General features: G+C 32.4%; 112 protein-coding genes, 3 tRNA genes, 1 rRNA gene and 1 pseudogene (1 of these 117 cut by a window edge). 32 read left to right on the top strand and 85 right to left on the bottom strand.

Annotation, left to right across the window (positions count from 1 at the left end):
* Both BUA82_RS16335 and BUA82_RS16340 read left to right on the top strand, forming a co-directional pair.
* On the top strand, positions 1–30 hold the 3' end of the coding sequence (locus tag BUA82_RS16335) for an LCP family protein (RefSeq protein WP_073010754.1). It extends 1,110 nt beyond the left edge of the window; only the last 30 of its 1,140 coding nucleotides appear in the window; the start codon falls outside the window, past its left edge; it ends in the stop codon at positions 28–30.
* A gap of 788 nt (positions 31–818) precedes the next feature.
* Positions 819–1,694, top strand: a complete 876-nt coding sequence (locus BUA82_RS16340) for an aldose 1-epimerase family protein (protein ID WP_073010757.1) — start codon at positions 819–821, stop codon at positions 1,692–1,694.
* Positions 1,695–2,097: 403 nt separating this feature from the next.
* Here the strand turns inward: BUA82_RS16340 and BUA82_RS16345 are convergent, their stop codons facing one another.
* From BUA82_RS16345 to BUA82_RS16355, 3 genes are all read right to left on the bottom strand, one after another.
* Positions 2,098–4,506, bottom strand: coding sequence for an ATP-dependent DNA helicase (locus BUA82_RS16345; RefSeq protein WP_073010760.1), 2,409 nt, complete (start codon positions 4,504–4,506; stop codon positions 2,098–2,100).
* 978 nt (positions 4,507–5,484) lie between these two features.
* A complete protein-coding gene (locus BUA82_RS16350; protein WP_073010763.1) occupies positions 5,485–5,640 on the bottom strand; it encodes a YvrJ family protein in 156 nt (51 codons plus the stop codon).
* 113 nt (positions 5,641–5,753) lie between these two features.
* Positions 5,754–6,344 carry a DUF1836 domain-containing protein gene (locus BUA82_RS16355; RefSeq protein ID WP_073010765.1) on the bottom strand — a complete coding sequence of 197 codons (591 nt, stop codon included), beginning with the start codon at positions 6,342–6,344 and terminating at the stop codon, positions 5,754–5,756.
* A gap of 957 nt (positions 6,345–7,301) precedes the next feature.
* On the opposite strand from BUA82_RS16355, the gene BUA82_RS16360 reads away from it, so the two are divergent.
* Entirely contained in the window at positions 7,302–7,547 is a 246-nt protein-coding gene (locus BUA82_RS16360) for an AbrB/MazE/SpoVT family DNA-binding domain-containing protein (protein WP_073010768.1), read from the top strand.
* Between the two features lie 67 nt (positions 7,548–7,614).
* On the opposite strand, the gene rsmI is transcribed toward BUA82_RS16360, so the two are convergent.
* The gene (gene rsmI / locus BUA82_RS16365) at positions 7,615–8,460 is read right to left on the bottom strand and encodes a 16S rRNA (cytidine(1402)-2'-O)-methyltransferase (RefSeq protein WP_073010771.1); all 846 of its coding nucleotides are present in this window, start codon (positions 8,458–8,460) and stop codon (positions 7,615–7,617) included.
* Between the two features lie 14 nt (positions 8,461–8,474).
* A complete protein-coding gene (locus BUA82_RS16370) occupies positions 8,475–9,203 on the bottom strand; it encodes a tRNA1(Val) (adenine(37)-N6)-methyltransferase (RefSeq protein ID WP_073011064.1) in 729 nt (242 codons plus the stop codon).
* Positions 9,204–9,550: 347 nt separating this feature from the next.
* Between BUA82_RS16370 and BUA82_RS16375 the strand changes: the two genes are divergently transcribed.
* From BUA82_RS16375 to BUA82_RS16390, 4 genes are all read left to right on the top strand, one after another.
* A complete protein-coding gene (locus BUA82_RS16375) occupies positions 9,551–11,575 on the top strand; it encodes a methyl-accepting chemotaxis protein (RefSeq protein WP_073010775.1) in 2,025 nt (674 codons plus the stop codon).
* A gap of 248 nt (positions 11,576–11,823) precedes the next feature.
* Complete coding sequence (locus BUA82_RS21155; protein WP_073010778.1) at positions 11,824–12,429, top strand: TetR/AcrR family transcriptional regulator; 606 nt, start codon at positions 11,824–11,826, stop codon at positions 12,427–12,429.
* Positions 12,430–12,685: 256 nt separating this feature from the next.
* Positions 12,686–14,764: an efflux RND transporter permease subunit gene (locus BUA82_RS16385; RefSeq protein ID WP_073010781.1), complete on the top strand. Its 2,079-nt coding sequence runs from the start codon at positions 12,686–12,688 to the stop codon at positions 14,762–14,764.
* Positions 14,765–14,793: 29 nt separating this feature from the next.
* Positions 14,794–16,563, top strand: a complete 1,770-nt coding sequence (locus BUA82_RS16390) for a YhgE/Pip domain-containing protein (RefSeq protein ID WP_073010784.1) — start codon at positions 14,794–14,796, stop codon at positions 16,561–16,563.
* A gap of 127 nt (positions 16,564–16,690) precedes the next feature.
* Here the strand turns inward: BUA82_RS16390 and BUA82_RS16395 are convergent, their stop codons facing one another.
* The 3 genes from BUA82_RS16395 to BUA82_RS16405 all read right to left on the bottom strand — a co-directional run bounded on the left by BUA82_RS16395 (position 16,691) and on the right by BUA82_RS16405 (position 20,209).
* Positions 16,691–17,908, bottom strand: coding sequence for a C40 family peptidase (locus BUA82_RS16395; RefSeq protein WP_073010786.1), 1,218 nt, complete (start codon positions 17,906–17,908; stop codon positions 16,691–16,693).
* A gap of 461 nt (positions 17,909–18,369) precedes the next feature.
* Entirely contained in the window at positions 18,370–19,671 is a 1,302-nt protein-coding gene (locus BUA82_RS16400; RefSeq protein WP_073010788.1) for a C40 family peptidase, read from the bottom strand.
* Positions 19,672–19,909: 238 nt separating this feature from the next.
* Positions 19,910–20,209, bottom strand: a complete 300-nt coding sequence (locus BUA82_RS16405) for a hypothetical protein (protein WP_073010790.1) — start codon at positions 20,207–20,209, stop codon at positions 19,910–19,912.
* Positions 20,210–20,359: 150 nt separating this feature from the next.
* Here BUA82_RS16405 and BUA82_RS16410 point away from each other — a divergent pair.
* The 5 genes from BUA82_RS16410 (at position 20,360) to BUA82_RS16430 (ending at position 25,683) form a co-directional block, all read left to right on the top strand.
* Positions 20,360–20,435 (top strand) — tRNA-Pro (locus BUA82_RS16410).
* Between the two features lie 350 nt (positions 20,436–20,785).
* On the top strand, positions 20,786–22,144 hold the full coding sequence (locus tag BUA82_RS16415) for a mechanosensitive ion channel (RefSeq protein WP_073010792.1): 1,359 nt from the start codon (positions 20,786–20,788) through the stop codon (positions 22,142–22,144).
* Positions 22,145–22,445: 301 nt separating this feature from the next.
* Positions 22,446–23,801, top strand: coding sequence for a [Fe-Fe] hydrogenase large subunit C-terminal domain-containing protein (locus BUA82_RS16420; protein WP_073010794.1), 1,356 nt, complete (start codon positions 22,446–22,448; stop codon positions 23,799–23,801).
* 608 nt (positions 23,802–24,409) lie between these two features.
* Positions 24,410–24,925 carry a phosphatase PAP2 family protein gene (locus BUA82_RS16425; protein WP_073010796.1) on the top strand — a complete coding sequence of 172 codons (516 nt, stop codon included), beginning with the start codon at positions 24,410–24,412 and terminating at the stop codon, positions 24,923–24,925.
* A 92-nt stretch (positions 24,926–25,017) separates the two neighbouring features.
* Positions 25,018–25,683 (top strand): HAD family hydrolase, encoded by a 666-nt coding sequence (locus tag BUA82_RS16430; RefSeq protein WP_073010798.1) that lies wholly within the window; start codon positions 25,018–25,020, stop codon positions 25,681–25,683.
* On the opposite strand, the gene BUA82_RS16435 is transcribed toward BUA82_RS16430, so the two are convergent.
* Positions 25,680–26,870: a glycosyltransferase family 4 protein gene (locus tag BUA82_RS16435; RefSeq protein ID WP_073010800.1), complete on the bottom strand. Its 1,191-nt coding sequence runs from the start codon at positions 26,868–26,870 to the stop codon at positions 25,680–25,682. The two genes, BUA82_RS16430 and BUA82_RS16435, sit on opposite strands and share 4 nt — an antisense overlap.
* 374 nt (positions 26,871–27,244) lie before the next feature.
* Between BUA82_RS16435 and BUA82_RS16440 the strand changes: the two genes are divergently transcribed.
* On the top strand, positions 27,245–28,483 hold the full coding sequence (locus BUA82_RS16440; protein WP_073010803.1) for an O-antigen ligase family protein: 1,239 nt from the start codon (positions 27,245–27,247) through the stop codon (positions 28,481–28,483).
* Between the two features lie 34 nt (positions 28,484–28,517).
* Here BUA82_RS16440 and BUA82_RS16445 read toward each other — a convergent pair whose 3' ends face one another.
* From BUA82_RS16445 to BUA82_RS16480, 8 genes are all read right to left on the bottom strand, one after another.
* Entirely contained in the window at positions 28,518–29,330 is an 813-nt protein-coding gene (locus BUA82_RS16445; protein WP_073010805.1) for a glycosyltransferase family 2 protein, read from the bottom strand.
* A 2-nt stretch (positions 29,331–29,332) separates the two neighbouring features.
* Positions 29,333–30,355 (bottom strand): sulfotransferase, encoded by a 1,023-nt coding sequence (locus tag BUA82_RS16450; RefSeq protein WP_073010808.1) that lies wholly within the window; start codon positions 30,353–30,355, stop codon positions 29,333–29,335.
* Positions 30,356–30,359: 4 nt separating this feature from the next.
* Positions 30,360–31,385: a glycosyltransferase family 2 protein gene (locus BUA82_RS16455; RefSeq protein WP_073010812.1), complete on the bottom strand. Its 1,026-nt coding sequence runs from the start codon at positions 31,383–31,385 to the stop codon at positions 30,360–30,362.
* Complete coding sequence (locus BUA82_RS16460) at positions 31,372–32,646, bottom strand: O-antigen ligase family protein (RefSeq protein WP_073010815.1); 1,275 nt, start codon at positions 32,644–32,646, stop codon at positions 31,372–31,374. Before BUA82_RS16460 ends, BUA82_RS16455 begins: the two co-directional genes overlap by 14 nt.
* A gap of 210 nt (positions 32,647–32,856) precedes the next feature.
* Positions 32,857–33,723, bottom strand: a complete 867-nt coding sequence (locus tag BUA82_RS16465; RefSeq protein ID WP_073010818.1) for a Wzz/FepE/Etk N-terminal domain-containing protein — start codon at positions 33,721–33,723, stop codon at positions 32,857–32,859.
* Positions 33,724–33,778: 55 nt separating this feature from the next.
* Complete coding sequence (locus BUA82_RS16470) at positions 33,779–34,594, bottom strand: LicD family protein (protein ID WP_073010821.1); 816 nt, start codon at positions 34,592–34,594, stop codon at positions 33,779–33,781.
* A 41-nt stretch (positions 34,595–34,635) separates the two neighbouring features.
* Positions 34,636–36,087: an oligosaccharide flippase family protein gene (locus tag BUA82_RS16475; protein ID WP_073010825.1), complete on the bottom strand. Its 1,452-nt coding sequence runs from the start codon at positions 36,085–36,087 to the stop codon at positions 34,636–34,638.
* A 175-nt stretch (positions 36,088–36,262) separates the two neighbouring features.
* Positions 36,263–37,009: a peptidylprolyl isomerase gene (locus BUA82_RS16480; protein ID WP_073010828.1), complete on the bottom strand. Its 747-nt coding sequence runs from the start codon at positions 37,007–37,009 to the stop codon at positions 36,263–36,265.
* 646 nt (positions 37,010–37,655) lie between these two features.
* On the opposite strand from BUA82_RS16480, the gene bcp reads away from it, so the two are divergent.
* The gene (gene bcp / locus BUA82_RS16485) at positions 37,656–38,120 is read left to right on the top strand and encodes a thioredoxin-dependent thiol peroxidase (RefSeq protein ID WP_073010831.1); all 465 of its coding nucleotides are present in this window, start codon (positions 37,656–37,658) and stop codon (positions 38,118–38,120) included.
* A gap of 68 nt (positions 38,121–38,188) precedes the next feature.
* Here the strand turns inward: bcp and BUA82_RS16490 are convergent, their stop codons facing one another.
* The 8 genes from BUA82_RS16490 to BUA82_RS16525 all read right to left on the bottom strand — a co-directional run bounded on the left by BUA82_RS16490 (position 38,189) and on the right by BUA82_RS16525 (position 46,046).
* Positions 38,189–38,773, bottom strand: coding sequence for a manganese catalase family protein (locus BUA82_RS16490; protein ID WP_073010834.1), 585 nt, complete (start codon positions 38,771–38,773; stop codon positions 38,189–38,191).
* 15 nt (positions 38,774–38,788) lie between these two features.
* The gene (locus BUA82_RS16495) at positions 38,789–39,079 is read right to left on the bottom strand and encodes a spore coat protein CotJB (RefSeq protein ID WP_242948995.1); all 291 of its coding nucleotides are present in this window, start codon (positions 39,077–39,079) and stop codon (positions 38,789–38,791) included.
* Positions 39,051–39,227, bottom strand: a complete 177-nt coding sequence (locus BUA82_RS20355; protein WP_083599998.1) for a spore coat associated protein CotJA — start codon at positions 39,225–39,227, stop codon at positions 39,051–39,053. The genes BUA82_RS16495 and BUA82_RS20355 overlap by 29 nt, the downstream gene beginning before the upstream one ends.
* 142 nt (positions 39,228–39,369) lie before the next feature.
* Positions 39,370–40,503, bottom strand: coding sequence for a glycerate kinase (locus tag BUA82_RS16505; protein WP_073010836.1), 1,134 nt, complete (start codon positions 40,501–40,503; stop codon positions 39,370–39,372).
* Between the two features lie 342 nt (positions 40,504–40,845).
* A complete protein-coding gene (locus tag BUA82_RS16510; protein ID WP_073010839.1) occupies positions 40,846–42,099 on the bottom strand; it encodes a GntP family permease in 1,254 nt (417 codons plus the stop codon).
* A 269-nt stretch (positions 42,100–42,368) separates the two neighbouring features.
* Positions 42,369–43,433, bottom strand: a complete 1,065-nt coding sequence (locus BUA82_RS16515; protein ID WP_073010842.1) for a CdaR family transcriptional regulator — start codon at positions 43,431–43,433, stop codon at positions 42,369–42,371.
* Between the two features lie 425 nt (positions 43,434–43,858).
* Positions 43,859–43,934 (bottom strand) — tRNA-Phe (locus tag BUA82_RS16520).
* A gap of 318 nt (positions 43,935–44,252) precedes the next feature.
* Positions 44,253–46,046 carry a MutS family DNA mismatch repair protein gene (locus BUA82_RS16525; RefSeq protein WP_073010845.1) on the bottom strand — a complete coding sequence of 598 codons (1,794 nt, stop codon included), beginning with the start codon at positions 46,044–46,046 and terminating at the stop codon, positions 44,253–44,255.
* 387 nt (positions 46,047–46,433) lie between these two features.
* On the opposite strand from BUA82_RS16525, the gene BUA82_RS16530 reads away from it, so the two are divergent.
* Positions 46,434–46,916, top strand: coding sequence for an LURP-one-related/scramblase family protein (locus BUA82_RS16530; RefSeq protein WP_073010849.1), 483 nt, complete (start codon positions 46,434–46,436; stop codon positions 46,914–46,916).
* Positions 46,917–46,931: 15 nt separating this feature from the next.
* The gene (locus BUA82_RS16535) at positions 46,932–47,414 is read left to right on the top strand and encodes an LURP-one-related/scramblase family protein (RefSeq protein ID WP_073010853.1); all 483 of its coding nucleotides are present in this window, start codon (positions 46,932–46,934) and stop codon (positions 47,412–47,414) included.
* A 205-nt stretch (positions 47,415–47,619) separates the two neighbouring features.
* On the opposite strand, the gene BUA82_RS16540 is transcribed toward BUA82_RS16535, so the two are convergent.
* The 5 genes from BUA82_RS16540 to BUA82_RS16560 form a co-directional block, all read right to left on the bottom strand.
* Positions 47,620–48,621, bottom strand: a complete 1,002-nt coding sequence (locus BUA82_RS16540; protein ID WP_073010855.1) for a metallophosphoesterase — start codon at positions 48,619–48,621, stop codon at positions 47,620–47,622.
* A gap of 81 nt (positions 48,622–48,702) precedes the next feature.
* Complete coding sequence (locus BUA82_RS16545) at positions 48,703–49,053, bottom strand: hypothetical protein (RefSeq protein WP_073010857.1); 351 nt, start codon at positions 49,051–49,053, stop codon at positions 48,703–48,705.
* A 62-nt stretch (positions 49,054–49,115) separates the two neighbouring features.
* Positions 49,116–49,895 (bottom strand): hypothetical protein, encoded by a 780-nt coding sequence (locus BUA82_RS16550; RefSeq protein ID WP_073010859.1) that lies wholly within the window; start codon positions 49,893–49,895, stop codon positions 49,116–49,118.
* On the bottom strand, positions 49,895–50,590 hold the full coding sequence (locus BUA82_RS16555; protein WP_073010861.1) for an ABC transporter ATP-binding protein: 696 nt from the start codon (positions 50,588–50,590) through the stop codon (positions 49,895–49,897). Before BUA82_RS16555 ends, BUA82_RS16550 begins: the two co-directional genes overlap by 1 nt.
* A gap of 107 nt (positions 50,591–50,697) precedes the next feature.
* Positions 50,698–51,054 carry a GntR family transcriptional regulator gene (locus BUA82_RS16560; protein WP_073010863.1) on the bottom strand — a complete coding sequence of 119 codons (357 nt, stop codon included), beginning with the start codon at positions 51,052–51,054 and terminating at the stop codon, positions 50,698–50,700.
* 321 nt (positions 51,055–51,375) lie between these two features.
* Between BUA82_RS16560 and ndk the strand changes: the two genes are divergently transcribed.
* Positions 51,376–51,777, top strand: a complete 402-nt coding sequence (gene ndk, locus BUA82_RS16565; protein WP_073010865.1) for a nucleoside-diphosphate kinase — start codon at positions 51,376–51,378, stop codon at positions 51,775–51,777.
* Between the two features lie 219 nt (positions 51,778–51,996).
* Here ndk and BUA82_RS16570 read toward each other — a convergent pair whose 3' ends face one another.
* Positions 51,997–52,398 (bottom strand): MarR family winged helix-turn-helix transcriptional regulator, encoded by a 402-nt coding sequence (locus tag BUA82_RS16570; RefSeq protein WP_178140761.1) that lies wholly within the window; start codon positions 52,396–52,398, stop codon positions 51,997–51,999.
* Positions 52,399–52,598: 200 nt separating this feature from the next.
* Positions 52,599–53,342, bottom strand: a complete 744-nt coding sequence (locus BUA82_RS16575) for an NAD-dependent protein deacylase (RefSeq protein WP_073010872.1) — start codon at positions 53,340–53,342, stop codon at positions 52,599–52,601.
* Between the two features lie 107 nt (positions 53,343–53,449).
* Here BUA82_RS16575 and BUA82_RS16580 point away from each other — a divergent pair, with 107 nt between their 5' ends.
* Complete coding sequence (locus BUA82_RS16580; RefSeq protein WP_073010875.1) at positions 53,450–53,920, top strand: hypothetical protein; 471 nt, start codon at positions 53,450–53,452, stop codon at positions 53,918–53,920.
* Positions 53,921–53,987: 67 nt separating this feature from the next.
* On the opposite strand, the gene BUA82_RS16585 is transcribed toward BUA82_RS16580, so the two are convergent.
* From BUA82_RS16585 to BUA82_RS16665, 18 genes are all read right to left on the bottom strand, one after another.
* Entirely contained in the window at positions 53,988–54,521 is a 534-nt protein-coding gene (locus tag BUA82_RS16585) for a methyltransferase family protein (protein ID WP_178140763.1), read from the bottom strand.
* Between the two features lie 92 nt (positions 54,522–54,613).
* Complete coding sequence (locus BUA82_RS16590; protein WP_083599999.1) at positions 54,614–57,013, bottom strand: heavy metal translocating P-type ATPase; 2,400 nt, start codon at positions 57,011–57,013, stop codon at positions 54,614–54,616.
* A gap of 15 nt (positions 57,014–57,028) precedes the next feature.
* Positions 57,029–57,391, bottom strand: coding sequence for an ArsR/SmtB family transcription factor (locus BUA82_RS16595; RefSeq protein WP_073011072.1), 363 nt, complete (start codon positions 57,389–57,391; stop codon positions 57,029–57,031).
* Between the two features lie 415 nt (positions 57,392–57,806).
* Positions 57,807–58,010 (bottom strand): helix-turn-helix domain-containing protein, encoded by a 204-nt coding sequence (locus BUA82_RS16600; RefSeq protein ID WP_073010881.1) that lies wholly within the window; start codon positions 58,008–58,010, stop codon positions 57,807–57,809.
* 9 nt (positions 58,011–58,019) lie between these two features.
* A complete protein-coding gene (locus BUA82_RS16605) occupies positions 58,020–58,499 on the bottom strand; it encodes a DUF2975 domain-containing protein (protein ID WP_073010884.1) in 480 nt (159 codons plus the stop codon).
* A 260-nt stretch (positions 58,500–58,759) separates the two neighbouring features.
* Positions 58,760–59,836: a dipeptide epimerase gene (locus BUA82_RS16610; RefSeq protein WP_073010887.1), complete on the bottom strand. Its 1,077-nt coding sequence runs from the start codon at positions 59,834–59,836 to the stop codon at positions 58,760–58,762.
* A gap of 104 nt (positions 59,837–59,940) precedes the next feature.
* Positions 59,941–60,264, bottom strand: coding sequence for a DUF3870 domain-containing protein (locus tag BUA82_RS16615; RefSeq protein ID WP_073010891.1), 324 nt, complete (start codon positions 60,262–60,264; stop codon positions 59,941–59,943).
* Positions 60,265–60,336: 72 nt separating this feature from the next.
* Positions 60,337–61,500 (bottom strand): DUF819 family protein, encoded by a 1,164-nt coding sequence (locus tag BUA82_RS16620; RefSeq protein ID WP_073010894.1) that lies wholly within the window; start codon positions 61,498–61,500, stop codon positions 60,337–60,339.
* A gap of 208 nt (positions 61,501–61,708) precedes the next feature.
* The gene (locus BUA82_RS16625; protein WP_073010897.1) at positions 61,709–62,269 is read right to left on the bottom strand and encodes a hypothetical protein; all 561 of its coding nucleotides are present in this window, start codon (positions 62,267–62,269) and stop codon (positions 61,709–61,711) included.
* A 108-nt stretch (positions 62,270–62,377) separates the two neighbouring features.
* Entirely contained in the window at positions 62,378–62,584 is a 207-nt protein-coding gene (locus BUA82_RS16630) for a hypothetical protein (RefSeq protein ID WP_073010900.1), read from the bottom strand.
* Positions 62,585–62,701: 117 nt separating this feature from the next.
* The gene (locus tag BUA82_RS16635; RefSeq protein ID WP_073010902.1) at positions 62,702–63,127 is read right to left on the bottom strand and encodes a GNAT family N-acetyltransferase; all 426 of its coding nucleotides are present in this window, start codon (positions 63,125–63,127) and stop codon (positions 62,702–62,704) included.
* Positions 63,128–63,276: 149 nt separating this feature from the next.
* Positions 63,277–63,756, bottom strand: coding sequence for a signal peptidase I (gene lepB / locus BUA82_RS16640; RefSeq protein ID WP_073010907.1), 480 nt, complete (start codon positions 63,754–63,756; stop codon positions 63,277–63,279).
* Between the two features lie 44 nt (positions 63,757–63,800).
* Complete coding sequence (locus BUA82_RS16645) at positions 63,801–64,121, bottom strand: hypothetical protein (RefSeq protein ID WP_073010910.1); 321 nt, start codon at positions 64,119–64,121, stop codon at positions 63,801–63,803.
* A 72-nt stretch (positions 64,122–64,193) separates the two neighbouring features.
* The gene (locus tag BUA82_RS16650; RefSeq protein ID WP_073010913.1) at positions 64,194–64,664 is read right to left on the bottom strand and encodes a hypothetical protein; all 471 of its coding nucleotides are present in this window, start codon (positions 64,662–64,664) and stop codon (positions 64,194–64,196) included.
* 34 nt (positions 64,665–64,698) lie between these two features.
* Positions 64,699–64,860 carry a DUF5412 family protein gene (locus tag BUA82_RS21260; RefSeq protein WP_178140764.1) on the bottom strand — a complete coding sequence of 54 codons (162 nt, stop codon included), beginning with the start codon at positions 64,858–64,860 and terminating at the stop codon, positions 64,699–64,701.
* 192 nt (positions 64,861–65,052) lie between these two features.
* Positions 65,053–66,456 (bottom strand): PTS transporter subunit EIIC, encoded by a 1,404-nt coding sequence (locus BUA82_RS16655; RefSeq protein ID WP_073010916.1) that lies wholly within the window; start codon positions 66,454–66,456, stop codon positions 65,053–65,055.
* Positions 66,457–66,470: 14 nt separating this feature from the next.
* Complete coding sequence (gene chbG, locus BUA82_RS16660; RefSeq protein WP_073010918.1) at positions 66,471–67,211, bottom strand: chitin disaccharide deacetylase; 741 nt, start codon at positions 67,209–67,211, stop codon at positions 66,471–66,473.
* Positions 67,212–67,236: 25 nt separating this feature from the next.
* Positions 67,237–68,559, bottom strand: a complete 1,323-nt coding sequence (locus tag BUA82_RS16665; RefSeq protein ID WP_073010922.1) for a 6-phospho-alpha-glucosidase — start codon at positions 68,557–68,559, stop codon at positions 67,237–67,239.
* A 236-nt stretch (positions 68,560–68,795) separates the two neighbouring features.
* Here BUA82_RS16665 and BUA82_RS16670 point away from each other — a divergent pair, with 236 nt between their 5' ends.
* Both BUA82_RS16670 and BUA82_RS20800 read left to right on the top strand, forming a co-directional pair.
* Positions 68,796–69,509 (top strand): GntR family transcriptional regulator, encoded by a 714-nt coding sequence (locus BUA82_RS16670; protein ID WP_073010924.1) that lies wholly within the window; start codon positions 68,796–68,798, stop codon positions 69,507–69,509.
* A gap of 124 nt (positions 69,510–69,633) precedes the next feature.
* A complete protein-coding gene (locus BUA82_RS20800) occupies positions 69,634–70,014 on the top strand; it encodes a hypothetical protein (RefSeq protein ID WP_073010927.1) in 381 nt (126 codons plus the stop codon).
* A 227-nt stretch (positions 70,015–70,241) separates the two neighbouring features.
* Here the strand turns inward: BUA82_RS20800 and BUA82_RS16680 are convergent, their stop codons facing one another.
* From BUA82_RS16680 to BUA82_RS16695, 4 genes are all read right to left on the bottom strand, one after another.
* On the bottom strand, positions 70,242–70,772 hold the full coding sequence (locus BUA82_RS16680; protein ID WP_073010930.1) for a flavodoxin domain-containing protein: 531 nt from the start codon (positions 70,770–70,772) through the stop codon (positions 70,242–70,244).
* Between the two features lie 142 nt (positions 70,773–70,914).
* The gene (chbG, locus tag BUA82_RS16685) at positions 70,915–71,655 is read right to left on the bottom strand and encodes a chitin disaccharide deacetylase (RefSeq protein WP_073010933.1); all 741 of its coding nucleotides are present in this window, start codon (positions 71,653–71,655) and stop codon (positions 70,915–70,917) included.
* Positions 71,656–71,758: 103 nt separating this feature from the next.
* Positions 71,759–72,691: a hypothetical protein gene (locus tag BUA82_RS16690; RefSeq protein WP_073010936.1), complete on the bottom strand. Its 933-nt coding sequence runs from the start codon at positions 72,689–72,691 to the stop codon at positions 71,759–71,761.
* Positions 72,692–72,824: 133 nt separating this feature from the next.
* The gene (locus BUA82_RS16695; RefSeq protein ID WP_073010941.1) at positions 72,825–73,106 is read right to left on the bottom strand and encodes a hypothetical protein; all 282 of its coding nucleotides are present in this window, start codon (positions 73,104–73,106) and stop codon (positions 72,825–72,827) included.
* Positions 73,107–73,519: 413 nt separating this feature from the next.
* On the opposite strand from BUA82_RS16695, the gene BUA82_RS16700 reads away from it, so the two are divergent.
* The gene (locus tag BUA82_RS16700) at positions 73,520–74,365 is read left to right on the top strand and encodes a GNAT family N-acetyltransferase (RefSeq protein WP_073010944.1); all 846 of its coding nucleotides are present in this window, start codon (positions 73,520–73,522) and stop codon (positions 74,363–74,365) included.
* A 90-nt stretch (positions 74,366–74,455) separates the two neighbouring features.
* Here the strand turns inward: BUA82_RS16700 and BUA82_RS16705 are convergent, their stop codons facing one another.
* The 3 genes from BUA82_RS16705 to BUA82_RS16715 form a co-directional block, all read right to left on the bottom strand.
* Positions 74,456–75,067, bottom strand: coding sequence for a class I SAM-dependent methyltransferase (locus BUA82_RS16705; RefSeq protein WP_073010947.1), 612 nt, complete (start codon positions 75,065–75,067; stop codon positions 74,456–74,458).
* Between the two features lie 327 nt (positions 75,068–75,394).
* On the bottom strand, positions 75,395–75,790 hold the full coding sequence (locus BUA82_RS16710; RefSeq protein ID WP_073010950.1) for a ribosomal maturation YjgA family protein: 396 nt from the start codon (positions 75,788–75,790) through the stop codon (positions 75,395–75,397).
* 46 nt (positions 75,791–75,836) lie between these two features.
* Entirely contained in the window at positions 75,837–76,265 is a 429-nt protein-coding gene (locus BUA82_RS16715; protein ID WP_073010953.1) for a GNAT family N-acetyltransferase, read from the bottom strand.
* Positions 76,266–76,536: 271 nt separating this feature from the next.
* Here BUA82_RS16715 and BUA82_RS16720 point away from each other — a divergent pair, with 271 nt between their 5' ends.
* The 4 genes from BUA82_RS16720 (at position 76,537) to BUA82_RS16735 (ending at position 78,939) form a co-directional block, all read left to right on the top strand.
* On the top strand, positions 76,537–77,004 hold the full coding sequence (locus BUA82_RS16720) for a VOC family protein (RefSeq protein ID WP_073010956.1): 468 nt from the start codon (positions 76,537–76,539) through the stop codon (positions 77,002–77,004).
* Positions 77,005–77,191: 187 nt separating this feature from the next.
* Positions 77,192–77,953, top strand: a complete 762-nt coding sequence (locus tag BUA82_RS16725; RefSeq protein WP_073011075.1) for a threonine/serine exporter family protein — start codon at positions 77,192–77,194, stop codon at positions 77,951–77,953.
* On the top strand, positions 77,947–78,402 hold the full coding sequence (locus BUA82_RS16730; RefSeq protein ID WP_073010959.1) for a threonine/serine exporter family protein: 456 nt from the start codon (positions 77,947–77,949) through the stop codon (positions 78,400–78,402). The genes BUA82_RS16725 and BUA82_RS16730 overlap by 7 nt, the downstream gene beginning before the upstream one ends.
* 3 nt (positions 78,403–78,405) lie before the next feature.
* Positions 78,406–78,939, top strand: coding sequence for a hypothetical protein (locus BUA82_RS16735; RefSeq protein ID WP_073010962.1), 534 nt, complete (start codon positions 78,406–78,408; stop codon positions 78,937–78,939).
* A 66-nt stretch (positions 78,940–79,005) separates the two neighbouring features.
* On the opposite strand, the gene BUA82_RS16740 is transcribed toward BUA82_RS16735, so the two are convergent.
* Entirely contained in the window at positions 79,006–80,499 is a 1,494-nt protein-coding gene (locus BUA82_RS16740; protein ID WP_073011078.1) for a WD40/YVTN/BNR-like repeat-containing protein, read from the bottom strand.
* Between the two features lie 423 nt (positions 80,500–80,922).
* On the opposite strand from BUA82_RS16740, the gene BUA82_RS16745 reads away from it, so the two are divergent.
* A complete protein-coding gene (locus tag BUA82_RS16745; RefSeq protein WP_073010965.1) occupies positions 80,923–83,754 on the top strand; it encodes a DUF2157 domain-containing protein in 2,832 nt (943 codons plus the stop codon).
* Positions 83,755–83,853: 99 nt separating this feature from the next.
* Here BUA82_RS16745 and BUA82_RS16750 read toward each other — a convergent pair whose 3' ends face one another.
* The 4 genes from BUA82_RS16750 to BUA82_RS20370 all read right to left on the bottom strand — a co-directional run bounded on the left by BUA82_RS16750 (position 83,854) and on the right by BUA82_RS20370 (position 86,857).
* Entirely contained in the window at positions 83,854–84,744 is an 891-nt protein-coding gene (locus tag BUA82_RS16750; protein WP_073010968.1) for a GNAT family N-acetyltransferase, read from the bottom strand.
* 288 nt (positions 84,745–85,032) lie between these two features.
* Complete coding sequence (locus tag BUA82_RS16755) at positions 85,033–85,548, bottom strand: ClbS/DfsB family four-helix bundle protein (protein ID WP_073010971.1); 516 nt, start codon at positions 85,546–85,548, stop codon at positions 85,033–85,035.
* A 96-nt stretch (positions 85,549–85,644) separates the two neighbouring features.
* A complete protein-coding gene (locus BUA82_RS20365; RefSeq protein WP_341430570.1) occupies positions 85,645–85,974 on the bottom strand; it encodes a DJ-1/PfpI family protein in 330 nt (109 codons plus the stop codon).
* 385 nt (positions 85,975–86,359) lie between these two features.
* Entirely contained in the window at positions 86,360–86,857 is a 498-nt protein-coding gene (locus BUA82_RS20370; protein ID WP_083600002.1) for a hypothetical protein, read from the bottom strand.
* 288 nt (positions 86,858–87,145) lie between these two features.
* Here BUA82_RS20370 and BUA82_RS16770 point away from each other — a divergent pair, with 288 nt between their 5' ends.
* The 4 genes from BUA82_RS16770 (at position 87,146) to BUA82_RS16785 (ending at position 88,980) form a co-directional block, all read left to right on the top strand.
* Complete coding sequence (locus tag BUA82_RS16770; RefSeq protein ID WP_073010977.1) at positions 87,146–87,457, top strand: PadR family transcriptional regulator; 312 nt, start codon at positions 87,146–87,148, stop codon at positions 87,455–87,457.
* A gap of 14 nt (positions 87,458–87,471) precedes the next feature.
* A complete protein-coding gene (locus BUA82_RS16775) occupies positions 87,472–87,990 on the top strand; it encodes a DUF2812 domain-containing protein (protein WP_073010980.1) in 519 nt (172 codons plus the stop codon).
* Between the two features lie 461 nt (positions 87,991–88,451).
* Positions 88,452–88,664: a helix-turn-helix transcriptional regulator gene (locus tag BUA82_RS16780; RefSeq protein WP_073010983.1), complete on the top strand. Its 213-nt coding sequence runs from the start codon at positions 88,452–88,454 to the stop codon at positions 88,662–88,664.
* On the top strand, positions 88,657–88,980 hold the full coding sequence (locus BUA82_RS16785; RefSeq protein ID WP_073010986.1) for a hypothetical protein: 324 nt from the start codon (positions 88,657–88,659) through the stop codon (positions 88,978–88,980). The genes BUA82_RS16780 and BUA82_RS16785 overlap by 8 nt, the downstream gene beginning before the upstream one ends.
* 359 nt (positions 88,981–89,339) lie before the next feature.
* On the opposite strand, the gene BUA82_RS16795 is transcribed toward BUA82_RS16785, so the two are convergent.
* From BUA82_RS16795 to BUA82_RS20815, 16 genes and pseudogenes are all read right to left on the bottom strand, one after another.
* Positions 89,340–90,074, bottom strand: coding sequence for a class I SAM-dependent methyltransferase (locus BUA82_RS16795; RefSeq protein WP_073010992.1), 735 nt, complete (start codon positions 90,072–90,074; stop codon positions 89,340–89,342).
* Between the two features lie 20 nt (positions 90,075–90,094).
* Positions 90,095–91,645, bottom strand: a complete 1,551-nt coding sequence (gene abc-f, locus BUA82_RS16800) for a ribosomal protection-like ABC-F family protein (protein WP_073010996.1) — start codon at positions 91,643–91,645, stop codon at positions 90,095–90,097.
* A gap of 200 nt (positions 91,646–91,845) precedes the next feature.
* Positions 91,846–92,133, bottom strand: a complete 288-nt coding sequence (locus tag BUA82_RS16805) for a CD3324 family protein (RefSeq protein ID WP_073010999.1) — start codon at positions 92,131–92,133, stop codon at positions 91,846–91,848.
* 471 nt (positions 92,134–92,604) lie between these two features.
* Positions 92,605–93,147 (bottom strand): helicase, encoded by a 543-nt coding sequence (locus BUA82_RS16810; protein ID WP_073011002.1) that lies wholly within the window; start codon positions 93,145–93,147, stop codon positions 92,605–92,607.
* Positions 93,148–93,197: 50 nt separating this feature from the next.
* Positions 93,198–93,283: pseudogene (locus BUA82_RS21265) on the bottom strand (DUF2992 family protein); the annotation flags it as partial.
* 178 nt (positions 93,284–93,461) lie between these two features.
* Positions 93,462–94,397, bottom strand: coding sequence for an alpha/beta hydrolase family protein (locus tag BUA82_RS16820; RefSeq protein ID WP_073011005.1), 936 nt, complete (start codon positions 94,395–94,397; stop codon positions 93,462–93,464).
* Positions 94,398–94,475: 78 nt separating this feature from the next.
* On the bottom strand, positions 94,476–94,997 hold the full coding sequence (locus tag BUA82_RS16825; protein WP_073011008.1) for a hypothetical protein: 522 nt from the start codon (positions 94,995–94,997) through the stop codon (positions 94,476–94,478).
* Positions 94,998–95,018: 21 nt separating this feature from the next.
* Positions 95,019–95,591, bottom strand: coding sequence for a helix-turn-helix domain-containing protein (locus BUA82_RS16830; protein ID WP_073011011.1), 573 nt, complete (start codon positions 95,589–95,591; stop codon positions 95,019–95,021).
* A gap of 286 nt (positions 95,592–95,877) precedes the next feature.
* Positions 95,878–95,976 (bottom strand): SHOCT domain-containing protein, encoded by a 99-nt coding sequence (locus BUA82_RS16835; protein WP_073011084.1) that lies wholly within the window; start codon positions 95,974–95,976, stop codon positions 95,878–95,880.
* Between the two features lie 8 nt (positions 95,977–95,984).
* On the bottom strand, positions 95,985–96,857 hold the full coding sequence (locus tag BUA82_RS16840) for an AraC family transcriptional regulator (protein ID WP_073011014.1): 873 nt from the start codon (positions 96,855–96,857) through the stop codon (positions 95,985–95,987).
* A gap of 375 nt (positions 96,858–97,232) precedes the next feature.
* A complete protein-coding gene (locus BUA82_RS16845) occupies positions 97,233–97,754 on the bottom strand; it encodes a hypothetical protein (RefSeq protein ID WP_073011017.1) in 522 nt (173 codons plus the stop codon).
* Between the two features lie 175 nt (positions 97,755–97,929).
* Positions 97,930–98,202, bottom strand: coding sequence for a hypothetical protein (locus tag BUA82_RS20810; protein ID WP_178140765.1), 273 nt, complete (start codon positions 98,200–98,202; stop codon positions 97,930–97,932).
* A gap of 528 nt (positions 98,203–98,730) precedes the next feature.
* The gene (locus tag BUA82_RS16855) at positions 98,731–100,287 is read right to left on the bottom strand and encodes an ABC-F family ATP-binding cassette domain-containing protein (protein ID WP_073011023.1); all 1,557 of its coding nucleotides are present in this window, start codon (positions 100,285–100,287) and stop codon (positions 98,731–98,733) included.
* A 217-nt stretch (positions 100,288–100,504) separates the two neighbouring features.
* Entirely contained in the window at positions 100,505–101,482 is a 978-nt protein-coding gene (locus BUA82_RS16860; protein ID WP_073011027.1) for a CPBP family intramembrane glutamic endopeptidase, read from the bottom strand.
* A gap of 279 nt (positions 101,483–101,761) precedes the next feature.
* Positions 101,762–103,000 carry a competence/damage-inducible protein A gene (locus tag BUA82_RS16865; protein ID WP_073011030.1) on the bottom strand — a complete coding sequence of 413 codons (1,239 nt, stop codon included), beginning with the start codon at positions 102,998–103,000 and terminating at the stop codon, positions 101,762–101,764.
* Between the two features lie 376 nt (positions 103,001–103,376).
* Entirely contained in the window at positions 103,377–103,514 is a 138-nt protein-coding gene (locus BUA82_RS20815) for a hypothetical protein (RefSeq protein WP_178140766.1), read from the bottom strand.
* A gap of 392 nt (positions 103,515–103,906) precedes the next feature.
* Between BUA82_RS20815 and BUA82_RS20820 the strand changes: the two genes are divergently transcribed.
* Positions 103,907–104,062: a hypothetical protein gene (locus BUA82_RS20820; protein WP_178140767.1), complete on the top strand. Its 156-nt coding sequence runs from the start codon at positions 103,907–103,909 to the stop codon at positions 104,060–104,062.
* A gap of 171 nt (positions 104,063–104,233) precedes the next feature.
* Here BUA82_RS20820 and BUA82_RS16870 read toward each other — a convergent pair whose 3' ends face one another.
* The 4 genes from BUA82_RS16870 to fusA form a co-directional block, all read right to left on the bottom strand.
* Complete coding sequence (locus BUA82_RS16870; protein WP_073011033.1) at positions 104,234–104,845, bottom strand: histidine phosphatase family protein; 612 nt, start codon at positions 104,843–104,845, stop codon at positions 104,234–104,236.
* 95 nt (positions 104,846–104,940) lie between these two features.
* Positions 104,941–105,894 carry an ROK family protein gene (locus BUA82_RS16875; protein WP_073011038.1) on the bottom strand — a complete coding sequence of 318 codons (954 nt, stop codon included), beginning with the start codon at positions 105,892–105,894 and terminating at the stop codon, positions 104,941–104,943.
* 339 nt (positions 105,895–106,233) lie between these two features.
* Positions 106,234–106,470, bottom strand: a complete 237-nt coding sequence (locus BUA82_RS16880; protein ID WP_073011041.1) for a hypothetical protein — start codon at positions 106,468–106,470, stop codon at positions 106,234–106,236.
* A 149-nt stretch (positions 106,471–106,619) separates the two neighbouring features.
* Positions 106,620–108,707, bottom strand: a complete 2,088-nt coding sequence (gene fusA, locus BUA82_RS16885) for an elongation factor G (RefSeq protein WP_073011087.1) — start codon at positions 108,705–108,707, stop codon at positions 106,620–106,622.
* A 413-nt stretch (positions 108,708–109,120) separates the two neighbouring features.
* Here fusA and BUA82_RS16890 point away from each other — a divergent pair, with 413 nt between their 5' ends.
* Positions 109,121–109,672 carry a nucleoside 2-deoxyribosyltransferase gene (locus BUA82_RS16890; protein WP_073011044.1) on the top strand — a complete coding sequence of 184 codons (552 nt, stop codon included), beginning with the start codon at positions 109,121–109,123 and terminating at the stop codon, positions 109,670–109,672.
* Positions 109,673–109,781: 109 nt separating this feature from the next.
* Here the strand turns inward: BUA82_RS16890 and BUA82_RS20825 are convergent, their stop codons facing one another.
* From BUA82_RS20825 to rrf, 3 genes are all read right to left on the bottom strand, one after another.
* Positions 109,782–109,940 carry a hypothetical protein gene (locus tag BUA82_RS20825; RefSeq protein WP_178140768.1) on the bottom strand — a complete coding sequence of 53 codons (159 nt, stop codon included), beginning with the start codon at positions 109,938–109,940 and terminating at the stop codon, positions 109,782–109,784.
* Between the two features lie 118 nt (positions 109,941–110,058).
* Positions 110,059–110,133 (bottom strand) — tRNA-Asn (locus tag BUA82_RS16895).
* 6 nt (positions 110,134–110,139) lie between these two features.
* Positions 110,140–110,256, bottom strand: a 5S ribosomal RNA gene (gene rrf, locus BUA82_RS16900).
* Positions 110,257–110,334 lie beyond the last annotated feature (78 nt).

Below are 110,334 nucleotides of genomic sequence, written 5' to 3' on the forward strand. Positions count from 1 at the left end.
ACTAGTGGGACAAGCAATAAGAAAAAATAATTGAGAATTGGGAGAAAAGCAATTTAAAATTGAAAATTTAAAATGTAGAATTATAGAAAAAATTCCTGCGGAATTTCAGTAAATTTATAGAAAAAGAAACTCGAAAGAGTTTCTTTTTTTGTGTGGATCTTTTTGGATTTCATTTTTTTTATAAAAAAGCAAATACCATGCGCCTGGGGTAAGGAACATGGTCTTGCATTTGTAGTTTATGTGAATTTTAATGTAGGGGCTAATTTTATGTAGGGAATCTTAAATTTAAAATGTAGGGGATTTTAAATTTAAGGGGTCGGTATCTAATTTTGTGTTAAGGATTATTTACCTTATGGTTATATTATATATGGTATTTTATACTGTTTATTATCATTTGGGTTACAACATTATTACAATTTGGTAACAAACCTTAAAATTTCCTTAACTTCCTTAAATCCATCTTTTACCATAGATTTTAGCACTTAATCTACCTATCTATATTCTTTAAAAAAAGTGGATACTTCCCCGGGGAAGGGAAGTATCCGTGTGTTAGTGTAGGGGATTAATTCTTATTTAATTGTAGGGGAATTAATTTATAACTTTATTTCAAATTAATTTGTTGTCGGCTATGTAACTTTTGGTTACAAGTTTATTCTATAATACTTTTACTAATAATTATTATCATTTGAGTTACATAATTATTACAATAAGGTTACAGTTAATTATTGCCTTTTATCCTAGGGCAAAGTCTATTATAATTAACATAACTATTGAGTTTTATGATGATAATAACCTTAATATAGAAAGGAGCTATTAAAATGAGTTATGTTATAGAAAATGATAAATTAAAGCTTTCTTTTAGAGCTTTAGGTGGCGAAATGACTTCTATAAGAAGCAAGAAGGACGGTTTAGAATATCTTTGGAAGGGCGATGAAGCTTATTGGAAATATCACTCTCCAGTGCTTTTCCCTATTGTAGGAAAAGTTTTAAACAATGAATACAGGGTAGATGGCAACACTTATGTGCTTCCTCAACACGGTTTAGCTAGATTGCACGAGTATGAGGTGATTAAGGAGACCCCTGCTTCCATTTCTTTTAGATTAAGATATAATGAGGAGCTTCTAAAGGTTTATCCTTTTAGGTTTTCATTAACTATTTCTTATACCTTACAGGAAGATACTATTAAGGTTCAATACTCCGTGCACAATGAGGATTATAAAACCATTTATTTTTCAGTGGGTGCACACCCTGCTTTTATGTGCCCTTTGTTTGAAGGGGAGTCTTTTAATGACTATTACTTGGAGTTTAATGAAAAAGAAGATTTAAACCTTATGAAACTAAATGAACAAGGCTTCTTCATAAGAGAGAAAGAAGAGTTTATGAAAAATTCTAATACGATACCATTAAGCTTGGATCTTTTTAAATCTGACGCCTTGGTGTTTAGTGAATTAAAATCTTCTACCATAGCTATTAAAACTAAGAAGCATGATAGAAGCATCACCATGAATTTTTCACAGTTTCCTTTCCTTGGCATATGGACCAAAAACACAGGCGCTCCATTTTTATGCCTAGAGCCTTGGCATGGTCATGCTGACTATGAGGACTTTAATGGAGACATATCTAAGAAACCAGGTATGGTAAGCTTAACTACAGGGCAAACCTTCTCCTGCAGCTATGATGTTACCATTTCATAATGGCAGCTATATGAGTTATCAAGTGATTCTTAGCTTCAGATGGAATTTGCTTAAGAGGAATACTTACTCCAGCTGAAGCTTAGAAGAACTTATCCAGGAGCTTAGCGCCTCTTATGCCGCCACTTAAAAGAGTGGAGGTATTAGGGGCGGTTAGCTATCGGATCACTTATTGAGTTTTTAAACAACAAAATCAGAGGGAAGATAATATTTTGATATTATCACTTTATAGAAACAGTTTTATTATTTTAACTGTGTGCTATAAAGTGATGATATCCATCTTCTCTCTGACTTTTTTGCATTTTATAAAAAATCTTATATCTTAAGATAACATCTTAACAATAATTAATATAAAGCTTTGATTATAATATTTATACTAAAATATCATGGGATAGCAATTTTAGTACTAATAAACATAATGCTCTTTTACATCATTATGAAATCCTTCTTCATGATCTTTATTCCAAAACTCTCTTAAGTTATCTCTAAGCTCTTCTCTGTTTTTAATTAATTTATAGGGCTGCCATTCTGGGGGCATTAGCCTTTCATAGGCTGGGGTTAGAAAGCGATCGTCTATTAAAAGAGCTGCTCCTTTGTCCTTTTCTGTTCTAATTATCCTGCCCACTCCTTGAAGCACCTTGTTCATGCCAGGGTACATGTAGGCATACTCATAGCCTCTACCCTTTTCTTCATTAAAATAATCCTTCATTATGTTTCTTTCTAAGCATATTTGAGGCAGTCCCACTCCTATTACCACAGCTCCTATGAGCCTATCTCCTGTAAGGTCTATGCCTTCTGAAAATATTCCACCTAGAACGCAAAAGCCCACCAAGGTTTCTGAAGGTTCTTCTTTAAATTCTTTAAGGAAGTTTTCTCTTTCTTCTTCACTCATTTCTCCTTGCTGCACTATGCTGTTTATGTCATTAAATCTTTCATTAAAACGCTGGGTTATTTCTTTCATATATGCATAGGATGGGAAGAACACTAAATAGTTTCCCTTTTTCATGGTTACAAAGCTGTATATGTAATCTGTTATTATGTCATAGGTATCCTGTCTATCTTTGTACCTGGTGGATATAGGTGCCACCATAATGTCAATATTGTCTTTGGGAAAAGGGGATGGAAGTTTGAGCCTATAATCTTCTTCATTTCCTCCTAAAATCTCCTGAAAATAGTTAAGGGGTGTAAGGGTGGCGGAAAAAACTACTTCTCCTCTGGCCCTTTTCATGGCTTCTTTTAAATTCTTTGAAGGATCTAGGCAGAAGATCTTTAGCTTTACGTCCCTATCTTCTGTATCCACATAAGTTACATAATGGTCATCGTACAAATCTGTGATATTAATAAAGCCATTACACTTAAAAAATAAATCCAGCAGTTCCTCATAGCCTTCCGTATTGGCATTTTTGGTAAGATACTCTTCTGCTTCTTTCATAAATATTCTTATAGGCATATAAATATCCTCTGGAGGTTTCTTCTGCACTATAAAGGTGGTATTATCATCCTCACATAAATGTCTTAAATCTATGAAATAGGAATTAATAGAATTTGCTGCCTTATATAAATTAGGGGCCTTCCCCTTCATTAACTTCTTCATCTTTAAAAAGTCGCTTTTTACTAGCTCTGAAGAAAACATTTCTCTGGCTCTATCTACTAAATTATGTGCTTCATCTACTAAAAAGGCATATCTTTCACTGGAGGATGCCTCTAAAAAGAATCTTTTAAGATAAACTCTAGGGTCGAAAGCATAGTTATAATCGCATATTATGCAGTCTGACCACAGAGCTATATCTAAGGAAAATTCAAAGGGACATACCCTGTGCATTTCGGCATATTTTTCAATTATTTCCCGGGTAAAGTACTGCTCTTTTGTTATAATTTGGAATATGGCGTCATTTACCCTATTGAAGTGACCATCTGCATAAGGACAGCTTTCAGGAGCGCAGGATTCTCCCTTACAAAAACATATTTTGTCTTTTGCCGTCAAAGTCAAAACCTTTAAGTCTAGCCCCTTCTCTTTAAGCTTTTGAAAGGCTTCCTCTGCCACACTTCTAGTGATGGTTTTGGCTGTAAGATAAAATATTCTGCTAACCTTGCCCTCTCCCATAGCCTTCACCGCTGGAAATATGGTGGATATGGTTTTTCCAATGCCTGTAGGCGCTTGAACAAAAAGCTTTTTTCCTTCTTTTATGGTACCATAAGAAGCAACAGCCAGCTCTCTTTGACCGCTTCTATAATAGGGAAAAGGAAAGGGTGTCTTTTCAATAGAGTGATCCCTTATGCTCTCCCACTTCAAAGTATTTTCTGCCCAAATGTAATATTTATCTAACACTCCAAAGAAAAACTCTGCCAGCTCTTCTTTTTTATAATCCTTAATAAATTCCTTCACTTCTTCTGTGGTAAGGGAAAAATATCTAAGCATAACAGAAATCTCAGAAAGCCCCTGCTCCTCAGCATACATAAAGGCATAGCACTTTGCCTGGGCCCAGTGCAGAAGGTTATAATCTTCCTCTATTAAAGAAAGCTCCTTATTGGTGCTCTTAATCTCCTCAATAATCTTTTTGCCCCCTTCTTCAATGATACCGTCTATTCTTCCTTCCACCACGATACTTAAATTTTCATACTGAACCCTTTGCTTTATGTAAACCTCACTAGAATACTTCTCAAATTCCTTACTGTTTATCTTTTGAAGCTTCTGGTGAGCTTTAGTACCTTCCTGGGCTCTCTTAGAACTCATAAACTTACTATCTATACTGCCTTCCCTTAGTATAAACTCCACTAAGTTTCTAACAGATATATTAACTTCTCTTTCAGACATTTCTATCCCTCATTTAAATTTGTCATCTATAATGTACACAATTTATATTATATCCTAGTAGAAACTTCTTCTCCACACCCAAAGCTTTTGAAAAAAAGATGAAGACGCTTTGGGTACTGCGAAGAAGTAAGCAAATGCGCCAAATCACAGATTTGGAGCATCTGCTTAAATTTTAAATTATTATTTGACACATAATAAAATAATGCATATAATATATATATACCCCATAAGGGTATTTGGAGGTGTGAGATTATGAATATAAAAATAAGTGAAGATACAGCTGCCTTATTAATCATGGCTCTTAATAATAAGGGTAAATCTGCAGCGAGGGTAGCAGTACAAGGTTTTGGCTGAGGAGGCCCTGTACTTGGAATTGCTCTGGATGAGCAAAGAGAAAATGATGTAGTAGTAGAAAAACACGGAGTTAAAATAGTAGCAGAAAAAGATTTTGCCTATCTTCTTGACGATGCCCAAATAGTTCATTCCCGTGGAATCTTTGGAAACAGATTTAATATTTCCACAAGAAATAGTGGAAGCTGCTAAAAATTAAGAGTATTATTTAAAAAATAAAAACTGCCCTTCTATAAGATTTAAAACGTACCCTGAAGGTTACATTTAAAATTACCTTAGAAGCTTCGCAGTTTTTATTTTTTATTATTATTTAGGTTAATACTTCAATATTCTTATTTGTCTAATAATCTAGAATAGCACCCATAGTCAATAAGGTTTTTAAGACAAAAAAAGAACGTAAACCCAAAGTTCGGTGGCTTACGTTGTTGGTGAGATCTCAAATATAATTAAGGGGGATTACAATTCTTATCTCACCTTAATTATATAGTTTTTATATTAATAAAGTATTAACAAATAGTAACCTTTTTTTGAATTCATGTAATTTATTCACAAATTTTTTGTGAATAACTTGAACACTTATTAATATATTGGTAAAATATTTATTTGTTTATCAATTCCGCTTTGTTACTATTTTCTGTCTTCTTGTATGATGTTCATGATCTGTGAAAGATTATTTATGCTTAAAGTAAGACTTTCCAGCTTCTGCTCTATTCTAACTAAAAGATAAAGTGAAACAGCTATAGGAAAGCCTACATTGCCTATGAGGTTTACCATATGTTCCATTTTCATCACTCCCTTCATATAATATATATGCAGTAAGGGATGGTTTTTTAATGGTTAATGGCAGCCATATGAGTTATTAGTTATTATGAAAAGGGCATTTTCTCACTTTAACATTACTCATGGTATTCGCTTACTAATCTTTGCACCATCTTTTTAATTACACTAGCTTGAGCTATTAATGACATAACTGCAAGGAATAGCTTTATTCTTTCTTGTTCTTTATCTTTAAGGTCTAATTTTTCTACTATACTATCTAATTTGTCATCATCTAAAAAGGGATTTGCAAGAAACTCTTTAAAGCTATCCATTTGGATTTCTGAAAATATCTTATAAGCATTTTCCCAAGATATTATGTCGTCCCCTCTATCATTAATTTCATTAAATGCAAGTCTAAATACTTTTCTTATTTCTTCACTGGTAAGCACCGGTCTCATGTAGCTTAATAATACTAACTGAGTTAGATGAAGCTTAGTATAACCTCTTTTTTTACCATCTTCCGGCTTTGAGATAATCTCACTTTTAATATAGTTTTGTACAATATTATTGGTGTATTTCTCTTCAGTAAATTTGTCATTGAGGTAATCTATAACCTGAGAAAGAAACAAGTCATATTTGGGAAGATCCTCATAAGGAACCATATTATTTTTAGACATTTCATCTGCCAATTCCATTAAATAATCCATATTAAATTCAGGTTTAGGCATCTAGTATATACCTCCTCACAAACTGTCCAATTATTCTTACAACACTTTTATTTATTATACAGTACTTATAAACTCATTTCAAGTAAACCTTACCACATAATAATTAATTTACTGTAAATAGCTTTCAACAGCCTAGTAAAGGTTTCCAGCTAGCATATTAGGCCACTTATCAACAAAATCATAAGACTTATCCACATTATTTGTTGATAACTTTCCACAATCCACAAATTCCCTCTTCTTCACATAGGAAAGTTATAAACATTATCCACAATCAACCTGTGGACAAGTTGTTTATCAGCTGTGGAATAGCTGTTACTTTTTCAACATTTTATTAACATTTATTAAATTTCTTTGTGAATAAACTTATAAGAAAATTATACACACTTGTGGAAAAAAGTTTTATTTAAGAAGATTAAAAAAATATTGATTAATCACAAAAATATTTCTATTTATTTACATAATCAATTTCATATTTTATAATTTTTCACAAAATTAAAAATTTAATGCAAATTTTTTATGTAAACTCTTTGTGAATCCTCACCTTTATTATAACCTATTTTTCATATTGGAAACAACTATGTAATTTAAAGTCATTTTATGGACAAGCCTTCGACAGGATTTAATATACAACTCCATTTTATTACTATTTTATTTATTGTATAAATTTTCTATTTACTTGGTATTAATTTTTAGTAAACTAACGATGAATAAAAACATAAAGCAGCCTATAATCCTTATATATAAAGGCTTTAGCTTAGTATGATAATTTTGAAATAATATTTTCTCATATATTGACTTTTCAATTTTATGGTAGTATAGTATGTATAGAAAGTCAAATATGGTAAAAAAATTGTAATATGTAAATTATGATAAAAATTTTATTTGACTATTTATTACATTTTTGTTATAATAATATATGACAAGTGTCGAATATTGTAATTTAAGGAGGAAAGGTCTATGAAATCTACAGGTGTAGTAAGAAGAGTTGATGAATTAGGAAGAATAGTTATCCCTATCGAGTTAAGAAGAACATTGGATATAGCAGAGAAAGATGCGCTAGAAATCTATGTTGATGGTGAGCAAATAATATTAAAGAAATATGAGCCTGCTTGCATATTCTGCGGAGATGCTAGAGATGTTATAAACTACAAAGGTAAGAACATCTGCAAAAACTGCTTAGCTGAACTTAAAAACGATAAATAATTGATAAAATAGTAAAACAGCACCCAGGTGCTGTTTTTTTATTTATATTTATATGCTTAAAATTAATTTATTGCTCTAAATCAATAGAATGTTTATAAACTTCAGATTTTGGGATATTTCTTTCTTTAGCTACCTGCTTTATGGCTTCTTTTTTTGTGGAACCTTCATTAATGTATTCAATTAGATGCTGAGCTATGGTTAGCTCTTCCCACTTTTCCATGTTTTCTTTTTCAATTTCTTCTTGGGTTTTGCCTTCTAATACTAAAACATATTCTCCCCTAGGATCATTTTCATTATAATATTTAATGGCATCTTCTAGCTTCATTCTTAGTATTTCTTCATGGAGCTTTGTAAGTTCCCTGCACAAGGCTATATTTCTATTGCCGAATTCCTTTAATAAAAATTCCAAGGTATCTCTAAGCCTATGTGGAGCTTCATAAAATATTAGGGTTTCAGTGCTATTTTTAAGATCTTTCGCTATTGGCTTTCTCTCCTTGTTTTCTCTAGGCAGGAAGCCTCGAAATAAAAATTTTGTGGTGTCTAACCCTGAGTAAACCAAGGCTGTGGTTATGGCTGTAGCCCCTGGCAGCACCTCAAATTTTATATTATTTTCAATACACTTTTTTACTATTACGCTGCCTGGATCAGAGATTCCTGGGGTTCCTGCATCTGTTATTAGGGCTATAGTTTCTCCCTTTTTAAGCCTTTCTATTAAATCCTCGCTTTTACCCATTTCATTATGTTTATGATAGCTTATTAATGGTTTTTTTATCTCATAATGATTGAGAAGCTTAAGGCTAAGCCTAGTGTCTTCTGCAGCTATTACATCTGCATTTTCAAGCACCTCTAAAGCTCTAAGGGTTATATCCTTAAGGTTTCCTATAGGCGTGGGTATAAGGTATAACTTTCCCATGTAACTATCCCTCCTTAAATTCTTCCGTAGATTCTATCTATTTCTTCTGAGTAGCCACCCTCATCTTTATATACATACAATGGAGGTTCAAACTTTAAATAAGCTCCCCCATCCCTTTGACCTTCTACTAAAACTATATTGGGTGCTTTTTTAGTGTTGGGGTGCACCATTTGTATGGTCTTTGGTTCAATTTTGTATTTTCTCATTAGGCAGAGAATATCCGCTACTCTCTCTGGCCTATGTACCATGAAAAGCCTTCCATTGTCCTTTAATAATACTCTAGCTGCTGCAATTACATCTTCTAAGGTACATAAGATTTCATGCCTTGCTATGGCATTTTTATCTTTTGGGTTTAGTATTCCTGAATTTTTAAGCTTATAAGGCGGATTCACTGTGACTACATCTGCCTTTTCTAAGGTTTTTAAAAGCTTTATATCTTTAAGGTCTCCCTGGACAAAGCTCATTCTATGTGGAAGATCATTAATTTTTATGCTTCTATTTGCCATCTCCACCATTTCTTCTTGAATCTCTAAGCCCGTTATCTTTCTAGCTTCTGTCTTTCCAGCTATGATAAAAGGAATTATTCCAGTACCGCTGCAGAGATCTATAACGGTGTGTTTATTTTTCACCTTAGCAAAATTAGCAAGGAGCACTGCATCTACCCCAAATCTAAAGGCATCCTCCTTTTGAATTATATGAACTCCTTTAAGCTGTAAATCATCTAAGGTTTCCCCAGGTGCCATCAAGGTGTCTTTATTTAAGGAAACATTTTTATATCTATTAATTTCTATTTCACTTAGCTTTTCAAAGTTATTTTTTTCTTTCATAAATTATCTTCCTTTATTTATTAGTTAATGTAAAGTTTATAGAATACCCTTTATAACCCAAGGCATTATTCACTATATTCTTAATCTTATAATTCTCAATAATAATAGCACATTTCCCATTATTCCTCAAAAGAAAAAATTATTAGAAGTAAATACACAAAAGTGTTAAATATTTTCATTTTTACACGATTATAGAGTTATATAGTATAGTTTCTAATTTTGTTAATGCAATTATAACGAAATATACCATAGGGGGTTATTTAATGAAACTAAAATTCAAGATTCCATTGCTATTTACAGCTTTAATCGTAGGGTCGCTTTTAGCAGTGAGCGCGCTAATTCATTGGCAGAGTTCAAAGACCGTGGAAAGTCTGATGAAAGAAAGCGTGGAGAGAAGCAGCAATCAATCTCAGCAAAATTTGAATTCTCTTATTAATGCGGAGGTAAGTACGGCAAACATGCTGGCTATGGATGAAAATATAAAAAACATAGCTATGCTAAGACAAAATGATACTTCTGAGAGTTTTTTTGAAAGCAATAAGGCTTCTGTAGAAAAAATGAGTACATATTTAAAACAAAAATTTGATCTTACTAGATCTCACGAACATTTTTTTATCGTAGATAAGAACGGAGTTATATTTGCAGACAGTCACCCGAACTTTTTAAAGATTAATGTGGGTACGAGGGATTACATTCAAAAAGCTTTAAAAGGAGAAATTAATATCAGCGATGTAGTTTTATCTAAGGCTACAAATAAATATTTAGTGATATTTGCAGCTCCTGTTTATAATGATGCACGAGATGTTATAGCTGTAGCAGTAAACTCTGTTTATGTAGAATATTTCACTGCTGAGCTGTCTCAAAATAGAATAGGTGATACAGGTTATTCTTTCCTTACGGATAGCAAAGGCTTATACCTTTCTCATCCTAAACAGGAACTTGTAGGACAACCTATTGAAGAAACTAACTTTAAAAGCATTGCTGAAAATATGAATGTGGATTCTGAAAAAACTCTGGCTTCTACAAATTATGAATTTGAAGGAAATAAGGGTATTCAAAGCATTGCAGTAGTTCCTAAAACCGGCTGGTATTTATCTACTGCTGTTCTTAACTCAGATATATCAAAACCTACAAAAGCATTATTAAATAAAACCCTTGTAATGTCCTTGGGAGCAGCACTAGTAATGCTTATGATCAGCATTCTTATTTCAAGAACACTTATTAAGCCCATAACTTCACTGGTTAAAACCATGGAAACAGCCAGTAGTGGAGATCTTACGGTGCAAAGCAATATTATGTCCAATGATGAAATAGGAAGTTTAGCTCAAGGTTTTAATCTCATGGTAAATAGACTTAGAAGTTTAATTGAAGAAATAAATAGGATTATAGTGGCAGTGAACGGCACCTCCTCTGAAATATTATCTTCTTCAGAAACCACCGCTGTATCCATTGAAGAAGTAGCAAGAACCGTAGAACAAATTTCAGAAGGCACCCAAGTGCAATCTGTTAATCTACAAAGCGTTATAGACCACTTTTCAGTGGTAAGGGATGAATTTGGGAAAGTATATAATTATTCTAATGACATGAAAGCTAAATCTGAAGATACTATGGTTATCAATGAAAACTCTAATAAAATAGTGTCCATGTTATATGAAAACACTAAAACCAGTACTATGGAAATTGAAAAAATTATAGAAATTATTAAAGACCTTCAAGCAAACTCTAAAAACATAGTAACCATCACAGATAGCATAAAGAGCATAGCAGAGCAAACTAGCCTTCTTTCACTGAATGCTTCTATAGAGGCTGCTAGAGCAGGTGAGCATGGACGTGGCTTTGCAGTGGTAGCAGAAGAAATAAGAAAACTTAGCGATGAATCTACCTCCTCTGCTAAAGAAATAGAAAAGATATTAAATGATATACTTTCAAAAACAGAAAATGCGGTAACCATCACAGACAGTGTAAAAGAAACTGTAAATGAGCAAAATTATAGTGTAAACCACACTGTAGAAGCCTTTGAAAAAATATCAGAGAACGTAAAAGATATTAAAAATCAAATTGAGAACATTAATTTATCCTTAAGTCATGTAGGAAATGAAACCTCCTCCTTAAATAATGAATTCGAAAGCATATCAGCTATATCTGAGGAAACAGCTGCTTCAACAGAAGAAGTTTCTGCCTCTACAGAAGAACAATCTGCAGTTATGCTAGAGCTTACAAATTCCATAAAGGATCTAAACACCACAGTGGAAACCTTAGCTCTTACCATTCAAATTTTTAAACTTTAATATTTTGTGACTATAAAAGCTAAAAATGCTGTAGAATCTTTTATGTATTCTACAGCATTTTATTTTAACCTGCCTTTATAGTGATCTACCAGGTTTTTTTGCTTAACTATAAGATCAGAATTTCTGCATGATAGTAATTTGCTTTGCTTATTTATAAAAATTACTAATTATGCTAACATATAATCAAAGAAAAGTTATTAACATTAATGCAGGTTAAAGGTCTTTAAATCGCTAAAGGAGGGTAGCCTATGTCAAATGAAGTTTTAGATACCAGAACAAAAATATTGCAAACCACCATAGATATAGTAGGTCTTAAAGGTGAGGTTACCATTAGAGAAATCACGGAAAAAGCTGGAGTAAATGTAGCCGCCATCAACTATCACTTTGGTAACAAAAATAATTTACTAAAGGAAGTAGAAAATTATTATTCAGATTTATTATACAACTCTCAGGAAAAGATACTTAAAGATGAAGCTGCTGCACCTAGAGAAATATTGCTTAATTGGGCACATAGCTTATTAAATTTTATGTTTTCTTATCCCGCACTTATAGGATTAATAGTAAATCTTACTACAGAAGATAAAAGCTATAACCCAGTACTTATTCAAAAAATATACCTAAACAAAGAAATCCAAGTGATGGTAGAGGAAACCATCAAAGAAAGCACAGGCATCGATAACCCCAAGCTCCTAAACTATAAGTACTTACAGCTCTTTTCTGGAATACTGGGGCCAGTGGTAAACCGTTTAGTAACCCAAACATTTGACGGGGCTCCCAGCTCAATGGATTTCAATAGTCGAGAAGAGTTGGATGAATATATTGGCCTTCTGATAGAATCAGTTGTAGGCAATTGAGAATTTGTTTTTTTAGGTAAGAAGTAAGAAAATAGGTAAGAACTAAGAAGTAAGAGGTAATAGTTGTGGTGAAAATTCAGCTTTGCTGAATTTTTTCAAAACTCTTACCTCTTAGCTCTTACCTCTTACTTATCTACAAATTTCAATTTAAGTTCTAAAAGGCTTCTATGCTTATTGACTCTCATCTCCGGCCATGTTACAATTAAAACAAATATTTAAAACAACTGTTTGAATAAAATTTATGGGGAGAAGGTATATGAGAAAATTTGCAGGTTTTATAGTTAAGCATAGAAAATTTATTATTGGTTTTTATATGATTTTGATCCTGCTTTCTATAGTAGGGATGCAGTTTGTTTCCATTGAGTATGATTTAAGCTCTTATCTTCCTAAAGAAATCAACTCTATTAAGGGTAAGAATAAGCTTAGTGAGGATTTTAACATCAATGGTACGGCTAGTTTAATGGTTAAGGAGAAGGAACTTTATAAGGTTCTGGAGATTAAGGAAGGTATTAAAAATATTCCTGGCATCACTTCTGTTATTTGGCTGGATGATGTAGAGGATATAAATAAGCCTAGGGAGTTTATGGATAAAAATCTTTCTAAAAGATTTATCACAGAGGATTATAGCTTGCTTCAAATTCAGTTTAAAGAAGGAAATGATACCTTAAATACTAGAAATGCTATAGACAAGATTAATGAAATTGTTAAAGTTGAGCATTATATAGGAGGACAGGCTGCGGTTTCAAAGGATATGCAGGATACCACCTCCAGGGAGATTATATACTATTCTGTAGTGGCCTTTGTGATTATAACCATTATTCTATTAATGTCTTCTAGGGCTTATTATGAGCCTATACTATTCTTTATTACCATAGGTGTTGCTATTTTGCTTAATATGGGCAGTAACGCACTCTTTGGCAGTGTATCTTCCAATACCTATTCCGTGGCCAATATACTTCAGCTGGCAGTTTCCATGGACTATTCTATCTTCCTGCTTCATAGGTTCCATGAGGAAAGTGAAACAAAGGATAAGGAATCTGCCATGGTGGAAGCCATATCAAAAACCTTTAGTTCTGTATCTGCCAGTGCTCTTACCACTGTAGGAGGCTTTTTAGCTCTGGTGGTAATGAAATATGGCATGGGTAAGGATATGGGGCTTGTACTAGCAAAAGGTGTTTTCTTTAGTTTAATTTCAGTGGTAACCTTGATGCCCTGCTTAATACTTGTTACAGAAAGCCTTAATAAATATACTCACAAAATACTTTTACCTGACTTTAAAAATATATCTGGCTGGATGGTTAAAAGAAGGCATATAGCTTTGATTTTAGCCCTGCTCTTAGTAATTCCAGCATTTCTTGGACAATCAAAACTTAAATATTATTATTCCACAGAAAAAACTTTATCTTCAAAATCCAACTCCGTCCTTGCTAATGAAAAGATAGAAAGCATCTTTGGCAAAAGCAATGAGCTTATACTTATAGTTCCAAAAGAGGATAAGGTTAAGATTAAAAATCTCTCTGAGGAGATAAAAGCTTTAGATAAGGTGGAATCAGTACAAGGGCTATATTCTATGGCAGATGAAACCTTACCTGACTTTCTTATTCCTGAAGAAGTTAGAAAGACCTTTGAGTCTCCTAAGTACACTTATTTTATATTAAATATTCTAGAAGAAGTGGAAGGAACGGAAACAAAAAAAACTATTGAAGATATCCAATCTACAGCAAGTAAATACACAGGCGACTGGTACTTAACTGGAGAAGCTGCAGTATATACGGACCTTCAAAAGGTTACTTCAAAGGATTTCGACAGAGTGACTATTATTTCTATTATCATCATAGGATTGATTTTGTTATTCACCTTTAAATCCCTAACCTTGCCACTGATTTTAGTGTTTGTAATTCAGCTGGGCATTTGGATTAACTTAAGCATCCCATATTTTATGGGCTCCAAGCTTAATTTTATATCCTTTATCATCATAGGAGCCATTCAACTGGGGGCTACGGTGGATTATGCCATATTATTTACTTCAAGGTATGAGGAAAATTTGAAGGAATTTAAGCCTATAGAAGCTATGAAAAAGACCATAGGAGATACTGGGAGGTCTGTGCTTACCAGTGCCTTGATACTTATGGCGGGTACCCTTAGTGTTTCTTTTATCACCACCATAAAGTCTGCTTCTGAGCTTACTCTGCTAATAGGTAGAGGGGCTTTTATAAGCCTTCTGCTGGTTTATATATTGCTGCCAGCTCTTTTATTAGCTCTAGGTCCTATAATTAAACACACCACTATAGCATGGCCTAAAATCAAAAGTGATAATAACAATATAAGCATGTAGAAAATAAAATTAAGAGGAAGGTAATATTTATGAAAAAGAAATTTATAAGCGCTATGCTTTTATCTTTCATACTCTTAGGTAATGTGGCAGCCCATGCTGCCTCTGCTAAGGATGAGACAGTATATGTTTCTATAAATGGGGATGGAAGTCCAGCTTCTATAAAAATAGTAAACCACGTTTATGGTCTAGATGGTGCTTCGGAGTTTGTAGATTACGGTAACTACGCGCATATTAAAAACCTCACCAGCGCTGTTACCCCTGAAGTTAAGGGAGATGAGATTAAGTGGAACCTTAATGAGCTAAAGCAGAAGGAATTCTATTATGAGGGTTCCATAGAAAAGGAGCTTCCCATTAAAGTAGAAATCAAATATTTTCTTGACGACAAAGAGGTTAAAGCTGAGGAGTTAGCTGGTAAAACCGGAAAACTGAAAATAGCCTTTAAGATTAAATTTAATAAAGATAATCCTGAAGCCACAAAGCTTATGGCTCAAATTCAAGCTGCTGCAAATTTAGACGTATTTACCAATATAAATACTGAGGATGGAAACAAGGTGGTGGTGGGTAAAACTGCTAACATTAATTTTGTAGCTCTTCCTCCTAAGGATGCTGAGTTTACTTTGGAAATGGAGGGAAAGGATATAGAGCTAGAGCCTATAACCATCACCGTGCTTCCTGCAGCCTTTAATCTTCCTGAAGATATTAAAACAGGCATGGATTCACTTACCCAGGGGCTAGGTGATATGGAGAAGGCATCTAAAGACCTAGAAGGAGGCATGGCCAAAGCTATTGATGGTACAGGAAAGCTTAAAAATGGCATGAATGAGTTAAATGGTGGGCTTAACAACCTTTATAAAGGTTCCAATGAAATTTATACTCAATCTAAGAAGCTTTCATCAGGCATGAATGAATTTCAAAAAGGACTTAAGACTATGTCAGATAAAAGCGGTGAAATGGTAAATGGATTAAACTCCTTGTCTGGAGGCCTTAATGAATTGTCACAAAATAGCGCTGGCATATTACAGGGTCTAGATGGCCTGCAGGGAGGAGCAAAATCTATTAATGATGGCCTGGAAAATTTAAGTGGTGGTGCTTCTCAGCTTAAAGAAGGCCATGACAAGCTTACAGAGATAGCAAAACTTTATGCTGATAGTCCTGACCCTATGGTGCAAGCTATGGCAAAAGGCATTCTTGAAGAAAAGAAAGGCATAGATGCCTTAAGTGGAGGCCTGCAACAAAGCGCTGCAGGAATGAAAAATTATGAAATGGGCGTTGGTAAGATAAAGGAAGGCTATAAAGTCTTTAATAAAGGATTAAGCGATGCCTCAGCTGGCATGAAAGAAGCTGCAGTTCAAAGTTCTCAGCTCCCTGCGGCATTAAGCGAAATACACTCAAGCTTTGCTTCCATTAATGATGGTACCTCAAAATTATTTAATGGCCTTGGAGACATTAGCAGCGGTATAGGAAGCATGAAAAAAGGAACGGATAATTTACCTAATGATGTGGGTGCTCTTATAAAGGGTGAGGAGGAACTTAAGAAGGGAATAAATAAGCTTGGCAATGAAGGCATTAAAAAAGCTAGAGTCAGCCTTGAGGATAACCTTAATAATAGCTTTTTAGGAAATAATAAAGAAAACATCTATACTTCCTTTGCAGATAACCATAAGAATAAAAATTCTACCGTACAATTTATTATGAGAACTCCTGAAATTAAAAAAACAGAAGATAAAAAATCCTCCCTCCCTGTAATAGAAGAAAAAAACAGCCTATGGCAAAGATTTTTAGACCTTTTTAAAAAATGATTAATAACAAAACAAAATTTAGAAAAATATTATCACAATCTGAAAAATTAAAAACAATGAAACAAAATAAAACCTTTAAAAGCTTAAAAGGCATTCTCAATTATATGAGAATGCCTTTATATTAACTTTAATTTAATATTCTTCTTGCTGCATAGAATTTGTAAACTTTTGATACTTTAACTTTATCACCAGTATGAGGTGCGTGTATAAAGTTTCCATTACCTACATATATACCAACATGTCCAGCATGTGTGAATACTAAATCTCCAGGTTGCATTTGAGATTGAGATACCGCTCTTCCTGCACCTATTTGGTTATAGGTTGTACGACCTATACTAATTCCAAATTTTCTAAACACATATTGAGTAAAGCCTGAGCAGTCAAATCCACTTGGTGTGGTTCCACCATAAACATATGGAATTCCTTGGAATTGGTATGCATAGTTTAAAAGTGATACAGCGCTGGCAGATGCAGATTCATCTCCCCTTGATAAAGGTCTATTTGCTGCTTCTCTTGCTGCCTGTATAGCATCTAATTTTGACTTAGCTTTTTCTACAGCTGCATTTACCCTTTGATCTATATTTGTAGATACTATGTTCTTTCTTATAGATACTAGTGTGGTAAGAGAGTTTCTAATATCATTTTCCCCACTGGCATCATTGTTGATTACGCTAATTGGGAACTCAACTACGGTCCATTCTCTAGTATCTAGGTCTACTTCAACTTTAGCTCTTTCTGCTTTAGCTTCTGCTATGACTTTATTCTGCTCGTCCACCTTGCCTTTTAATTCAGCAAGCTTGGCTTCATTTTGCTGTTTAAGCACTCCAACCTCTAAAACTTTTCCATCTAATTCTTTTACTTTATCGTCAAGCTCTTGCTTTTTATCATTTAAGTCTTTAATTATTTTTTGATCCATGCCCATAAGCTTCCCTACTGCTTGAGCTCTTGCTATGAAATCGCTAAATCCTTTTGCTTCTACTAATAAAGAAATGTAAGCGTTTTGACCGCCGGATTTGTATATTGCTCTCATTCTGCTGTCAAAAAGATCTTGTTTTTCTTTAAGCTCTCCTTTTAATTTTTCAATAGCTTTTTGAGTGTCTTCCACTTGTTTTTGAAGAGCTGCAATCTCTTGATTGTTCTTTTCTATAGCTTGATTCATGGAACCAATTTGTTCATCTAGTATGTTAAGTTGTTCTTCTAAGCCTGCAATTTTATCTTCAATGGCATTATATTGGTCCCTACTCTGTTGTATTTGCTCTTGAGTTACTGGCTCTGCAAATACCACAGCCCCCTGCCCAATTACAAAGGATGCTGCAACTACCGCCGCAATAATCTTCTTATTCATGCGTATGATTGCCCTGAAATTTCTGAGTTTTGCTCAGGGCAGCCTCCTTCCCCCACATATATATTTTAAAATTGTCCTAGCCGACGAAATTATTATAACATTTAAAAAGTAAATTGGACAACCCACTTTTTTAAATGTTTACAAAATGGTTAAAATTTAATTACATACTTATTACTAATTTTCACGTATATATTAAAATAGATATTTTTTATTTACATATTATTTAAAATCCTACAATATTTTTTTCATATTAGCACTAAAAGCCCTTATAAAATAACAAAAACCGCAAGCATGGTAAAAAAGATTGCTGTTAATATTTTATACTTATTTATTAACAACTCATCAAATGATTGTTTACATTTTAAAAGGCGCAGCTATGTATAAATTATACAATGCACTGCGCCCTGTTATTTACATCTAAATATGCACCTATATACTACATTTAAATATTCACCTATATATTAAAGTACTCTTCTAGCTGCATAGAATTTCCATATTGGAGAGATTTTAAGTACATCACCAGTTTGTGGTGAATGAATAATTTGACCATTTCCTATGTAGATTCCTACGTGTCCAGCGTTAGGGAATACTAAATCTCCTGGTTTTAACTGATCTCTTGATACAGGAGTTCCTACATCTATTTGATCATAGGTTGTCCTTCCTATATTATATCCAAAAGCTCTAAATACATAAGAAGTAAATCCTGAGCAGTCAAATCCACTTGGAGTTGTGCCTCCCCAAACGTAAGGGATGCCTAAAAATTTATAAGAGTAGTTAATTAAACTTGCAGCACTAGCTGATCCTTGTCCCTCTCCTCTGGATGGTGGTACTGGATTTGAAGGTTTTGAGGATGATCCACCGCTAGAGCTATTATTACCATTAGCCGCTGCAGCTCTTCTTGCTGCTTCTTCTGCTGCTCTTTGAGCTGCCCTTTGCGCTTCTCTCTTGCTTAAAGTATCCTTACCTTTATTAATGGCACTTTCAATTTTTTTATCTACATTAGTTGATACTATTTTGCTTCTTAAACTTACAAGGTTATTTATGGAGTTGGTGATATCACTATCACTGCTGGAGCTGTCATTTATAACATCTATAGGGAATTGTACTATGGACATTTCCTTAGTATCTAGATCCACCACTATTTTTGCTTTTTCAGCTCTAGTTGCTTGTACAATTACATCTTGATCTTTCTTTTTATTTTGAAGATCCGCCATTTTAGCTTCATTTTGCTTCTTAAGCTCTAGTAATTGAGCATTTTTATCATCTAAGGATTTTTTACTATCGTTAAGTTCTTTTTCACTAGTGTGAAGTTCTTCTATGATTTTTTTGTCCATTCCCATAAGTTTGCTAACGGCTTGTGCCCTAGCTATAAAATCACTAAATCCTTTTGATTCCACTAAAACAGAAAGATAGTTGTTTTGTCCCCCGGATTTGTATATAGCTCTCATTCTTTTATCAAACATCTCTTGCTTCTGCTTAAGTTCTTCCTGAAGCTTTTCAATTTGCTTTTTTGTATCTTCAATTTGTTTATTTAAAGCATCTATGTCCGCGTTATTCTTGTTTATAGTTTCTTGAGTAGCAATAATCTCTTGGTCTAAGATTTGAATCTTTTCTTCAAGATCTGCTATTTTCTGTTCAATACTATTAAGCTGGGTCTTGCTTTCCTCAATTTGCTGCTGCGTAGCTGGTTCAGCCAACGCCACTACAGCTTGACTACTGATTATGGATGCTGTAATTACCACTGCAAGCAATCTCTTCTTCATACGTGTTTTCCCCCACATTCTTTTTTTGTAGACATTTTGTCCACTTTTTATTAATATTAACCGACAAAATAATTATATATCTAATTAATGGACAAACTCAACCTTATAGGACAAATGTTTACAAAATGGTAAATATTCAAATACTTTTTGGTTAAAGCCCGCAAAAAAATCCTAAGTTTCATAACCTAGGATTTTTTTCTACATAAATATATACTTTACTAACTTACTTAAAAATAATTTATTTATATTTCTTTGCACTAAGGGATTGCAATAAGGATGCACTAAACATCATAACTATAAATATTACCACAAACACTAAGGTATATCCTTTTATAAAGTAATCTAGTATTCCTAGTACAAGCCCTAGTATACCCAAAATAATGTTAAATATACCGTTAAACTTAACGTAGGCCTCCTTGTTAGTGACCCTGCTACCAGTCACCAGTATCTCTCTCACCTTTTTATTATAAGTAATCAAAAGTCCAAAAATTATAAACCAAAGGCTCGCTAATAAAATTATCAATGTAGATCCAGTCATTATTTACATCTCCTTTTAAATACAAAAGTACAATAAAACAATTATACAACAAGATATACTAATTTAGAATTTTAAATTTTAAATTAGGTTAAATTATACTAAAACTGTATTGACAGTTTTAATATCCTTCTATATAATTAATTATGTTATCGGGGTGTGGCGCAGATGGGAGCGCGCGTGCTTTGGGAGCATGAGGTCGCAGGTTCAATCCCTGTCACCCCGACCAAGAAGGAATTGCAATTTTGCAGTTCCTTTTTTATTTGCAATTTTTTATTTGTAAGCTCTTTTATCTTAATGCGCTCTTTTGTTCCTATACTTTTTTACCTGTAATACCTTCTGTTTTCTGTAATACATTTAAATTTATAATATCTACTTATATCCAACTGATTACACGCAAACTAAATTCAAAATTATATTTGAAATTATATTTGCAAATCACTCATCTCTAATATGAAGTTTCTGTTAAAGTCCTCTTTAATTCACCACTTTTCCAAATTGGAAACTTTTTCTTTATTTTTTATTAATATTTACTTCCTATAATGAAAACAATATTAATAACTAAAGGAGGTTTTTATTATGGAACAAGTAAGACAGATAACTTTCCCATTATATAGTGCAGTTCCTAGTGTAGTATCGGCAATACTTCTTCTAATCCTTGCCTTGATAGTTGCTGCCATTGTAAAGTCAATAATAGTTAAGGGTGGACAAAAAATAGGGTTGCCCCGTTATATGGACAAATGGGGATTAACTCATAACAAGAGTCCTGAAAGCACTCTAAATTCTATTGGTAAGGGAGCTTTTTGGATTACCTTTATATTATTTTTCCCAAGTATTTTAGAATCATTAAATATGAGAGCTGTTTCAGCTCCTTTTACAACTATGACTAGCAAGTTTTTAAATTTCCTTCCTAATATACTAGGTGCGGTGCTTGTACTTATAGTTGGTTATGTAATAGCTAAAGTGGTTAGAGATTTATTGGCTGTATTGCTAAGAAAGCTAAAAGTAGATGAGCTTCAAAGCAAGGCAGGCTTGGACGGCACTACTAGCACTTCTACATTTTCTACTTTAATAGCTAACATCGTGTATGTACTAATATGGATACCAATAATTATTTCAGCTTTGGAAATACTTAATATTCAAGCCATTTCCGTGCCAGCAATTAGTATGCTTAACATCATAATGAATATGATTCCTAACATATTTGTAGCAGCAGTGCTCGTTGTGGTAGGTGCTTACATTGCTAAGTTAGTAGGAAACTTGGTTGCTAACTTACTTTCTGGCATAGGAATAAATTCTATCTATAAACACATAGGCTTTGGAATGAATGCTAAAACTCCAAGATATCTATTATCTGACATAATAGGGGGATTAGTAAAATTCATAATAATACTTTTATTCTCCGTAGAAGCCTTAAATGTAGTGAACCTTGAAGTGCTTAACAGGGTTGGCTTTGCTATAATAGCTTATCTGCCATTCTTCTTAAGTGCTGTTATAATCCTAGGCGCAGGACTAATCATAGGAAAATGGGTAGAAGGGTTAATGTCCAAATATACTTCTTCCTCAAAATTAACAGCTACATTAATTAAATATTTTATTATTATATTTGCAGTTTTCATGACCTTAAACCAATTAGGCATAGCCATGGTAATTGTTAACACAGCCTTTATCATAATCTTAGGCGCATTAGCAGTAGCCTTCGCTATATCCTTTGGTATAGGAGGAAGAACCTTTGCCGCTAGAGCCTTAGATAAGTTTGAAAAGAAGATGGAAGCATCAGCACCTGCTTCTGACAGCACTGCTAATACTAATGCTAATTTTGACCCTAATGTTAATGCTAACATAAGTCCCGGCATCAACGGTTATGACCCAAAGGATATGAAACCAAATGATATTAATGCAAAGAATAACTTTGGAAATAACAACAATCCTATTTAATTAGGATTTTAATATAAACCCCTGTGGTAGTTCAACTTTTTGAACTCACCCCAAGGGGTTTTTCTTTTTTTAGAGTCACCCCAGGGGTGATTCCATTTTATGTCACCACCCCTGGGGTGCTACCATTTTTTTCTTTACCTCAAGGGTGATTATATTATCATACATAGGATTACCTAATAGAAATATAGTTAAATTTTTAACATATTTATTAAGTCTTTGATAAATTTAAAATTAAATGTGGATATATTTAGTATATTTAAGCTATAATAATTTGTAGATATATTTCTAAGGGAGTGAAAGCATGCAAAAACGATACATGGATTTATTTCAAAAATTAGTTAAGGCTTATTATGATGGAAATTTTGATGAAGCTGTAAAAGAAATTATTGATACTCCTGGGCTGGATAAAGAGCAAGCCATGAAGACTATTTCTGCTTTATGTGGTGTTGAGGTAGATCTCAATGATAACTTCATCTATAATCTTAAAAAAGCTATAACTAACTATCAGGTTAGGGAGCAGATTGTACAAAAAGTAGGCAATTGTTCCATGAGTTGTGTAGATGATGAGACAGGTAAAACAAAATGTCAAATGATATGTCCTTTTAACGCTATATTAAAGGATCCAATTAAAAATACAACTTACATAGATGTAGATCTCTGCGCTGGATGTGGAAAATGCGTAGATGCTTGTGATAATGGAAAATTATTAGATAAAATTGAGTTTGTGCCAATAATGGATTTATTAAAAAGCGGTAAACCAGTAGTGGCTGCAGTGGCACCTGCTATTTCTGGGCAATGGGGTCCTAATGTATCCATGGATCAGATGAGAGCTGCTTTTGTAAAGGCTGGATTTAAAGATATGTTTGAAGTTGCTTTTGCTGCAGATATGCTCACCATTAAAGAAGCTGTAGAGTTTGACCATTTGGTTAAGAAAAAAGATGATATGATGATAACCTCCTGCTGCTGCCCTATGTGGGTGGGAATGCTTAAGAGGGTTTATGCTGACTTAGTTAAATATGTATCTCCTTCAGTATCTCCTATGATAGCTGCTGCTAGGGTGCTTAAGAAGCTTAACCCAGAGGTAAAGGTAGTTTTTGTTGGACCATGTATAGCAAAAAAAGCAGAAGCCAAGGATAAGGACCTGGTAGGAGAAGTGGACTTTGTTTTAACCTTCCAAGAGTTAAAAGGTATATTTGATGTATTAGATATTAACCCTGAAGAGTTACCTGGAGTTGCTTCTATAGAATATGCTTCCCGTGGGGGTAGATTATACGCAAGAACCGGCGGAGTTTCTATAGCTATTTCTGAAGCTATAGAGGAGCTTTATCCTGAAAAATATACTTTCCTTAAAACCCTTCATGTGGACGGAGTTAAAGAATGTAAAGATGTTTTAACTAGAGCTGCTGCTGGAGAAGATTTAGGCGCTAACTTTATAGAAGGTATGGGTTGTGTTGGCGGATGCGTTGGAGGCCCTAAGGCTTTAGTTTCTAAAGAAGAAGGAAAAGAAGCTGTAGATAACTTTGCATATCAATCCGCTGTAAAGATAGCCACTCACAGCGGAATACTAGACGAAGTATTTGCACGTATAGGAATAACTTCTCTTGAAGATTTTAAACATCCTGAAAAAATAGAAATATTTGAAAGAGAATTTAAATAGTAAATAATAGCCTGCAGATGAGTTCTGCAGGTTATTTTATTTGTCCTATAAGGGAAATATTGATTTTTATGTTTATAAGAAAATACTAACCTTTGTATAATATAGAGACCATTATTTTTTATATTAAGAAAAAACATAAATTTCTTAACTTGATTTTAATCTTTTTTTAATGTTTTGTTGTTAGTATTTAAATATAGATAGTACAAGCCTTTTAAATAACACTAGGCAGTATTATTTAGGTGATACTATTTTATAAGATAATATGCACCCCTATTAAAAGAAAATGATTTTTTATAGACTTTTATACTCCCCCCTAAAATGTATAAAATTTTAGGAAAATCATTTTCTCCCCTATTCCTCTTTTATTATTTTAGGATTTTGTGATATATTATTATATAAAATATATTACCTTATATAAAAGACATGGATTTAAGGCGAAGATTCATTAACACAAAATAAATTAAGTCATTTCTATAATATGAGGATTTTTAACCTATATATTATATTAACTATTATAAAGGTTTTGACTTTAGGATGTAGCAATATAAACACTCTAGATTATACTATATATTAATGTGTAAAAATTTAAAAAGGAGGAGCCGTGAAACATGAAAATAGATTACTTGGTAAAACGAGATCATAACATAATGATATTTCTTAATAAGAATTTAAAATGCAAAATAATGGACAGACTTATGCCCATTTTAACCTATTTAGGCTCCACGCCCTTTGTAGCTGCATTTTGCAGTTTTGCATTATTGTTCTTTGGAAGAGCTCGAGACAGCTTTGGTTTCAAGGTATCTGCAGCCGTTGTAGTAAGCGGCTCATTATCTCAAATATTAAAAAGAACAGTGAATAGGATTCGTCCTTTTCTCATTTTAAATAACCTAAATATTAAAAAAATAGGTATCGACGATTATTCCTTCCCCTCAGGTCATACCTGTGCTGCTTTTACCCTGGCGGTGATGATATTAATGTTCTCGCATATGTGGGGCATATCCGCCCTTATACTGGCACTAGGTGTTGGAGTATCTAGAATATATCTAGGAGTCCACTTTCCTACAGACGTTATGGCTGGTATGATGCTGGGAACCTTAGTATCAGTGAGCACTTATTTAATTTAAATTCTAAATTAATGTACATTGTCAATTATAACGTTCTTTCTCTATGTTATAATTGACAATGTACATTATAAATTTATGGGTTGGTGATGTTTTTGTTAAAGGATATAAAGGCGGTAATATTTGATTTGGATGGCACTTTGGTGGATTCTATGTGGGTTTGGGAAAAGATAGATAAGGATTACCTTAGCGGTTTGGGATTTGATGTGCCTTATAATTTGAAGGATGAAATAAATCACTTAAGCTTTGATGAAACAGCTATATATTTTAAGGATAAGTTTAATATTATAGATTCTCTTGAGGTTATTAAAGCTACTTGGCACAACATGGCCATATCTGAATACTCCAGCAATGTCCCTTTAAAGCCAGGAGCTGAAAACTTCTTAAAGCACATTAAAAATCTAGGATTAAAAATAGGTCTTGCTACCAGCAACTCCACTGAACTTTTGGAAGCAGTGCTTATGAAACATAATATATATGAATATTTTGATGTTATCACCACTACTAACGAAGTAAAAAGGGGCAAGAATTTTCCTGACGTATATCTTCTTTGTGCAGAGAGGTTAGGAGTTAGTCCTGAACATTGCTTAGTTTTCGAAGACATACAGGCTGCTGTAATGGGTGCAAAAGCAGCAGGGATGAAAGTGGCTGCAGTGCATGATCCAGCGGCGGAGTATCAAAGAGAAGAGCTAGAAAGACTTGCAGATCATTATGTTCTCAGTTATGAGAATATATTAGAAGGTACCAGGCATCTTTTTTAATATAGCTCTTCCGTCTGTTTTATCATAGTTTCCAAGGAGTATCTTTCTTTGTTACATTCATAGGACTTTTCTGCTTTTTTTATCATCATAGGATACTCTTCCATAGCTTTAATCATGGATAATCTAAGAGAATCAACATTATTAGGCTGGGTTAATATTCCAAACTCTTCTTCATTTAATATTTTCCTGATAGCTCCTACATCTGTAGAAACTATTGGGATTTTATTTTTTATAGCTTCCAATATGACAAAGGGAAAGCCTTCCTTTACTGAAGACATGACGAAGCAATCAATAATACGCATCTTGTCCATGGCATTTTCCACATAGCCTGTGAAAATTATATTTTTGTTATCTCCTGCTAGCGCTTTCATCTCCTGCAAGAGATGCCCATCTCCAATAAGTATCAGCTTTGCCTCATATCCTTCAGTGCACATATCCTTAAAAGCTTGTATAAGATATCTATGTCCTTTTGTCTCATAAAAGTTAGCCACGCTACCAAAGACAAAATCCCCTTCCGATATACCAAAATTCTTTCTCATTTTAGATATATGAGTCTGTGAATTCTTCTCTTTGCCTATACAAAGGCAATTAGCATCTAATTTGTCACTGGACTGATACTTGACAAATTGAGAATCCACCTTGGTAATTGCCCTGTCAAAATCTATTCCATTAGGCACATATACCAAGTTTTTTTTAGGTTTAATTCCTTTGTTCTTAGCTATGCTTATGTCATTTTCATCCACACATATTAAACTTGTAGTTTTTCTACTTTCATAAGCTTCTAAAAAAGTATAAAGCTTCTTTTTGGCAGTGCTCATAGGCTCATTAAAAACAAAGCCATGAGCAGTATAAATTATATTTTTAACCCCTGCAGAAAGGGCGGCTTCCCTTGCCAGTATTCCTGCCTTAGAGCTATGACTGTGAACCACATCATATTTATTTTTTTTGAACTCCATCTTAAGCTTTTTGTAACACTTAAAATCCATAATAGGGTTAATTTCTCTAACCATTTCGGGAATGGCTACATGCCTAATCCCTATAGAATTAAGTTCATCTATCATCTTCCCACCTGGAGCAGAGTAAACTGTAATATCATATTTGTCTTTAAATCCATTACATAAAAGCAGCACATTCTTTTGTGCCCCTCCTAACTCAGATTGTGTTATCACATAAGCTATTTTTTTCATTCCACACCCTACCTCTTAATAATTCATGCTATACCTATACCTAAATCTGATATCTTATTATATCTATGATGGAATATGTAAATAATATGCTAACCTTCCAGTGTACACTTTTAACTTATATACTATTATACCTCAATTAATGGCTCTAAATTAGTTTTTATTTATAATGTTTACAGGAAGATAAATAAAAAAATATTCACTATTTCACCATAATTATATATGCATAGACTTATTTTTGTATAAATTATATTATTAAGGTTAGTATTATTTGTAGAATTGTTTAATTTATTTTATGGAATTTCTTTGAAAATATTGTTAGTAACTATAAAAAATGTGCTATACTTTAATGGATAATTATGTTAAGGAGATTAATAATGAAACAAAGAACATTAGATAAGGTTTTTCTGATTTTTTTCTGTATTTATTTTTTTGCATCTATGGTTTTGCCCAATACCTTGAAGATTACCGGTAAGATAGGTATTTCAGAAGCTCTTTTTATTTTAATAGTATTATTTTATTTTATTGTAGCCTTTTCCCGGGAAAATGGTATTAAGAACTTTTTTATTAGCATTTCAGAATTTTTCACCCACAAATTATATATTTCCCTTACCTTATTGCTTGTATTAATGGCTATTTCTATTAGCTATTCTCTTGAGAAGCCCTTAGCAATAGGTGAGTCTATAAGGTTCTTTACTTACATTGTTTCAGGGTTTATAGCAATTAATGAATTTAAAGAAATTAGTGAGAAGGAGCTTTTAATAAATACCTTTATATTTGCTAGCCTTGTCATAAGCTTAGTGGGACTTGGTCAAATGTTTACTGGTAAAGGCATGACAGTAGATATTATGATAAATGGTATTAATGTTCCAAGGATGGAGTCTACCCTAGGCAATCCAAATTCCTTGGGAGCTTTTGCAGTAATTGCATTTTTTCCTGTATTGATGCTAGGTATACATACAAAAAATATTAAGATAAGAGCTCTTTATTTTATATTAGATTTTCTTTTACTTGTAAATATGATGATGTCTTTTTCCCGAAATTCTTGGTTGGCACTAGCCTTTGGAGTAGTAATTTTAACTATATCCTATAGTTGGAAGATCATTTTTATATTGATAGGTGGAGGATTTATTTCATTACTTGTACCTTCAATAATGGATAGGGTAAAGCAATTTGGTGACATGTCCGTTAATAGTTCTAGGCTAAATATATGGGCAATAGCTTTAAAGATAATCAAAGATAATCCCATAAAAGGTGTAGGAATTGGAAATTTTATTGCATACTATGACATATACATAAAAAATTATCCTGATTATGATATGAAATTTTATAGACGATTTCCTACACATAATGATTATTTAAAAATACAAAGTGAACTTGGTATTTTGGGTACTTTAACATTTTTATCCTCTTTATTATTTAGTTTAATAGAAATATTTAAGGCCTCTAGATTAAAGAGGAGCAGATATAGTTTCTTTTACAAAGGCTTCCTAGTATCTTTTTTATGCTTTTTAATGTTAAATCTTTTCGATAACACTATGGGAATTACCCATCTATCCATTGCACTTTGGATATTAATTTTTAACGCAAGAAATAACTTTAAAACCATTTTCTAATAAAAAAATAATAAAATACTCTTAAAACTGCTGACTAATCAGCAGTTTTAAATTTTTTGTGAGCCTTGTAAATTGATGTTCTTAATACTCTAGTAAGATATTTCAAGAATGAAAATGAAGATGCAGATATATAAGTTAAAAGTTTAATTTGTTTGTTTTTTAGTAGTCTTTTATAGTTAGATAATTCTCCTTTTTCCATAAGCCAAAGCTTGGAGGTTAATCCACTTTCACCAAAGGTTCTTTTTCCTCCTCCGTAGGTAACTAAACTTTCATTTATAAACATACATTTGTACTTTTGAGAAAATCTAAGCCAAAGATCATAGTCTTCTGAATATTTTTGTCCTTCATTAAATAAACCAGCATGAAAAAGTGCAGATTTTTCTACTATAACAGTAGATGTAAAGATGTAATTTCTATACAATAATTTATTAAAACTTATTTCTTGAAGATTGGGGAATGCCTTGTGTACTATATTGTTAAGAGATGTACATACCAGCTTAATATTAGGGTTATCCTGAAATACTTTTATTTGTTTTTTTATTTTATCTGCTTCCCAGCAATCATCTGAATCAAGAAAAGCTATATATTCTCCCTTAGAATTCAGTATTCCGTTATTCCTAGCTGCTGCAGGTCCTTTGTTTGACTGTGTTATAAGTTTTACCATATTTAGATTGTTATAGACGATATAATTTTCAATTATCTCAGCAGTATTGTCCTTTGAACCATCATTTACTATAACTATCTCAAAGCTACTATAATTTTCTTGCTTAAGTATGCTGTCCACAGCCCTTGTGATATCTGAATTATTATAAACGGGAATAATTACTGAAATAAGTTTATCTTTCATATTTAAACCTCATCATAACAATATTCTTTTAATTCTTGCTCTATTATTCTTACCTTCTCTTGATCAGGATATATCTTATAAACACCAATATTTTTAATAGATATATCTGGATTAAAATATTGCCTTTTATGTATATGATTTTTATCTGTAATTCCTATAAAATCATATATTTCTTTAAGAAAGTCATCATATTTAATCACTGTATCTTCAAATTTTACTCTCATAATATTCTTAGGATCTTCTATTTCCCCTTCAGCTTGTTGTCTAAGTTTTCTAAACCACTTTATGTATACATCCAGATCATGTGATGGTATCCAACTTTCTTTTTCATACATCTCATTAATGGCAAATATATCTCTTGGATCTCTATCTATCACCACTACTTTTAAATCATAAAAATAATTTAAATAACGATTTATATTAGCAGGCGGTACAAGTTGATCAAAAACTAAATACTCATATTTAAAATTAAGGTCTATCACATGGAATAGTTCTTGCATATATTCCTTAGTGGCATTATAAAATCTATCTTCAGGATAAGAAAAATATATTCGGCTTTTAGGCGGCTGAATTACTGCTCTTCTTTCTGAGGGATTAATAATTATTTTCTTAATTCTTGGATATATTTTATAACAGAAAAATCTAACTATAGCATTTTTATCAATAGCATGATGCTCCCAATAACCTTTCCAGGAAACATCAACCAATTTATCAATATACCTATAGGAAATCTCTTTAAACTTCCCATTAAAAAACCTTTCATACCTTGGAAAAATAAAATTACCGGAATGATAATCTATGATTTTTTTAAACCTTCTTATGGCTATGTCAGAATTTAAGCGATGCCTATTTTCCAAAAGAGCACTTTCTAGGTAAGATATTCCCTCATAGTCTTGAATAAATCTAAACTCATAATCTCCTGTAGAATAACAATTATCAAATTCTTTAAGTAAGTCTGTTACTACACTGGAACCTGTAGCTCCATATCCAGCACAAGTAATAATCTTGTGTTTATTCCCCCCCATGAACCTACCCCCTTAACCTTTTAAATACTTTACATAGATAAAAATATAAGAATTTTGATGTTAAAAACACCTTAACCTCAAAAGTCTTTAAGTTTTTAATATTAGAAAGCACATTTTCTACATCTGCATAATATAAGTTTAAACTTAATTTATTAAACTTTTTATTAGCCTTGAATACTTCAAAAATACCATATTCATCATAAATCCATTTTGCTATACTTAAATAAATATTTATATAATCATAATCTAATAATAACTTAAGATTTTCTTTAGGCATTGCTTGTCCATTAAGATGCACTGAACTTATATAATCCCAAAGCCTCCTGTTTGCCTTTAATGCATCACAGTATTTTTCGGAAAAGGCTGTGTTCATAGCAGAAGTCTTTCTTACCATGAGCTTAGTAAGATCTTCACTAACCCCAGTAACTATTTTAGAATTGTAAAGACACTTGCCTATAAACTCTGCATCTTCCCCATAAGAAAACCCTTCACTGTACTGTAATTGATTTTCTAGCAGCATTTTTTTATTGTAAAGAGCATTTCCTGTACATACCCATATTTCCTTTTTCAACTTTTTTTCTAATGCCATGGGGCCTGGTAGCGGTTCTTGAATATATGATTTATTATTAGAATATCTATAGGTTACTTTTCCACTATTCTCTTGAAATTCATAGTATCCACAGTGACATATATCCGCCTTATGCTCTTCAATCTTTTTAACCATCTTCTCTAAGGCAGTAGCTTCCAGACTATCGTCTCCATCAATAAATAAAACATATTTCCCTGTAGATGTATTAAGTCCTATGTTTCTAGCTCTACTTACTCCGCCATTAGTCCTCTTTATAAGTGTATAATTAATATTTTTTCCTATAAAAAAACTTTCTATTTTCATACAAGAATTATCCTTAGAGCCATCATCTACCAAGATTATTTCATAATCCTTAAAGCTCTGACTTTCTATAGACTCTAGGGTCATAGATATATAATTTTCTAAATTATATACAGGTATAACTATACTAACCAAGGGCATGTACTTTCACCTCATATCTTTTATATACCATTCTCATAGCATTTCCCATAAAAGTCCAGTAAACCGTGGCTACAAAATTAGCTACAAATATTATATTTGCCTCTACCATATTTATGGCGTAAATAGAAATAGAAAAGGCTAATATTCCACTGACAAATATCCTTTCATACCTCATTAGTGGATTTTTACTAATATAACTATATATTTTCACAGTAACAAATACAAAAAATATTAAAATTATTATAGATGCTATTACCCCATTAGCTACTCCTATTTGAAAGAAAATATTATGCAGTCCACCTCCGTCAATACCTGGAAGAGATACTCTAGCGGCTTCTTTCATAGACTTTGTAACATTATCTGTTCCTACTCCGATTAAAAAGTTTTCCTTTATGACTTTTAAACCAGTACTCCACAGATTAAGCCTTCCGCTAAAAAATCCTAGTTCTTCATTTTTAACTAATAGACTAGAGGGTTTATTTATAAAAAGCGCTTTTGTCCATAAAGCTAAAAAGCCCAAAGTTAGTAAAAAGAAAATATAAAGCACTTTATTTTTGATAGACTTTTCATAAATAAGAATAAATGCTATAAAGAAAATCCCTACAGCTAATATCCCTGCTCTTCCTTTTGAAGACAATAAAACTCCTACTTGAAGCACAACACTTAAAATATAAAAGACTTTTCCATACCCCTTTGTCATTAGAATAAGAATAGCACTCATCATTATAGAAAGCGCAGCTACTAAGGCAGCAGTATTCCCCCCAGTGTATATTCCATTAAATCCCCCATATACAAGCCGTCCAAACACGCTATCACCTATAGTAAAAGTTATATTTAAGATATACATAGCAAAGGTTATTAAAGAAGGTACAGCAGAAGCTAAAACATAAGTATTCATAAGAAGTTTACCTTGTTTAATTATATCTTCTTTATCTCCCCAGCTATTGAAACTATACAAAACAAAAAATTGCATAAAGGTTAATACGTATATTTTTATATTTGAAGCCTTAGATGGGTTTTTTATTATAGTTAATATATAAATGCACATAAAAATCAACAATAATATCTTGCTTTTATGAATAGCAATACTTTTATTTTTTACATAAAACATGTAAAGAAGCACTATTGCCCATAACAATAATAAAAAATTTATTACTGTACTAACTCCTTTAAGAGTTGTTAAAGCAGTGGTATATAGTATAGTTATTACTATAAAAACCTGTTTGTATATCAGTTCACTTTTTGTTAGATTAATTTTCATAACTAATCTCCTGTTCTTTGATTAATCTTAATAATTAATCTTTTTGTTCTTTGATTAACCTTATTAACTAATATTCTTATTTTCGTTATTTTTCATTACTGAATATTTTACCTGTGTTTTTTCTCAGTCCTTCATGTCTTTTATATAAAACATTATAAATATGAGAGAAGGAAAGTGAATCAATTTCCAGGAGTAATAAGTTTTTCTTCATCATACTTCTCCATTAATTTCCTTGTTAGAATTTTCAAAGTAATCTTTAATAAGTACAATAAGACATCCTAACATAAAGCCTGCCAAAATACCCAATATAGCTAGCTTTTTTACGGTTACAGCCTTTACTGTGATATTATACTCCGGAGAACTTATAAGTTCTAAAGCCTTTATATAATTAGCTTTATAGCTCTTAGCTTCTGCTAGCTCATTTAAACCAGCATCATATATCATACTGCTTTGAGAATCCTTTTTAATGTTTTTTAGCTTTTCTTCATAAAAAACTATTTTTCTCTTATTATAATCTTCATAATTATTGTTAAGATACTTATTTATTTCTTCATAGTACTTTTTGGGTAAATGAATACTAAGTTCCTTATCCTTTAAAGTAACTTCTATACTTACATTAGTTTTAATATTTTCATCTATCTTTAATCCTTGCTGAGGTATAGGAATATCTTGTATTGATATTCTTGTTATGGAATTCATCCATTTTATTAAGTCTTCTTCTTTTATTGATGAGATATCTTTAATCTTATTAATTTTTGCGTATTCTTCTTTAAGGTTCAGTCCTTTTACTACTTCTTTTTTTACTTCGTCGTTATTTACTGCATTACTTATATTTTCACCAAAGGTTTCAATGAATTTTGGACTTTGACTAAAAATAAGTCTTGAAGTATAGACTGGCGGTTTTAGAATTCCATATGCTGTTGAAATAAGCATCATAATTAAAGTAGTTATAAGAATAATAAACTTTCCTTGCAACAATGGCATAATTGCATCATATAATTCAATTTCATCATTTTTTATAATTTTATTTTTTATACCTTGCCTTCTTTGAATGCTATCTTTACCTTTTCGCCTCATAGCCTACTCCCCTTTTATACCTTTTTCTTACTTATCTCTTCTTTTTCTCGCTTTTTTACTTTTCTATATATATTTCTATAGCATGTACAGTTCTTTCATTCTCTGGAGGCAACACCATATAATTACCATAGGAAATAGTAAGTATTTTATCACTATTATTTGGTGTTAAAAAATATCCATTTTCAAACTTTCTTCTTTCTAGTGGGAATAAATCTTTCTCCTCAAACTCTTTATCCCATATAAGTTCAGCTCCATAGGTGTATGTTGTGGATTTAGAACCTTTGCTTAATTTAATTGCTGATTCCTGCAACTTAAATATAAGTTTTGTAGGTATCAGCTTTCCCAAAAGCTGCATAAAGGTACGGAGGAAAAACCTTGGCTTTGGAAAATCATCGGTATTTATCCTTAATTTTAAAATCCAAAGTTTTCCTGCAAGACTCTGAATTTTTGCTTTAAAAGATGTATCCGGGACTTTGTCAAAAGGAAATACATCTATATAAAAACCTTGATGATATCTTTTATTCTTCTCTTCTATGAGAAGGCTTCCATTATGTCTTATTTTTAATGGAATGTGATATAAATCATAATTTGAATCCGTATCTCTAGTTTGGAAAAAATATTTCTTTGAAAGTTCTTTTGGTGCTATTTCTTTAAACCTATTATAGTCTTCTCTAAGCATAGATATATCTAAATCATCATCCCAAGGAATAAAGCCTCCATGGCGTATAGCCCCTAACAATGTACCATCGGATAAGAAGTATTTTATATTATGCTTACTACAAATTCGATCTACTTCTTTTAAAATCTGAAGCATTATATCTTGTACTGTTTTTATATCTGTTTTTATATATTCTTTTTCACCATATATCATAAGAATTTCCCCTTAATTATAATAATAACAAAAATATTTTATCATCTCTTTACCTTTGTTTTAAATTTTTCCATAAACATCATCAATACTTCGTCTTTAATAACTAGGAGTATGGTAAAGTATACCAATGAGTTTACAAATATAGTTGCTATGGAAATCTTTACAGTTCCATGAATAAAATGCTTTATTATCGAAGTAATAGGAATAAACACTAAAGATATTAAAAAATATTTCATTTTATCAATACTAAATAAATTTAAATTCACCTTTAATGTATGTCTTACATAATAATATTCAATGATAATTAATATGCTGTTTGATAAAGCTGTGGTGAGTATGGCATTTCTAGGGGTAAACTTACCTAGTAAAAGCAAAATAATATTTAATGTAACATTGATTAAGCCACATACAAAAATATACTTTACTAATATCCTTTCCTTTCTTTTTACATAAATTACCTGATTGGTAAGTATAGATTCTATTCCTCCAGTAATTATATAAAATGCAAAAACTTGAAGTATGGGTATTGCACCTGAAAGTTTTTCTTTTCCATACAACCATAGAATTTCATTTGCTAATACAAATATCCCCAGTGCAGCAGGAAATAAAAACGCAAAATAAACCTTTACAACTCTGTTCAACAAGCTTTCGTACATTAATTCATCCTTTTTTCCTAGATGATGAGAAAGTCGCGGTATGGTTACATATATAACCGCTAATATTACACTGTTTATCATGGTACAAATAAGTTGGGAAGATGTGTACCTTAGCAAGGATGGTTCATCTATGAAATGTCCTAACATAAACCTATCCACTTGAGTATAAAGCACATTAGCATTGGCCAACAATACGCCCATAAGTAAATATTTTATATGTCTTTTAATTTCTATTTCTTTTATATCAAACTTTATAAATCTTTTGATATACAAAAAACTTATTACATTATTAAAAAATACGTAAAGAGAACTTAAAAATACATACTGATAAAAATTACCAGAAGCTTTTATAGTGGTTACCAGCAATATTATATACGTTAATCTAACCAGTATAGTCTTAACGGTTATAAAATTATAATTTTCAAGGGCTTCATTTACCCACTCTATGTAAAATACATTTGCAAAAATATTTATTGTGAAAATCATAAGCACAGGAAACTTATCTGTCCCTGCATACATAGTATAAGAGAATATTAAATAAGCTATAATAGCTATAACATTGGCAATACACCCAATGATAAATAAACTTGTAAATAATTTTGAAAGTTTCTTTTTATCCTCTCTTACTCTACTAACTTCCCTAAGTCCATATTGATATATTCCAAAAGAAGCGAAAACAAAAAAATAATTGTATACGGTATCTCCGAAATAATATCTTCCCATAAGCGTATCTCCCAACACACTTAAAGCATAAGGACCTATAATCACAGGAATTATTATGTTAAATAAACTAAGAAGGATCTTAAATATAACGTTTCTCATTATAGATTTGCTCATGGCTAATTTACCTTTCTAAACTAACTTTGTTCGAAACTATATTCACTAAATTTTTACAATGAATTCAAAATTAATTATAACACTGAGTTAAAAATAGTGCCAGGCAAGTGGCAAGCAAAAAAATTACATTATTGTAATTTGTCACTTGTCACGTGCCTGGCACCCTTTTTTGCTTCTAGAAAAACTTAACTCCGTATTTATCTGAAAGTTCTTTTACAAGCTCAGCAAATTTGTTGTTTTGTCTTTCTTGTATAAGCTGTTGCATAACTTGATGTTCAACTTCTTCAAAGCTTCTATTAGTTGCTGGTGTTTTCTCTTCAAGCTTTATTAAATGCCATCCAAATTGAGTTTGTACTGGAGCGCTTAAATCTCCTACTTCCATTTGGAAAGCAGCGTCTTCAAATTCTGGGACCATCATACCTCTTGAGAACTGTCCAAGATTTCCACCTTGCTCTTTTGATGGGCAGCTGGAGTATTGTAAAGCTGCATCTTCAAAACTTATAGCTCCTGCATTTATTTTATTTAGTATATCTTCAGCCTTGTCTTCACTATCTACAAGTATGTGCTTAGCACTTACCATAGGTTGTTCTTGATAGGATTCTTTGTTAGCTTCATAAGCTTTTTTTGTTTCTTCGTCAGTTACTGTAACTTCTGATAAAACCTTATTTATTGTAACTTGAGTTAAAAGTTCCTTTTTAATTGCTGCTAATTGTGTTTGATATTCTTCACTGTTTTCTAAGTTCATTTCTTTTCCCATATTGTACATAAGTTCAAAAGATACTATCTCATTAAGAAGTTGTCTCTTTCCTTGCTCAGTAGTTAAAAAACCTCTTCTATCTTGAGGGTATCTTGCTATAACTGCATTTACGTCATTTTCTGTTATGTTTACTCCATTTACAGAAGCTAATATTTTATTTTCCATGATGCATCTCCTTCGCATTTTAATAGGCCTTTTCAGGCACTATAAATATAATAACATATTCTGTATGAATAACGAGAATTTTTATTGTATTTTATATGATATATTTTTATTAAATATGTATTCATTGAGCTATTTATACGAAAGCATATAACCTATGAAGTGTTTATACAGGGTTATAAAACCTATATTGTTAAACTTATATAAACTTAACCCTTTTAACCATCTTACTACTAGGTTAGTCATTGAAATATAATAACTATTATCTTATAATAATAATTAAAGAGAATAGACAATGCGTAATTATAAATGAGAAATGATAAGTTATCAATGATTAATTTTCAAGGAACAATGGGCAGTAGATATTGATATTAGGATTTATCATTTTAAATTGAATAGGTTTTATGATGATAAAGTTATTCTTAACTTCAGATGGACTTACTTAAAAGAAATACCCTATCCAACTGAAGCTTAGAAGAACTTATCCAGGAGCTTAGCGCACCTTATCCCGCCACTTAACGAACTGTGGTATAGGGGAGGTTAGCTATCGGATAAATAATATTGTTAAGTTGGAAATGCTACTGCCTAGATGGGTGGGCAAGCTTCCATATTATGGCTATAAAATAACATTTTTAAGGAGGAAATATAAATGGAAAAATTAAATTTTGAAGGTCAAATTGCTCCAGACTTTACTCTATCTGGATCTGATGGAAAAGAACATAGTTTGAAAGATTATAGAGGCAAGAAGGTTATTCTTTACTTCTATCCCAAGGACAATACTCCCGGCTGTACCAATGAAGCTATAGCTTTTAAAGAAAATACAGAAAATCTTTCAGGATTAAATGCTGTAGTTCTTGGTGTAAGCAGGGACTCCCTAGCTTCCCATGAAAAGTTCATTAACAAATTTGGACTACCTTTTGTGCTATTAAGCGATGCAGAATCCCAGGTTTGCGAACTTTATGGAGTGTTAAAAGAAAAAAATATGTTTGGTAAGAAGTCCATAGGTATTGAAAGAAGCACCTTCGTGATAGATGAAGAGGGTAAGGTTATAAAAGAATTTAGAAAAGTTAAAGTAGACGGCCATATAAATGAGGTTTTAGAAGCCGTAAAGTAAATTGTAAAAGTATGGTTTCGCCCCTGGGGTGCTGACATTATATGTCAGCACCCCAGGGGCGGATACATTTATTTACAATCGTAAAATATATGCTTGTTTTGATAATGATCCTGCACCTGCACTAAAGCTTCACCAAACCTTTGGAAGTGTACAATTTCTCTTTGCCATAAGAATTTTAGTACATCTTTCACATCATGATCCTCTGTAAGGCTTATAAGATGCTCATAGACAGTTCTTGCTTTTTGCTCTGCTGCCATGTCTTCATGGATGTCTGTTACTGGGTCTCCGGTGGACTGAACATAAGCCGCTGTCCAAGGCACTCCATTGGCATCCGCTGGATATATAGCATTGTCATGCTGCGCAAATCCCCCTTCAAGCCCCGCAGCTTTCATCTCCTTAGGGGTAGCTCCTCTTGTAAGTTGATATACTAGAGCTGCAATCATTTCTACATGGGCTAATTCCTCAGTACCTATGTCTGTTAATAATGCCTTAGTTTTACCTGTAGGCATGGTATATCTTTGACTTAAATACCTTATGGCAGCACTGAGTTCACTGTCTGGCCCTCCATATTGAGCCATTATAGCTTTTGCTAGCTTAAGATCTTTGTTTTTTACGTTTACAGGATACTCCATCCTCTTTTCATAAATCCACATACACTTATCCTCCCATTAGTTTTCCCATGGCCAGGGTTCATTTACATAATTCCACTCGCCAGGAAATTCAGAATCACCAAAGTTTTTTAAAGGGCCATAATAATTTTCATAAACACGCTTCAGATTGTTTAAGGCATTGGATATAGCCTTATAATCTTTAACTGCTTGCTGATCTTCAGGAAAGTTGTCTATATAGAGATTCAAATCTACTGCGTAGAAGCCTATTTCCTGAATTCTTTTCATCAATTCATGTTTGTCCAAATGCTCGTCTTCACAATTATTCATCATATCTCTGTCTCTCATCATAGCCACTATCCTCCCTTTTACCTGGCAATTCTCTAACTAACTCTTTAAATATTGTGCCTTTTTTTAAAGCTTTACGAATATCAAATAGATTTCTGTACTCTTGGAGTATCACATAAGCTTCAGCTAGTCTGTACTTTTTTACACTCATTCTTACACCTCATGATAATGATTTAACGAATTTATCGTTCTTAATATTCTATGAAGGTTAAATATAAAAGGTTACTGTATAAAAATGTAATCGCCCCTGGGGTGCTTCCATTTTTATGGAAGTGCCCCAGGGGCGATTACATTTATTTACTTATCTTTAATATTCTAGCTATATTTTCTGATGCTCTTTCCATGTTAGCAATACCTTGTTGTAGGGCAATATCTAAATCTACTGCACCAGGAAGTATACCTATTATAGAGTTTATTCCATGGTCATAGAGCACCTCTACTCTATCGCCTATTCTTCCTGCAAAGGCTATTACTGGTATACCAAACTTTTTAGCTGTGGTGGATACACCATAAGGGGTTTTGCCACAGATAGTTTGAAAGTCTATGCTTCCCTCCCCAGTAAATACATAATCTGTTCCTTGCATTTTTTCTTCTAAGTCCGTAAACTTTATAACCAGCTCTACTCCACTTCGAAGGTCAGCGTTTAAAAATGCCATAAGCCCTGCTCCAAGGCCGCCTGCTGCACCTGCCCCTGGAACTTTAGCTATATCTTTTCCTAAGGTTTCTTTTATTACAGCTGCATAGTGGGTAAGATTTTTATCCAAAGTTTCTACCATTTCTGGAGTTGCACCCTTTTGAGGTCCAAATACATGAGAAGCTCCATTTTCACCAACTAAAGGATTGGTTACATCGCAAGCAACTTCAATCTTTAGATTCTGTAATCTTGCATCTAATGCTGATAAGTCAATTTTATCAAGTTTATGAAGGGCTCCTCCTCCAAAAGGAAGTTCATTGCCTTCACTATCAAGAAGCTTAGCGCCTAGAGCTTGTATCATACCTGCTCCACCATCATTGGTAGCACTTCCCCCTATCCCTATAAGTATGTGGTTTACCCCTCTGTCTAATGCTGCTTTAATAAGCATACCAGTACCATAGGTAGTAGTTAAAAGAGGATTTCTATCTTCTTTTTTCACAAGATGAAGTCCACTGGCGCTAGCCATCTCTATTACTGCGGTTTTTCCATCACCTAAGAGTCCAAAAGAAGCCTCCACCTCATTACCTAGAGGTGCTATAACTTTAACCTTTATCATTTCTCCTGATGTGGCATCTATAAGAGATTGAACCGTCCCTTCTCCTCCATCTGCCATAGGTACCTTAATGCACTCTGCATCAGGTAATACCTTTTTTATACCTCTTTCCATGGCATCTGCTGCTTCTTTAGCAGTCATGCTCTCTTTGAAAGAATCTGGTGCTAATACAAATTTCATAATAATCTTTAGTGAAGATGCATATCTATGTCCATGTCTTCGCTAAAGTCCACCTCCTCGGTCTTTTGGAATTATAATACTATTTTATAGTAGTAAAGTTTAATCATTAGAGTGTGAATGTCTTATATGTTCTTAAGGAAACTTCTTTTCCAACCCTAAAGCTTACATTAAAAGAAATATGTAGCTTTAGGAATAAAGGACACTTCTTCTCCACACCCAAAGCTTTTAAAAATAAGAGGATGACGCTTTGGGTGCTGCTAAGAAGTAAGCGACCATGCCAAATCGAAGATTTGGAATGTCTGCTTAAGCGACTGCGCAAAATCGTAGATTTGGAGTATCTGCTTATCTTAATATAAATCCGAAGATTATAGTGGATACTATGGTCATGGTTAGACCTATGATGGATTCGTAGGATATAAGCTTAAGTCTTTCTTTCATATCCATGAATACACTTCCACCTGTAGCATGGAAGAAGCTTCCGTGTGGTAAGTGGTCTAGTACTGTAGCTCCTGAATGAATCATGGCTGCAGCTGATAGAGGCTTAACTCCAAGCTGAAGTATAGTTGGTCCAAATACTTGGCTTCCTACTGCTGTTCCGGAAGTTGTAGAAGCTGTAGCTCCTGACATAAGAATACCTGCTATAGGTGCTAATGCAAAAGCTGGAAGACCTACTGCGTTTAATCCGTTTATGATAACATCTTTAAGACCTGAATTTGCAATAATACCTGCTATGGTACCAGTTCCTAAAAGTAATATAGCTACACCGCTCATTTTTGCTAGTCCAACAGTGGCATATTTATTAATGTTTTTGATTTTACCCATGCATAAAGCTCCTACAATACCACCTACTGGTAAAGCTATTAGAGGGTCTATGCTGATTTGGAATAATGGTCTTAAGGATAATATTATAATTGCTGTTAATGGTCCTGCTATAGCTGCAAGAAAGTTTGGTTTTTCTTCTGAAGTAACTGCTATTTCACTTTCCATAACCTGTGATCCTTTATGGGCAAGCTTCTTAGCTATAACACAGGTAACTACTAGTCCAAATATTGCTGGAATTATACCTGCTGCCATTACTGAGGTTAATGGAAGTTTAAAAGCGTCTGATGCCGCTATGGCATTTGGGTTTGGAGACATAAGGTTTCCTGCTTTACCTCCACCTATCATAGCAATAAGAATTGCTGTTTTTGTAAGGTTTGCTCTCTTTGCTATGGCAAGAGCTATAGGTGCCACTGTAATAACAGCTACGTCTATGAATACACCTACTGAAGTTAAAACTAAAGTTGCTATGGCAAGGGCTATAAGAGAATTAGACTCTCCTAGCTTATCTACTATAGTTTCTGCTATTTTAGCTGCTGCTCCTGATTCTATAAGAACCCCTGCTAAAACTCCTGCTGTTAATATTCTAAGTACTGCGGGCATAATACCCTTAGCTCCGTTAATCATAAGGGTAACGGTGTTGGTAAGTCCTGCTCCTCCTACTAATCCCCCGATGATGGCTCCAATTATAAGTCCATAAGCTGGATGTACTTTTTTAATAATAAGTACAATAGCTATAACTAATGCTACTAGTGCTCCTAATGCTGTAACTTGCATTTTAAATTCCTCCTAAGTTAAATAAAATGATTTCGTTTTCAAATTAATTTTAATCCATGAAGGGAAAATAATCATTGTATACTTGTTAAATTCTTATCATTATATTTTTGTTCATTTGCACAAAAACCACCAAATAAAATTACTAAAAATGTATAAAAAGCCATATTAAATCATTAATTTTAATATGGCCTTGCACAATTTTCCATTTAATTCTCCTCATTCATCATCACTTAAACAGAAGAATTTAATTGAATCTTAAAATTATTTCATTAATTATTTACATTAAACACCACTAAAGCCGTAAAAAGTTCTAAAAGATCCATGAAATTTTTAGGATTCTTTCCCGTGATATCTTGAATTTTTTGCATCCTGTAATTAAGAGAATTCCTATGTATATGCAGGTCATTAGCCACGGAATTCATCTCACCATTATGTTTTATAAAGGATAATAAAGTTTTTACAAGCTCTGGCCCTTTTCCTTCCTCTTGCAAATTTTTTATAATATTAAAGTATTTTTCTTTGTAGGATATATTGGAAAGGGCATCTATGGAGATTATATTGCTATACTCTACTAAATCCATGGGCACATTCAGTTTTTTAATGATATCTATACCTCTTAATGCCTCTTGAACGCACTTAGCCATAATTTTTTGCTCCGTTCCCACACCTATAATAGCATTTTCAAAAAAACTTTTGTGTATCTCCTTTATCCTGTAATTAAGTCTTTTATCCTCTTTCAAAAACAAAACCACATCTTGGGGATTGATCCTAATTACATATTCATTATCATTTATATAACTCTTCAGCCTATCTATATTAATCTTTTTAGAGTTTTTAGAGCTTACCACTACAGCTCTTCTAGGAACAGTTAAATCTATACCTATGGAGGCAGCTCTTTTAATAAAGCTCTCTTCATAAGCTTCATTTAAAAACACCCATTGATAAAGTATCTCTTCCTTAAGCTGTTCTTTACTCCTCTCTTCTATGAATATATATTCCTGATTTATAAGAAGTTCTGCTGTAACATTTACTATAGCCGCAAACTGGCTGACAATGTCAGGATCTCCGCTGATGCCGATTACCCCCATAATTTCATTTTTAAAATAAATGGGCATATTAACTCCTGGCTTGGCATCACCTCTGTCCTCATGTATAGAAATAAGCTTCTTTAAGGCGATGGCTTTCACCGCCCCTTCATGAATCTTACCTATTCTCCTCGCATCTCCGCTACCTATAATAATCCCCTGAGAATTCATAATGTTCACATTGTAAGGTATAACATCCATCATTTTATTTACTATATTTTGAGCTAGCTGCTCTGTTAAACGTAGCAAATTTCTCACCTTCTTATTAATGAAATTTAATCATGGCCTGATGCTTCTATGATTTATTAGAATTTAATTATTATCCATTTGAAGCTAAGAATCACTTGATGTTTATATTATAATTATTTATCCTGCACAATGAAAGTATAACCTATGTACACCCCTTAGTGATATCTATAATAATCTTACTCTTAATACTATGAAAATGAACTAATAACTCATATGGCTTCCACTATCTTATTATAAAAAAAAGCATATGCAGCAAATATATCTAAAATATTTGCAAAACATATACTCATGGATTAGTCCCACCATAGTGAGCCAATACATTATTAAAGATTAAAGAGATTAATGAGATAAAAAGTTCAAAGAGTTTAAACAAAAAGTTATTTTGGGCAAAATAAAGCCCGATACCCATAAGGTATCGGGCTTACTGGTGGCCAGACCAGGAATCGAACCAGGGACACGAGGATTTTCAGTCCTCTGCTCTACCGACTGAGCTATCTAGCCGTATTAACAGTTTATATTTTTGCCGTAAAAACTTTTATCATAAACATGTTAAAAGTTTTTCAACACAAATGTTATTATACAGACAAATATAAAAACTGTCAACAGGTTTTTGGAATTTAGAATGTAGAATGTAGAATGAAGGAAGAAACTCACAGAGTTTCAATGAACTTATGTAAAAGCAAAATCCCTGTAGGAATTTTGCTTTTAGTTTTTTATACATTGTAGTTTTTTCTCATGCTTTTTCAGAAAAAACCTCCTTCATTTTAAATTCTAAATTCTCAATTAATCCACAATAAGTTATAACTCATGTGGCTGCCATTATTCTTCTATCCCTACCATTCTCATGAGGTATAGGGCATTTTGGGTGGTGGAATAGCCTTTTCTGAGTTTGTAGTCAAACTTTAATTTGTTGTCTTCATAGTATTCTCTGAAGTGGTAGTTTGCCACTTTAGGGTTTACCTGTTCTATGATGGTAAGCTCTAGGTCATGGGTAGATACAAGGCCTAGGGCATTTTTAGTGCTTAGCTGATTAATGAGGACCTCAGCACCTTTATGCCTATCCTTGGAGTTAGTGCCTTTAAAAATTTCATCTAGCAGGAAGAATATGGGCTCACCGGTTTTGCTGGCGGCTATGATATCCTTGATTCTTAAAAGCTCTGCGTAGAAGGAAGATATGCTTTCTTTAAGATCATCATTTATTCTCATGCAGGTATAAATATCCATGATGCCACAGGTAAAACTTTCAGCACTTACCGCAGAACCTAAGTAACTCAGTAGAAGATTAACGCCTAGGGTTCTTAAAAAGGTACTCTTACCAGACATATTGGAACCAGTGACCAGCACCAAGGAATTTGGGTGCTTAAGGGAAAAGTCATTTCTCACCACTTCTTTTCCCAGGAGTGGGTGTCCTATTTGCTTTCCTTCTAATATATTGTAAGGAACTATTTTAGGAATGCACCAATTTTCATGTTCATAATTAATTATGGACAAGCTACTTAGGGCTTCTATTTCCCCTAAGGTTTCTAGCCAGAGAGGGATATTTCTGCCGTAAAGCATCCTCCAGCTCTCTAGGCTGAAAAGAATATGATAATCCATTAAAAAGAATATATTTATAATCAAGTAATAAGCATTTTTAGTGTCCTTTAACCTATTTACTATACTGGTAAGCTGCTTAAGCTGAAATACGGTATCCTTATCTCCTTCTTTTAAACTATTTTTCAAAGCTTTCATATGATTACTTTGAAAATCCTCTTCTTCTGTAATTTGCAGCATTCTAAAATAGGTGTTTATATTGTTTTTATATATATTTACCACTTCAAAAGCCTCTTCACGTTTAGTTTTACCTAAAAGTAAAAATGTGCCATTTATTAAAAGTGATATCATCAAAGCCTTATAATCCACAATTTTCAAGGTCATAAGCACTAAAATTCCTAGGGTTATGAAGTTTAATGCATAACATATAATCTTGAAGGCTAAACTTGAAAATATCTTTTCCCTCTTTAAGCTCCATTCTAGAAGAGCCTTAGGTTCTTCCATATCCCCTTCATTCATTATGCCAATGGCAGTAAGTTTCTCTCTATAATCTTCTTTTAATGATAAATCCGTTATAGCCTCCTGCCTTGAAAGTATTTCTTCCGTGCTAAATTTAATCTTTCTTTGAAGCTCTTTAGAAAGACGCTCCTTACCGGTATATGTACTAGTGCTATTAATCATTTGATACAAAGAACCTTCACCAAAAATATCTAAATCATAACTGTAAGGATGCTTTTTATCAATAAATTCTTCCCCGTTATCACTAAATTCCTTAAAGTTTCCTTCTATTCTATTAAGTCCTCTTTTAATAACCACCAACATGCTGTCTGTGTAGCTCTTCTCCTCCAGTACCTTGCTATGCTTATAGGCTGCCAATATAAATAAGGATATAAACAAGGTTAGAAAAGCGCCAAAGTAAAGATATTTGCCATTTTTAAAGGCAATAAAGCATACTACCGCTGCTCCCACAAAAATAACCAATCTTATAATACTATAAAAATTTATTTCTCTTTTAAGCTCCTGAGACTTTTGGGTAAGATCCTTTTCTCGTTTAGTATAATGTTCTAAAGCTCTATTCATAGTCCACCTCTTAATTTATATAAATTATATTTCCATTATGGTACAATCAAATTAATAGCACATATAAATATTAATATAGTTTATAACTGCACCATAAGTTTATAGCCCGATAATTTTTAAAATTTATACAGCTTATTTCTATAACTTTCTAATATTACATTATAAATAGTGTAATATTTATTAACAATCACTTACAGCTTTTTGCTGCGACTTAATAAAACTAATATGGTGTAATAGCACTTGATTATGTTTTAATTAATTTTATCCTTATATATTCTAAAAACAATCTTTATCTGCTATATTAATATTACCAATATTATACACATTTAATATTCCTTTTGCTATTATTTTTTACTATGGCAAATCAATGTGAAGGGAGAAAGTTTTATGAGATACTATGTAAAAGAAAATCTTATTGCTTATGGAGATAAATATATTATAAAAGACGAGATGGGAAATAAACGCTATCAGGTTTCTGAAAAACTTTTAAACATAGGAAACAAGATTAAACTTCTAGACAATAATGGCAAAGAAGTCATTCAAATAAATCAAGCTAGACGTTCTGCTCTGCCTGAATATAAGATATTAATGAATAGTAAAGAAATAGGGCAAGTTAAGAAAAATTTTGCTTCTATCACTAATAATTTATCTATAAAAAGCATTTATGGGGTATATAGATTAGAAGGAGAACTTATTAATCATAATTTTACTATTTTAGATGATTTGGGTAATAATGTCGTGTCTGTTAGCAGCAACACTCTACCCCCTGAAGATAACTATTTTGTAGATATAGATGATAATATAAACCAAGCTTTTATGCTAGCTGTGATAATTATAATAGACGCTATAACTCATAATGAAAATAAATAGAAATAGGGTGATTTTATGAGATTTTATATTAAAGAGAAAGTTTTTTCTATAGGAGACAACTTTTCTATTTTTGATGAAAGTGGTAATGAGGTATTCTATGTTAAAGGCCAAGTTTTTTCTCTTGGGAACAAGCTTAGGATCTATGATGAAAGACATAAGGAACTCATATACATGGAGCAAAAAATATTTTCTTTAATGCCACAATACACCATTTATGGCGAGACAAATACTTTAGCTACCATAAGAAAGAAAGTCACTTTCCTTTCCCATAAATTTATGATAGACAGCGTATATGGAGACTTTACCGTAGATGGAGACTTCATGGCTCATGATTTTTCCATAATAAAAAACGGCACTAAAAGATGCGCTTCCATAATAAAAAAGTGGTTTTCTTTTGGAGATAGTTATGAGATTAACATTGCCGACGATGAGAACATCCCCTTTATGCTGGCTCTAGTAATAGTAATTGACCAAGTGCTCCACGATAATAAAAATTAATTTAAAAATAAAAAAGTGTATTGAATTTATAAAGTTACCTTTAAAAATTCAATACACTTTTTGTGTAAATATTAATTTTAATAATTTCCCTGCTTTTGTTTAGATATGTTCGAAATTCTGAACAAAGATATATGAAGAAAGTTTAGACAAGCTTTCCTTTTGCTACTATTTTATCAAGTATTCTTATTATCAAAGTTCAATGTATTTAGACAAGCTCCACTAAAACAATCTCCGGCCTATTAAAGACCCTAAAGGGAAAAGAACTATTGCCAAGCCCTCTGCTTATAACTAAGGCTGTGTCTCCTAACATATGAATACCTGATGTATATTTGGGGAATTTTCCCTGGTTAGGAGCAAAGCCGCCTTGTCCGGTAAAAGGAATCCTCATTTGCCCTCCATGAGCATGGCCTGAAAACACCAAATCTATGCCACATTGAGCATAAGTTTCAATCTGCTCTGGCCTATGGCTTAATAGCAAGGTGAAGTGGTTTTTACTTGATGATGCTTCTTTGGACAATCCCTGCCGATTCTTTGGTATAGATTCGTGGGACAAACCTTTCCACTGTATTGAGTTCATTTCTTGGGACAAGCCCTTCCCCTTCTTTAGTAATATTCCTTGGGACAATGTATCCTTTGCTCTTTCCTCAGTAATCTTTTCTAAAGCTTCATTAATGTTTCTCTTTAGCACTTCACTATCCTTGCCTTTTTTACTGTAGCTTCTATTATCTTTATAAGGATCATCTACTCCTAAAATATAAAAGCTTTGTCCCTTCTTTTCTATGATATGAGCATGGTTTCTCAGAACCTTTACCCCAGAATTAATAAGCTTCTGCTGGAGAGAATTATCATATTCATCTCTTCTGGCTTCATGATTTCCTATGACATAATATACTGGAGCTATATTTACAAGAGAAGCCATGGTACTGGAGCTTACCTCTTCTTCATATCTCCTGCTATCTATAAGGTCTCCCGTAAACACGATAATATCCGGATTAAGCTCCTTAACCCTTTTAAGAAGGTTATTATTACCTTGTCCAAAGGATTTAGAATGCATATCCGAAAGATGTACAATCCTCATGCCCATAAACTCCCTAGGCAAATTCTTAGGGCTATGCTTAATTCTATTTATTTTAATCCAATTATTTTCAAGATATAAAAACACTGCTATGGCTGCTATTATTATTAATGCTATAAAGTATTCTATCAAACTATCACCTCTTGTCCTTTGTTTCTTTTTATAGTCCTTATTCTAAAAACTCCTTCACTTTTTACTAATACGTATATCGTACTAAAAAAGTTTGAAACCAAATACTAAAGCTATTAAAAGCATTATAACAAACAATGGTGCAAATAGTATTATAGAACTTAAAATTTTGGCAATTATAAATTTATCTTTGTCTATGGATATCATATGCTCAATTACATTATGTTCAGGATTAAGGTCTTTTATTAGTTTACTTCCTCTCCATATAATAAATATAAGAACAAATATTGTATTAAGTGGATTTATAAATTTATTAGCCTCTTCCCTTATTGGGATTAAACCTAAGGAAAAGTACATATTTATTACGTAAAGTATACTCATTATTGTTATTATCTTTTTAGAATTTATAAGCTCATATTTAATTAAATATTTCATAGGTATCCCCCTAAAAATCTTTTTATTTTAAATATATAGATTTGATTTTTAATTATTTGCTTTTATTCAGTGAGGGCTTTTCCTTTTTCAAGTTGCCATAAACTTATGAAATACATAATAACAGAAAACACTATATTAGTTGCAGCAATATAGTAGGGAAGAATTACTTGTCCGTTCTTTACTTTTAACAAATCTATAAAAAAGGGAACTGAGTAAAGAGACTCTCCCAGCTCAAAGTTTTTACTGTTCATAATAGTAATGAAAGGACAATATTTATATAATCTATTCATAAAAATTGAGAAGATAATAACATAAAGAAATACGAGAAATATCATAATTACAATGGCCAATGCCTGATTTTCATCATTCTCCCTATTCTTAATATTAAAGATTAATCTAGTACTATATCCTAAGGATGAAAGGGCAAGTGAAGTTGTTATATAAAATAAAAGCAGAAAGATTAGCACTGAACTAGGGCTAGACATGTTATGACTATGTGAAAAAACATCACTCTTCATGACAAAGGGCACAAGTAGTCCAATAATATATACAGGCATAAAAATAAATAAAAAAGATAGTATATTGCTCAATAAAATCTTCCATGACTTATAAGGTATTAACCTTAATAAAAGGTTTTTATCATGGAAGAAGGTTTCTTCTATCATAATACTATAAAATAAAGAAAAATTAGCTGCAGTAAGTAAAACCAGCTGAAATAGTCTTCCATTTAAGATTCTCCCTTTAAAAATGAATTCCACTATACTGACAATTAGTAGTGACAACATCAAATAAATAAAGTATTTAATATTATTTCTTAAATTAATTCTAATAAGCTTTATCATTAATCAAACATCTCCTTATAGATATCTTCAATGGGCTTGCCCTTTCTAATTCTCAATTTCTCTGCATCTTCATAGAATATAAGCTTGCCTTTATCAATGAAGATAACTTCATCAAAGAGGGTTTCCACCTCTCTAACTAGATGGGTGCTTATTATAATGGTGCTTTCTTCATTGAAATTTTCTATTATAGAATTAATTATCTTGTCTCTAGTAGTTGGATCTACTGCTGCCAAAGGTTCATCCAAAAGATACAGCTTAGCATTTCTGGACAAGGTTAAAGAAAGATTCAGCCTTTCTAGCATGCCCTTGGAAAGCTCTTTCACTTTGCTTTTTTTATCTATTTTCATAAAATCCAGCAAAGAGTTCATCTTGTTTTCATCAAAGTCTTGAAAAAACTCTTTAAAATAATCTATTGCCTGATCTACTGTCATCCATTCATATAGGAAAGGTTTATCTGGAAGATAGGAAACCAATGCTTTTGTTTTTGCAGAGGGCTCTATGCCAAGAACCTCCAAACTGCCTTTATTAGCTTTAATCAGGGTTGCAGCAAGCCTCATAAAGGTACTTTTACCAGCTCCATTAGGTCCTATAAGTCCAATGATTTTTCCCTTAGGTATTTCAATGGAAAAATCACTTAAAGCAATCTTTTCTCCATAAACCTTTGTAACACTTTTAAATTTTAATACCTTATCCATAAATTTTCCTCCCAATAAATTCATATCAGTGATAAAACCAACTTTTCATAACTTATCTACACCTATAATTTCATGTCATTACCCTTTTAACTAAAATCTAATGTATCCTACCAGTTTTCCTCTATAATCTTTATGGCTTCACCCTTATCCATATCCAGCTCTTTAAACTGTTTAATTACCATCAATGCCATTCTCTTAATAGTGCTGCTTTTAACCTCTTCAATTACCTGAGTATTTTCTGAAATATAAGTGCCCATGCCTCTTTGAGTATAGGTAATAGCTTCTTTTTCCAGCTCCATGTAAGCCCTTTGAATGGTGTTAGGGTTAACTTTAAACCGCGTAGCCATGTCCCTTACGGAGGGGAGCTTATCTCCAGGCTTTAAAATATCCTTTGATATATCTTTTTTTATAATATCCACCACCTGAATATAAATAGGAATTTTTTCTTGAAAATCAAAACTCACATTATCTCCTCCAGACACCTAGTGTGTTAATACTATAATACACTAATATATGGTAGGAATATATTAAATATTTTAGACAAAATAACCTATATTTTTTCATATTTATATTTTCATGAAGAAGCTTGTACTAAGTCCATAAAAAATAAAATTTCAGTGAACATAATGATATTTTACAAAATTTAGTGAATTTTTTAATATGAAAGGGCATAATATTGTATTTTGGGATATAATACATAATAAGGAAACTTACTCTACACCCACAAAGCTTTTAAAAGCATGAGGATGGATACCGAGAGTAAAGGAAAATAGGAGGTTTTTTATATGATGGAGCAAAGCTTAGTACTTGTTAAACCTGATGCAGTAGAGAGAAATATCATAGGAAAGATTCTTTCCATATATGAAGATAGAGGTCTCAACATACTTAAAATGAAAAAGATGAGAGTATCTAGAGAACTGGCGGAGAAACATTATGAAGAGCATAAAGGCAGGGATTATTACGATAGCCTAATAAATTATATTACTAGAAGCGATTTGGTGGCCTTGGTTCTTGAAGGAGAAGATGCTATTTCAAGAATTAGAAAGATAAATGGATCCAATAACCCAGATAAGGCGGAGGAGGGAACCATAAGAAAGCTGTATGCCTTAAGTACCACCTTAAATTCAGTTCATGCCTCTGACAGTCCTGTGAGTGCTGAAAGAGAAATTGGACTTTGGTTTGATTAAGTTAATGGTTTAAAAGAATCTTCTTCTTTACACTCAAAACTTTTGAAGAGAAAAGGATGGATACCGGGAGTAAAGGAATCTTCTTCTCCGCACCTAAAGCTTTTAAAAATAAGATTATGACGCTTTAGCTGCTACGAAGAAGTAAGCGACCATTCCAAATCGAAGATTTGGAATGTCTGCTTATGTCAAGTGCCTGGCACCGCGGTGCCAGGCACTTCATTAAAGTTTCATCACTATGTGTTGAAATTTTTCTATGCTTTGGGAGAGTTCGTTGAGGTCTTCTTCGCTGAGGCTTGCTAGTTTCTCTGTTAGGAGATCTTCGAAGATCCTGCGGTGGTCATCTAGAAGCTTTTTGCCGTCATTGCAAATTTCTACTCTTATTATTCTTCTATCTTTATCATCTCTGAATCGTCTTATATAATTACACTCTATTAATTTATCAACCATAGGGGTAAGGTTTGTTTTGGAAATCTCCAGCTTATTGGCTAACTCTGTCATGGTAAAACCATCATTTTCGCATAGTAGTACTAATACGAAAAATTCTGAAGGCTTTAATCCTCCATGAATCATTCCCCCTACTGGCTTCATAAGCTTCTTTTTAAAGAGAGGAATAATAGTCAAAAGCTGTCCAGCGATTCCTTTCAGTTTGTTCTCTTCCATGTTATCACCTCGAAAATTAGAATTGTTAACCCTTAACCCACATTTAAGTATTTATCTATATTATAATCAATAATCTAAATAAATTCCATTGCATATAGTAAAATCCCATGCTTTCTATATATACTTCAATTCCACAGAGAGCATGGGATTACCTTCATTGATTAATATCCTTTTTTTAAATCGGACACAGCTTCTCCTAAGACTTTTCCTACTTTATCTTTAATAACCAGATCTGCTATATTGTCAAAGGAAGTTACGGATTTATTTATAAGCACTAGGTACTTTCCATTAAAATAGTTAATTAATCCTGCTGCAGGATAGACTACCAAGGAAGTTCCTCCTACTATGAGTACTTCGGCATTGGATATATAGCTTATAGCTGACTTTATTACGTCTTCATCCAAGGATTCTTCATATAATACAACATTAGGCTTAATATCTCCACCGCAAATATTGCACTTTGGCACTAGGGTTTTACTCTCCATAACGTAATCTAAGTCAAAATGCTCACTGCACTTAGTACAGTAATTATCCTTTACGGTACCGTGAAGTTCTAGAACATTCCGTGAACCTGCCTCTTGGTGAAGTCCATCTATATTTTGAGTTATTACGGCTCTAAGCTTTCCCATGCTTTCCAAGTCTGCCAAGGCATAGTGAGCTGCATTGGGCTTGGCATCTTTATAAATCATCTTTTCTTTATAAAACTTATAAAAATCTTCTTTGTGAGACACAAAAAAACTGTGGCTTAACATTTCTTCTGGAGAATATTTATATCCATTATCCCCTTGATAAAGTCCTTTTTCTGAACGAAAATCAGGAATATTGCTCTCAGTGGATACCCCTGCCCCTCCAAAGAACACTATATTATTGCTGGATGATAAAATATCTTTTAATTTAGCTACCATTAGCAAATCACCTCACTAAAATTATATAACTACTTACATTTTTTTGTAACCCTTTTAAGACTTTTTAATATACTATATTATAATTTATTCAAGAGGGGTTGAGCCTTATGACTTTCGCATTTTTAACTCTTTTGATTTCTTCAGGAGGTTATATTTTTTACCTTCTTCAAAAGTTAGAAGGTCAACGTAAATATATAATAACACTAAACTCAGAAAATAACAGACTTAGAAAGACCTCCTGGCAATCAAAGGACTTTAATAGTATAACCGTTGAGCTCCTTAATTCTTCCTGTATTGAAGGAATTGTGAAGTATGATACTAAACTTTATTTTGCCCCAGTAAGCTGGTCTCCTTACCTCTCTAAATTAAAAAAAGCCTCTAAAGTAGCAATTTTAGAAAAAGCTAGAGTAGAGGAGCGAAATTGGTATTACGTTGAAATATATATTCCAAGAAAAGCCAACGGCAAAAAAATAAACTCCCGTGGCTGGATATTATGCGAAAACATATTGACCTTAGAAGAACCAGAGTTAATAACTGAAGGAAATCCTGGGATGAATAACATAGTGAAGTATAAATAACGGCAGCCATATGAGTTATTTTGTAAATTTTAAGGGAAGTCAAATGACTTCCCTTAAATTAATACCACTACTTTATTCCTATATATCTATTTGTTTTCTTCTTAAAATCTAAATACTCTTTTCCAAATACAGTAGGAAGAAATTTCTCTTCTTCTAATATTTGAAGATGAAGTATTAAGATTGAAGCAAAGGCAAATATAATATTTAGGACATTTGAAAATGCAAGTGCTATCCCAATATAAAATAGGTCAAATCCAACGAATGCAGGATTCCTACTGTATTTGTAAATACCAGTCTTAACTATTTTAGTTTTTTGAGTATTGTCAATTCCTGCTCTCCAACTATCACCCATTGTTACCATGGCATTAACAAATACTACTACACCTAATAAAGAAACAATAAACCCGGCATATCTTATGAGATTATTTTGTATGAATATTGACAGCTCTTGTATAAATATAATACTAATGAGTTGTATTACTGCTGTGAAGATTGTTGTTAACTTTAAAATCACTTCAATTACAAAAGTTTTTTTAGGTTTACTCCCCTTACCCATTCTGTCAGTATTAATTCCTCTTGTTCTTTGTATGAAAATTTTCACAAAATAACTCCCATAAAAAGCAAATAAGATTATTAAGCCTATAATGCTCTCTGTACTCACCAACCCTCGCTCCATTCATGTTGTATTTTAAATTAATTTGGATTATACCTCAGTACTCTCATAGCGTTTAATACTGCTATAAGGGCTACTCCTACGTCTGCAAATACCGCTTCCCACATGGTGGCTACGCCGAAGGCTCCCATTATTAGCACTATTAGCTTGACTCCTAGGGCAAATATTATATTTTGCCATACTATTTTACGTGTGTTTTTTGCAATCTTTATAGCGCTGGCTATCTTCGAAGGTTCATCTGTCATGATGACTACATCTGCTGCTTCTATGGCTGCATCTGAACCCAGACCTCCCATAGCTATGCCTATGTCTGCTCTGGCAAGCACAGGGGCATCATTTATACCATCTCCCACAAATACTACTTTCCCTTGGGAGGATTTTTGGCTGTCTATAAGTTCAAGCTTTTCTACTTTATCTTGAGGCAGAAGTTCTGAGTAAACTTTATCTAGTCCTAAAGTTTCTCCTACCTTTGTACCTACCTTCTTGCTGTCTCCTGTAAGCATTATGGTGTTTTTTATTCCTAATTTTTTAAGATCTTGTATGGCTTTTTGTGCATCTTCTTTTATTTCATCGGATATTACTATATATCCTGCATACTTCTTGTCTATAGCTAGATATACTATGGTTCCTGCTGAATCTTGCACTGTATAATTTATATTTTCTTTATTCATAAGCTTGCTGTTTCCAGCTAGTATTTCTTTTCCTTCTACCAAGGCTCTGGTACCATGTCCTGCTATTTCTTCATAGCTTTTTACTTGATTCTTGTCTAATTCCTTTCCATAAGCCTTTATTATAGAAGTGGCTATAGGGTGATTGGAATGACTTTCTGCAAAGGCTGCATACTGTAAAATTTCATTCTTGTTAAAGCCCTTTTCATTATGAATTTCTGTAACATTGAATACTCCTTTTGTAAGAGTTCCAGTCTTGTCAAATACCACGGTTTCAATGGAGTTTAAAGCTTCAAGATAGTTACTTCCTTTAACTAATATTCCATTTTTAGAAGCACCGCCTATGCCTCCAAAAAATCCTAGAGGTATGGAAACCACCAAAGCACATGGACAAGATATAACTAGGAATATTAATGCCCTATACACCCAATCTGAAAAGGTTGCTCCACTTATCACTAATGGAGGTACTACCGCTAAAACTAATGCTGTAATAACTACTGCAGGGGTATAATATCTTGCAAATTTAGTTATAAAGTTTTCTGTAGGCGCCTTTCTGCTGCTGGCATTTTCCACTAGATTTAATATCTTTGTTACAGTGGATTCCCCAAAAACTTTGCTAACTTTAATGTGAATTAAACCATTCTTGTTTACAAAGCCTCCCAACACTTCACTTCCTGTTTCAATTTCCCTTGGTACCGACTCTCCAGTTAATGCTGAAGTGTCCATCATGGAAGTTCCTTCTACTACAATTCCGTCTAGAGGTACTTTTTCTCCTGGCTTAACTACGATTATATCTCCCACCATCACATCTTCTGGGGATACTTTTTTCACTTGGCCGCCTATGAGTAAGTTAGCATAGTCAGGTCTTATATCCATTAAATCTGCAATGGATTTTCTGGATCTATTTACCGCTAAATCTTGGAATAGTTCTCCTACTTGGTAAAACAGCATAACAGCTGCCCCTTCAGCGTAATCTCCTATGGCAAAAGCACCTATAGTAGCTACAGACATCAAGAAATTCTCATCAAACACTTGACCTCTTAATATATTCTTAAATGCTCTTAATACCACTTCTCCACCTGCTAAAAGATAACTTACAAACAGAGTTAATATTTCAATTTTCTCAGGTAAATCAAATATCAAAGCTGTTAGAAAGAGTATAAAAGCTACAGAAAATTGAATAAATTTCCCCTTAAGCTCTTCATTATCCTCTTCATTAGATGAACTTCTGCTTTCTGTAGAAACATTTTTATCTATACTCTTTACCACTACTTCTGGTTCAAGCTTTTTGATTATATCCTTTGACTCCTGTAAAACTCTTTCATATTCTTCATGAGCATCCAATGAAAAGGTCAGCTTCTTAGTGGTAAAATTCACAAAAGCCTCACTGACTCCTGAAATGTTTTGTATTTTATTTTCTATTTTAGCTGCACAATTGGCACAATCTAAATTTTCTAAGATAAATTCATAATTTTTATTAGAGCTTTTATTTATATCGGAAGGATTATTCCTAGAGTTATTGTTTAAATTTCTATAATTTAAGATATTATCTTCACTTTCATGGTTATGGAAATTATCTTTTTCATCCCCATGACTGTGACAATTATTATTTTCACTTTCATGGTTGCAACAACCATGGTGGTTGTGTGCACTATTTCCATTGTGTGAGTCTTTATTCTTTACTGCATTAATATTAGAATTATTTACTTGTACACCTTCTACATTAAGAACTCTTCTATTGTTTTCCCCCATAATCTTGTCCTCCTTCTACTTCTCTTGAACGTGGAGAAGTCCTTGATCAAAAATGCTCTTTATATGGTTATCGCTTAAGGAATAATAAACTACTTTTCCTTCTCTTCTAAACTTAACTAAGTTAGCTTGTTTCAAAACTCTAAGCTGATGAGATATAGCTGATTGAGTCATGGAAAGCGCCACGGATAAATCGCAAACGCACATTTCAGATTCAAAGAGTGCTGATAATATTTTTACCCTAGTGCTGTCTCCAAATACCTTAAATAATTCTGCCAAGTCATATAAAAGCTCTTCTTCTGGCATAACTTTAAGCACCTTATCAATGGTATCTTGGTGAATAACATTACTTTTGCAAACCTCTATATTTTTTTCTTCCATCTTAGCCATATAATCTCTCCTATCCCTTGTATATTAAATATATAATCATAAATTAATTTTTTTATCATATGTTCATATGAATAAGTATTCATATGTTCTAATAACAGTATATGACACTTACATCATTTTGGTCAAGCTTTTTGAGATAAAATATTATAAATTTTTGTTGATTTTTATTAGAAAAAAACGACAAGATTATGGCATAAATTTTCTTTCTAATATTATATCTTCCATGTATCGCCCATAAAAAATAACCACTTTATTTCAATAAAATGGTTATTAAAGAAAACTTAGAATAATACTTCAGCAATATAAAGTCTTTTTATATCAGGGAAAAATATTAAGTATATTATGGAAGAGTCTTTTTATTAGTGGACATACCAGTATATCTTCTAATAAATAACTTTTAAGTTTCTTATTTTGAATACTCCAGGATGTCACCTGGTTGGCACTCCAATACTTCACAGATCTTCTCTAAGGTAGAAAATCGAATGGCTTTTGCTTTTCCATTTTTCAATATAGAGATATTGGACATTGTAATGCCTACTTGCTCGGATAATTCAGTTACGCTGATTTTCTTTTTGGCTAATATAACATCTAAATTCACTATAATAGTCATTATTACACCTCATATGGTTAAATCATTCTCCTTTTTCAATTCACTTGCATTTTCAACAAGATGAGAAATTGTAGCAGAAGCAATGGCAATGGATATTCCCACAAAAATGATAAACAGGACACCAAGTATAATACTAGGATGTAAAAGATTTAAAATAAGTAAAATAAACATTGCTGCCAAGTAAAGTATACATTCTAATAAAGCTAGTTTACTTATAAGCTTTAGGCTCTTAGAATTTTCTATACAAAAGGAATTGTCCTTGGAAATTTCTTGACAAATAAGCCATGCTTTATAAAGTGCTATATAAAAGGGAATAGCAGTAACCCATATAAATACTAAACAAGGCCAAAACATATAATCTAATTCCGGATTCATCAATACAGCCTCTTTTCCTAAAGCCGGAACAATTAATAAACATAAGATAGCTGCAATAAAAGCAGCAAAAGCTATAACAAATTTTAGCCATTTTGACAATTCTATTTGTTTCATATGATCATCTCCTCATATGTAATTATATTACATATGCCTGTGCTATTCAATATAATTTTATTGATAATCAATAAAATTATACTGTTTTTTAAATAATTAAGATGAATTGTAAAGCGAGAAGGTGAATTGCAACGCGAAATTCCCATTTGTATTACGAGAATCCAGTTTTGAAAATTAAAACTCTTTCTAAAAATTAAAAAATAAAAACCAGTCACCGTTAACAATTTGTTAACGGTGACTGGCACTTGACAAGTGACAAATTACTCATTAATCCCTTCAATACCCAAGCCTGGCTTGTCTGGAAGGGTGATGCTATAGTTATTGAACACAGCTCCTCCAATAATGGGATCTTCACTGCAAAGAACTGGGCCATCTAGGTCTATTTTGGTTATAATGCTTTTTGCTGCAGCTAGATGCACTGCTGCTGTGACGCTTACCTTGGCCTCCAGCATACATCCAAGCATGCACTCCATGCCATAAATTTCCGCTGCGGAACATATTTTTAAGGCATTATGGAGACCTCCAGTTTTCATGAGCTTGATGTTTATATAGTCTGCTGCCCTTAGCTGCATTATTTTTAAGGCGTCTTTTGGTGAAAATACGCTTTCATCTGCCATTACAGGTATGCCCACATTGTCTGTTACAAATTTAAGACCCTCTATGTCATGGGCAATAACAGGTTGTTCTACAAGCTCCAAGTTCATGCCTGCGTCTTCCATGCTCCTAAGTATTCTTACAGCTTCTTTTGGCTTCCAGCCTTGATTTGCATCTATTCTAAGCCTTACATCATAACCTACTGCATTTCTTATGGCCTTCATTCTCTCTATGTCTATAGAAGGATCTTTTCCTACCTTTATTTTTAAGGTATCATATCCAAGGGCAATGGCTTCAAGGCTGTCCTTGGACATTTGCTCAGGATCGTTCACACTTATAGTGATGTCTGTAATTATTTCTTTTCTATACCCTCCCCAAATTTTATAAAGCGGAGCTTTAAGCATCTGACCATAAAGATCATATAAAGCTATGTCCACAGCCGCTTTAGCAGAGGTGTTTTTTACAAGAGACTTGTCCAATATTAGCATTAGCTCTTCAAAATTCTCAATATCCTTTCCTAAAAGCTGAGGTCTTATATATTCCTCAATGGCTCCTACAATTGAACCTGTGGTGTCTCCAGTTATCACTGCTGTAGGTGGTGCTTCCCCATAGCCAACATTTCCACTGTCAGTTTCTATTTTTACTATGATATCTTCAACGCTGTTTACTGTTCGTAGGGCAGTTTTGAAGGGTTTTTTAAGTGGCACGGATATGTGCCCTAGCTTTATATCTGTTATTTTCATTATAATCCCCCCATTTTATGATTTACAGCTAACTTTTGCTTTACATAAATGAAGCTTTGCAAATATTTATCCGATAGTAAGCAAAATACAGCTGTTGGCATGATTTATAAATTTCCTGTAACTTCTTGATACTTTTTAACTGCATCTTTATAGGCTACTATTATAGCTTTTTGAGATGATCCAAAATATCTTCTCTTTATATTGTTTTCTAATTCTTCATCATACTGTCTTAGAAATCTTCCCATAAAAAGACTTTTTATAAATTCACTAGTTGTCCTTATAGTGGAAGAGCAACTTACATCGATTATTTCTCCAGAATGTTCCTTTACCACAAAACCTATATAAAAGGATAAATATCTTTTTGTTATGGCATTGTCATTATTAGTCCTTGAATTTCCAACAATATATAGAGTATCTTCATCGTACATTTCATCACCCTATCTATTATTATTCTCAAACATGTTTAATGTTATTATTAATAAATATGCTTAATAATATTATTACAGGATGGACAATATCTTTCCTACTAATATTCCTCCACCAGTACCTACAATATAGCCCATCAAAGCCATGAGCACTCCTATAGGAACTAAAGCTTCACTATAAGCTCCTGCAAGTATAGGTGCAGATGCTACCCCTCCTATATTGGCAAGGCTTGCTACCCCTAAGGTAAACAAATCCAATTTTAAAAGCTTTCCTATTAAGCTTAGAAGCAGTGCATGTATACCTAAAATCACAAAACCTGAAATTATATATATTGGCGCCTTAGTTAACTCTGCAAAATTTGCTCTAGAAGCTATTAGAGCCACTATGGTATATAACATAAGGTTTGAAAGCTGAGAAGAACCTGGTATTTTTGCAAGAGGAGTCATGGCAAAAATCACTCCTGCTACCGTAGCAATAAGTATTGTCCAAGTTGTTCCTTGGAAGAAAGTTGACTTTGGAAGCATTCCCCCAAATTGTATGGAAAGAGCGGAAACCAATAAACTTACTCCAAGAAGTATAATTATGTCTGAAAACTGTATTTCTTTTCTTAAACCTTCTTCATGTTTTGAAAGTTCTGCTCCAATTTCATCTATTACAGAGGTATCTGCTTTTGTCCATTTATTAAACTTTGGAGCTAGGGATACTGCCCATAGAAGGAACATAACCCATATGGAATAGTTAATAGAGTCCATTAAAAGGGTGTATCCAAGCTTTGAGTCTGGAATATCCAATGCCCCCTGCACTGCTATCATGTTGCCGGTTCCACCAATCCAGCTTCCGGATAAGGCTGCAAAAGATTTCCATGTGTCTGGTTCATAAAAGCCTTTAAATAGAATATAAGTAACTATAAATCCTATCATTATGGTAATTGTAGCCGCAAAGAAACCAATAAGCATCTTTGGTCCAAGCTTTACAATTTTTCTAAGGTCACACCTTAAGAGCATTAAGAATATCATGGCTGGAAGTAAATTGTCTTTAAGAGCCTTATATACTGCTGTTATCTCCTTATTACTATTCTGCCAAACCCCAAGAGTAGAAAGTAACATCGCCCCAAAATATAAAAGCACTATTGCAGGTACATAAGTAAAAAACTTACCCTTTGATTTTTTCTCTGCCAAAACTATCATAGCAGCAAAGAAAATTAAGAAAGCCACATAAGTAAAACCGTTAGTAATCATTTTTTAACCCCCTATTTATTATTGATTTTGTTAATACATTAATTTTTAACAAACAAAAAGCTCATGTAAGGGCAGCATAAAAAATACTTTCCCTCGTGAGCTTTGTTTACGATAGATGATTGGTTACACCCAGACAAACCAAGCAGCAGAAAAATGAATGTTACTAATTATTCTACATCAATTTACTGAATTGTTCAACATATTTTATTCAAGTTAAATTACCTAAAATGCTTAACTCTTTAGTGATTTTAACCCATTCATCAAATTTAATATGCCTTGTATCATCTTTTGTATACGTGTATTTGTCACGAATTTTTTGAATGTCATTTATATGGCTTCTTATCTTCATTAATGAGTTTATGTCTTCCTTTTTCACCACAAATTTAGAACTATTATTTTCTTTTTTTACGCTGGATATAAAATCATTTAAGTCATACTGCTTTTTAGAATATCCACCAAAATTACCGATTTTTTTATTATTTTTTCTACCACTCTTTATAGCGGTATCTCTAAGGCTATAGGAGTTAATAATAATATTCTCATAATTTTTCTGCATTCTGTTTAGCTGATCATTATCCACTTCATTGGTATCCATAATAATCTTCTTCAATTCCATATCTAATTCATCTGCATTTATGAATATAGCGCTTAACATATACTGTGCATTGTCCTTTGTAATTAGCTTATATTTTCTGTATTCATAGAACATAAAGATATTTAGTATTATAGATACTCCAAGGAAAATAGTAACTAATCTTTTAGGTTTCATTTAAAAACTCTCCTATAGTCTAATACTTTTTATATGCTCTTAGTAAAAATTATTTCTAAAGGCTCATTAGGCATAAGGAAACTGCCTGAATCTTTATATCCTAATTTTCTATGATTGCTTTTTCTTCTCTATTTTGGTGATAACTATTCCAGCAATAATTATTATGGCTATTCCTGAAAGCCACTTGAAAAACTCTGGAATAGAAGTGCCTTTTAATAAATATCTCCATAATTCAGCGAAGGAAAATCCTAATATCCAAAATAAAAATTTTCCTAGCTTACTATTTTTATTACCATCCTTAGTTGATTTCTCCATTCTGCCAATCTCCTTTGTTTAATAGTTTGTAATATCCCAGTAATTCATTGAATACTGAAAATTCTTCTTCTAATATCTTTTATTTAGGCATTTGTAAATCTTAAATATACTAATGAGCTATATTGCTTTTTTCATATAATATCTTTTATGTTCACTTGGACAATCATCTAGCACTCCGAATATCTCATATCCATGCTTAATATAAAAGTCCTTAGCTTGAAAATCGAAGGTATCTAAATGTATCAACTTACAGCCTTTTTCTTTGGCAATCTTCTCTATTAAATTTAAAAGTATAGTTCCATACCCATGTTTTCTAAAGTCTTCTTTAACCCATAAAACATCTATATAGAGACAGTTCCAGCAATACATTAAGCTATTGACTCCTGCTAAAACATTCCCTTGAGAGTCTTTTATAATTCTATTAATGGAAACGAAGGGCTTTTCTTGGGTAAAAGGCACCTTACCCATGTTATATTCCACTATGCCATCATCCACTATTTCATATTCTTCTTTTGTACTTTTTTCTATAATATAATTTTCCATCTTTATCTTTCCTTTCTATAACTTCCTCCAAGCAATCTAAGAATATTCCCAAAGCTTGTACCATCATTATCCTTTAATGTATACTAATTTATTAACTTTGCGCATTTACTTTACATAAACATTTCTTATAAGAAAGTCTTAATTAAAAATTATTTGATATATATAACTTTACCAATAATACTTTTATACTTTATGGCCCCTAGCTCTCTGCTATCTTTGCTTCTTGGGCGATTATCTCCTAAAACATATATGTAACCTTTAGGCACTTGAGTTTTAGGTATATCACTGGTGTATACATCTTTCTTTAAATAGTCTTCATTAAGTTTTTTATCGTTTATATAAATAGTATTGTTAATGCATTCAATAGTTTCACCTTCCAGTGCCACTAGCCTTTTCACCAAAAAGTCTTCATTTTGTGGATTCTTCACTATAACTATATCCCCTCTATTAAAATCCTTTCTATAAGTGCTCACTTTTTCTATTATAAGCTTATTCTTATCAACTAAGGTGGGCTCCATAGAAATCCCTTTTACCGTTACCACATCAAGGATTGCCACCTTTATAATTACCGTTACTACAACAATAATTACTGATGGCAGCCATTCTTTAACAAACTTCTTTTTGTCCATAATACCTCCTACATGGCTCTACTAATTTTCTTTTAAGTCCAAACTTATTCTAAATTTTCTTTTGTATTACTTTCAAAATATTTGAAAGCAATCAAAATTAACTCACATACAAGCTTCCATATTATCAATACAATAACTAGATAAAGTATTGCTAAGAATATGGATGAACCATATACCGTTGGTCCCTTCATCATTCTCTCTATGTTTCCATTCTGTACAGCCAGAATTCCCTTGCTTACAGCTTTCTTCAAATTTACCTCTTTACCAAACTGTATTGCCTTATAACCTATCACTGGAATTCCTGCATAATATAAAAAATGTGTTACAGTATAAGCATCAGACTCTCCTAATTTAAATAATCCCATAATTTCTTTCGCTCCTTCATAATTTTTATCCTATACCCTTATCCATAACGCCCTTAAATGATGGCTTTTATCTTAATTCAGTGATGACTTTACTCTTGATTGATAAATCAATACATTTTTATGAATGTTAATAAATGAAATGAAGGCTAAGGTAAAAATACTAATTTTATTCTCCAAAGTTATATATTTAATAATGTTATCTACTATTTCTAGCATGGCTATAGTGAGAATAAGGGTTAAAGCAACTTGTCCTACTAAACTTTTTGCATTCTCCGCTTTTGAATAATCTATAAATATTAAAGCTATCCCTGCAAGTACAAAAACTCCATAAAGAATGTAATTAGCCAGTCTAGTATTTCCCAATGCCTGAACATAAATAATCAGCTTATATATTAAAAACAAACCTCCACCTAAGGCTATGCTTATGAAAATCGAAGTTATTAATTTTGTTTTCATAGGGGAGTTTTTATAATGTCCAATGCTCATGCTGCTATATACTATATAAAATATCATCAAGGCAATAACAAACAAAAGTATTAACATAATAGCCCTCCAAATTTATAGGAAATAATCCGTTCTAATGACTGCCTCTATATAATTTATTCCTTCTAAAATCAAAAGTATCATGAAGTACATTGAGTTCATGTCCATTAATGACAACGGTGACATTATCTTTCCACTTAATATCTGCAGAACTCTCTTTATAATTCCAGTATATATTTCGAGGTTTCTTTTTCACTTGATTCTTATATGTTAATTATATAATAGAGGTACATATATTTCCACTATATGGATTAATATTGTGGTATTAATTTACTTTTAGAAAGAAATTAAAAAAACCTTCTTTTCCACTTGTTTTTATCTTTGTGAAAAGAAGGTTGTACAATTATAAATATTAATCACCTATATAAATACATAAGTTTTTTATCATTTATTCTACAAGCTTTTTAAATTCTCTCATAACGTTGGCCACTTTAGGTCCAATTACTATTTGTAAGTTGTGATCGTCTATCTTCACTACTCCATGAGCTCCAGTTTGTTTTATTTTATTTTCATTAACTGGAGACATATCCTTAACTTCTAATCTTAATCTTGTCATGCAGTTTTCGTAGTTGATTAGGTTATCTTTTCCCCCTATATTTTCTAATATCTTTTTTGACATATATTCATAGTTGCTGTGGGATAATTTTAAATTTTCTTCATCAGAAGAATTTTCTTCAACACTTATACTGCTATCTCTTCCCAGTAACTTAATATCCTTTTTAGTTATCAATGTGTAAAAAGTAAAATAGTAAAGGGCAAAGAAGGCTAAACCTACTGGTATAATTAAAATTCCTTTAGTAGATAATTTTAGATTTAGTACAAAGTCTATTACTCCAGCACCCCAAGAAAATCCGTGACGTATGCCTAGTAAATAAAGCGTCGCACCAGCTAGTCCAGTATACACGGAATGTATGAAGTAAAGTAGTGGTGATGCAAATAAGAATGTGAATTCTATAGGTTCTGTAATACCTGTAACAAAGGAGGTTATACTTCCAGAGGTCATTAAGGCTTTTACTTCTGTTTTTTTCTTTGCATCTGCAGCTTTAGTAATTGCTAAGGCTATAGCTGGAACACCAAACATCATAGTAATAAAGAATCCGCCTATAAACACCCCAGCAGTGGGATCCCCTGCCATAAATCTAGTTATTTCTCCAGTTATAACTTCTCCCTTAGCATTGGTATATTGTCCTAGTCCAAAATATATGTATGTGTTAATAACGTGGTGTAATCCAAAAGGTAGTAAAAAACGATTTAGGAATCCAAATATAAATATACCTAAAGCTCCAAGGCCCATTAAAGTACGGCTAAATCCATCAATGCCCGCCTGAGCATAAGGCCATACTAAAGAAGATAAATATGCTACAGGAATCATAGTAATAATAATCATAGTAATTGGGAACTTTTCTCCCCCAAAAAATGCAAAGGCATCTGGTAATTTTGTATCTTTAAACTTATTATAAATTACACTAGCTATTATACCGGCCAAAAGCCCTCCAAATACACTCATGTTTAGCTCAGGGTTTATTATTTTCAAACCCTCTTTAAGTACTAAAATGGCAATAAAACCAGTTAAAGCAGGTATACCTCTATCTTTTGTTTTAGATAACCCTATGGCTATAGCCACTGCTAAAATTGCATCCATATTGCTTAGTACAACTCCTGCAGACTGAAATATTGGAATATTAAGCATATCCGCTGCAGTTAATCTAATTAAAATACCAGCAATAGGCATTGCCACTATAGGTAGCAGCATAGATTTTCCAAGCTTTTGTAAATAATTCTTTACCTTCATTTCTATACCCCCAATTATAAATCTCTATAAGATATTAATTTAATATTTTTACTCCCTTTTATATCCTCATTTATTCTTTTGTCTGTAAGTATTTCTAGTTCTTCCAACCTAGGAAAAACAAAAGAAGAGCTCTTTAAAAGAAACTGGTCAACATAAGCCGGATGACACATAATCTCAACGGTTTCATAGTCTTTAAAGCTATTTTCTAGGTTTATAACGTTTACTATAGCTTCATTCAATTCACCCCCAAAGAAATCAGTAGATTTAAATTCTTTGGAGATGTCATACACTTCTTTTTTAATATTATTTCTTATAGGAAGGTTATACTCCTTTGCAAGCTTTAAAAACACATTATAAATGTTTCCAAAAGAATTTATATGATGATGACTGTCTAAATGTGTTGGAATTAATCCAAAGGATAAAAACTTCTCTATTTGAGCCTTCCACTCCTTATATACTTCTTGTAAATCCACCTGAAAATCCTGCTCATAAAAACTAAGCTTTTTAAAGTCTCCACTTTCACTTATTATTGTTTTATGACCTTGTATTAATGGTCTTCCACAGGTTAACACCAGGTGTACTCCTACACCAAGGGTATCATTTTCTTTTGCAAGCTTTACTGCATGTTCTGCTCCTGGCATATTAGTCATAAGGGTAGTGGAGGTAAGGATACCCATTTTGTGGGCATCCATTATTCCATAATTTACTGCTCTTGAATAGCCAAAATCATCTGCGTTAATTATTAGCTTTAGCACACTTCTCCTCCTCTCTTTAATATTTTTATAATTCAGGCCAATAGCCTTTATTAGCTTCTATTAGTTCATTTAATATAGTTTTAGCAACTTCAGTATCAATTACTGTTCTATTTAAAGCCAATGCTTGTACTAGTTTTTTATAATCCTTTTCGAAATAAGCATCTACCACTAGCATTTCATAAGCAAGCTGGTTTTCTATTAAACCTTTATAGAAAGTAGGAATCTTTCCCACAGCAAAAGGCTTTATACCATTTTTAGTAAGCATTGCAGGGACTTCTACCATAGCCTCCTCAGGAATGTTTGATATTATTCCATTATTTTTTACCATTACTATATAAATATCTCCATTATTATAAGCTAAAGAAGCTGCCGCCCTTACCATATATACTCCATGTATATCTGATTTTAAATGAATATCCCCAGTAGAATCGGCTTCAATTATTTTGTCGCATAAATCCATTACACGTTTTTCACGGCCATTTATAACCTGCATTGCTCTTACATTGTTAGCATCCTCTTTTTTAACTATGGCTTTAGGATATAAATAATACTGCAAATAAGTATTTGGAAGATAATCTGGATAGTCAATAAGCATTTTTCTTGCTTGTTCAAAGGTTTTAATCCAAGATTGATCCTCTGATATTTCTGAATCTTGAGGAGTAAAGCCTTCCTCTATTATCTTTCTTTTTAATTCTTCAGTATGATCATTCCCTTCTTTATCATAAATTTTGGTAAACCATCCAAAATGATTAAGACCAAAATATTCAGGAACCAAGTCCCAAACTTCCTTACCCAATATACCTGCATAACTTATCATTATGGCCGCTGGCATATCGCAGATGTTTAATAATCTTTTATCTTCTGGAAATTCTCTTTTTAAAGCTTCAGCAACTATGGCAGCTGGGTTTGTATAATTAAGAATCCAAGCATCCTTAGAATATCTTCTTATATCACAAACAATTTCAATCATATCTTTTATAGACCTTAAGCCATATGCCATACCTCCTGGGCCACAAGTTTCTTGTCCCACAACATTGTTCATAAGAGGTATTCTCTCGTCATTTACTCTCATTGGAAGGCCGCCAGTTCTAATTTGAATAAAGGCAAAATCTATGTTCGTGTAGGCCTCTTCTTTATTAGTAGTGTATTTAAATTCTTCTAACTCAGGATAGTGCTCTCTAAGAATTATTTCAGCAGCCTTAGCATTTTTTTCTTGTCGTCTTTCATCAATATCATAAAAAGTTATACTTTTTAAAGGAAAGTTATTCTTTTCCTCTATTAAACTCATTATCATGCCTATAGTATAGGTGCTGCCACTTCCTACAATTACCAATCTTTTTTTATCCATGTTCTCCTCCTTTAAGTTGTATAAAGTTGTATTACTAAGATAATACGATTATAATACATATTTATACAAGTAGTCAACATGTAAATGTTTAAATTAATATAAGTCTCATGATATATAAATAATAGATTAAATATATTATATAATCATGATATAATTTATTAAGACAACTATATTGTATTTGTATATATTTGTTTTCCCTTTACAATTGATTGATTAACATCCTTAGGAGGCAAGCTATGAGTAAAAGTTCACCCTTATATAAAAATATTGCAAATAAAATAAAAGAAGAGATTATAAACCTAAATATTAATAACGATGAAGCTATACCTTCAGAAACTAAGCTGGCAGAAAAGTTTGATGTTAGCAGAGTAACCGTACGACAAGCTATAGACTTATTAGTAAAGGAGAATATCCTATACAAGGTTCAAGGAAGTGGTACTTATGTAAAAACCAACAAAATTGAGCATCATATCTATAAGTTACAGAGTTTTTATGAAGAAATGAAAGAACTAAACAAAAAACCATTTACAAAGGTTATTGATTTTATGGTGATATCTCCAGAAGAAAACATAGCAAGTATACTGAAAATTGATAAAAATGAAAAAGTATTTTTTATAAGAAGGTTAAGATATGCAGACGATGAGCTTTTAGTTTTAGAGGAAACCTATCTTCCAGTAAAACTTTTTCCAGATTTGACCTACGAAGTTATGTCCAAATCAAAGTATGACTATATAGAGAAGAAAGGGTACAAAATAAAAGAAAACTTTCAAGAAATTATTCCCACCCTTCCAGATGAGGAAACTAAAAAATTATTGGAACTAAAAAAGCCCATTCCCATTCTAAATATAAATGTTTGGGCCACTTTAGATAGCGGCTCCGTTTTTGAGTATACAAAACTTTATTTTAGAAGTGACAGATATACCTTTAAACTCTACACTATTAGGGAATAGGCACTGGATATGTTAACAGTGCCCTATTTATATGGAATAAATTAAATTTATATTAAGGGTATGTAACAATTCACTTTATTAAAAATATTATGATAAAGAGCTTAAAAATTAAGGAGATTACTTAATGAGTAATTATAGAAATTATGCATATCCTGATATGATACCTTGGTGTCCATACGCTGCACAATGTCCATTTAGAACCCTTTGCACACAAGGAACAGAAGAATTTCAAAGGCAACAACAAGGGCCACCAAAAGCACCTCCACCCAGCTTTACTCCTCAGTTATCAGATGTACCAGAGGCAAGCTTGCTAGCAGTGGATCCTGGAGCTATAAGCCCTTGCGTAAATAGGTTTTCCTATATTTGGTTGAAAAATGGTCAATCCTTCTGGGCATATCTTGTGTATGTAGGAAGAACATCCGCTTCTGGATGGAGATATCAAGGTGGAAGATGGATATATTTTGGCATTGATTTAAAAGAAATTAAAAGTTTTACTTGTTATTAATAATATTATATCCTCATAAATTTACATTGAAATTAATTAGACAATAAGAACTAATATACATGGTATTTTTCATATATTGAGCACTATAGGTGAATAACTCCACCTATAATTTTTTAGGCTATGCTTCAACATTGTATTGAAACATAGCCAATATTTATTTGCTATTTTAGAATTTTCACATACATGGGTTATTACTACATGCTGCTCATAGCTAACACTTCTATGATCTACTTATTTTCTCTAGCTATCCAAGCTATTAACTCTTCAATATTTTTCTTTCTTGTAAAATCTATTGGATTTTCATAGGCTGCTAGCATTCCTCTATCGTCAAGGGTTAGTTCCTTTTTCTTTTTTAATTGCCATTTTAATAAACTCATTAAAAATTTATCAAAAACATTAAGTTTAGTATAATCAAAGCCTCCCCTTAAGTAAAAGAAAGCTAGCTGTTCCTGTTGTTCTTTAGTAAAGTTTCTGTCTCTTACTTCATTTATGGGTTCTTCTCTTGAAGGTGATGCTCCAGTGGCAAATACTGCTATTTTTTTATCTTTAAGCTTGTCTAGGTTTTTCAATATGAATTTTACTCCAAGGATACCTGAGGCATATAGGGATCCTCCGTAAACTATGGTGTCATAATCCTCTAGCATATTTATATCAGCCTTTGAGACATCAAAAATATCTCCATGCAGTTCCTCTGCAATCCACTCAGCATATTTCTTTGTAAAGCCTGTCTTTGACTTGTATATTACTACTGCTTTCATTTTATCCCTCCTTAAGAGCTTTTGACCCCAATGAATTTCTAACCATAATAAATTGTTTCATCTATACCTCTTGAGAACCATTAAAATTATGGACAAACTTCCTCAATAAAGATTATATTATGAATTTATTGAACTTATAAAATTACAGCTCCCTATAGGATACCAATTTTATATTTTCGCTAGATTTTATATCCTCATTTACTTTTTTATCTATAAGCATCTCAAGCTCCACTAATCTAAGGTGAGTGAAGGAAGAGCTGTTTAGTAGAAAATTATCTAAATATCCTGGATGACACATGATTTCAACGGATTCATAAGCTTTAAAGTTTTTTTCTATATATATAATATTCACCATCTCTTTATTTAATTCTCCGGCGAAGAAATTTGTGCATTTAAAGTCTTTAGAAATATCATATACCTGTTTTTTTATATTATTTCTTACAGGAAGGTTGTATTCTTTAGCCAGCTTTAAAAACACTTCATATAGGTTACCGAAGGAATTTATATGGTGGTGACTATCTAAATGAGTGGGAACTAGTCCTAAAGATAAAAACCTTTCTATTTGAGCTTTCCACTCCTTATAAACTTCTTCTAAGTCCACTTGAAAATCATCTTTATAAAAATTAACCTTCTTAAAATCACCCTTTTCATTTACTATGGTTTTATGGTCTTTTAATAAAGGCTTCCCACAGGTTAATACTAAATGCACTCCAACCCCTAGAGAAGGATTTTCTTTAGCAAGTTTTGCTGCATGCTCTGCTCCTGGCATATTGGTCATCAAGGTGGCAGAAGTTAAAATCCCTAATTTATGAGCATCTAAAATCCCATAATTAACTGCCCTGCTATACCCAAAATCATCTGCATTAATTATAAGCTTTATCATTATTGTTTCCTCCCATTGCTTCTTCCTAATAGTACTAAGTACTTGTTTAATTTTAGTCTCCAATAGCTTTTTTCTGTTATACACAGATTAAATTTCACACTGATTAAATTTCTTCTATCCTATTAAAGTTTTTTAACAACTTAACATTATCTATCACTGCATTTGCCTTCCACCAGTTTTCACTAATAGCAAATTCATGTTCATATATCCCCCAGTTCCAAGGAATGTTCCAAACACCCTCTTCATTTATGGATGCTATAATTATGTCTAACTCTGCATCTACAAGCTTTGCATTCTTTTCATAATAAGGGCTTTCCGGTGATTGAATAAACCTAGAAGGTGTGGCACAATACTGGTTTTTCCAATTTTCTATATCCTTTTCTATGATATGCTCAACATTTTCCTTAAGCTTTGATATAAACTCCTGGTAATTTTCAATATTGCTGTTATACTTTTCAATGCATTCTGCTAAACGCAGATAGCAGCTTAACTCATGCATGTTATCACATAAAGAATTAGATAAATATACATCTATGGCTTGTGTCGCTAAGTTTAAAGCCTTATTATACATTTCACTTTCTTCTGTTTCATAAAACAAAATAAACCCTGCTAAAGCTGCAGTAGGATTGTATCCCCAAACAGCCTTTTCCTCATCAGTAAAAGTCCACCAAGGGGCATGAGGATAATCATTATTGGAAGGTATTTGAGCTAACCAGTATTTACCGGTAAAATCTTTGCCATTCTTTAGATAAGATAATATTCCCTTTACAATAGGATTATTAGCTTCTCCATCAATTTCATAAATTATCTCCAAGGCTCTCCAAGTTTGGATAGGAGATGAATTAGGATTCCAGCAGTCTGCCTCTAAAGCATGACCAAACCCGCCATCCTCATTTTGGTATACAGCTAGCGCCTTAAAAATGTTTTCTTTGCTCCCCTGTTCAAAATGATACTGCCATCTTGCCAAATCTATAGGCCTAGCATTTCTGTACATCCAATTTCTTATTTCATTGTAATTTGATATTTTTAGCTTCATAAGTTTTCTTTACCCCCAATAATCCTAATAGTATTTTAAAAAGTTTTATCAAGTGATTCTAGCTTCAGATGAAGTTTGTAGATTTACGCTTTTTCTTTAATAAACACTTCACGTATAATTGAAATAAAGAGATCTATTTAGTCTTTATCTTTCTTCTCTTAACTAGCTCAACTAGATAATTTAATGTTAAATATACTATTAATATATCTAGTACAAGCATCAGCCCATTGATATATATTCTTGAAATTAAAATTTCATTAGGTTTTATGGGCTCAGGTAGATTATATAGAGTTGCAAAAGAAAAGGGATAACCAAATTTAAATTGAAAACCATCTGAAAATGAATATGGAAGAAAAAGTATAGTTGCAATAGTTAATATGGATGAAATACTTAATAAACCTTTATTAAACTTCATAGATCCTCCTCCAATAAATTACATTTTAGCTAGTCTCTAGTATCCGTCTAATTATAGTATACTCTGCATTGGTTATTATTGTAAACAAAAGAAAGGCTTTATGTTGGCAGACAAACTTGTGACATTAAGTTTATTAGAACCTATGCATCTTGCTTTTTCATAGACTCAATAACCTATAAGGTAATAAGTATATTTAAAACTTCAAAATAAAAAACATTCCTTGTAAATCATTATATTTTATGTTAATTTTATGAATATACGGGCATTGTTTCTAAAAAATAACTATAACGTTATATTATAATTATAGTTTCCGCAATAACCATTAGAAAATATTGGTATCGCATTTTTACATGAGATACAATAATAGTGAATACTTGTTAAAAAGTACGTAATAATAAAAGGGGATGTCTTTTATGGGAGAATTAAAAAACAGTGAATATAATAATGTTACTCAGTTATTAAATCAGGAAAAAGTGCATTGTACTTTTGCATATGCAGTAATAGAAGGAAAGCAACCAGGTAGAATTTATGTAGATAACCATAGAGATCCTAAAAGTTGTTTAATAACTTGCAGAAGCGGGAAATATCTAGTTGCTGGAAAGACAAGCAATGCTAGTTTTAATGAATTTATATCAGATTTTTTATATAATAGAAAAAATCATAGCTGTTATTTTGACATTTATAGTTCTTCACGTGATTGGATTACCAAGTTGGACGAGATACTTAGTGATAATGCTGCTAAATTGAGTAGACAATTATTTATATGGGACTATTCAAACCTATCATCAACCTCAATGTGTAGCCAAAGTATGCCCGAAGGATTTGAATTAAAAAAAATGGATTCTGTTTTATTTGAAAAATACGTAAGAGAGATAGATTCATCGTATAATAATTTATGGGAAACTCCTAACAACTTTATTTCAAATGGTTTTGGTTTTTGTATATTAAAAGATAATGAATTTGTTAGTGTTTGCAATACATATTACGTAAGGCACGGATTTGCAGAAATAGATATTGTAACAAAAGATGAGTTTAGAAGACAAGGGTTTGCTTTAATAACCTGTTCAGAGTTTATAAAATATTGTGTAAGTAATAACATTAAACCTATATGGGATTGTGATAATGGAAATGAAAACTCTAAAAACTTAGCAATTAAACTAGGATTTAAGAGTGTAGAAACTTATCAAATGCATTGGTGGCATGAAAATAAACAATTTGTTGATAGCTATTTAAAAAAATTTAAGTATGATAATGATTAACTTTATATTATCACCCTTATCCACTTTTGATAGACACAATAAACTATTTCTATGCAAAGGTGAATAAGGGTAATCTCTATGAAAATCTCATTATTTTCTTGCTACCATCAAGAAAAGCGAATAATTAACATTATTGCCTTCTACAACTTTTATATCCTGGTAGAAGGTTTTAGATTCAACCTTACGAAAGCCAGCATCTTCTAAGACTTTCTTTAATTTTTCTTGCTTAAAACCATTATGTCCATGAAAATCATGGTGATCTCCATGAAAACTACCGTCCTCTTCATTTAGATCCACTATGCACAAGTATCCGTCATAATTGAGCAGTTCATAAAATTTTTTTACTATCCCTTTAATATCCTCAATGTGGTGCAATGCCATGGAGTTATAAATAACATCAAAGCTTTCATCCATGGAATCTCCATTACATAAATCTAAATGCTTTCCAATCATATTATGTATCTTGTGCTCTTTAATTTTTGAGTTAAGAACATCAATCATACCTTTAGAAGAATCAATAAGGGTGATTTTTTTAAATTTGTCATATATATTAAAGCTCACAAGTCCGGTTCCACAGCCAAATTCCATGGCAGAATAGTTTTTATCTATTTCAATGGAATTAATTATTTCCTGTGCTACTACCTTTGCTCTTTTAACCTTTTTATCAGTATCCCAATTTTTTGCTTCTTCATCAAAATTCATTTTGATTTACCTCCTCAAAATAGCGTTTTCCTATATTTTGTACTTAATATTACCATTTTCTCATATTCTTAACTTAATAATATCACAAAATAAAAAAGATAATTAGAAAAAACAGTGTTGAATACTTTAACTCAACACTGTCTCTCATTTAAATTGAATTACTTAAAGTATTTTAACAAATCCTCTAAATCCTCAATTTCAAATATGTCGGTAGCTATAACATCAATGCTTGCTTCATCAAGCTTCATCTCTTATCATTCTCCCAATTTCAGTCATAGATATCATCTCCTTAAATTTAACTTTTGATAAGTCATCTCCAAATATATTTTACTGATTTCTAATTATCTCATATATAACTTCCAGAATCACACCTACAGCAATGCCTATAGCATAAGCTATAAGATCGCTCCATAGAAACCCATATCCTAAAACTAAGCCTCCTAAAGTAGTTTTTCTTATGCTGTCTATCCAAGGAGCATGATACAATTGGCTTATTTCAATAAGATAGCAAAAAGCTATAGCCATTAATGCAATCTTCTTTGTTTTCATATATCTAAAGATAAACCCAAACCCAACAAAAATCATTAATGCCCATAGAGCATCCCCTAAATATGCATTTAAAATTTCTGGTATTGCATAGGCCATTTTTCTTGATAATAATCCTAAAGTGATTACAATTATTATCATAAGGCCGTACAATAATCTGTTACGTTTATAAAACATAATTACACCTCGTTGTTATTAAAAAAAGAGACAATGGATCATGGTTTTAATTTTCATTATTGAGACTTAAATTATAATAATTTAAATCCTCTCTTCTTTCCCATCCTGTAGAACTCCAAAATCCGTTTCCAATTTCATTATTACTAAATACAACTAATGCAGCTTTATTTATTCCTTCCTGCTTTAAAGTCTCCATAACTTTATCTACTAGCTTTTTTCCAATACCTTTACCTCTATATTTCTCATCCACTGCAGTATGATAAATATATGCTCTTCTACCATCATGTCCACACAATATAACTCCCACCATTTTACAATTATCCATAGCTATAAAATTAGTTGTAGGATTTCTTTTTAAAAATTTACTAATTCCTTCTTTAGAATCATCTAAATTTCTCATTCCCATTCCTGCTGTAGAAGTCCATAACTTAAAAACCTCTTCATAGTTTGAAATTTTCATCTCTAATATTTCCATATAACTACCCTCTCTTATAATAAAATATGTAAAATAGTCTTGAAAGGTAATCTCTTGCATTTTATGTTATAAGAAGTTTTACATAGCATTATAAAATTTCCATTAGCTTTATTACAATTATACACTTAAATTACTATAATTATCAGCGGCCGTTAACAGTATGTAAAATATTCGATGTTTGGATTTATATACAGTATAATTAAACAGTAGAACGATAGTCATTAATAATGAATTAAGGATTGTTTATACAATCTTCGTTAGGAGGCGTGCAATGAAATTCTTAAATCCATTAATAGTTGTTACAAACATGGAAAAGGCAAAGAAATTTTACTATGAAGTGCTTGGGTTAGAAGTTATTGTTGATTTTGGTGCAAATGTAACTTTAACAGGTGGCGTCGCATTACAGACAAAAGATACTTGGTCTGCTTTTATTCACAAACAGGATAGTGAAATTATTTTTGGAGGAAATGCGGCAGAGTTATACTTTGAAGAAGATGATTTTGATGGTTTTATTAAAAAGATAAATGACATTGAAGACATTAACTATGTACATACTATTATAGAACATTCTTGGGGACAGCGTGTTGTTCGTTTCTATGACCCTGATAAGCATATTATTGAAGTAGGAGAAAATATCATTATGGTTGTTAGACGATTTTTAAATAGTGATCTATCAATTGAAGAAACTGCTATTAGAATGGATGTACCAGTTGATTATGTGAAATCTTGTCTAATATAATTTTTACAAACTTATGAATGTTCTCTTACCATATATTTTTCTTTTGATTGCGTTTTAGTCCATGATTTTGTCATAGCTTAATGTAAAAAAACTACTTATAATAGAAGTTGTATAATACGCATAAAGTATCCTATAAATAATTTGGATATATCAAATGAAAATAATTAAAAGGGATAAGGAGCATACTATGGATGCTGAACAAGTTCTAGAAATTGCACTTTCTGCAGGATATACGCTGGTAAGGAATGGTGCAGAGACTTACAGGGTGGAAGAAACCATTGAAAGAATATGTAAAGCCTATAATTTAAAATGCGAATGCATGGTCACAGGTAAAGGTGTATTTATTTCTGTGGTAGATGAAAAGGGTGAAAAGGTAACTTCTCTTAAGAAAATTAGGACAACCTGTGTGGATTTATATAGGATAGAACTTATTAATTCTTTTTCACGAAATCTACAAATCAATCCGCTTTCTTATGAAGAAGCTAAAAACATGTTAAAATCTATAGATGATGCTCCGTATTTCAGCTTTAAGGTAAGGCTTTTTGCCGCAAGCATGACCTCCTTTATCTATGCGTTATTTTTTAACGGGACAATCTATGATGCTATAATTTCAGCCTTTATAAGTATAAGTATTTACTATATGTTAGACAAAGTAACAAAGGTAGGGTTTTTTCAATTTTTCGAGTTTTTCTTCTCAGGAATTATTATAGGGGCTGTGAGCATAATGGCACAAAATTTATTACCCTTTGTAAATAAAGGCAATGTGATAATCGGCGCCATAATGATATTATTACCTGGAGTTGCCCTTACCAATGGCATTAAGGATGTTATTTATGGTGACTTCATGTCTGGTATGGCCAAGTTTGGCGAAGCAATGCTTATTATAACAGCTGTAGGAGCAGGTATTGGTACCGCATTATCTATTGGAATGGGTGTAGTATTATGGTAAAACAAATTGTGTTAGCATTTTTCGGAAGTATATTTCCTGCGATTTTATTTAACATTGATAGAAAGAAAATAATATGGGGTGGTTTCTGCGGAGCTATAGGGTGGACAGCCTATCTTGTAGTCTATAATCATATAAACAGCAACGTTATGGCATACTTCTCTGGAGCTTTTATAGTAGGTATATACAGCGAGTTTATGGCAAGAAAGCTAAAGACTCCTGCCGTAGAGTTTTCTATACCTGGAATATTCCCTTTAGTCCCTGGTATAACCGCCTATAAAACCATAAGCTACATAGTGGATCAAAACTATTCTTTAGCTTATTCTAAGGGCATGCAAACCATAGCTGCAGCTGGAGCTATCGGGTTCGGTATAATGCTCTCTTCCACAACTTTTAGATTTATATCTATGATAATAGAGTCAAGTAAAAATAATAAATATGAAAGAAGGTAAGATATGAAAAAGATTAAACTTATAATAATAAGTTCTATTATTATATCTATTTTACTTTTTATTTATTGCTTTATTCCAACTAGGCTCACAAATAAACAACAATTATCAAAAGATGATATTTCAATTAAAGTGCATCTTCAAGTAACTACTGGTCCTCTTTATTACTTAAAAGAGGATAAGGAGAAGCTTTGGAACACAATAAAGGATAAATATCCAAATGCAAACCCTAAATATGTAGAGTTAATAGGAAATACTCCTAATAAATTTGTAAATGACCCAGTATTCCTTGGAGATTTTGTTGTTTATGGTCATGTATCTGAAACATATTTTGACTCAGCTGAAGGTGAGGTTCCTATTTTTCATGTTGTTTACTCTGATGCAAAATTGGCTCCTTTTTTTATAGATAACTCTCAGCTAGGAACTTTTGCATTTAGATTTGTATTGATATTCCCAAAAATTTTTTTAACACTATTAGTATTATTAATTTGTGTAATAGTATTTGAGCATAAAAATAAAAGACGTATTTCTAAAAATTAAACTATAAGTTTTTAATTTGTGAGTTTTAAATAAGTATTATTAAAGAGCTAGTTTAAACAACTAGCTCTATTTTTCAGCTTCCTTTATATATTTCCATGTGATTCCCTTATCTGTTGATTGGTATAAGGCTTTACTGCCTCCATTATGATCTCCATCAGCCCCTTGTCCAACTAAAACATTAAGGGTTCCATCTTTGTCGTAGGGCATTTCAGGGAAATCAAAAGGATTATACTTTTCACCACTGCTTAGTGATACTTTTACCTCTGGAAAATTCACCTCTTTATAAGATATCCCTCCATCCTCTGTTCGATATAATTGTCCTACACTTCCACCGCTATGAGATAAACATAAGAATCCGAGCTTATCGTTCACAAAAGTTATCCCCGCTGCAGATCCAAGCCTTCCTGAGAATGGATCTTCATTTATTGTTTTCCATGTTCCTCCACCATCAGTAGTTCGGGTTAATGCATAAGCTCTGCTTCCCAATGCAGCTCCTGTTACTTCCAAGCGATACCCAACTTCTTTTGAAAAATAAAATTCCTCTGCACTATTATTGGATGGCTTAGAGCTCTTTTTATCCTCTTGTGAAAACTTTTCAGTTTTAATATTATTTATATCCTCTGTTAAGTTGTATCTAGCAGGAGTAAATTTATTTTCTTTGCCGGGTACATACACAGAAACTGTATATCCTATTATTTCGGAATGGGCATTGACAGCTGAATTTGTATTTCCTTTTGAATCGATATAGACAATACCCTCTGTATTATATCCAAAACTTCGTTTACCAGAATAAAGAATTCCATAATGCTCGTTAGGCCATTTGCTCACTGTTTCCTTAAGGGGAATCACCTTCATTGTATTAATAAAGGGTTCAAAAAGTTTATCATCATTATAACTTGCATTGACATTTCCATTTAAATATATAGTTATCTTTTCCGACTTACTTCTGTTATAACTAATTAAATAGCTTTGTGAATCACCTTTATCATTTTTCCCATAAAGAAATGTATCAAAGGATGTGATTTTTCCACTAGAATCAAAATTAAGGCTAAAGTTATTTGAAACATATAGCTTTTCAGGCATATGGATTTTCTTATTGATATCCTTAAATATCCCTTCTATGCCACTATCATATATATTATTATTTTCAAGCTTTACAGTCCTTTTGCTTTTCAAATCATGTAATATCCATGATAGCTTTCCATTATAATTTATTGCACTATTATATATTTTAACTCCATAAACACTGGTTATAAGAACTATAATTAGTGCTATTGCACAATTCCATATAATTTTATAACGAGAATAAATCTCGTATCTATCTTCACTCTGCTGCGGTATAACTTTTGGCTTTTTCACAATTCTAATTATTTTAACTATAAACCAAGTCAAAAAGAATGACATGCATACCAATAGCACAGCTATATTGTTCTTGAATCGTCCAAATTTACATAAAGTATACAATTCATAAAACGAAAGCCAATACACTAATATAAATATTGACCATGACACCATGGATAAAATTAATTCTCTCTTTGTAATTTCCTTATACTTTCTCACTTTTTCTTCTACACTCCAACTCATTTAATTGATAAATAATTTTACTTGTTCGACCTCAAGGATTGCTTGTCCAATTTACTATTTGTAAGAAAACGCAAAAATTTCTCTTTCTTATACTTACATTATATCCAATTTCAAATCTTTGATAAGCCAAAAACTGATGAAAGTCCAAAATATAAATAATACAACTCAATTATTACTACTTTTTATAGCTTTCATCAATTTATTCATAATTATAATAAAGAATTGATATTTACATATTTTAATTCATTGATATTTTTATTAACAAGGGTTATCTTCTTATTATTTTCACAACAGTTAACTTAATATTAATCACTGTAATATTTTATACAAATTTCCATAAATGTTATAATATTATATAAAAGGTTGTGCTTAAATATAATTAATAAGGAAGTGATAATTGTGGATGCTATAGATAACAGGCGGCAGATTGTAAAAGAAGAACTGGAAAGAATGAGAAATTTAAACCTCATAACGGAAGAGGAATATAAAAAGGTCAATACTGCCCACGAGAGATACATCAAAAGATTAAAAGAAAAACCCATAGTTACAGCTATTCATCCTGCTTTAAATCAGAAAGTACCTGAACAGCAGATAAAGCCAATTCATCCTTCGCCAGATAAAGGGAAAGCGGCACAAATAAAAAATCCATTGCCTAAAGCAAAAAACCTTCCCCCAAGGAAAATAAAAACCCCTCAAGAGATAAGAGAAAGAAATATTACCTTGGTACTAATACTTGGAGTTATATTTATTTTGTTATCAGGACTTATTCTCGCTACAAGTAATTGGGATATGTTAAGTAATACACTTAAAACAGCACTGATAACCTTGGTTTCCATATTGTTCTTTGGTATCAGCGTATTTTCCGAAAAGCGATTAAAAATCCACAAAACAGCCCTTGCCTTTTGGATTTTGGGAGGACTATTTTTTCCTGTAGCCATTTTATCCGCAGGGTATTTTCAGCTCTTTGGAAGCTGGCTCTCAATTTTTGGAGAGGGCAAATACTTACTTGGAGCCATAGGGGCTACCCTTTGTATTCCTGTGTATGCCTACAGTACCATTAAGTATAAAAGCAGGATATTCTCATGGTTATCCTTAGCCGCCTTAAGCATAGCTATAAGCTTTTTATTGGCCGCTCTTCATATATCAAGAGACGGGCATTATTTAACAATTGCAGTTTACAACGGTATACTTCTTTTAGCTTACAACAAAATAAAGAGCAATAAAACAATACAGTTCTTTATAAAAGAAATCCTAATATTTACTCAAATAAATTTAGCCATAATTGCAGTGCTTATGATTAGATCTTTTAATAAGCCGTCTATTTTAATATGCTTTGCCTATATTGTAATAGCTGCTAATTATATGTACCTTGCTTATTTAACGAAAAAGAAATTTCTTGGATATTTAGTACCTCTATTTGTATTTTGTTCAGCTAATGAACTCTATAGTTTAATAGGAAAAACTCATTTACCATACCCCTACACTATGCATTTATTAATTGTTTCAATTTTTATGTTTATAGTTATGTATTATTTCAATAGATGGAAGTATACAGAGCTTGCAAGAAGTGGAAGTGGAATAATCTCCTTAATATTAATGCCGGCAGCATCATTAATGGCTGTCTTTAAGAATACATGGGGTATAGCATCTATGGCAATGCTTATATATGGAGTAATGCTCTATATGGTATCAGTAAGAATTAAGCAAGCTCCTTTCAAAATACTTATCAGGGTAATAATTCCTTTTACCTGGTACATGGGTTTACTAGAGATATATGGAAAAATTAATCAATATACAGCCGCTCATCAGATACCATGGTATGACATAAAACTTCACTTTGGAGCAGTTGCTCTTACACTATTTGCACTAAGCATTTTGGCGAGATGGATAAAAAAAGATCTGGAGAAATATCTATTGTATTTTTCACATCTGATACTTCCACTAACCATATTATTACTTTATGGAGAATACAAAGATAATCCTCTGTTATTTATAATTCCAAGCTGCATCTATCTTTATAGTTTGTCTATAAGCAAATATGAATGGGAGAGGAGGTTTCATCTATATGCAGCCCTGTTCATGGGAACTTTTACCCTATACTCCTTGGGATTGCTATTAAAAGTAAAAGATATTTACCATGTATATGTAATGTTTATTTCAAGCATATTAATAGGGGCATTATGGCTGATTTTAAAGGGTGCTTGGAAAAGGAGAATACTCCACTACTTAATAGTATTTTCACTTGCAGGCATAATAATTATTAATAATAACAAGGTATTGGGCATTACAGAATTCCTTGTGACTATTATCTATACAGCGCTTATACTTTATCTTCTCCATAAATCATCCTTAGATAAACTGGACTTTCTGCCTTTATCAGCCTTATATTTTTCCATAATGAAGTTTAGTTTAAAATTTGAGAATTTGGGGTCAGTAGTGGTTTTAATATCTCTAGGATTATTTATAATTGCAAAAATACTAGGTGAGTATTTATATGATAATTTATATAGCTATAAAAAGGATGAGAAAAATCACTGGTCAGTGAAAATAGACTGGTATTCATTATTTGCCCTCTTTATAGTTAAAATTGCAGCAGGGCCAGCGATATACGGCTCTTCCTTATGGGTACTCCTAATACCTGGGCTTATGCTCACTTTTTGGATGTTCTCACAAGTAAAAAGGACTAATGGTATAATCAGCAGGTGGGTTTTAACAGCAGCATACCTTTGCATATTGTATCCTTACTATACCATTACCAGTAATATTAAAATTCCACAAATAATAATAAGAGAATTAAATCTACTGCCCCTGCTTTTAGTATTTTGGGCTGTGTATAAGTTTGTGTGGAATGATAAAGAAAAGGTTATGCGAAAAATAGAGATGGTTTTACTGATATTTATTGCCTTGGCTCTATTTTTAGATATTATCTTTTATGATGCTGTAGCTGATGTTATAATACTTGGAACACTATCCTTAATATCTTTAATTGCTGGTATACAGTATAAAATTAAAGCATATTTTATTGTGGGATCAGCGACCTTGATTTTAAACGTGGGTTTTGAAACAAGGAATTTCTGGGGTAACCTGCCATGGTGGACATACCTTTTACTTGCGGGTATAATCCTCATAGGCTATGCCAGCTCCAAGGAAATTCAAAAAGGAGACAATAATAAAAAATCTATAAAAATCAATAAAGAGGCCCTAAAGAAAACTTTTAAAGATTGGAAATAAGAAAAAGATAAGGTAATACTTCTTGATACAAAAGCCCTGGGATATTATACATATATCCAGGGCTTCAACCATCAATGCTATAAATGGCTATCAACCATTCTATTTTTCTTTCCACAAAGTAAACGTTGAAAATGGGCGAAATCCAATGCTATAGTAGAACTGCTGCCGAGAACCTACCAAAGCCTTCCTTGCTCCAAGTTCTCCCACACGCCTAATTCCCTCCAAGACTGCCGCCTTTCCTAAACCCATCTTGCGGTAATCTGGATCAGTAGCTACAGGCTCAACTACTGCAAAGCCTGCATCTTTGTCATACCACATACCACAATAAGAAACGAAGTTACCATCTGGTGCAACCACAGCCACCTTTAGGTTTAAGTCCACATTGGGTCGGATCAGCGATTTCTTTGCTTCCTGCTCTTCTTCTTCAGAAAACTTTAGTTCTCCCTCACCATTCAATTCATGATTAAATCCCTTCCATAAAACACGACTATATTGATATAGGTCAAAGGTTTCCTTCATGGTAGTTATATGAAATCCCTCTGGCAAATGGTAGGCTGTGGACGTTTTATCCAAATAAAAAAACGAATCGGATTCTTTATCCTGTGTAGCAGCAAAACCAAGTTCAGCTGCAATATCCTGAAATTCCAAATCAGCATCTCTTATAATGACACCAAATTTCCCATCCTTTGATAAATTATCTTTGGCATACAGTAATATTTCTTTTTTCAAGTATGTATATTCTGGTAAGGTTAAGCAAAAAGCTGTACCAAGCTGACAATCAAAAGTTGCAATTCCTACAACTACCCCTTCATCCTCCCACAGGCCGATTCTGCCAACTGCAGCTTTATCCAAATAACTATGAGTTGTCATCCAATCCCACCTAGTGTATTCAAATTCTGCATACCCCAATTTTATAAAGAATGTTCTCACCTTATGATAATCTTCTGTAATACCTGGTTGTTTTGTATAATTTCTAAACAGTATTGACATCTGTATCCCTCCCATAAATATTTTTTATATATCAACCATGGTAATTTTATTTATATAGCCTTGTACATTTACTTACGATATTCAATGATAATAATTCCTAATATTATACTGATATGAAGTATTTCATAAGGAAATTTATCCGCTTCTATTTATGTTCATAATAATTGAGCTTATTATTATTCTTGATTAATTCAAGAGTGTTTTTTTCAAATCCCATATCAACATTCAATAAATAAAGCTGTCCGTTTATATTACTCAACCTTAAAGTGGAATTTATAATTGAGATTTTTATCTTTGTTGCAACTTTTTCCACTTTCGTATTTTTGTTCTAAAGGATTTGAACGGTGCAACAGTATTGATGTGAATCCACTTCCATATTGCCCAATTAGAGGGAGTTGATGATGACCACTTTCTTCCCCCTTGCTGAAACAATTCCGCATCTGTATAACTATTAATTAATTCAATAATTTGCTGTTCTGCCTTTATAAACATAGGACATAACTCTTTGAGAGTATATCCCTCATATTGTTTATAAAAACTTTCATATAAGCCACCAAGATTATTCCATTTATAGTCTGGAGTTGGCGTAATGACAATATGTCCTTGCTGTTCTTGCTTCTCCCAATAAAGAATGAGATTCATCCACCCTAACTGATAAGCAATCATTTGAGCAGGTGTTCTGTCAACTCCATCAATTAACCTATCTTTATCTTTTTCATTAATATCATTAAATTCTTCCATGAATAATTTTGCACAATTTGAAATTTCTAAAATCAATTCTTGTCTATTTTGATATTTTGCCAATTTACCCCCCCACTTTTAATTTACTATTTATATTACTCAACCTTAGATTGGAACTTATAAGTGTATTCGTATTATTAATTACCAGCCATAGTTAATTTATTTTTGATAGAAGCCTACTTTATGGAATTTATACCATTCATTAATCTTATTTGCAGGTTTAGCATTTAAATATAACATAATTTCTTTAGCAAATTCTAATGTTGCTGTTCCATTTGCAGTAATAACATTATCATCACTTACTGCTTGTTTCTCAATATAATTTTTCTCGCCCTTATAATTATGCGCCATAGACTTCAAAAACTCTAATGTATTACTTGAATGTTTTCTATTATCTAAATAACCATTTTCACCCATAAAAAAAGTTGCGCCGCAAATCGCTGATACTGGAATATTATTCTCAAATGCATAATCAACTATAGGCTTAATGTCATTGTTTTTCTCTTACATCCATGCATTATCACCAATTAGTAACAACATTTCAAATTTCTTAATGAATGTAAGTATTTCTTTTTTCATTATTCAACACATCCTTTCTCAGATATTATATATAAAAAAAGATGACACCTATGTGTCACATTTATAAATTTCGCTCATCTTTTTTATTATAATTGTTTCTGTATTAACCAGTATATTTGTATTCCTAATAATCTATCAATTTTCATAGTAGCACCTTTTCTATATCAATTATTTAGTTAAAATTAAGTTGGAATTTGTACATAAGTAATAGATAATAACTAAGAAGTAATAGTTGTGGTGAAAATTCGGCCTTGCTGAATTTCTTCATTAACTCTTACTTTTTACCTATTAGTTCTTACCTAAATAAAGATATAATATAGACTATCCCACCTGATAATAATGCAACAACAGTACCAATTATAGTTCCTATAAAAGCCCCTCTTATATGATGCCATGGATTTCTATATTCTTTATCCATATCCTCAGTTCCAGGTATCCTTGTTTTTTTACTGTGGCAAAAAAAAACAATATCTAAAACTATCATATCGTAAATATTCACCACAAAAAATAATATGAACACGTGGAAATATGCAGATGTAAAGTTTTTTGCACCAGAGAAATATGCCACAACAGCAAGTACAATTGCAAAAATCAATACTGCAATTAATTTAATTGATAAATGTCTTTTTTCCTCTGCTTGTACAACATCTTTATACTGTGGCAAATTTTCTACTCTTTCTCTAATTTCTTTAGGGTAAGACATAATATGCTTAATCGGTTCTTTATAGAGAGAAGGTAATATAATTAGCGTAAATACTGCACATGCAATAACGCATTCTACAAATAAAATCATTCTTTCATCTCCTTACGAAAGATATTGTCAAATTACTATTTGTCTATTACTGAAGTTTCTTCATAATTTCATTATAACATATTTTGTAAGTATAATATTACTTATGATACGGTTCAACATTCCTAATTCTAATAACTTTATATAACTAAGCTATTACATTATGCTGTTGTATCCTGGTGTTTGTGTACTCTGTTTTTGTTTATCTTATTTCTAATACATCATTGACAAATATATCGCGTGGTGATATATTAAATATATCACCACGCGATATATTGGAGGTTGATATGTTTGGATAACAATACCCCTTTAACAGAAGCCATATTTTATATCTTATTGGCTGTACGTACACCGAACCATGGATATGGGATTATTCAAGATGTAAGTGAAATGACAGATGGAAGGGTAACCTTAGGTCCAGGAACCTTATATGGAGCTATTAATTCAATGGTTACAAAAGGATGGATAAGCTTGTATAGTGAAGACAAGGAATCTAGAAAGAAAAAGGAGTACCTAATTACAAATACGGGAAAAGAAGTGTTTCAAAATGAAGTAAAAAGGTTAAATGAGCTTATAAAAAATTCAACAAAGATGAATGATTAAGGGGATGTAAGTGTATGTTAAAATTCAAGCTACATTATGACAAAGACGTAGAAGAAGATTGGCTGAAGAAAATGTGTTTAGATGGATGGGCATTTAAAAAATTCTTTCTTGGATTTTATACTTTTGAAAAATGTGAACCCGGTGAATTCAATTATCAAATAGACTTGCTTGATAACTGGAATGGTAAAAAAGATGATTATTCTGCTTTCATGGAAGATACAGGAGTAAAGGTAATAGATCAATGGTGGAGATGGGTATATTTAAGAAAAAGAGCATCAGAGGGCACCTTTGAAATGTATACAGATGTAGACTCAAAAATCACGCATTATACTAAGATTAAGAATTTTTTCAAAGTAGCTTTGGTTATAGAAATCCTTTGCTTCTTTATGGAACTGCTAGCAGCAATTAATACAGGTCACTATATTTTTGGAATATTCGCCGCTTTACTTGCAGTAATATCCTTAGCTATCTTAGAGATAATTTGGAAATGCAATTGGAGAATTGAACAATATAAGCGTGATAAAGATATGTAGCAGAATAACAAGAAATTCTATAAAAATTAACATTATGATATTAGAAAAGAATTTGAGGGGAATATCCATAGGTTTATGTAAACAAATCTATGGATATCCCCCTTAATTTTAAAACCAACCTTTTAGCATAGAGTTGTAACAATTTTAGTGGTTCAAATCTCATTACTCAGTGCATGTTTTATTCTATTAAACCGCCTTCTTCATATGACAACTTTAAATACTGTGGGGTCATATAGTATACTGCTATATTTACACTCCACTATATTATCAAAATCTCCATTTTTAATGTTAAATCCTTCTATAAATCTATCTGCAACTGCTGCAATTGGTTCTGAATGAAATACATCTGTATAATTAAATTATCGATGTGTAAAATAGTATGCATCTATTGACAAAATGTAACCTATTGATTACAATATAAAAGTAATCAATAGGTTACATTTTGATAAGGAGGCATTACATTGATACAGAATCGAATTAAGGTTTTGAGGGCAGAGCGTGATTGGACGCAAGCTGATTTAGCTGAAAAGGCAGGTATTTCCCGCCAAGCAGTTATATCAATCGAGAAGTATAAATATACTCCCTCATTGGAATTAGCTTTCACAATTGCAGAAGTTTTTAATGTTTCAATCAATGAAGTTTTTCAACACAAGGGGGGTAAAAACCATGAATGAACAAACTTTTATTTTATTTTTCCTTATTGTATTTACTGGCATTACTCTTTTTCTTTATCTGTGGAAAGCTAAAAAGGAAATCGAATACAAAAAAGATGAACGCTGGCAGATGATCCAGAACAAAGCCAATAATGCGGCGAATTATTCAAACCATATCTTGATAGTATTATTAGTTGTTGGAGACGCGATCTTGACATTTTCTGATATTCAAATAACCCTTACTTTGAATCGCGTTTTAATTTATGGCGTACTTTTCATCGGTTTACGCAATGCGATAGAATTATTTGCATTAATATATTTCGATAAACGATTGTAACTGTTGAAACCAAATAGAATATAGTTAATCTTCGATTTCTTATTATCTTGCACAAGTCAGTTTTTTCTCATAATTACTTAAGTCAGGGAATTCATTTTTTTTGCAATCATCTAAAACTTCTTTAATGTTATAGGGAACCTTATGATTTTCATAAGAAATAATATTTTCATTTATATCTATAATTCTATAAATATCCTGAATACAAACATTCCAATGTAAGTAAAAGACAGCAATAATACAATCCAATATTACTGCTGTCTTTATACTATAATTTATTTGATGAGATTATGGCAGCTTTACACAATCTTGATTGTACAATAAAAACTACAAAGGATGTATGTTTTATAGCACTCATTCTATTATTTCTTTATTGCAGATACAAGTAACATCATTGGTCTACGCAATTCATCCAACATTCCAGGAATAGTGTACAGTAAATTTTCTTCTGGTTTTGGTTCAACAAGTCCTTTTATTTCAAACCCCGCTTTTATAAGGTTGTTTAAATATGTTGTCAATGTTCTATGATATTTTATTACTTCTTCGCCTAAAAAGTTTGCATTACGAACACCTTCCGTAAAATATCGGTCAACTGGCCAATGCACGATATTGCCTTTGTCATCATAATACCAATCCTGTGTCCCTTGTGCGGTAAAAATCGGATGCTCTACAGAGAAAATAAATTCTCCGCCATTTAAAATACACTTGCTTATTTTACTTAAAATATCATCAAAGGATTGAATATAATGAAGTGCTAATGAACTTATAACCACATCAAAGGAATTGTCAGGGAAATCAATATCCTCTATAGGCATACATATATACTGGATATTTTCTGATTTTGTTTTGTTACTTGCTTCATTTAACATCTTTTGTGAAATATCAACTCCAATGACCGACTTTGCACCATTTTCTATGGCATATTGACAATGCCACCCAAAACCACAGCCTAAATCTAAAACCCTTTTACCTTGAAAATCTGGTAACATTTTTTTAAGTTCATGCCACTCTCCAGCACCTTCAAGTCCACTTTTCGAACGGTTCATATTACTGTATTTATCAAAAAAACTTTTATCATCATATTTGTTTTGCTTCATTTTTATTACCTCCATTCTTACTATTTAGTTGTCCATTCCTCACAATTCCATACATCTGTTACCACGTCATTATAGAATTCAGGCTCGTGGCAGACTAGGAGGATGCTGCCTTTATATGCTTTCAGGGCTCTTTTTAACTCTTCCTTGGCGTCTACATCTAGATGATTTGTTGGCTCGTCTAGAATCAAAATATTAGTTGGCTTGTTTAGAAGCTTACAAAGCCTTACTTTTGCTTGTTCTCCACCACTTAAGATATCCATGGTACTTGCAATATGCTCTCTAGTCAACCCGCACCTAGCAAGCTTTGTTCTTATCTGAGTTTGACTATCCTTGGGAAACTCATCCCATAATTCTTTTATCACAAATTTCTTTGTAACCTCTTCCTTCACTTCCTGCTGGAAATAACCGATATGCTGAAGTACTCCTAAAGTTACCTCTCCGTCTATAGGATTCAATAAGCCTATCAAACTCTTTAAAAGTGTAGTTTTGCCTATTCCATTAGCACCTACAAGAGCAATCTTCTCCCCCCTCATCATTTTTAAATTTAATGGAGAAGTCAATGCTCTTTCATAGCCAATGACTAAATCTTTTGTTTCAAAGATTAAACTTCCAGAAGGACTAGCTTCTTGAAATATGAAATGTGGTTTAGGCTTGTTTTTTACTATTTCTATTCTTTGGATTTTGTTAAGCTTCTTCTCCCTTGCCTTTGCCATAGCAGCTGTAGATGCCCTAACTTTATTCTTTCTTATATAATCCTCAAGACTTTCAATTTCCTTCTGTTGTTTATTATAGTCTATTAATATCTGTGTTTTTCTCTCTTCATACAATTTTAGGAACTTTTCATAGTTGCCCACATATCTAGTTAATTTTTTATTTTCTAAATGATAAACCACATTGATAACACTATTTAAAAATGCATTATCATGGGAGATTATTATAAAAGCATTTTCATAGTTTGATAAATATTCCTTGAGCCACTCTATATTCTCCTCATCTAAGTGATTTGTTGGCTCATCCAAAAGCAAAACATCAGGTTTTTCTAGAAGCAATTTTCCAAGCAATATCTTACTCCTCTGTCCACCACTTAATTGCGAGGTTTCTCTATCCAGCAAATCTTTAAACCCAAGACCTGTGGCTATTCCTTCTATCTTAGATTCTATGGAATAAAAATCATCTTTCTCTAAGGTTTCCTGTAATACTCCTATTTTGCTAAGGGCCTTCTCCATTTCTTCCCCAGCCATGGCACTCATATTTTCATATAGCTTATTTAAATTTTTCTCTATATTAAAAAGCTCTGTAAAAGCTGTCCGCAAATACATCCTCACTGTATCCTCATCTCTAAGCTTCACATTTTGGTCCATATAGCCAACTAAAACTTTCCTGTTCCACTCTATAGTTCCTTGATCCGGCAATATTTCATGGGTAATCAGCTTTAGAAAGGTAGTCTTCCCCTCCCCATTGGCACCAACTAGTCCAATGTGCTCTCTATTTAATAAATTAAAAGATACATCATTAAAAATCTGTTTATCCCCAAATCCCTGTGACATGTTAGTCACTTTCAAAATACTCATTTGTTATTTCCCCTCTTTTCTTTCATTTCTAACATTGTTATTTTCCATTGCTTCAAGAGAAAAGCATTCATAACAAATCATCTATTTTAAATTACCATGTTCTATTTCAAAACTACAAGCTCATAAACATTTCTGTAAAGATCTTTATCAAAAAAGCAGATGATACAACCTATAAACTAAGTAATATCATCTGCTCATATTCACGGGGAATATTCTTCCCTATTTTTGTACAATCTCAATATTCTTCTTATACTGGCCTCGCTTAAATAAAAGGTACCGGATAATTCCTTTACAGAAGTTCCCTCTTTATATTTGCACATAATCTTTCTATTTCTAATATCCAGCTCCTTCAAGGCTCCACTGTTCTCTCCCCAAGTCTTTTTATTTTCATCTTTCCTTGGGATATATAGATATTCTCCATCTATATATTCTTGAATTATTTTCAATATTTCCTCTGGAAGTATATTTTGCGCTTTTTCATATCTCATAAATCATTGCTCCTTTATCTACAATTATTCTGTAAATAAGGCACAACGATTAATAAAACATATATATCAAATTAATCTTTTAAATCAGCTCTGAACAACTTGTTTCATGTCTTACAATCGTTGTGCAGAGCTAACTACAGCGTTGTTTTTTTCACTCACTTTAATCACCTCATTATAAATTATCAATTCCCTATAAGTAAAATTATATCTCAATTCAATTAAATTATAAAGTTAATTTCATTATAGAACTGACAATAGATATATGCTAAATCAATAAGCATAAATATAATATACTGCAATTATATTTCAAATATCTTACAAGTTCAATTTTACAAAATCCTATTTTAAATTTTTTCTTCAATATATCACTATACTTAATATTAAAATTATGCTATACTATGAAATTTCATTTATAGTAAGGCATAATTTAAGAAAATGATGAATTATTCATGCAACACAATCCAAAAAGTCTTATTTGTTTGACAAAAAGATAAAATGGTCATCTGGCTTCCAAACATGCTCAGGTCCAGCAACATATCCGCGCAACCACAATACGCCATCGATTCGTCTCAAATAGAAGCCTTTCGGGAAATCTTCATCTTCAGTTAATATCTCCGATGCTATTGTGATAGAGCCGTATGGAGCTTGATGCTCTAAGGAAGGCTTCCCCAAATAACCTTCGGGCTGGTCCAGATACTGTAATCTCAGGTGAGGTCCTAGTTCAAGCGGACACATATCCAAACCAACCTCGCTGGCCCTTTTAAAGATTTGATCAGTAGTGGCTCCCTCAAGAAATCCAAGGTCATAAACGGTGAGCTCGACGGTCTTCAGACTGCACGTTAAATCTGAGGTAGTAAAATTATCATCAGCAAATAAGCTCTTTGAATACTCATTCATCAAAATGGAGTGTTCTTGAAACTTCTGGATAAGCTGCGATTTTGTAAGTCCGCCTATCTCAACTCTTCTTACAATAGTTGGACAATCAGGGTATATCTTCTCATTTTCAATGCTCATTACTATCCCTCCTCAGAATGCTAAAAATCATAAAATCAAATTTAAGATTGATAAACCTCTTCATCTTTAGGTTCTGCTCCAAAGTTAGTTTACATACTTTATAACCATCATTCTCATGTTGCTCAAATATACCTATCCAAAAAGGTTCATTAAAAAAAACTGTTAATGAATCCTATAAGAAGATCCCAAACTAGTTTTGCCTTATATTGAATACAGACTACCATGTCATGAATTATAAAATTAATGACATCTCTAGAATCTTTACTAGTGAACAATAAAAGAAGAATGTGAAGTAAAATATCATCATATAATGCTTATAATGCGGTGTATCCGGCACTCATACACAACCATTCGACGATGTAATCAAACCTCTCTTTTGTCAGTCCATGGCCACCATTATATCTCTTATGACATAATTTATTATGAGCCCCATATTTTGCATATGATGGACGAGCTTGTTCAACAATAAAGTCTGCATCCCTCGAGTATTTGTCTTCATTCGCAGAGACAATCAATAACGGTCTTGGAGCAATACAGTATACTAAATCAAATATATCATAGCTTTTGTTGAAACACGGAATCACGCTTGCCAGTTCAATACCCACATCATTTAACATTCGGTTCTCATAGGTGCATGCGCTTCCACTTGCACAGCTAAAACAAATCCGTTCATCTAATGCAGACAAGAATAGCACGGTATTTCCACCATAAGAATGCCCCAGTGTGCCAATTTTTTTATTATCAGTAAAAGTAAGTTCAGACAGTAAAGTTACACCATTCATAGCGTCAAGCAGTACTTTTTTCATCAGATTATCACCCTTTAAGATACGGTAACACATTTCATTTAAATGTTGAAAAAAATCCTCATCTCCTGGTAGAGGTACTATCCCCTGCGCATTTTTCCGTCTCTCTTCAAAGCATATCGAATCAGGTGCTAAAACAACAAATCCCTTTCTCGCTAATTCTGGTCCAAATGCCTGCAAGGGATTACCAGCTAACCCGCACACCTCACTTTTCCCTAAATGACGCTCGCTGTTATGCTGGTGATTTATTAGTATTGCAGGATTATTATTAAGAACTTCGGGAATTAAAAGAAAGGCAATGACTGTATCTCCATTGGAGTTATACTCAATAAGCTGTCTCTCATACCCAGCTTCTTTTATGGATTCTATTATCCTGTATTCAATTGAAGCTGCTATATCATCAGCTTTAATACCAATAATTTCAGAAATCCTTGACTTCAAGTCCATCGTCTAAACCTCCACTAATATAAATAATCTTCCCTTCGCAGTTTTTTACGATTCTGTCTTAATTACTTCTAATTATACTCATTTTTTCCCATATGTAATTAATTGTCCTTGTACTTTTAAAAATGATTTTCTACTTTCTGTATTCCTAAAATACTCAGCTATTTTAGATTGCATTACAATATATGCTTCTGCCTCAACTCTAGGAATTCCTCTATTCATCAATAGTTCAATTGTATTTTCTTGATTTGATATGCTAAAAGACCTATCCCACCCGTTAATTTCAATGAAGTCTTGTACTTTTTCATGATAATTCTTCATATCAGGATTTACATACATTACTTTATCATTCATACGAATATCAATATCATGCAAACCTAATTGTTGCATATAAAACGGCAATCTCATTCCTATTGCATAGTCTCTACCCTCACACACCAGTTCTTTCCTCCATACATTATGAAAATCAAAAGTTGTGCAAAGATAATCATAACCTATTTCATCAATATATAATCCATCATTTTCAAATTCCCTATTAACATCTACACAAACAACAAGCCCATTTTTCTTAACAGAAGCTATCATTTTTTTCAATATTTCCATTGCTTTATTCGCATGTCGTAGTCAAGCCTGGCAAATAGCCATGTCATATCTACTATCTATTTCAAGAGAATATAAATCTGATACTATAAATTTTGCTTTAAAATTAGTATTATTAAAATTTAATTTAGCTTTATTAGTGAAATATTCATTATCAACTCCTGTGTAGGTACTTCCCTCTGGCAAAAGCTCAAGTAGCTTAATTCCTAATTGACCCTCACCACATCTATATTCTATAACATCTATTGGCGAAGTTATATTCCAAACATTTTCTATAAGAAACTTTAGATAATCATCATTCCAAAAATACTTTCTATTCTTATATAACTTATCTATTTTGTCATTCCAACTATCCCTATTATCTGTATCCCTTGGCATATATACTTGCTGTAGAAGCGGCTTAAGACCTAATAGCTCGTCAACAGAAACATTAAAATATTCCGCTATGCTTGGCAATAAGGTGATATCAGGCATTGTTACTCCAGTCTCCCATTTACTAACTGATTGAAAGGATACCCCCAGCACATCCGCCAAATCTTGTTGCGCTATTCCTCTATTTTTCCTCAATTCTGCTATTTTAAGTTTAATTGTTGTCATATAACGCCCCCCCTTGAACTTGATAATTTAATGCTAACATGAGCATTAACTCAAATCCATAACGTAAAATGAGAAATAACTCGCACATTAGTTGAAAAGATATCGCCTATATGGGTAATATAAGAAGTTCTTATTGGTATTACAGCTTTAAGTATATACTAAGTAAAAATATATTTAAAAAATATAGAACCGCAGTAATCTTTTTTATTATTACTACTGCATCAATTAAATAATCGAAAATAGTGTATATGAAAATATACATTATATTCCCATATACACTATTACTTTATAATCCTAAAAGTTCTTTTTTCTTTGCATCAAATTCTTCTTGTGTTAATGCTCCCATATCTAATAATTGTTTATATTTAATTAATTTATCATACATTTTAATTATTATCTTTTCATAACTGGTATCCAAATCTCGCTTTTGAAGGTTGGTGAAGTTACATCTTTATTCTCATTCCATAATATTTCTGGTCCTTCTGTCTGTTCGTAGTTTGATGATGGAAACCATTCTGCATATATACGTCCCCAGATATTTTGGAGTGTATCTGGAAATGGTCCTACAGCTTCAAATACCGCCCATGTTGATGCAGAAACTTTAAGTTGTGTTAAGTTAGCTGGACACTCCCTTGTTGTAGCCACTCCAATAAAATGGTCAAGTTCTCCCTTTTCCTCCATTCTCCCTTCTGAAAAGTTAGTGGACGCACTTATTATACCTTTCGGTTCTATATTAGAAAGTTCTTTAAGTTGATGAATGATTTCTTGGTTTAAACTTTGCCACATTACTGCAATCTCTGGATTAACTCCATTAAATATAATAGGCACTCTTTTCTTAATACCAACAATGTTAAATGATTCTTTTTCTACTATTCTATAGTTCATTTCATTTCCCCCTTTAATTGATAATTGAAAGGTCATTCTTGGATATGCCTTCAATGATTGACCATTTAGTCTTGCTTCAGAAGGTGTTATACCATGCAAGTTTTGAAAGGCTCTTGTAAATGAGTCAGGTGAACTATACCCGTATTTAATGGCTATATCAATTATCCTAAGGTTGCTATTATTAAGTTCAAAAGCTGCAATGGTAAGGCGTCTTCTGCGAATATATTCCGACAGTGAAATACCTACGAGAAAAGAAAATATTCTTTGAAAATGATATTCAGAGCAAAAGGCCAATCTAGCTACTTCTTTTAAATCAATATCATTAGCAAGGTTCTCCTCAATATAACTTAATGCATTATTCATTCCTCTTACTGAATCCATTTAGTGACCGCTCCTTTCATTAATAGAATATCAGAAATCACAAAAACATATCCGACTTATCCTGTTCAATTATGTGGGGTTTCTCTATTAAATAAAAAATATAAGACAGCAATAATACCTGTTGATATTACTGCTGTCTATATTCTATCATTTAAAACACAAAACACTTATCTATAATTTGATTTATTTAAACAATTTTAGTTGTCCAACTCTCACAACATAAGATGTGTTTTTATTTATTAATTTTCCTTATTTATAAGGCAACTTAAACTATTGTTGGTCATATAGCCTAATGTGGTATTAATTGTATTTTAAGTAAGTGTATTCAATTTGCCATTAATTATATACTTAACTTATTTATCTATAAAATCGTATTTAACAATCATACCAAAATACTTTAGGAGCGCATTCCAAATTACTCTCAACTTTAATGAATTGAAATAATATATCAATATCACTTCTTCCAATATGTACTCCATTATCTACATCATAAAATTGAGTTATATTCACTTTATATACTCCATTATCTATCTTAAATCTAAACTTATCACAATATTTATCTGGAACTTTTTCATCTTTAAATTGTGCTGCCATTGTTAAACATGTATACTCAACAAAACACAATTCACTATTATCAACTTTTATATATCCAGTATCTTTTCTAAAACAATCACTTTCTACAATAGAATCACCAAACTCAACACGTATTTTCCAATCATCTTCTATACCTTCATTAGTCATCTGCATAACTAAAATATTTCCTTGCTCTGTTTCCTTAATAAAGTGATTTTTTAACATTTTTAAATCCCAGTCTTCATCAACATATGATAAATATCTGTTTGTATTAACAATTGCTAAGAAATTTGTATCTCCTACATTAAAATTCAAGTCCACCATTTAACCTCACACCTCTCATTTTATCTTTTCAATAATTATATAATAAAAGGAATCACATTTCACTAAGTCTTAAATTTATAAATTCACTTTTTAATTTTTAGTTAGTTTTTAATATTACATAAGCTGTATTTTATTTTTTATATGTTATTGTACTTGACATAAGAATTATGCTATACTATCCAAGTAAAATTTCGTAACCGTAGAAGTGGATGGCTACGGTGGTTGTACGTTTTCCACCTTGGGCTATTGGTGAATTTTCATCATAGCTTAAGGGGGTGGTATTGGATATGATACTAATTTCTTTTATGGCTTTACTTGCAGCAATAGTTATTTTGCTTATAATTATTGCTTTAAGACCAACTTCAAAATTTTGTGATTTTGAAATGAATATTAGTGTTAAAAGTCTTAAAATTAAATTTAAGACAAATGAAAAAAGTGCTCCGTCCACCAAACGTAAGCACTAATTTCTCAGTTATCTTCTTTTAGATAAATCCAATAGCCCTAAAACTAAAAAACGTTCTAGGATTGGCTTAGTGTTACCAGCACTAAGCCTCTTCTTATTTATATTATATCAAATATTCTTTAAAAATAAACCTTTAATTTTATACTGTGCAATTATTATTCTAATGTCCTTTATGCTTTTCTTTCTTTTTCGTCTGCTTTAATTGAAACTTTCTTTCTTCCATTTCATTTTTCGCTCTTTGTTAATTTTTTTGTTTTTAATTGATGTTATCATAAACATCTCCTCCTGTTAAATTAAAATCTCTAGAGAATGGACAACCCCAGGAGGGCAGGTTACTGCTATATTAAATTTATATAGGTTCTGACTACCAACAGAAACTGTGTTTTTATCTCCACTTACTAATTTACTAAAATTGTTCTCAAGATACAATAAACTATATATTTTTTAATTTTATCTTTAATATAGTAGAAGGAGCTAGTTGATTGAAAACTAACTCCTTTTATTATAGAACTATTATACAATTTTAGTTGTCCATTCCTCACAGTTCCATACATCTGTTACCACGTCATTATAGAATTCAGGCTCGTGGCAAACTAGGAGGATGCTGCCTTTATATGCTTTTAGGGCTCTTTTTAACTCTTCCTTGGCGTCTACATCTAGGTGGTTGGTAGGCTCGTCTAGGATTAGTATATTGGTTTCTCTGTTTATGAGCTTGCAAAGTCTTACTTTAGCTTGTTCTCCACCGGATAGTACCACTACCTTACTCTCTATGTGTTTTGTGGTTAGGCCGCATTTTGCTAAGGCTGCTCTTATTTCGTATTGAGTAAAGTGAGGGAAGGATTCCCAAACCTCTTCTATACAGGTCTTATAGTTTGCTTCTTTGATTTCTTGCTCAAAGTATCCTATTTCCTGATAATCTCCGGTTTCCACCTCACCGCTTAATGGATTAATTAATCCCATAAGGCTTTTTAAAAGGGTTGTCTTACCTAGGCCATTGGCTCCTACTAGAGCTATCTTTTGTCCTCTTTCCATTCTTAGGTTCAAAGGTTTGGTTAAGGGTTCATTATAGCCTATAACAAGATCCCTGGCTTCAAAGATCATCTTCCCTGAGGTTCTCGCTTGTTTAAAATTAAATTCTGGCTTTGGTTTCTCTGGTGCCAGTTCTATTATTTCCATTTTGTCCAGCTTCTTTTGTCTTGCTCTGGCCATACCTGTGGTGGCAACTCTAGCTTTGTTCCTTGCAATAAAATCCTCTAACTTGGATATTTCCTGCTGTTGTCTTTCAAAGGCTGCTTCTAACTGTTCTTTTTTAGCTTCATAAATCCTTCTGAAATTATCATAATCGCCTACATATCTAGTAAGCTTACGATTTTCCACATGGTATATTAAATTAATTACGCTATTTAAGAAAGGTATGTCGTGGGATATTAGTATAAAGGCATTTTCATAATTTTGCAGATATCTCTTAAGCCACTCTATATGCTGTTCATCTAGATAGTTGGTGGGCTCGTCTAAAAGTAATATATCTGGGACCTCTAAAAGGAGCTTAGCTAAGAGCACTTTTGTTCTCTGTCCACCGCTTAAATCTGCTACGTCTTTATCTAATCCTATATCTTTAAGTCCTAAACCTGCGGCTATTTCTTCTATTTTAGCATCGATAACATAAAAACCGTTGTGATCAAGCATATCTTGAATGGTTCCTATGTCATTCATCATTTTGTCAATTTCTTCTGTAGAAGCATCTGCCATTTTGTCATACATGCTTAATATCTCAGCTTCTAAATCAAAAAGATATTTAAAAGCTTCCTTAAGCACATCTCTTATGGTTTTTCCTCTTTCTAGCTGAGCATGCTGGTCCATATAACCAACTCTAACCCTGTTGCTCCATTCAACATCACCTTCATCTGGTGCTAATTTCCCTGTAATTATATTCATAAATGTAGACTTACCTTCACCATTGGCACCTATAAGCCCTACATGTTCTCCCTTTAACAGCCTGAAGGAAACATCTTCAAAAATTCCTCTGTCACCAAAGCCATGGCTTATATTTTTTACTGTTAAAATACTCATTTTTTCTCTCCTTGCTTTAAACTACTTTCTCATAAGCATTTAAAATAATGCTGTTTTGTAAAAATTAAAAAATTCTAAAAAATAAACTTACTTTGATATTGTAAGTTATATAAATATCTCCTGTCAATTAAAAAAAAGTGGCAGCCATATGAGTTATGTGTTAATAGCTCATGCGGCTGCCACTATCAAGTGATTCTTAGCTTCAGGTGGAGTTTGCTTAATAGGATAAATTTTGTAGAAACATCATTAAAATAAATATAACTATGTTTAGAATGAAAGGTGTATTCAGAGGATTGTCCATATAATTATCATTATTAATATTCTCATAATCCCTAGATAGATAATTTAATTTTTCCTCTTCTAAACTAGAGCTTTCCACCCTTAACATTGGCCCTTTCTCTCTTCTCATCTTCTTTATAATCATCACTATAAAGGTGGTGAACACTGCTGCCAGCACAGCTAAAATAAAGAAAGTGTATAGCTTAGCTGCAATAGGAATGTCCGCTGCACTGCTTTGCGCTGCTGCGATATCTTTATTCATCATCTCTGCAAATACTTGCACTAATTTGCTCATGGTTACTTGAAATCCATTAAATAAGAAGTGACAAAGTATGCTGGAATAAATACTGCCTGTTATTCTTACAAGATAAGCTAATAATACTCCCAAGGCAGCGGCATATAAAAACTGCTGAGCATTTAAATGAAGCATACCAAAAATTAATCCAGTAAAGAGACCTGCTTTTAATATAGATTTTTCCTTATAACCTCTAAGTACTATTCCTCTTATAGTAATTTCCTCAAAAACCGCTGGTACTACTGCCATTACAAAAAGAAGTACCATATAAGGTAAGCCTGAAACAACTTTAAAAACTTCTGCTACCTTATTGGGGAAAAATAAGCCTGAAGTGTAGGATAAAAACCAAGCTACTGGCTGACAAAATAAGGCTATTACCATTACCATTAAGATATCTTTTAAAGGAAGTTTCTTTAAACTTAAGGTATCCACGACATTTTCTTTTGTAACAATAAAATATATTATGGTAGGAACAAATAAGAATAAAATCTGGGTACTAACCATAAGTACTGGAAAGCTAAGCCCTAATGAAACTATAATTGGTGCTATGAATTTACTTCCTAAAATCTGAGTTAATACAAGCATAAGTGCAAATAAGTTTGCTTTATAAGTCGGTTTCATCTTTCACCCCGCCTTTACTATAATTAAATTAATATTTATTGAAACTCAAAATATTTTTTACAAATCATGTATATTATTCGAAAGTTAGGCAATGATTAATAATGAAAGTTATAATTATGCCTCTCCCCCATTTTTAATAATATACATAAAGTCCCTCTGATTTTGGTACTAACCATGACAGGGGGATTTTATTTATTATTAACCTATAGATTAAAATTATCCCTTGTACCATGTCCGGTATATTTTAATTAATAGCACAAGGAAACTTCTTCGTAGCAACTATCTTAATAATAGTTCTCTTCTTAACCAATCTAGAACACTAACAGTGGCTCTATTTCTTATATTTTCTCTGCTGCCTGTATAATTAAGTTTTCTTACCTTAGTTTCTCCGTTAATGTATATAGCTGCATATACAAGGCCTACAGGCTTTTCCTCTGTACCACCACCGGGGCCTGCTATGCCTGTAGTGGATACTCCAATATTGGTTTTAGCTTCTTTGGCTATGCCTTCTGCCATCTCTCTTGCGGTTTCTTCACTTACTGCTCCATATTTATTTAAGGTATCTTCTTTTACCTTAAGTCTTCTGATTTTTGCATCATTGGAATAAGTAACAGCCCCTTCCATGAATACTTCTGATATTCCCGGATAGTTTATAAGCCTTGCAGCTAAAAGACCTCCTGTGCAGGATTCTGCCACAGCTATGGTAAGATTATTCTCTATGAGCAGCTTTGCCACCACCTCTTCCATGGTGGTATCACCTTCAGCATAAACATTATCTCCTAATCTGTTTCTTATTTCTTTTTCTACAGGTTCTATAAGCTTTTTAGCTTCTTGTTCACTTTCTCCACTGGCTGTAATTCTGAATACCATATCAGATTGCTTTGCATAAGGCGCCACTGTAGGATTAGTTTGATTATCTAAAATATCTTTAATTTTTTCTGCTGCAGTGCTTTCCCCAACGCCAGCTACTCTTAAAACCTTAGAAACCAATGTTCTATCACAATATTTTTCTAAATAAGGGAGCACTGACTCCTTAAACATATTTTTCATTTCTACTGGAGGCCCGGGAAGCACTACTATAGCTTTGTCATCAGCTCCTTTTATAATGGCTCCTGGAGCAGTTCCATGGTGATTTTCTAGTATTATTGCATCCTTAGGAAAATAGGCTTGTTTCTTATTACTTTCCCCAGGCTCTTTTCCCATTTTATTAAAATAATCTTCTATATAACCCCAAGACTTTTCATGAAAGATCAATTCTTTATTAAAAAACTTTGAAGCTACTTCTTTTGTTATATCATCATTGGTAGGTCCTAAGCCCCCTGTGGCAATAACTAAATCACACCTAGTTAAAGCCTCTCTAAAGGTTTGAAGCAGTCTTTCTTCATTATCCCCCACAACGCTTTGCCTATATACACTTATCCCTAGGGCTGCCAGTTCTTTAGATAAATATTGGGCATTGGTATTAACTATATCTCCTAAAAGAATTTCTGTTCCTACAGCAACTATCTCCACTTTCATAAATTGTCACCATCCTTAAGTTAATTATAACTTTTAAATAGACTTATTATATCACAACAACCAAAAGCTGCCTACTATTAAGCTTTATCATATAAAAGCTAAATAGTAGGCAGATATGTTAAAAATTCTCTTTCCCTCTCCCTGAATATTTCATAAACTTACATTTAACCATATCCATAATGTAATAAGCCTTTACCAAGATGCTAGTAAATTAGTTAATGTAACTTAAATACATTAATATCGGAAACTTCTTCTTTGCACCTAAAGCTTTTAAAAATAAGATTTTTATCCTTTAGATGCTACGAAGAAGTAAGCCACCATGCCAAATTAAAATTTGACATGTCTGCTTGAGGGGAAGAGAACTTATGGCAAGGAATTATACATCTCCTCTGTCACTGGATTGTTTCTTAGTAGTTCTGCTTACATTTTTAGCAGATTCCCTAGTGGAAGGTGTATCCCCATTGGATTTTATCTTTCTTGCCAATTTATTATCAGGTTGACTATCTTTAGGCATATGTATATCATCTCCTGTTTGCTTTTTACTGTCTTTTACAAGTATATATAATATTTTTAATATTATTCCTCATTTAAAAACTTTTTTATATCTCTAACGATTTTTATTGGAAATTTCCGGTACAGGCTTTACTTCATTTTTCTTAGTTTTTTCTCTTCTTTTGCTTTCCCAGGAACTTGGCTGGTTCTTTTTAGCCATATATATTCCTCCCTTAAAAATATATTGTTTTTCATTTCAATATTATTTTTGGTTTTATTAAGAATTAATATACTGGCTTTCCAGTGGCTAAGTTGGATTTTTAAGGCTTATTTTGAAAACATACTAAGCTATAAAAGCATAAATATTAAGCATACTAAAGGTGTAAGAATAAAGCGGAGGAAAGGGAGATTGCTATGAAAAAACATAGAAGAGAAAATGATAAACACGACTTTATTAAAAATGGCACTAAAACTCAAAATCAATGGTCTAAAAATCATCTTCCTCAAACCATTGAGGAGCCAGCATTGAATAAAAGTGGAAAAGAATTTAAAGAAGAAGGATATTATTAAGGTTGCTCTCCATGAAGATTTAATTCGCTACATCCATTGGATTATAAATAAGAAATTCATTAAAATTAATGCTCTATTTATCCGATACTTAGCGCCTCTTATTCACCACTTAAAGAAGTTGGGGTATTAGAGGCGGTTAGCTATCGGATAAATAGAGCACTTTTATTATTTTTAGAAATCGTAATGCTGTGTATCCCCAGTTAATATCACTTGAAACTCATCTTTATTTATGTTTACTTGAGTAAGACTAGCTTGTCCAACTATAGGTAAGTTATGTATTTCATCTAGGTCTAAGCTATTAAAATATGAAAGCATCACTTTAAGAGATATGCCATGAGTAACTATAAGTACGGATTCATTAGGATGGTTTAAAATTATCCTGTCCACTGCACCTATGATTCTCGCTGTAAAAGTCTTATAATCTTCTCCCATGTCAGGAATGTATTTAGATGGATGATATATAAGATTATTTAGTTCTGCTTCATTTAGGCTCTTAATCTCATCATAAGTAAGACCTTCCCAGTTACCGAAGCCCATTTCTCTTAAATCTATATCATGAATTATTTCAATATCTCTATCGCCTCTTATTATTTCAGCAGTTTTTGCTGCTCTTTCTGTGGGACTTGCATATATTTTGTTTAAGGGAACGGTGCTCATTCTCTTTCTTAAACTTTCAGCCTGCTTAACTCCTAATTCTGTTAAAGGGGAATTTTTCCACCCTTGAAACCTAGACTGTATGTTCCATTCTGTTTCTCCATGTCTTGTTATATATAAAGTAGTCAATGAAAAGTCCTCCTATATAATAATATTTTTCCAATATAAAAAAATATATTCATCTATCTAATAAGGATAAATGAATATAATTTTTTATAAAACTTCTAAACTGATTCTGTCTCCAAAATTGCAAGGGCTACTGCTCCTACCACTCCAGCATTGGTTCCAAGCCCTGCTGGTAGAACTTTACAAGAATCTGCCATGGTTTTAAAGTTTCTTGTATTTACAACTTCCCTAACTTTGTCAAATACCACATCTCCGCCTTGAGAAACCCCTCCGCCAATAATAACCACCTCAGGATCAAAGCTTGTAATAATATTTGCTACAGTTATACCAAGATAATTTAGGCAACTATCTAATATAGCCTTTGCAACCTTGTCCCCCTTAGAAGCTTCTACAAAAACCTCATAAGAAGTTACATTTTCATAGTTCTTTAAGGATGTTTCTGCTTTGCTTTCTACTGCTTCTTTAGCTCTTTTTGCTATGGCAGTTCCTGAGGCTACAGCTTCAGCACAGCCTAAGTTTCCACAGTTACACCTTGGACCATCTGGAACAATGGTCATATGACCTACTTCTAAAGCATTGGAAGTATTTCCTCTGTAAATTTTACCATTTACGATAGCTCCTCCACCGATACCAGTACTTACAGTAACATACACCATGTTTTTAGTGCCCTTACCTGCTCCTAGTAAATATTCTCCAATAGCAGCCACATTAGCATCATTATCTAAATATACTGGCACATTGAATCTTTCTGTCATAGGATTAACTATATTAAAGTTTTTAAAAGGCAGGTTTGGTGTAGTAACTATTATTCCTTTTTCTGCATCTAAGGGACCTGGTGATCCTATGCCGATGGCTTTTATATCCTCTAAAGGAGCATTAATTTCTTTCATAACTGTTTCTACTGCTAATATCATTCTAGCTAAAACAGCGCCTTCTCCTTCATGAGCCAAAGTAGCTAATGTAGTCTGAGCTTTAATGTTACCCTTTAAATCAGCAACCGCACAACAGATTTTTGTACCTCCTAAATCAATACCAACAACATATTTCTCCATTATTTTACCTCCAAATAAAACTTTTACTTATGAAAAATTTTAAATAAAAAATATTTACTTATATCAGGTGATTCTTAGCTTCCCATGCAGTTTGCTTAAAAGGAATACTTACTCCAGATGAACCTTAGAAGAACTTATCCAGGATCTTAACACCCCTTATCCCACCACTTAAAGAAGTGGGAGTATTAGTGGCTGTTAGCTATGGGATAAACTTAATTTTATAACTTGTCCATTTAATATTAATTGCATCATTTCTGCATAGTGAAAGCATGAAAACTAATATCATCAGTTTTCAAAGGTACTCATGTTAATGTGAATACCTTATCATTATAGCAATATCTACTTATATTTTAAAGCATGAATATAATATTTACCGTCAACATCTTCACCTTGGTTTGTTATTCTAAAATTCTTATCATTTAGAAAGGAACAAATTATATTTATATTATCTTGTGTAACTTCACTTAGGGAAATAGTAAATTTGTCATGGTGATCTACCACGCCAATATAATCATAAATATTACTGTAATCACTAAGTCCTATGATACCTGTAATTTCCATTCTATAATGCGACATGGAAGACCCCTCCTGATATAATTAATGTTAAGCTTCTTCTCCACTTAGACTTATTATTTCCATAATATTTATACTTTATCCTAATTTATTATGTAAAAATTTTTATAAAAAAAGTAGAGACGTAAATCTCTACTTTTTGGAATGTCTGCTTAGGCTTCAGCTTTTAGAGCTTTGGCGGTTTCTATTATTTTATTTACTTCCGCAGCGGGTACTTCTTCATATCTTTCGAAGGCGGATCTAAAACTTCCCCTTGCCTGGGTTATAGATCTAAGATCAGTAGCATAAGTAAACATTTCTGACATTGGAACTTCTGCTAAAACTTTTTGAAGTCCATCCTCTGGCTCCATTCCTAGAACCCTACCTCTCTTTTTGTTTATATCTCCTATAACATCTCCCATATACTCGTCTGGAACTATTACTTCTACCTTCATAATAGGTTCTAGAAGTATAGGACTTGCCATTTCTAGGCCCTTTTTATAGGCTAAGGAAGCTGCTATTTTAAATGCCATTTCAGAGGAATCTACAGGGTGGTAAGAACCATCATGCAATGTGGCTTTTAATCTTATTACGGGGTATCCTGCAAGAACTCCACGGCCTATGCATTCCTTAAGACCTTTCTCTACCGCAGGTATATAGTTTCTTGGAACAACTCCTCCTACAACTTGATCTACAAATTGAAGTTCATCGGAGCCGTCGGTTCTTGGTTCAAATTTAATTTTAACATCTCCATATTGTCCATGCCCTCCAGACTGCTTTTTGTGCTTTCCTTGGACATCAGAAACAGCTTTTATGGTTTCACGGTATGGAACCTTTGGAATTTGTAATGCAACTTCTACACCAAATTTATTTTTAAGCTTTGAAGCTACCATATCTAAATGGGCTTCACCTATTCCTGAAATTATAGTTTCTGCATTTTCCACATCTCTAGATACCTTAAAGGTTGGATCTTCTTCAATAAGCTTGCCTAAACCTGAAGATATTTTGTCTTCATCACCTTTTGCTTTAGGTACAACCGCCATAGACATTACAGGTTCTGGGAAATTCATACTGTCATATTCTACATTGAAATTAGGATTACATAAAGTATCTCCTGTACCTGTATATTGAAGTTTTGCTACGGCTCCTATATCTCCTGCTATTATTTCTTCAGCAGGAAGCTGGGATTTTCCTCTTAAGTAATATATACTTCCTATCTTTTCATTTTTATCTTTAGAGGTATTAAGTACAGAAGTATCTGGAGTTATCTTTCCAGTAATAACTCTAAACATAGATAGCTTACCAACAAATGGGTCTGCTATAGTCTTAAACACAAAGGCGGAGAAAGGATCCTTCTCATTAAGATTTACTCTAACTTCTTTATTATTTTTCTTATCTATTGCCTTTTGAGATAATGCGTATTCTGGTGATGGGAAACACTCAATTATATCATCTAACAAAGCATCCATAGCTATAACAGAGGCTGCACTTCCGCACATAACAGGAGCAATGTCACCACTTACACATCCATTTATAAGTCCTTTATAGATCTCTTCGTCGCTTAATTCTCCTTCTGAAAAGTACTTATCAAGCAAAACTTCATCAGTTTCTGCTACAGCTTCCATAACCATCTGCTTGCACTCATCTACTTTTTCTTCTAATTCTGCTGGAATGTCAGCTGGTTCCATCTTTTTAGTTTTAGGATTATAAACCGTAGCGGTTCTTGAAATTATATTTATAACGCCTTTAAAATCGGCTTCTTTTCCAATGGGATATTGTATAGGTACTACAGATATTCCGTAATGATCTTTTAGCTGAGCTAATACTTTATCATAATCACTGTTTTCTCTATCAAGTTTATTTATAAAAAATGTTCTTGGAAGCTTTATTTTATTAACGTAGTTCCAAGCTTTTTCTGTTCCTACTTCTACTCCTGCTGCACCGCATACCACTATCATAGCTACGTCACAGGCTCTCATCCCTTGAATTTGTTCTCCTATAAAATCAAAGTATCCTGGAAGATCCAGCATGTTAACCTTTACACCCTTCCATTCAAAAGGTGCTACAGATGCCGACATGGATATTTTTCTTTTCTTTTCTTCAACATCGTAATCACATATGGTATTTCCTTCGTCAACTTTTCCTAAACGATCAATGGTCTTGGTTGTGAATAATAATGCTTCTGCTAAAGAGGTCTTTCCTGATCCACTATGACCAAGGATTCCTACATTTCTGAGGTTGTTGATTTTGTACTCTTTCATAAGCCTTGCCATTAAGCTAAACTTTTAACTTAATGGACTTCACCCACCTTTCCTTTAAAAATTTGACTAACTTTGCATCTATAATCTGCTGAAGCTATCAGCACATTGCAAATTTAAATATAAGTGACACATTATCTATATTCTCTAAAAAACATAAATTTCCTTTAAAAAATTAATTAAATTTTCAGAATATAGAATTTATTTTAATTATACTATTTTATTATAAATATTGCCACTGGAATAAAATCTATTCATAACCAGATATATACCACCTTATTATAGTATTTAGCTTTTTTGAATATATAATACCGCTTTATGAAATATATTATATCCCTTATAATAAGTAGTATCATGCTGGTCATAATAGACGTAAATCTAAATAAAAAAATTCAACATAGGAGGTCATAACAATAATGAATAAATTTAAAAAAGCTTATATAGCAGGTGCTTTATTTAAGCAGGGAGATATAAATAAACGTCTTGAGGAAGGAAAAGACCTAAGAAATTTAGGGATGGATGTATACAATCCTATAGAAGCTCCTTGTAATGATAAGTCAAAATTACCTACTGCAGAAGATATTTACTGGGGAGACACCAAAGAAGTTCTAGATAGCGATATTATAGTGGCGGAGATTGATGGAATGGATCCTGGTGTATGCTCTGAGCTAGGTATAACTGCTGCTTGGAACTTTGCATATAATCACATGCTAAAGCTGCAAGAAGCCCTTGAAAATAACGATAGTGAAACCGCTTTAAATATGTTAAAAGAATTATTAAGCAAATATCCTAAAAAAGAAATAATCGCTCATCATACGGATATAAGACTAAGAACTTCTCATAAATATGAAGGAGATAAAGTTCCTTACGGCGTAAATCAATATGTAGTTGGACTAATAGAAGATAACGGAGAAATAGTCCATTCTTGGGAAGAAGCGATGGAAAAATTAAGAATTGAAAACTCATAGTTTAGACAATCTTAAAATTATAGGAAGCCGAAGGGCTTCCTTTTGTTAATAAATTTAAAGTTTTTCTGACGCTTTTTCAGAAAAACTCTCCTTCATTTTAAATTCTAAATTACCTAGTTGGTTTATAATAGTAGTTTGTAACTATTCTTTCTGGCATTCCCTCATCGTCGCCATAATAACGTGCGTTAGTTTCTACATCTTCTTTGAAGTCTAAACTTTGGAACTGCTCTCTGCGAGGTTCATGTTTATTTTCATTTCTTTTTGCCACGGAATCACATCCTTTTAGTATTAGAATAACCAAGTCAAAGAGAAATTATTAATTTTAAATTCTAAATTGTTTTTTACATTAAATAAAAAAACTCAAGTTGCAATACAACTTGAGTTTTTGGCTCCGCGGAGAGGGCTCGAACCTCCAACCTATCGGTTAACAGCCGAGTGCTCCACCATTGAGCTACCGCGGAATACAGACCTGGCGACGTCCTACTCTCCCACACAGTCTCCCGTGCAGTACCATCGGCCCTATAAAGCTTAACCTTCGTGTTCGGAATGGGAACGGGTGTTACCTTTATGGCATAATCACCAGATTTTCGGTGCTTTTCAAAGAAAAGTACCTTTATCTGAAAGAATTTTGTTCTTTCAAAACTGTATATAGAACTTTGTAA

Source organism: Clostridium amylolyticum (assembly GCF_900142075.1).
GTDB classification, from domain to species: domain Bacteria; phylum Bacillota; class Clostridia; order Clostridiales; family Clostridiaceae; genus Clostridium_AA; species Clostridium_AA amylolyticum.

Excerpts from the sequence above, each read along its gene's own strand:
- BUA82_RS16340 (WP_073010757.1), top strand. The coding sequence starts at position 819 with ATGAGTTATGTTATAGAAAATGATAAATTAAAGCTTTCTTTTAGAGCT.
- BUA82_RS16345 (WP_073010760.1), bottom strand. The coding sequence starts at position 4,506 with ATGTCTGAAAGAGAAGTTAATATATCTGTTAGAAACTTAGTGGAGTTT.
- BUA82_RS16350 (WP_073010763.1), bottom strand. The coding sequence starts at position 5,640 with ATGGAACATATGGTAAACCTCATAGGCAATGTAGGCTTTCCTATAGCT.
- BUA82_RS16355 (WP_073010765.1), bottom strand. The coding sequence starts at position 6,344 with ATGCCTAAACCTGAATTTAATATGGATTATTTAATGGAATTGGCAGAT.
- BUA82_RS16360 (WP_073010768.1), top strand. The coding sequence starts at position 7,302 with ATGAAATCTACAGGTGTAGTAAGAAGAGTTGATGAATTAGGAAGAATA.
- rsmI (WP_073010771.1), bottom strand. The coding sequence starts at position 8,460 with ATGGGAAAGTTATACCTTATACCCACGCCTATAGGAAACCTTAAGGAT.
- BUA82_RS16370 (WP_073011064.1), bottom strand. The coding sequence starts at position 9,203 with ATGGCACCTGGGGAAACCTTAGATGATTTACAGCTTAAAGGAGTTCAT.
- BUA82_RS16375 (WP_073010775.1), top strand. The coding sequence starts at position 9,551 with ATGAAACTAAAATTCAAGATTCCATTGCTATTTACAGCTTTAATCGTA.
- BUA82_RS21155 (WP_073010778.1), top strand. The coding sequence starts at position 11,824 with ATGTCAAATGAAGTTTTAGATACCAGAACAAAAATATTGCAAACCACC.
- BUA82_RS16385 (WP_073010781.1), top strand. The coding sequence starts at position 12,686 with ATGAGAAAATTTGCAGGTTTTATAGTTAAGCATAGAAAATTTATTATT.
- BUA82_RS16390 (WP_073010784.1), top strand. The coding sequence starts at position 14,794 with ATGAAAAAGAAATTTATAAGCGCTATGCTTTTATCTTTCATACTCTTA.
- BUA82_RS16395 (WP_073010786.1), bottom strand. The coding sequence starts at position 17,908 with ATGAATAAGAAGATTATTGCGGCGGTAGTTGCAGCATCCTTTGTAATT.
- BUA82_RS16400 (WP_073010788.1), bottom strand. The coding sequence starts at position 19,671 with ATGAAGAAGAGATTGCTTGCAGTGGTAATTACAGCATCCATAATCAGT.
- BUA82_RS16405 (WP_073010790.1), bottom strand. The coding sequence starts at position 20,209 with ATGACTGGATCTACATTGATAATTTTATTAGCGAGCCTTTGGTTTATA.
- BUA82_RS16415 (WP_073010792.1), top strand. The coding sequence starts at position 20,786 with ATGGAACAAGTAAGACAGATAACTTTCCCATTATATAGTGCAGTTCCT.
- BUA82_RS16420 (WP_073010794.1), top strand. The coding sequence starts at position 22,446 with ATGCAAAAACGATACATGGATTTATTTCAAAAATTAGTTAAGGCTTAT.
- BUA82_RS16425 (WP_073010796.1), top strand. The coding sequence starts at position 24,410 with ATGAAAATAGATTACTTGGTAAAACGAGATCATAACATAATGATATTT.
- BUA82_RS16435 (WP_073010800.1), bottom strand. The coding sequence starts at position 26,870 with ATGAAAAAAATAGCTTATGTGATAACACAATCTGAGTTAGGAGGGGCA.
- BUA82_RS16440 (WP_073010803.1), top strand. The coding sequence starts at position 27,245 with ATGAAACAAAGAACATTAGATAAGGTTTTTCTGATTTTTTTCTGTATT.
- BUA82_RS16445 (WP_073010805.1), bottom strand. The coding sequence starts at position 29,330 with ATGAAAGATAAACTTATTTCAGTAATTATTCCCGTTTATAATAATTCA.
- BUA82_RS16450 (WP_073010808.1), bottom strand. The coding sequence starts at position 30,355 with ATGGGGGGGAATAAACACAAGATTATTACTTGTGCTGGATATGGAGCT.
- BUA82_RS16455 (WP_073010812.1), bottom strand. The coding sequence starts at position 31,385 with ATGCCCTTGGTTAGTATAGTTATACCTGTATATAATTTAGAAAATTAT.
- BUA82_RS16460 (WP_073010815.1), bottom strand. The coding sequence starts at position 32,646 with ATGAAAATTAATCTAACAAAAAGTGAACTGATATACAAACAGGTTTTT.
- BUA82_RS16465 (WP_073010818.1), bottom strand. The coding sequence starts at position 33,723 with ATGAGGCGAAAAGGTAAAGATAGCATTCAAAGAAGGCAAGGTATAAAA.
- BUA82_RS16470 (WP_073010821.1), bottom strand. The coding sequence starts at position 34,594 with ATGATATATGGTGAAAAAGAATATATAAAAACAGATATAAAAACAGTA.
- BUA82_RS16475 (WP_073010825.1), bottom strand. The coding sequence starts at position 36,087 with ATGAGCAAATCTATAATGAGAAACGTTATATTTAAGATCCTTCTTAGT.
- BUA82_RS16480 (WP_073010828.1), bottom strand. The coding sequence starts at position 37,009 with ATGGAAAATAAAATATTAGCTTCTGTAAATGGAGTAAACATAACAGAA.
- bcp (WP_073010831.1), top strand. The coding sequence starts at position 37,656 with ATGGAAAAATTAAATTTTGAAGGTCAAATTGCTCCAGACTTTACTCTA.
- BUA82_RS16490 (WP_073010834.1), bottom strand. The coding sequence starts at position 38,773 with ATGTGGATTTATGAAAAGAGGATGGAGTATCCTGTAAACGTAAAAAAC.
- BUA82_RS16495 (WP_242948995.1), bottom strand. The coding sequence starts at position 39,079 with ATGATGAGAGACAGAGATATGATGAATAATTGTGAAGACGAGCATTTG.
- BUA82_RS20355 (WP_083599998.1), bottom strand. The coding sequence starts at position 39,227 with ATGAGTGTAAAAAAGTACAGACTAGCTGAAGCTTATGTGATACTCCAA.
- BUA82_RS16505 (WP_073010836.1), bottom strand. The coding sequence starts at position 40,503 with ATGAAATTTGTATTAGCACCAGATTCTTTCAAAGAGAGCATGACTGCT.
- BUA82_RS16510 (WP_073010839.1), bottom strand. The coding sequence starts at position 42,099 with ATGCAAGTTACAGCATTAGGAGCACTAGTAGCATTAGTTATAGCTATT.
- BUA82_RS16525 (WP_073010845.1), bottom strand. The coding sequence starts at position 46,046 with ATGAATAGAGCTTTAGAACATTATACTAAACGAGAAAAGGATCTTACC.
- BUA82_RS16530 (WP_073010849.1), top strand. The coding sequence starts at position 46,434 with ATGAGATACTATGTAAAAGAAAATCTTATTGCTTATGGAGATAAATAT.
- BUA82_RS16535 (WP_073010853.1), top strand. The coding sequence starts at position 46,932 with ATGAGATTTTATATTAAAGAGAAAGTTTTTTCTATAGGAGACAACTTT.
- BUA82_RS16545 (WP_073010857.1), bottom strand. The coding sequence starts at position 49,053 with ATGAAATATTTAATTAAATATGAGCTTATAAATTCTAAAAAGATAATA.
- BUA82_RS16550 (WP_073010859.1), bottom strand. The coding sequence starts at position 49,895 with ATGATAAAGCTTATTAGAATTAATTTAAGAAATAATATTAAATACTTT.
- BUA82_RS16555 (WP_073010861.1), bottom strand. The coding sequence starts at position 50,590 with ATGGATAAGGTATTAAAATTTAAAAGTGTTACAAAGGTTTATGGAGAA.
- ndk (WP_073010865.1), top strand. The coding sequence starts at position 51,376 with ATGATGGAGCAAAGCTTAGTACTTGTTAAACCTGATGCAGTAGAGAGA.
- BUA82_RS16575 (WP_073010872.1), bottom strand. The coding sequence starts at position 53,342 with ATGGTAGCTAAATTAAAAGATATTTTATCATCCAGCAATAATATAGTG.
- BUA82_RS16580 (WP_073010875.1), top strand. The coding sequence starts at position 53,450 with ATGACTTTCGCATTTTTAACTCTTTTGATTTCTTCAGGAGGTTATATT.
- BUA82_RS16590 (WP_083599999.1), bottom strand. The coding sequence starts at position 57,013 with ATGGGGGAAAACAATAGAAGAGTTCTTAATGTAGAAGGTGTACAAGTA.
- BUA82_RS16595 (WP_073011072.1), bottom strand. The coding sequence starts at position 57,391 with ATGGAAGAAAAAAATATAGAGGTTTGCAAAAGTAATGTTATTCACCAA.
- BUA82_RS16600 (WP_073010881.1), bottom strand. The coding sequence starts at position 58,010 with ATGACTATTATAGTGAATTTAGATGTTATATTAGCCAAAAAGAAAATC.
- BUA82_RS16605 (WP_073010884.1), bottom strand. The coding sequence starts at position 58,499 with ATGAAACAAATAGAATTGTCAAAATGGCTAAAATTTGTTATAGCTTTT.
- BUA82_RS16610 (WP_073010887.1), bottom strand. The coding sequence starts at position 59,836 with ATGAAAATAACAGATATAAAGCTAGGGCACATATCCGTGCCACTTAAA.
- BUA82_RS16615 (WP_073010891.1), bottom strand. The coding sequence starts at position 60,264 with ATGTACGATGAAGATACTCTATATATTGTTGGAAATTCAAGGACTAAT.
- BUA82_RS16620 (WP_073010894.1), bottom strand. The coding sequence starts at position 61,500 with ATGATTACTAACGGTTTTACTTATGTGGCTTTCTTAATTTTCTTTGCT.
- BUA82_RS16625 (WP_073010897.1), bottom strand. The coding sequence starts at position 62,269 with ATGAAACCTAAAAGATTAGTTACTATTTTCCTTGGAGTATCTATAATA.
- BUA82_RS16630 (WP_073010900.1), bottom strand. The coding sequence starts at position 62,584 with ATGGAGAAATCAACTAAGGATGGTAATAAAAATAGTAAGCTAGGAAAA.
- BUA82_RS16635 (WP_073010902.1), bottom strand. The coding sequence starts at position 63,127 with ATGGAAAATTATATTATAGAAAAAAGTACAAAAGAAGAATATGAAATA.
- lepB (WP_073010907.1), bottom strand. The coding sequence starts at position 63,756 with ATGGACAAAAAGAAGTTTGTTAAAGAATGGCTGCCATCAGTAATTATT.
- BUA82_RS16645 (WP_073010910.1), bottom strand. The coding sequence starts at position 64,121 with ATGGGATTATTTAAATTAGGAGAGTCTGATGCTTATACTGTAACACAT.
- BUA82_RS16650 (WP_073010913.1), bottom strand. The coding sequence starts at position 64,664 with ATGTTAATACTTTTGTTTGTTATTGCCTTGATGATATTTTATATAGTA.
- BUA82_RS16655 (WP_073010916.1), bottom strand. The coding sequence starts at position 66,456 with ATGAAGGTAAAGAATTATTTACAAAAGCTTGGAAAATCTATGCTGCTA.
- BUA82_RS16665 (WP_073010922.1), bottom strand. The coding sequence starts at position 68,559 with ATGGATAAAAAAAGATTGGTAATTGTAGGAAGTGGCAGCACCTATACT.
- BUA82_RS16670 (WP_073010924.1), top strand. The coding sequence starts at position 68,796 with ATGAGTAAAAGTTCACCCTTATATAAAAATATTGCAAATAAAATAAAA.
- BUA82_RS20800 (WP_073010927.1), top strand. The coding sequence starts at position 69,634 with ATGAGTAATTATAGAAATTATGCATATCCTGATATGATACCTTGGTGT.
- BUA82_RS16680 (WP_073010930.1), bottom strand. The coding sequence starts at position 70,772 with ATGAAAGCAGTAGTAATATACAAGTCAAAGACAGGCTTTACAAAGAAA.
- chbG (WP_073010933.1), bottom strand. The coding sequence starts at position 71,655 with ATGATAAAGCTTATAATTAATGCAGATGATTTTGGGTATAGCAGGGCA.
- BUA82_RS16690 (WP_073010936.1), bottom strand. The coding sequence starts at position 72,691 with ATGAAGCTAAAAATATCAAATTACAATGAAATAAGAAATTGGATGTAC.
- BUA82_RS16695 (WP_073010941.1), bottom strand. The coding sequence starts at position 73,106 with ATGAAGTTTAATAAAGGTTTATTAAGTATTTCATCCATATTAACTATT.
- BUA82_RS16700 (WP_073010944.1), top strand. The coding sequence starts at position 73,520 with ATGGGAGAATTAAAAAACAGTGAATATAATAATGTTACTCAGTTATTA.
- BUA82_RS16705 (WP_073010947.1), bottom strand. The coding sequence starts at position 75,067 with ATGAATTTTGATGAAGAAGCAAAAAATTGGGATACTGATAAAAAGGTT.
- BUA82_RS16710 (WP_073010950.1), bottom strand. The coding sequence starts at position 75,790 with ATGTTTTATAAACGTAACAGATTATTGTACGGCCTTATGATAATAATT.
- BUA82_RS16715 (WP_073010953.1), bottom strand. The coding sequence starts at position 76,265 with ATGGAAATATTAGAGATGAAAATTTCAAACTATGAAGAGGTTTTTAAG.
- BUA82_RS16720 (WP_073010956.1), top strand. The coding sequence starts at position 76,537 with ATGAAATTCTTAAATCCATTAATAGTTGTTACAAACATGGAAAAGGCA.
- BUA82_RS16725 (WP_073011075.1), top strand. The coding sequence starts at position 77,192 with ATGGATGCTGAACAAGTTCTAGAAATTGCACTTTCTGCAGGATATACG.
- BUA82_RS16730 (WP_073010959.1), top strand. The coding sequence starts at position 77,947 with ATGGTAAAACAAATTGTGTTAGCATTTTTCGGAAGTATATTTCCTGCG.
- BUA82_RS16735 (WP_073010962.1), top strand. The coding sequence starts at position 78,406 with ATGAAAAAGATTAAACTTATAATAATAAGTTCTATTATTATATCTATT.
- BUA82_RS16750 (WP_073010968.1), bottom strand. The coding sequence starts at position 84,744 with ATGTCAATACTGTTTAGAAATTATACAAAACAACCAGGTATTACAGAA.
- BUA82_RS20370 (WP_083600002.1), bottom strand. The coding sequence starts at position 86,857 with ATGATTTTATTTGTAGAATGCGTTATTGCATGTGCAGTATTTACGCTA.
- BUA82_RS16775 (WP_073010980.1), top strand. The coding sequence starts at position 87,472 with ATGTTAAAATTCAAGCTACATTATGACAAAGACGTAGAAGAAGATTGG.
- BUA82_RS16785 (WP_073010986.1), top strand. The coding sequence starts at position 88,657 with ATGAATGAACAAACTTTTATTTTATTTTTCCTTATTGTATTTACTGGC.
- BUA82_RS16795 (WP_073010992.1), bottom strand. The coding sequence starts at position 90,074 with ATGAAGCAAAACAAATATGATGATAAAAGTTTTTTTGATAAATACAGT.
- abc-f (WP_073010996.1), bottom strand. The coding sequence starts at position 91,645 with ATGAGTATTTTGAAAGTGACTAACATGTCACAGGGATTTGGGGATAAA.
- BUA82_RS16805 (WP_073010999.1), bottom strand. The coding sequence starts at position 92,133 with ATGAGATATGAAAAAGCGCAAAATATACTTCCAGAGGAAATATTGAAA.
- BUA82_RS16810 (WP_073011002.1), bottom strand. The coding sequence starts at position 93,147 with ATGAGCATTGAAAATGAGAAGATATACCCTGATTGTCCAACTATTGTA.
- BUA82_RS16820 (WP_073011005.1), bottom strand. The coding sequence starts at position 94,397 with ATGGACTTGAAGTCAAGGATTTCTGAAATTATTGGTATTAAAGCTGAT.
- BUA82_RS16825 (WP_073011008.1), bottom strand. The coding sequence starts at position 94,997 with ATGGAAATATTGAAAAAAATGATAGCTTCTGTTAAGAAAAATGGGCTT.
- BUA82_RS16830 (WP_073011011.1), bottom strand. The coding sequence starts at position 95,591 with ATGACAACAATTAAACTTAAAATAGCAGAATTGAGGAAAAATAGAGGA.
- BUA82_RS16835 (WP_073011084.1), bottom strand. The coding sequence starts at position 95,976 with ATGTATGATAAATTAATTAAATATAAACAATTATTAGATATGGGAGCA.
- BUA82_RS16840 (WP_073011014.1), bottom strand. The coding sequence starts at position 96,857 with ATGGATTCAGTAAGAGGAATGAATAATGCATTAAGTTATATTGAGGAG.
- BUA82_RS16845 (WP_073011017.1), bottom strand. The coding sequence starts at position 97,754 with ATGGTGGACTTGAATTTTAATGTAGGAGATACAAATTTCTTAGCAATT.
- BUA82_RS16855 (WP_073011023.1), bottom strand. The coding sequence starts at position 100,287 with ATGAGTATTTTAACAGTAAAAAATATAAGCCATGGCTTTGGTGACAGA.
- BUA82_RS16860 (WP_073011027.1), bottom strand. The coding sequence starts at position 101,482 with ATGAAACCGACTTATAAAGCAAACTTATTTGCACTTATGCTTGTATTA.
- BUA82_RS16865 (WP_073011030.1), bottom strand. The coding sequence starts at position 103,000 with ATGAAAGTGGAGATAGTTGCTGTAGGAACAGAAATTCTTTTAGGAGAT.
- BUA82_RS20815 (WP_178140766.1), bottom strand. The coding sequence starts at position 103,514 with ATGCCTAAAGATAGTCAACCTGATAATAAATTGGCAAGAAAGATAAAA.
- BUA82_RS20820 (WP_178140767.1), top strand. The coding sequence starts at position 103,907 with ATGAAAAAACATAGAAGAGAAAATGATAAACACGACTTTATTAAAAAT.
- BUA82_RS16875 (WP_073011038.1), bottom strand. The coding sequence starts at position 105,894 with ATGGAGAAATATGTTGTTGGTATTGATTTAGGAGGTACAAAAATCTGT.
- BUA82_RS16880 (WP_073011041.1), bottom strand. The coding sequence starts at position 106,470 with ATGTCGCATTATAGAATGGAAATTACAGGTATCATAGGACTTAGTGAT.
- fusA (WP_073011087.1), bottom strand. The coding sequence starts at position 108,707 with ATGAAAGAGTACAAAATCAACAACCTCAGAAATGTAGGAATCCTTGGT.
- BUA82_RS16890 (WP_073011044.1), top strand. The coding sequence starts at position 109,121 with ATGAATAAATTTAAAAAAGCTTATATAGCAGGTGCTTTATTTAAGCAG.